The 115,343-nt window shown below is 54.8% G+C and carries 96 protein-coding genes, 2 pseudogenes and 2 riboswitches (2 of these 100 cut by a window edge); of the genes and pseudogenes, 65 read left to right on the top strand and 33 right to left on the bottom strand.

Annotated elements, in window-relative coordinates:
- From O3S68_RS01850 to cirA, 6 genes are all read left to right on the top strand, one after another.
- Positions 1 to 322, top strand: the final stretch of a protein-coding gene (locus tag O3S68_RS01850) for a transporter substrate-binding domain-containing protein (RefSeq protein ID WP_044489688.1). The gene continues 464 nt to the left of window position 1, outside the view; the window shows 322 of its 786 coding nt (coding positions 465-786); its start codon lies off the left edge, out of view; it ends in the stop codon at positions 320 to 322.
- 3 nt (positions 323 to 325) lie between these two features.
- Positions 326 to 991 carry an amino acid ABC transporter permease gene (locus O3S68_RS01855; protein ID WP_020454393.1) on the top strand — a complete coding sequence of 222 codons (666 nt, stop codon included), beginning with the start codon at positions 326 to 328 and terminating at the stop codon, positions 989 to 991.
- Positions 991 to 1,647 (top strand): amino acid ABC transporter permease, encoded by a 657-nt coding sequence (locus tag O3S68_RS01860; protein WP_269230680.1) that lies wholly within the window; start codon positions 991 to 993, stop codon positions 1,645 to 1,647. Before O3S68_RS01855 ends, O3S68_RS01860 begins: the two co-directional genes overlap by 1 nt.
- On the top strand, positions 1,628 to 2,365 hold the full coding sequence (locus tag O3S68_RS01865) for an amino acid ABC transporter ATP-binding protein (RefSeq protein ID WP_065370505.1): 738 nt from the start codon (positions 1,628 to 1,630) through the stop codon (positions 2,363 to 2,365). The genes O3S68_RS01860 and O3S68_RS01865 overlap by 20 nt, the downstream gene beginning before the upstream one ends.
- A gap of 182 nt (positions 2,366 to 2,547) precedes the next feature.
- Positions 2,548 to 4,017: an amino acid permease gene (locus tag O3S68_RS01870; protein ID WP_020454390.1), complete on the top strand. Its 1,470-nt coding sequence runs from the start codon at positions 2,548 to 2,550 to the stop codon at positions 4,015 to 4,017.
- A 275-nt stretch (positions 4,018 to 4,292) separates the two neighbouring features.
- Positions 4,293 to 6,272 (top strand): catecholate siderophore receptor CirA, encoded by a 1,980-nt coding sequence (cirA, locus tag O3S68_RS01875; RefSeq protein WP_269230681.1) that lies wholly within the window; start codon positions 4,293 to 4,295, stop codon positions 6,270 to 6,272.
- A gap of 39 nt (positions 6,273 to 6,311) precedes the next feature.
- Here cirA and fghA read toward each other — a convergent pair whose 3' ends face one another.
- Entirely contained in the window at positions 6,312 to 7,148 is an 837-nt protein-coding gene (fghA, locus tag O3S68_RS01880) for an S-formylglutathione hydrolase (protein ID WP_269230682.1), read from the bottom strand.
- 150 nt (positions 7,149 to 7,298) lie between these two features.
- Between fghA and O3S68_RS01885 the strand changes: the two genes are divergently transcribed.
- The 9 genes from O3S68_RS01885 (at position 7,299) to O3S68_RS01925 (ending at position 16,466) form a co-directional block, all read left to right on the top strand.
- Complete coding sequence (locus O3S68_RS01885) at positions 7,299 to 8,426, top strand: YbfB/YjiJ family MFS transporter (protein WP_045514143.1); 1,128 nt, start codon at positions 7,299 to 7,301, stop codon at positions 8,424 to 8,426.
- Between the two features lie 126 nt (positions 8,427 to 8,552).
- Positions 8,553 to 9,218: a GTP cyclohydrolase I FolE gene (gene folE / locus O3S68_RS01890; RefSeq protein WP_017459784.1), complete on the top strand. Its 666-nt coding sequence runs from the start codon at positions 8,553 to 8,555 to the stop codon at positions 9,216 to 9,218.
- 18 nt (positions 9,219 to 9,236) lie between these two features.
- Entirely contained in the window at positions 9,237 to 10,397 is a 1,161-nt protein-coding gene (gene yeiB / locus O3S68_RS01895) for a DUF418 domain-containing protein YeiB (RefSeq protein ID WP_020454386.1), read from the top strand.
- Positions 10,398 to 10,552: 155 nt separating this feature from the next.
- A complete protein-coding gene (gene galS, locus O3S68_RS01900; RefSeq protein ID WP_020454385.1) occupies positions 10,553 to 11,578 on the top strand; it encodes an HTH-type transcriptional regulator GalS in 1,026 nt (341 codons plus the stop codon).
- A gap of 294 nt (positions 11,579 to 11,872) precedes the next feature.
- The gene (gene mglB / locus O3S68_RS01905) at positions 11,873 to 12,871 is read left to right on the top strand and encodes a galactose/glucose ABC transporter substrate-binding protein MglB (protein WP_020454384.1); all 999 of its coding nucleotides are present in this window, start codon (positions 11,873 to 11,875) and stop codon (positions 12,869 to 12,871) included.
- 81 nt (positions 12,872 to 12,952) lie between these two features.
- On the top strand, positions 12,953 to 14,473 hold the full coding sequence (gene mglA / locus O3S68_RS01910) for a galactose/methyl galactoside ABC transporter ATP-binding protein MglA (RefSeq protein ID WP_020454383.1): 1,521 nt from the start codon (positions 12,953 to 12,955) through the stop codon (positions 14,471 to 14,473).
- A gap of 15 nt (positions 14,474 to 14,488) precedes the next feature.
- Positions 14,489 to 15,499: a galactose/methyl galactoside ABC transporter permease MglC gene (gene mglC, locus O3S68_RS01915; RefSeq protein WP_020454382.1), complete on the top strand. Its 1,011-nt coding sequence runs from the start codon at positions 14,489 to 14,491 to the stop codon at positions 15,497 to 15,499.
- A gap of 178 nt (positions 15,500 to 15,677) precedes the next feature.
- Positions 15,678 to 15,905: a hypothetical protein gene (locus tag O3S68_RS01920; protein ID WP_020454381.1), complete on the top strand. Its 228-nt coding sequence runs from the start codon at positions 15,678 to 15,680 to the stop codon at positions 15,903 to 15,905.
- A 135-nt stretch (positions 15,906 to 16,040) separates the two neighbouring features.
- Positions 16,041 to 16,466, top strand: a complete 426-nt coding sequence (locus O3S68_RS01925) for a hypothetical protein (RefSeq protein ID WP_269230683.1) — start codon at positions 16,041 to 16,043, stop codon at positions 16,464 to 16,466.
- Between the two features lie 4 nt (positions 16,467 to 16,470).
- On the opposite strand, the gene sanA is transcribed toward O3S68_RS01925, so the two are convergent.
- From sanA to O3S68_RS01945, 4 genes are all read right to left on the bottom strand, one after another.
- Entirely contained in the window at positions 16,471 to 17,190 is a 720-nt protein-coding gene (gene sanA, locus O3S68_RS01930; protein ID WP_020454379.1) for an outer membrane permeability protein SanA, read from the bottom strand.
- 121 nt (positions 17,191 to 17,311) lie between these two features.
- On the bottom strand, positions 17,312 to 18,199 hold the full coding sequence (cdd, locus tag O3S68_RS01935) for a cytidine deaminase (RefSeq protein WP_020454378.1): 888 nt from the start codon (positions 18,197 to 18,199) through the stop codon (positions 17,312 to 17,314).
- A 129-nt stretch (positions 18,200 to 18,328) separates the two neighbouring features.
- Positions 18,329 to 19,024, bottom strand: a complete 696-nt coding sequence (locus O3S68_RS01940; protein ID WP_020454377.1) for a CidB/LrgB family autolysis modulator — start codon at positions 19,022 to 19,024, stop codon at positions 18,329 to 18,331.
- The gene (locus O3S68_RS01945) at positions 19,021 to 19,419 is read right to left on the bottom strand and encodes a CidA/LrgA family protein (protein WP_045510813.1); all 399 of its coding nucleotides are present in this window, start codon (positions 19,417 to 19,419) and stop codon (positions 19,021 to 19,023) included. The genes O3S68_RS01940 and O3S68_RS01945 overlap by 4 nt, the downstream gene beginning before the upstream one ends.
- A gap of 220 nt (positions 19,420 to 19,639) precedes the next feature.
- Here O3S68_RS01945 and dusC point away from each other — a divergent pair, with 220 nt between their 5' ends.
- Positions 19,640 to 20,590, top strand: coding sequence for a tRNA dihydrouridine(16) synthase DusC (gene dusC, locus O3S68_RS01950; protein ID WP_097407459.1), 951 nt, complete (start codon positions 19,640 to 19,642; stop codon positions 20,588 to 20,590).
- 442 nt (positions 20,591 to 21,032) lie between these two features.
- On the opposite strand, the gene O3S68_RS01960 is transcribed toward dusC, so the two are convergent.
- Complete coding sequence (locus O3S68_RS01960; protein ID WP_269230684.1) at positions 21,033 to 21,947, bottom strand: LysR family transcriptional regulator; 915 nt, start codon at positions 21,945 to 21,947, stop codon at positions 21,033 to 21,035.
- Between the two features lie 73 nt (positions 21,948 to 22,020).
- Between O3S68_RS01960 and O3S68_RS01965 the strand changes: the two genes are divergently transcribed.
- Positions 22,021 to 22,977, top strand: a complete 957-nt coding sequence (locus tag O3S68_RS01965; RefSeq protein WP_269230685.1) for an MBL fold metallo-hydrolase — start codon at positions 22,021 to 22,023, stop codon at positions 22,975 to 22,977.
- Positions 22,978 to 23,015: 38 nt separating this feature from the next.
- Here O3S68_RS01965 and yohP read toward each other — a convergent pair whose 3' ends face one another.
- A complete protein-coding gene (gene yohP / locus O3S68_RS01970; RefSeq protein ID WP_017459799.1) occupies positions 23,016 to 23,102 on the bottom strand; it encodes a small membrane protein YohP in 87 nt (28 codons plus the stop codon).
- Positions 23,103 to 23,208: 106 nt separating this feature from the next.
- Here yohP and O3S68_RS01975 point away from each other — a divergent pair, with 106 nt between their 5' ends.
- Entirely contained in the window at positions 23,209 to 23,982 is a 774-nt protein-coding gene (locus O3S68_RS01975; RefSeq protein WP_097407461.1) for an SDR family oxidoreductase, read from the top strand.
- Here the strand turns inward: O3S68_RS01975 and O3S68_RS01980 are convergent.
- Complete coding sequence (locus O3S68_RS01980; protein ID WP_020454371.1) at positions 23,979 to 24,563, bottom strand: DedA family protein; 585 nt, start codon at positions 24,561 to 24,563, stop codon at positions 23,979 to 23,981. The genes O3S68_RS01975 and O3S68_RS01980 overlap by 4 nt on opposite strands.
- Positions 24,564 to 24,733: 170 nt before the next feature.
- Between O3S68_RS01980 and O3S68_RS01985 the strand changes: the two genes are divergently transcribed.
- Positions 24,734 to 25,321, top strand: coding sequence for a Yip1 family protein (locus tag O3S68_RS01985; protein ID WP_020454370.1), 588 nt, complete (start codon positions 24,734 to 24,736; stop codon positions 25,319 to 25,321).
- A gap of 170 nt (positions 25,322 to 25,491) precedes the next feature.
- On the top strand, positions 25,492 to 26,436 hold the full coding sequence (gene pbpG, locus O3S68_RS01990; protein ID WP_045510793.1) for a D-alanyl-D-alanine endopeptidase: 945 nt from the start codon (positions 25,492 to 25,494) through the stop codon (positions 26,434 to 26,436).
- Here the strand turns inward: pbpG and O3S68_RS01995 are convergent, their stop codons facing one another.
- Complete coding sequence (locus O3S68_RS01995; protein ID WP_020454368.1) at positions 26,437 to 26,991, bottom strand: GNAT family N-acetyltransferase; 555 nt, start codon at positions 26,989 to 26,991, stop codon at positions 26,437 to 26,439. It abuts the gene before it with no gap.
- Positions 26,992 to 27,092: 101 nt separating this feature from the next.
- Complete coding sequence (gene dld, locus O3S68_RS02000) at positions 27,093 to 28,829, bottom strand: D-lactate dehydrogenase (RefSeq protein WP_269230686.1); 1,737 nt, start codon at positions 28,827 to 28,829, stop codon at positions 27,093 to 27,095.
- 308 nt (positions 28,830 to 29,137) lie between these two features.
- Here dld and bglX point away from each other — a divergent pair, with 308 nt between their 5' ends.
- The 5 genes from bglX (at position 29,138) to O3S68_RS02025 (ending at position 35,326) form a co-directional block, all read left to right on the top strand.
- Positions 29,138 to 31,435, top strand: coding sequence for a beta-glucosidase BglX (gene bglX, locus O3S68_RS02005; protein ID WP_044489420.1), 2,298 nt, complete (start codon positions 29,138 to 29,140; stop codon positions 31,433 to 31,435).
- A 149-nt stretch (positions 31,436 to 31,584) separates the two neighbouring features.
- Entirely contained in the window at positions 31,585 to 32,502 is a 918-nt protein-coding gene (gene osmF, locus O3S68_RS02010; RefSeq protein WP_020454365.1) for a glycine betaine ABC transporter substrate-binding protein OsmF, read from the top strand.
- A gap of 8 nt (positions 32,503 to 32,510) precedes the next feature.
- Positions 32,511 to 33,665 carry an ABC transporter permease gene (locus O3S68_RS02015; protein WP_269230687.1) on the top strand — a complete coding sequence of 385 codons (1,155 nt, stop codon included), beginning with the start codon at positions 32,511 to 32,513 and terminating at the stop codon, positions 33,663 to 33,665.
- Positions 33,658 to 34,605 carry an ABC transporter ATP-binding protein gene (locus O3S68_RS02020; protein ID WP_269230688.1) on the top strand — a complete coding sequence of 316 codons (948 nt, stop codon included), beginning with the start codon at positions 33,658 to 33,660 and terminating at the stop codon, positions 34,603 to 34,605. Before O3S68_RS02015 ends, O3S68_RS02020 begins: the two co-directional genes overlap by 8 nt.
- Positions 34,589 to 35,326, top strand: a complete 738-nt coding sequence (locus tag O3S68_RS02025; protein WP_269230689.1) for an ABC transporter permease — start codon at positions 34,589 to 34,591, stop codon at positions 35,324 to 35,326. Before O3S68_RS02020 ends, O3S68_RS02025 begins: the two co-directional genes overlap by 17 nt.
- On the opposite strand, the gene O3S68_RS02030 is transcribed toward O3S68_RS02025, so the two are convergent.
- Entirely contained in the window at positions 35,301 to 35,414 is a 114-nt protein-coding gene (locus tag O3S68_RS02030) for a protein YohO (RefSeq protein ID WP_020454361.1), read from the bottom strand. The genes O3S68_RS02025 and O3S68_RS02030 overlap by 26 nt on opposite strands.
- A 60-nt stretch (positions 35,415 to 35,474) precedes the next feature.
- Positions 35,475 to 36,206 carry an HTH-type transcriptional regulator MlrA gene (mlrA, locus tag O3S68_RS02035; RefSeq protein ID WP_020454360.1) on the bottom strand — a complete coding sequence of 244 codons (732 nt, stop codon included), beginning with the start codon at positions 36,204 to 36,206 and terminating at the stop codon, positions 35,475 to 35,477.
- Positions 36,207 to 36,425: 219 nt separating this feature from the next.
- Between mlrA and O3S68_RS02040 the strand changes: the two genes are divergently transcribed.
- From O3S68_RS02040 to O3S68_RS02050, 3 genes are read left to right on the top strand one after another with little or no spacing between them, the layout of a single operon-like run.
- A complete protein-coding gene (locus O3S68_RS02040; RefSeq protein WP_020454358.1) occupies positions 36,426 to 38,114 on the top strand; it encodes a sensor histidine kinase in 1,689 nt (562 codons plus the stop codon).
- Entirely contained in the window at positions 38,108 to 38,827 is a 720-nt protein-coding gene (gene btsR, locus O3S68_RS02045) for a two-component system response regulator BtsR (RefSeq protein ID WP_017459820.1), read from the top strand. The genes O3S68_RS02040 and btsR overlap by 7 nt, the downstream gene beginning before the upstream one ends.
- A 53-nt stretch (positions 38,828 to 38,880) precedes the next feature.
- Positions 38,881 to 39,366 carry a DUF1456 family protein gene (locus O3S68_RS02050; RefSeq protein ID WP_020454357.1) on the top strand — a complete coding sequence of 162 codons (486 nt, stop codon included), beginning with the start codon at positions 38,881 to 38,883 and terminating at the stop codon, positions 39,364 to 39,366.
- A gap of 84 nt (positions 39,367 to 39,450) precedes the next feature.
- Here O3S68_RS02050 and O3S68_RS02055 read toward each other — a convergent pair whose 3' ends face one another.
- Together O3S68_RS02055 and metG are read right to left on the bottom strand one after the other, a co-directional pair.
- On the bottom strand, positions 39,451 to 39,906 hold the full coding sequence (locus tag O3S68_RS02055) for a YehR family lipoprotein (protein ID WP_020454356.1): 456 nt from the start codon (positions 39,904 to 39,906) through the stop codon (positions 39,451 to 39,453).
- An 86-nt stretch (positions 39,907 to 39,992) separates the two neighbouring features.
- Entirely contained in the window at positions 39,993 to 42,026 is a 2,034-nt protein-coding gene (gene metG / locus O3S68_RS02060) for a methionine--tRNA ligase (protein ID WP_249882778.1), read from the bottom strand.
- 283 nt (positions 42,027 to 42,309) lie between these two features.
- Here metG and apbC point away from each other — a divergent pair, with 283 nt between their 5' ends.
- Positions 42,310 to 43,419: an iron-sulfur cluster carrier protein ApbC gene (gene apbC / locus O3S68_RS02065; protein ID WP_269230690.1), complete on the top strand. Its 1,110-nt coding sequence runs from the start codon at positions 42,310 to 42,312 to the stop codon at positions 43,417 to 43,419.
- Between the two features lie 33 nt (positions 43,420 to 43,452).
- Here apbC and O3S68_RS02070 read toward each other — a convergent pair whose 3' ends face one another.
- The 4 genes from O3S68_RS02070 to O3S68_RS02085 all read right to left on the bottom strand — a co-directional run bounded on the left by O3S68_RS02070 (position 43,453) and on the right by O3S68_RS02085 (position 46,677).
- Entirely contained in the window at positions 43,453 to 43,878 is a 426-nt protein-coding gene (locus O3S68_RS02070; protein WP_020454354.1) for a GNAT family N-acetyltransferase, read from the bottom strand.
- A gap of 12 nt (positions 43,879 to 43,890) precedes the next feature.
- Positions 43,891 to 44,226 (bottom strand): RcnB family protein, encoded by a 336-nt coding sequence (locus O3S68_RS02075; protein WP_020454353.1) that lies wholly within the window; start codon positions 44,224 to 44,226, stop codon positions 43,891 to 43,893.
- A gap of 198 nt (positions 44,227 to 44,424) precedes the next feature.
- On the bottom strand, positions 44,425 to 45,438 hold the full coding sequence (locus O3S68_RS02080; protein ID WP_020454352.1) for a zinc-binding alcohol dehydrogenase family protein: 1,014 nt from the start codon (positions 45,436 to 45,438) through the stop codon (positions 44,425 to 44,427).
- A gap of 108 nt (positions 45,439 to 45,546) precedes the next feature.
- Positions 45,547 to 46,677, bottom strand: coding sequence for an ABC transporter ATP-binding protein (locus O3S68_RS02085; RefSeq protein WP_269230691.1), 1,131 nt, complete (start codon positions 46,675 to 46,677; stop codon positions 45,547 to 45,549).
- A gap of 352 nt (positions 46,678 to 47,029) precedes the next feature.
- Between O3S68_RS02085 and O3S68_RS02090 the strand changes: the two genes are divergently transcribed.
- The 6 genes from O3S68_RS02090 to O3S68_RS02115 all read left to right on the top strand — a co-directional run bounded on the left by O3S68_RS02090 (position 47,030) and on the right by O3S68_RS02115 (position 54,167).
- Complete coding sequence (locus O3S68_RS02090; protein ID WP_269230692.1) at positions 47,030 to 48,265, top strand: extracellular solute-binding protein; 1,236 nt, start codon at positions 47,030 to 47,032, stop codon at positions 48,263 to 48,265.
- A 56-nt stretch (positions 48,266 to 48,321) separates the two neighbouring features.
- The gene (locus tag O3S68_RS02095) at positions 48,322 to 49,629 is read left to right on the top strand and encodes a carbohydrate ABC transporter permease (protein WP_020454349.1); all 1,308 of its coding nucleotides are present in this window, start codon (positions 48,322 to 48,324) and stop codon (positions 49,627 to 49,629) included.
- Between the two features lie 10 nt (positions 49,630 to 49,639).
- Positions 49,640 to 50,491, top strand: coding sequence for a sugar ABC transporter permease (locus O3S68_RS02100; protein WP_269230693.1), 852 nt, complete (start codon positions 49,640 to 49,642; stop codon positions 50,489 to 50,491).
- A gap of 4 nt (positions 50,492 to 50,495) precedes the next feature.
- Positions 50,496 to 51,695: a glycoside hydrolase family 53 protein gene (locus tag O3S68_RS02105; protein ID WP_097407474.1), complete on the top strand. Its 1,200-nt coding sequence runs from the start codon at positions 50,496 to 50,498 to the stop codon at positions 51,693 to 51,695.
- A 30-nt stretch (positions 51,696 to 51,725) separates the two neighbouring features.
- Positions 51,726 to 53,783, top strand: a complete 2,058-nt coding sequence (locus O3S68_RS02110) for a beta-galactosidase (RefSeq protein WP_269230694.1) — start codon at positions 51,726 to 51,728, stop codon at positions 53,781 to 53,783.
- Between the two features lie 66 nt (positions 53,784 to 53,849).
- Entirely contained in the window at positions 53,850 to 54,167 is a 318-nt protein-coding gene (locus O3S68_RS02115) for a glucose PTS transporter subunit EIIB (protein WP_269230695.1), read from the top strand.
- A gap of 222 nt (positions 54,168 to 54,389) precedes the next feature.
- Here O3S68_RS02115 and O3S68_RS02120 read toward each other — a convergent pair whose 3' ends face one another.
- Positions 54,390 to 55,655 (bottom strand): maltoporin, encoded by a 1,266-nt coding sequence (locus O3S68_RS02120; RefSeq protein ID WP_020454344.1) that lies wholly within the window; start codon positions 55,653 to 55,655, stop codon positions 54,390 to 54,392.
- Between the two features lie 268 nt (positions 55,656 to 55,923).
- On the opposite strand from O3S68_RS02120, the gene O3S68_RS02125 reads away from it, so the two are divergent.
- The 5 genes and pseudogenes from O3S68_RS02125 (at position 55,924) to O3S68_RS02145 (ending at position 65,351) form a co-directional block, all read left to right on the top strand.
- Positions 55,924 to 56,997: a LacI family DNA-binding transcriptional regulator gene (locus O3S68_RS02125; RefSeq protein WP_269230696.1), complete on the top strand. Its 1,074-nt coding sequence runs from the start codon at positions 55,924 to 55,926 to the stop codon at positions 56,995 to 56,997.
- A 760-nt stretch (positions 56,998 to 57,757) separates the two neighbouring features.
- Entirely contained in the window at positions 57,758 to 62,473 is a 4,716-nt protein-coding gene (locus O3S68_RS02130) for an autotransporter outer membrane beta-barrel domain-containing protein (RefSeq protein ID WP_269230697.1), read from the top strand.
- A 131-nt stretch (positions 62,474 to 62,604) separates the two neighbouring features.
- Positions 62,605 to 62,700, top strand: a riboswitch (TPP riboswitch).
- Between the two features lie 67 nt (positions 62,701 to 62,767).
- Positions 62,768 to 63,457 (top strand): annotated as a pseudogene (locus O3S68_RS02135) (integrase); the annotation flags it as partial.
- Positions 63,448 to 64,306, top strand: a pseudogene (locus tag O3S68_RS02140) (methyl-accepting chemotaxis protein); the annotation flags it as partial. The pseudogenes O3S68_RS02135 and O3S68_RS02140, both read left to right, overlap by 10 nt.
- A gap of 373 nt (positions 64,307 to 64,679) precedes the next feature.
- Complete coding sequence (locus O3S68_RS02145; RefSeq protein ID WP_269230698.1) at positions 64,680 to 65,351, top strand: hypothetical protein; 672 nt, start codon at positions 64,680 to 64,682, stop codon at positions 65,349 to 65,351.
- A 916-nt stretch (positions 65,352 to 66,267) separates the two neighbouring features.
- On the opposite strand, the gene O3S68_RS02150 is transcribed toward O3S68_RS02145, so the two are convergent.
- Complete coding sequence (locus O3S68_RS02150) at positions 66,268 to 66,468, bottom strand: hypothetical protein (RefSeq protein ID WP_269230699.1); 201 nt, start codon at positions 66,466 to 66,468, stop codon at positions 66,268 to 66,270.
- 380 nt (positions 66,469 to 66,848) lie between these two features.
- A riboswitch (TPP riboswitch) is annotated at positions 66,849 to 66,945 on the top strand.
- 34 nt (positions 66,946 to 66,979) lie between these two features.
- Between O3S68_RS02150 and thiM the strand changes: the two genes are divergently transcribed.
- From thiM to O3S68_RS02170, 4 genes are all read left to right on the top strand, one after another.
- Positions 66,980 to 67,762: a hydroxyethylthiazole kinase gene (gene thiM / locus O3S68_RS02155; RefSeq protein ID WP_269230700.1), complete on the top strand. Its 783-nt coding sequence runs from the start codon at positions 66,980 to 66,982 to the stop codon at positions 67,760 to 67,762.
- On the top strand, positions 67,759 to 68,559 hold the full coding sequence (gene thiD / locus O3S68_RS02160) for a bifunctional hydroxymethylpyrimidine kinase/phosphomethylpyrimidine kinase (RefSeq protein WP_097407482.1): 801 nt from the start codon (positions 67,759 to 67,761) through the stop codon (positions 68,557 to 68,559). Before thiM ends, thiD begins: the two co-directional genes overlap by 4 nt.
- Before the next feature lie 150 nt (positions 68,560 to 68,709).
- Positions 68,710 to 69,762, top strand: coding sequence for a class I fructose-bisphosphate aldolase (gene fbaB, locus O3S68_RS02165; RefSeq protein WP_020454334.1), 1,053 nt, complete (start codon positions 68,710 to 68,712; stop codon positions 69,760 to 69,762).
- Positions 69,763 to 69,999: 237 nt separating this feature from the next.
- Positions 70,000 to 71,154 carry a mandelate racemase family protein gene (locus tag O3S68_RS02170; protein WP_269230701.1) on the top strand — a complete coding sequence of 385 codons (1,155 nt, stop codon included), beginning with the start codon at positions 70,000 to 70,002 and terminating at the stop codon, positions 71,152 to 71,154.
- Positions 71,155 to 71,361: 207 nt separating this feature from the next.
- Here O3S68_RS02170 and yegS read toward each other — a convergent pair whose 3' ends face one another.
- From yegS to O3S68_RS02185, 3 genes are all read right to left on the bottom strand, one after another.
- Positions 71,362 to 72,261: a lipid kinase YegS gene (gene yegS, locus O3S68_RS02175; RefSeq protein WP_097407484.1), complete on the bottom strand. Its 900-nt coding sequence runs from the start codon at positions 72,259 to 72,261 to the stop codon at positions 71,362 to 71,364.
- A 250-nt stretch (positions 72,262 to 72,511) separates the two neighbouring features.
- Positions 72,512 to 73,873 carry a prephenate-dependent tRNA uridine(34) hydroxylase TrhP gene (trhP, locus tag O3S68_RS02180; protein WP_020454331.1) on the bottom strand — a complete coding sequence of 454 codons (1,362 nt, stop codon included), beginning with the start codon at positions 73,871 to 73,873 and terminating at the stop codon, positions 72,512 to 72,514.
- Positions 73,874 to 73,990: 117 nt separating this feature from the next.
- The gene (locus O3S68_RS02185) at positions 73,991 to 74,722 is read right to left on the bottom strand and encodes a tetratricopeptide repeat protein (protein WP_020454330.1); all 732 of its coding nucleotides are present in this window, start codon (positions 74,720 to 74,722) and stop codon (positions 73,991 to 73,993) included.
- Between the two features lie 233 nt (positions 74,723 to 74,955).
- On the opposite strand from O3S68_RS02185, the gene O3S68_RS02190 reads away from it, so the two are divergent.
- Positions 74,956 to 75,420, top strand: coding sequence for a helix-turn-helix domain-containing protein (locus tag O3S68_RS02190; protein WP_020454329.1), 465 nt, complete (start codon positions 74,956 to 74,958; stop codon positions 75,418 to 75,420).
- Positions 75,421 to 75,461: 41 nt separating this feature from the next.
- On the opposite strand, the gene baeR is transcribed toward O3S68_RS02190, so the two are convergent.
- The 7 genes from baeR to yegD all read right to left on the bottom strand — a co-directional run bounded on the left by baeR (position 75,462) and on the right by yegD (position 88,081).
- Entirely contained in the window at positions 75,462 to 76,184 is a 723-nt protein-coding gene (gene baeR / locus O3S68_RS02195; protein ID WP_017458511.1) for a two-component system response regulator BaeR, read from the bottom strand.
- Positions 76,181 to 77,704, bottom strand: a complete 1,524-nt coding sequence (gene baeS, locus O3S68_RS02200; protein ID WP_020454328.1) for a two-component system sensor histidine kinase BaeS — start codon at positions 77,702 to 77,704, stop codon at positions 76,181 to 76,183. Before baeS ends, baeR begins: the two co-directional genes overlap by 4 nt.
- Positions 77,701 to 79,116 (bottom strand): MFS transporter, encoded by a 1,416-nt coding sequence (locus tag O3S68_RS02205; protein ID WP_020454327.1) that lies wholly within the window; start codon positions 79,114 to 79,116, stop codon positions 77,701 to 77,703. Before O3S68_RS02205 ends, baeS begins: the two co-directional genes overlap by 4 nt.
- The gene (gene mdtC / locus O3S68_RS02210; protein WP_269230702.1) at positions 79,113 to 82,190 is read right to left on the bottom strand and encodes a multidrug efflux RND transporter permease subunit MdtC; all 3,078 of its coding nucleotides are present in this window, start codon (positions 82,188 to 82,190) and stop codon (positions 79,113 to 79,115) included. The genes O3S68_RS02205 and mdtC overlap by 4 nt, the downstream gene beginning before the upstream one ends.
- Positions 82,191 to 85,313: an MdtB/MuxB family multidrug efflux RND transporter permease subunit gene (locus tag O3S68_RS02215; protein ID WP_269230703.1), complete on the bottom strand. Its 3,123-nt coding sequence runs from the start codon at positions 85,311 to 85,313 to the stop codon at positions 82,191 to 82,193. It abuts the gene before it with no gap.
- A complete protein-coding gene (locus O3S68_RS02220) occupies positions 85,313 to 86,548 on the bottom strand; it encodes an MdtA/MuxA family multidrug efflux RND transporter periplasmic adaptor subunit (RefSeq protein WP_160269521.1) in 1,236 nt (411 codons plus the stop codon). Before O3S68_RS02220 ends, O3S68_RS02215 begins: the two co-directional genes overlap by 1 nt.
- A 180-nt stretch (positions 86,549 to 86,728) precedes the next feature.
- Positions 86,729 to 88,081, bottom strand: coding sequence for a molecular chaperone (gene yegD / locus O3S68_RS02225; RefSeq protein WP_160269523.1), 1,353 nt, complete (start codon positions 88,079 to 88,081; stop codon positions 86,729 to 86,731).
- 133 nt (positions 88,082 to 88,214) lie between these two features.
- Between yegD and alkA the strand changes: the two genes are divergently transcribed.
- Positions 88,215 to 89,063: a DNA-3-methyladenine glycosylase 2 gene (gene alkA, locus O3S68_RS02230; protein WP_269230704.1), complete on the top strand. Its 849-nt coding sequence runs from the start codon at positions 88,215 to 88,217 to the stop codon at positions 89,061 to 89,063.
- Between the two features lie 157 nt (positions 89,064 to 89,220).
- Here alkA and O3S68_RS02235 read toward each other — a convergent pair whose 3' ends face one another.
- On the bottom strand, positions 89,221 to 92,550 hold the full coding sequence (locus O3S68_RS02235; protein ID WP_097405661.1) for a diguanylate cyclase: 3,330 nt from the start codon (positions 92,548 to 92,550) through the stop codon (positions 89,221 to 89,223).
- A gap of 353 nt (positions 92,551 to 92,903) precedes the next feature.
- Here O3S68_RS02235 and udk point away from each other — a divergent pair, with 353 nt between their 5' ends.
- The 3 genes from udk to asmA all read left to right on the top strand — a co-directional run bounded on the left by udk (position 92,904) and on the right by asmA (position 96,089).
- Positions 92,904 to 93,545 carry a uridine kinase gene (gene udk, locus O3S68_RS02240; RefSeq protein WP_017458502.1) on the top strand — a complete coding sequence of 214 codons (642 nt, stop codon included), beginning with the start codon at positions 92,904 to 92,906 and terminating at the stop codon, positions 93,543 to 93,545.
- A gap of 86 nt (positions 93,546 to 93,631) precedes the next feature.
- Positions 93,632 to 94,213, top strand: coding sequence for a dCTP deaminase (dcd, locus tag O3S68_RS02245; protein WP_017458501.1), 582 nt, complete (start codon positions 93,632 to 93,634; stop codon positions 94,211 to 94,213).
- A gap of 25 nt (positions 94,214 to 94,238) precedes the next feature.
- A complete protein-coding gene (asmA, locus tag O3S68_RS02250; protein WP_044489414.1) occupies positions 94,239 to 96,089 on the top strand; it encodes an outer membrane assembly protein AsmA in 1,851 nt (616 codons plus the stop codon).
- 46 nt (positions 96,090 to 96,135) lie between these two features.
- Here the strand turns inward: asmA and O3S68_RS02255 are convergent, their stop codons facing one another.
- Positions 96,136 to 96,720, bottom strand: a complete 585-nt coding sequence (locus O3S68_RS02255; RefSeq protein WP_269230705.1) for an NUDIX domain-containing protein — start codon at positions 96,718 to 96,720, stop codon at positions 96,136 to 96,138.
- Between the two features lie 83 nt (positions 96,721 to 96,803).
- On the opposite strand from O3S68_RS02255, the gene O3S68_RS02260 reads away from it, so the two are divergent.
- Positions 96,804 to 97,559 carry a DeoR/GlpR family DNA-binding transcription regulator gene (locus O3S68_RS02260; protein WP_269230706.1) on the top strand — a complete coding sequence of 252 codons (756 nt, stop codon included), beginning with the start codon at positions 96,804 to 96,806 and terminating at the stop codon, positions 97,557 to 97,559.
- Positions 97,560 to 97,599: 40 nt separating this feature from the next.
- Here the strand turns inward: O3S68_RS02260 and O3S68_RS02265 are convergent, their stop codons facing one another.
- The gene (locus O3S68_RS02265; RefSeq protein WP_045510706.1) at positions 97,600 to 99,183 is read right to left on the bottom strand and encodes a TerC family protein; all 1,584 of its coding nucleotides are present in this window, start codon (positions 99,181 to 99,183) and stop codon (positions 97,600 to 97,602) included.
- Positions 99,184 to 99,876: 693 nt separating this feature from the next.
- Between O3S68_RS02265 and O3S68_RS02270 the strand changes: the two genes are divergently transcribed.
- From O3S68_RS02270 to cpsG, 15 genes are all read left to right on the top strand, one after another.
- The gene (locus O3S68_RS02270) at positions 99,877 to 101,022 is read left to right on the top strand and encodes a polysaccharide export protein (protein WP_044489412.1); all 1,146 of its coding nucleotides are present in this window, start codon (positions 99,877 to 99,879) and stop codon (positions 101,020 to 101,022) included.
- A 2-nt stretch (positions 101,023 to 101,024) separates the two neighbouring features.
- Positions 101,025 to 101,468 carry a low molecular weight protein-tyrosine-phosphatase Wzb gene (wzb, locus tag O3S68_RS02275; RefSeq protein WP_020454314.1) on the top strand — a complete coding sequence of 148 codons (444 nt, stop codon included), beginning with the start codon at positions 101,025 to 101,027 and terminating at the stop codon, positions 101,466 to 101,468.
- Positions 101,469 to 101,470: 2 nt separating this feature from the next.
- Complete coding sequence (gene wzc, locus O3S68_RS02280) at positions 101,471 to 103,639, top strand: tyrosine-protein kinase Wzc (protein WP_020454313.1); 2,169 nt, start codon at positions 101,471 to 101,473, stop codon at positions 103,637 to 103,639.
- A 103-nt stretch (positions 103,640 to 103,742) separates the two neighbouring features.
- The gene (gene wcaA, locus O3S68_RS02285) at positions 103,743 to 104,588 is read left to right on the top strand and encodes a colanic acid biosynthesis glycosyltransferase WcaA (RefSeq protein WP_044489411.1); all 846 of its coding nucleotides are present in this window, start codon (positions 103,743 to 103,745) and stop codon (positions 104,586 to 104,588) included.
- Positions 104,588 to 105,079 carry a colanic acid biosynthesis acetyltransferase WcaB gene (wcaB, locus tag O3S68_RS02290; RefSeq protein WP_045510699.1) on the top strand — a complete coding sequence of 164 codons (492 nt, stop codon included), beginning with the start codon at positions 104,588 to 104,590 and terminating at the stop codon, positions 105,077 to 105,079. The genes wcaA and wcaB overlap by 1 nt, the downstream gene beginning before the upstream one ends.
- Positions 105,076 to 106,293 carry a colanic acid biosynthesis glycosyltransferase WcaC gene (gene wcaC / locus O3S68_RS02295; RefSeq protein WP_269230707.1) on the top strand — a complete coding sequence of 406 codons (1,218 nt, stop codon included), beginning with the start codon at positions 105,076 to 105,078 and terminating at the stop codon, positions 106,291 to 106,293. Before wcaB ends, wcaC begins: the two co-directional genes overlap by 4 nt.
- Positions 106,268 to 107,488: a colanic acid polymerase WcaD gene (wcaD, locus tag O3S68_RS02300; protein WP_020454309.1), complete on the top strand. Its 1,221-nt coding sequence runs from the start codon at positions 106,268 to 106,270 to the stop codon at positions 107,486 to 107,488. Before wcaC ends, wcaD begins: the two co-directional genes overlap by 26 nt.
- Positions 107,489 to 107,501: 13 nt before the next feature.
- The gene (wcaE, locus tag O3S68_RS02305) at positions 107,502 to 108,248 is read left to right on the top strand and encodes a colanic acid biosynthesis glycosyltransferase WcaE (protein WP_020454308.1); all 747 of its coding nucleotides are present in this window, start codon (positions 107,502 to 107,504) and stop codon (positions 108,246 to 108,248) included.
- 22 nt (positions 108,249 to 108,270) lie between these two features.
- On the top strand, positions 108,271 to 108,825 hold the full coding sequence (wcaF, locus tag O3S68_RS02310; protein ID WP_017458487.1) for a colanic acid biosynthesis acetyltransferase WcaF: 555 nt from the start codon (positions 108,271 to 108,273) through the stop codon (positions 108,823 to 108,825).
- 26 nt (positions 108,826 to 108,851) lie between these two features.
- Positions 108,852 to 109,973 carry a GDP-mannose 4,6-dehydratase gene (gene gmd / locus O3S68_RS02315; RefSeq protein ID WP_017458486.1) on the top strand — a complete coding sequence of 374 codons (1,122 nt, stop codon included), beginning with the start codon at positions 108,852 to 108,854 and terminating at the stop codon, positions 109,971 to 109,973.
- 2 nt (positions 109,974 to 109,975) lie between these two features.
- Positions 109,976 to 110,941: a GDP-L-fucose synthase gene (gene fcl / locus O3S68_RS02320; protein WP_269230708.1), complete on the top strand. Its 966-nt coding sequence runs from the start codon at positions 109,976 to 109,978 to the stop codon at positions 110,939 to 110,941.
- A 2-nt stretch (positions 110,942 to 110,943) separates the two neighbouring features.
- The gene (locus O3S68_RS02325; protein WP_269230709.1) at positions 110,944 to 111,417 is read left to right on the top strand and encodes a GDP-mannose mannosyl hydrolase; all 474 of its coding nucleotides are present in this window, start codon (positions 110,944 to 110,946) and stop codon (positions 111,415 to 111,417) included.
- Complete coding sequence (gene wcaI / locus O3S68_RS02330; protein ID WP_269230710.1) at positions 111,414 to 112,718, top strand: colanic acid biosynthesis fucosyltransferase WcaI; 1,305 nt, start codon at positions 111,414 to 111,416, stop codon at positions 112,716 to 112,718. The genes O3S68_RS02325 and wcaI overlap by 4 nt, the downstream gene beginning before the upstream one ends.
- Positions 112,715 to 114,151 (top strand): mannose-1-phosphate guanyltransferase, encoded by a 1,437-nt coding sequence (cpsB, locus tag O3S68_RS02335; RefSeq protein ID WP_020454304.1) that lies wholly within the window; start codon positions 112,715 to 112,717, stop codon positions 114,149 to 114,151. Before wcaI ends, cpsB begins: the two co-directional genes overlap by 4 nt.
- A gap of 109 nt (positions 114,152 to 114,260) precedes the next feature.
- On the top strand, positions 114,261 to 115,343 hold the 5' portion of the coding sequence (gene cpsG / locus O3S68_RS02340) for a colanic acid biosynthesis phosphomannomutase CpsG (protein WP_044489686.1). 288 nt of this gene lie beyond the right edge of the window; only the first 1,083 of its 1,371 coding nucleotides appear in the window; the start codon lies at positions 114,261 to 114,263; the stop codon falls past the right edge of the window.

The following is a 115,343-nucleotide window of genomic DNA, read 5'->3' on the forward strand; positions in this document are numbered from 1 at the left end:
CGATATCGCGCCGAAAGATGCCGACGTGAAGCGCTACGAAGATAACAACACCACGCTTTCTGCTTATATGTCCGGCCAGGTGCAGTATCTCGCCACCGGTAACGTTGTTGTGGCGGCAATTGCGCGGCAGAACCCGCAAAAAGCGCCGGTCAGCCAGTTTATGCTGAAAGATTCGCCGTGCTATATCGGGCTAATGAAAAACGAACCAGCGCTGAAAGCGGAAGTCGACAAGCTGGTTGAGCAGGCGCTGAAAGAGGGCGAACTCAACAACTTGTCACAGAAATGGATGCAGGCGCCGTTACCGGCCAACTTTGGCGCGTAACGCATGACGACATCGCTTGATTTCGCCGCGCTCTGGCCGTTCTGGCCGGAGCTGCTGGCTGGGCTCTGGACCACGGTGACCTTAACCACGCTGGCGACGGTTGGCGGTGTGACGATCGGCATCGTCGGTGCGGCGCTGCGTAGCGGTAAACCCGGCGTGATAAGTGCCATCTGGGGCGCGTACGTTGAGCTTATCCGCAACACGCCATTTGTGGTGCAGCTGTTCTTTATTGTGTTTGGTTTGCCGGGCCTCGGGCTGAAACTCACCGCCGGTGAAGCGGCGCTGATCGCCATGCTGGTTAACCTCGGTGCCTACAGCACGGAAATTATCCGCGCCGGGATCCAGGTGGCGCCGAAAGGGCAGTGGGAAGCCGCCCGCGTACTGGGGCTTAGCAAATCGCAAACCTTTTTACGGGTGATTTTGCCTCCCGCGCTGAAACGCATTTATCCGGCGCTGGTGAGTCAGTGCATTATCGTCATGCTGGGCTCGTCTGTGGTGTCGCAAGTCTCTTATGAAGAGTTGACCTTTATGGCCAACCTGATTCAGTCGCGCACGTTTTTAAGTTTTGAAGTCTATTTTGTCACCACGTTGCTGTATCTGATGCTGTCGCTGTTGATGCGCCAGCTGCTGCTGGCAATCGGACGCAAATGGCTGGGGAGCGAGAGCTGATGAGTACGTTTACCGACTGGGATATTCTGCGCAACCTGCTGCTGGCGGCGCGCTGGACGGTGCTGCTGTCGCTGATCGCCTTCGTCTGCGGCACGCTGGTAACGCTGCCGCTACTGGTGTTGCGCATTAGCCGCTGGAGCTTACCAAAACGGTTTATCAGCGCCTATGCCACGTTATTTCAGGGCACACCGCTATTGATGCAACTGTTCCTCGCTTTTTTTGGCCTTGCGCTGTTTGGTATTGATGTCAGCGCGTGGACGGCGGCGACGCTGGCGCTAACGCTGTTTACCAGCGCCTTCCTGCTTGATATCTGGTACGGCAGCATCAACGCGCTGCCAAAAGGGCAGTGGGAAGCCTGCCGCTGTCTGGGGCTGAGTTTTGGTCAAACGCTGTTTCGCGTGATTGCGCCGCAAGCCATTCGAATCGCCATTGCGCCGACGGTGGGCTTTTCCGTGCAGGTCATTAAAGGCACCGCGCTGGCGTCGATTATCGGTTTTGTCGAACTCACCAAAGCCGGCACCATGCTTAACAACGTCACCTTTGCACCATTCAAAGTGTTCGGGCTGGTGGCGTTGGGCTATTTCCTGCTGTGTTATCCGCTGTCGCGCTACAGCCGCTATCTGGAGAAGAAATTCCATGCCGCTCATCACCATTAATGAAGTGCAGAAATATTATGGCGACAACCATGTGCTGAAGGGCGTAAGCCTCGACATTGAAATGGGCGAAGTGGTGTCGATTATTGGCCGCAGCGGGTCGGGCAAAAGCACCTTACTGCGCTGCATGAACGGGCTGGAAGGCTACCAGGATGGCAGCATCAAACTGGGTGGTATGACGGTAACCGACCGGGAATCGCAGGCGCGTGAGATCAGCCGCTCAGTGGGAATGGTATTCCAGAGCTTTAATCTGTTCCCGCATATGACGGCGCTGGAAAACGTGATGCTGGCACCGCGCCGGGTGCTGAAATTGCCTGCTGACGAGTGCCGTCGCCTTGCCATTGAGATGCTGGAGAAAGTGGGGCTTGGCGAGCGTATCGACTACTATCCGGCCAATCTTTCCGGTGGTCAGCAGCAACGCGTGGCGATTGCCCGTGCGCTGGCGATGAAACCGAAAGTGCTGCTGTGTGATGAAATCACCTCGGCACTGGACCCGGAACTGGTCGGTGAGGTGCTGCGCGTGCTGGAGCAGCTTGCTCGTGAAGGGATGACGCTGATTCTGGTGACCCATGAAATGAACTTTGCCCGCGAAGTGGGTGACCGCGTCGTGTTTATGCATCAGGGAAAAGTCTGGGAGCAGGGTGACAGCAAGCACTTTTTCACGCAGCCGAAAACACCGGAACTGCAGCAGTTTATCGCTTCGGTACGCGGTCTGAATTGATCTTTCTGCTCCCGCATCCGCGCGGGAGCTTATTTACCGCCTCGCAACATTGTCCATTCACTGCTTTACTTATAATCCGTTGCCGATCATGAAGGTCTCTAATAAGAGGCGTTTTATGCCGGAAGGCCTGCGTTTCGTTTGCTACAATCGCGCCTCATTTTTTGGATGGATAGCATTTTCTTATGGTTTCCGAAACTAAAACCACAGAAGCGCCCACGCTTCGTCGAGAACTCAAAGCGCGTCATCTGACGATGATCGCCATTGGCGGTTCCATCGGTACAGGTTTGTTTGTCGCATCAGGGGCGACCATTTCTTCAGCGGGCCCCGGCGGCGCGTTGTTCTCCTATATTCTGATTGGCCTGATGGTCTATTTCCTGATGACCAGCCTCGGTGAACTGGCGGCGTTTATGCCGGTTTCCGGTTCGTTCTCCACCTATGGTCAAAAATATGTTGAAGAGGGTTTCGGCTTCGCGCTGGGCTGGAACTACTGGTACAACTGGGCGGTGACCATCGCCGTTGACCTTGTGGCGTCGCAATTAGTCATGACCTGGTGGTTCCCGGACACGCCAGGCTGGATCTGGAGCGCGCTGTTCCTCGCGGTGATTTTCCTGCTTAACTACATCTCAGTGAAAGGCTTTGGTGAAGCGGAGTATTGGTTCTCGCTGATCAAAGTCGCCACCGTCATTATCTTCATCATTGTTGGTGTGATGATGATTGTCGGTATTTTCCAGGGGGAAAAACCGGCGGGCTGGAGCAACTGGACGATTGGTGATGCGCCATTTGCCGGTGGTTTTTCCGCCATGATCGGTGTGGCAATGATTGTCGGTTTCTCTTTCCAGGGGACTGAGCTGATTGGTATCGCGGCGGGGGAATCGGAAGATCCGGAGAAGAACATCCCGCGCGCGGTGCGCCAGGTGTTCTGGCGTATTCTGCTGTTCTATGTGTTTGCGATTTTAATTATCAGCCTCATCATTCCGTACACCGATCCGAGCCTGCTGCGCAACGACGTGAAAGATATCAGCGTCAGCCCGTTCACGCTGGTGTTTGAGCATGCGGGTCTGCTCTCGGCGGCGGCGGTGATGAACGCGGTGATCCTGACGGCGGTGCTGTCGGCGGGGAACTCGGGCATGTACGCTTCCACGCGTATGCTCTACACACTGGCGTGTGACGGCAAAGCGCCGCGCATTTTCGCGAAATTATCGAAAGGCGGCGTGCCGCGTAACGCGCTGTATGCCACCACGGTGATTGCCGCGCTGTGCTTCCTGACCTCAATGTTTGGCAACCAGACCGTGTATTTATGGCTGCTGAACACCTCCGGTATGACTGGTTTTATTGCCTGGCTGGGGATTGCCATTAGCCACTACCGTTTTCGCCGTGGCTATGTCGCGCAGGGGCATTCGCTGGATAACCTGCCGTACCGTTCGGGTTTCTTCCCGCTGGGGCCGATTTTCGCCTTCGCTTTGTGCCTCATCATCACGCTTGGGCAGAACTATCAGGCTTTCCTGGCCGACAGCATTGACTGGGGCGCCGTTGCGGCGACGTATATCGGTATCCCGCTGTTCCTTATTATCTGGTTAGGCTATAAATTTTCCAAAGGAACCCGTTTCGTGCGTTATAGTGAAATGGAGTTCCCGGAACGTTTCACGAAATAAATTCACTCTTTAGCCCTCTGTATGGAGGGCTTTTTTTTTGCCCCTGCAAACATTCCCTCCCGCTTCGATAATTTACATAACTTTAATTTAACGCAATTGATAATCATTATCACTTAAATTAATGTAAGTGCCTGAATAAAAAGGGTGTCTGCCCGGGCTTACTACGCCCGAAGGCCAATAATTTCCTTGTCAGGGTCAATGTAACGCTGACGTGTTTGGCAGTGTGTGAGCACTATTCCTCGCAATTTTTTGTTTTTACCTCATGGAGTTATGGAATGTTTACCTTGAATCCCATCGTCCGGGGAGGCCTCTGCGCGTCCGCACTTTCTTTAGCGCTGCCGGTAATGGCCGTAGAGAATGGCGAAACGCTGGTGGTTACCGCGTCGGCAACGGAGCAGAACCTGAAAGACGCACCCGCCAGTATCAGCGTGATCACCCAGGACGATTTGCAGCGCAAGCCGGTGCAAAACCTGAAAGATGTGCTGAAAGAGGTGCCTGGCGTTCAGTTCACCAACGAAGGGGACAACCGTAAAGGCGTCAGCCTGCGTGGCCTCAACAGTAGCTACACGCTGATCCTGATTGACGGTAAGCGCGTCAACTCCCGTAATGCGGTTTTCCGCCATAACGATTTTGACCTTAACTGGATCCCGGTCGATGCCATTGAGCGCATTGAAGTGGTGCGCGGCCCGATGTCTTCCCTGTACGGTTCGGACGCCCTTGGTGGCGTGGTGAACATCATTACTAAAAAAATCGGCCAGCGCTGGACGGGCACGATTACTGCGGATAGCACGGTTCAGCAGCATCGCGATCGCGGCGATACCTGGAACGGTCAGTTCTACACCAGCGGCCCGCTGATAGATGGGGTGCTTGGGCTGAAAGCCTTTGGCAGCGTGGCGAAACGCGAAAAAGATGGCCAGCAGAGTTCTAAAACGGATGCCAGCGGCCAATCGCCGCGTATTGAAGGTTTCACCAGCCGTGATGGCAACGTTGAGTTTGCCTGGACGCCAACCGACGATCACGATTTTACCGCCGGATATGGCTACGACCGCCAGGACAGGAACTCTGATTCACTGGATAAAAACCGCCTTGACCGGCAAAACTACTCGCTGGCGCACAATGGCCGCTGGGGCGAAGTAAACAGTGAACTACGTTTCTACGGTGAACAGATCGATAACAAAAACCCGGGTAACAGCAGCACAATTCGTTCGGAAAGCAACACGCTCGACGGCAAAGTGGTGCTGCCACTGGGGCAATATAATCAGCTCGTTACACTGGGTGGCGAGTGGCGCCACGACAAGTTAAAAGATCCTGTTAACCTGACCGGCGGCGACAGCAGCGAAACCTCGACCAGCCAGTACGCGCTGTTTGTTGAAGATGAGTGGCGTATTTTCGAGCCGTTGGCGCTGACCACCGGTGTCCGTATGGATGACCACGACACCTATGGCGATCACTGGAGTCCGCGTGCTTACCTGGTTTACAGCGCCACCGATACGCTGACCGTGAAAGGCGGTTGGGCGACGGCATTTAAAGCACCTTCTCTGTTGCAGCTCAGCCCGGACTGGGCCACCAACTCCTGCCGGGGCGGTTGCCGCATTGTTGGCAGCCCGGAGCTAAAACCAGAGACCAGCGAAAGTTTTGAACTGGGGCTTTATTACAGCGGGGAAGAGGGCTGGCTGGAAGGCGTGCAGGGCAGCGTAACGGCGTTCCAGAACAATATCGACGACATGATCAATATTAGCCGTACGTCAAGCCTGAGCGAAGCACCGGGTTACGCTAACTTCGTCGGTTTTGAGCGTAATGCCAGCGGCGTACTGGTGCCGGTATTCCGTTACTACAACGTTGATAAAGCGCGGATTCAGGGGGTGGAAACCGAGGTGAAAATCCCGTTTGATGAAGCGTGGAAGCTGACGCTGAATTACACCTATAACGATGGACGTAACCTGAGCGGTGGCGGCAACAAACCGTTGCAGGATCTGCCGTTCCACACCGCCAACGGCACGCTGGACTGGCAAGCCACGCAGGATTGGTCATTCTATGTTTCTGCCAACTACAGCGGGGAAAAACGCGCCGTATCGCAGGGCGTAACACCGGGTGGCTACGTTATCTGGAATGCGGGCGGCGCATGGCAGGCGACAAAAAATGTCAAGCTGCGCGCGGGTGTGCTTAACCTTGGCGATAAAGATCTCAGCCGCGACGATTACAGCTACAACGAAGATGGCCGCCGCTACTTTATGGCGCTGGATTACCGCTTTTGATATGGAAAGCCCGGCAGCAGGACGCCGCCGGGACTCCCGCTATTTCAGCAGATGCTGCGCATGGAAGCGCAGATGATCTTCAATAAACGCAGCAATAAAAAAGTAACTGTGATCGTAGCCGGACTGGATGCGCAGCGTCAGCGGCCAGGATTTTTGCCGTGCCACTTCCGCAAGCCGCGCGGGCTGGAGTTGATCGGCCAGGAACTGATCATTATCCCCCTGATCGATAAGTGTTGGGATCGCGTCAGTTTCGTTGCTTTCCAGCATCAGCGTGCAGCTATCCCATTCACGCCATTGTTGCGCATCCTCGCCCAGATAAGCGCGAAACGCTTTTTGCCCCCACGGCACCTGCATCGGGTTCACTATCGGTGCAAAGGCGGAAACGCTGGTATAACGGCCGGGGTTTTTCAGTGCCATGATCAACGCGCCGTGGCCGCCCATCGAATGACCACTGATAGCGCAGCGGTCGCTGACGTTAAATTGCGACTGGATAAGCGTCGGTAATTCATCGCGCAGGTAATCATACATACGATAATGCGCCGCCCACGGCTGCTCGGTGGCGTTGAGGTAAAAACCTGCGCCTTTGCCGAGGTCATAGCTCTCTGCATCTGCGACATCGTCGCCGCGTGGGCTGGTATCCGGCATCACCAGCACAATGCCTAACTCTGCGGCTACGCGTTGCGCACCGGCTTTGGTGGTGAAGTTTTCGTCATTACAGGTGAGACCGGAGAGCCAGTACAGCACCGGCGGCGGTGTTGCGCTGTGTTGCGGCGGTAAGAAGATGCTAAAGGTCATCGTGCAGTTCAGTACGGCGGAGTCGTGGCGCCAGCGCTGTTGCCAGCCTTCAAAACAGCGGTGCTCTTCAAGCATTTCCATGCGGGGCTCCTTAGAATTTTTACAGACAAAGTAAGGTGACTTCTTGTCATCATACAGGCTATTCCCTTTGCTGCGAGTAACTTTCACTTCCGCATAAACGCAACATACTGCATCATAAACATAACTTTACGTTAACATTTGGGGGCGCTAATGGCGCAACGTGTGGCGCTTTGTGGATTTATTGTGCTGGTTGTCGCGATGGGAATCGGGCGTTTTGCCTTCACGCCGCAGGTGCCGTTGATGATCCGCGACGAGCAACTGACCCTGACCAGCGCCGGGTTGGTAGCGGCGATTAACTACCTCGGTTATCTGCTTGGTGCCTGGGACGCAATGCGCGCGCAGCGGCATATCGAAGTCCGTCTTTATCTGGGTATTGGCGGCGCGGTGGCACTCACTTTTCTCTCTTCACTTGCCGATAACGCGCTGCTTCACGGCGCGTTGCGCCTGGTGATTGGCGCAATGAGCGGCTGGGCGATGGTGCTGATTGCCGCCTGGACCAACGATCGGCTGGCACATGCCGGCAAGCCAGGACTGAGTGCCGCGGTATTCGCCGGGCCGGGTGCGGGCATTGCATTAAGCGGTCTGCTGGCGGTGGCGATCCAGGCAAAAGGCTTAAGCGCTGCATCCGCCTGGCAGGTGTATGGGGTGCTGGCGCTGCTGCTGGTGGCGTTGATTGCTCGCTATTTGCCGCGTCCTGGCGAGTGGCATCGACCGGGTGAAAAGCCGCAGCCGCTACAGTTAACCACCGATCTTAAACGGCTAGTCTGGAGCTACAGCCTGGCCGGGTTTGGCTATATCTTACCGGCGACGTTTCTGTCGCAAATGGCGGCGCTGCGCTTTCCTGGCAGCCTGTTTGCCCAGTTTGTCTGGCCGGTGTTCGGTGCCGCAGCGGTAGTGGGGATTGCGCTAAGTATTTTGCTGCGCCACGTTGGCCACAGCCATCAGCGGCTGGCGGTGGTGCTGTGGCTGCAGGGTGCGGGCGTACTGGCGGCATGGTTGCTGCCGGGGATGAGCGGGCTGGTGTGCGGTGCGTTGCTGGTGGGCGGCGGATTTCTTTGCGCCGTGCAGCTCTCACTGCTGTATGGACGCGAGCTCGCGCCCAATCACACACGTTATATGGCCGGGTTATTGACCACCGGCTATGCGATGGGGCAACTGGTTGGCCCTATGACTTCCGCGCTTTCCACCTGGCTTACGCAGCAGCTTGAACCGGCGCTAGGCGTGGCGGCAATTGCCCTGGTCATTGGCGGGCTTTTAGTCTGGAAACGCACGGCCTGAAAGGCGGCAGCGATTTCAATAATTATCGCCGCCAGGGCTGGATTATGTGCGCGACCTCACGCACAATGTTCGCTCACTTTGCGTTAACAACGCGAAGTTCGCCACACCTGCAGGAGAATAAAAAACATGTCATCACTCAGTAAAGAAGCGGCACTCGTTCACGAGGCTCTGGTTGCCCGTGGTCTGGAAACGCCGCTGCGCCCACCGGTGCAAATGGATAACGAATCCCGTAAACGCCTTATCGCCGGGCATATGACCGAGATTATGCAACTGCTGAATCTCGATCTGAATGATGACAGCCTGATGGAAACGCCGCATCGCATCGCCAAAATGTATGTTGATGAGATCTTCTCCGGCCTTGATTACGCTAACTTCCCGAAGATCACCGTCATTGAAAACAAAATGAAAGTCGATGAGATGGTGACGGTGCGCGATATCACGCTGACCAGCACCTGCGAGCACCATTTTGTCACTATCGACGGCAAAGCCACCGTTGCCTATATTCCGAAGGATTCGGTGATTGGCCTGTCGAAAATCAACCGTATCGTGCAGTTTTTTGCGCAGCGCCCGCAGGTGCAGGAGCGACTGACGCAGCAGATCCTTACCGCGCTGCAAACGCTGCTCGGCACTAACAATGTCGCGGTTTCTATTGATGCGGTGCATTATTGCGTGAAAGCGCGCGGCATCCGCGACGCGACCAGCGCGACGACGACCACTTCGCTCGGTGGCTTGTTCAAGTCGAGCCAGAATACCCGCCAGGAGTTCCTGCGCGCAGTCCGCCACACTAACTAATTCGCTGGAGCCGCCGACATGGAGAGGAATGTCACGCTGGATTTTATTCGTGGCATCGCCATTCTCGGTATTCTTTTGCTGAATATCACCGCCTTTGGTTTGCCAAAGGCGGCCTACCTTAACCCTGCCTGGTACGGCGACATCACGGCGTCGGATGCCTGGACCTGGGCGCTGCTCGATCTCTTCGCGCAGGTGAAATTCCTCTCGCTGTTTGCCATTTTGTTCGGTGCGGGTCTGCAAATGTTGCTGCCGCGCGGTAAGCGCTGGATCCAGTCGCGCCTGACGCTGCTGGTGCTGCTCGGTTTCATTCATGGTCTCTTTTTCTGGGATGGCGATATTCTGCTGGCTTATGGGCTGGTGGGGCTGATTGCCTGGCGCATGGTGCGAGATGCGCAGAACGTGAAGACGATGTTTAACACTGGTGTGGTGCTGTATCTGATTGGCATTGCGGTTTTGTTGTTGCTGGGGGGAATTTCCGGTTCGCAACCGAACCGCTCCTGGTTGCCGGATGCGGCGAATGTGCAGTACGAAACCTGGTGGCGAGTCAGCGGCAGTATCGGGGAGGCCATCAGTAATCGTGCGGATATGCTCTCTAACGCGCTTCTGGCGCTGGGGGCGCAATATGGCTGGCAACTGGCGGGCATGATGCTGACAGGCGCGGCGCTGATGCGCAGCGGCTGGCTGAAAGGGCAATTCAGCCTGCGCCATTACCGCCGGACGGGGGCGCTGCTGATTGGCTTAGGGTTACTGATCAACATCCCGGCGATTATTGCGCAGTGGCAGCTTGGCTGGTCGTATCGCTGGTGCGCTTTTCTTCTGCAGGCTCCGCGCGAACTTGGCGCGCCGTTACAGGCGGTGGGTTATGCGGCGCTGGCGTGGGGGTTCTGGCCGCAGATCTGCGGTTATAAACTGGTCAATGCTATTGCCTGCGTTGGACGCATGGCGCTCACTAACTACCTGTTGCAAACGCTAATCTGTATCACCTTATTCAATCGTTTCGGGCTGTTTATGCAGTTCGACCGCCTGCAACTGCTGGCCTTTGTGCCGGCGGTGTGGGCCGTAAATATCCTCTTCTCTCTGTTCTGGCTCAGGCGTTTTCGTCAGGGGCCAATGGAATGGCTATGGCGGCAATTGACCGCACGTGCTGCAGGGACATCATTAGCTCGCACATCCAGATAACGATCTGGATCACAATCATTAACAAAACGGATGTAACCGTTTCCATTCATGTGATGCCACTCACGTAGCAATCGCCTGCTCGCTGCCAGAATAGCCTCCTTACTTAACACAGGGGGTGGTTGTGAACTGCCGCAATCCAGAAAAGGTGGGTAAAAATGATCACCATTCGTGACGTTGCCCGGCATGCGGGCGTCTCTGTCGCGACGGTGTCCCGCGTGCTTAATAACAGCGCGCTGGTCAGCCCGGAAACGCGCGAAACGGTGATGAAAGCCGTCGCCCAGCTGGGTTATCGCCCGAATGCCAACGCTCAGGCGCTGGCGACGCAGGTTAGCGACACCATTGGCGTGGTGGTGATGGACGTCTCTGATGCCTTTTTCGGTGCGCTGGTGAAAGCGGTGGATACGGTTGCGCAGCAGCACGAAAAATATGTGTTGATTGGCAACAGTTATCACGAGGCGGAAAAAGAGCGTCACGCCATCGAAGTCCTGATTCGCCAGCGTTGTAACGCCCTGATTGTTCACTCAAAAGCGCTAAGCGATGAAGAGCTGACAGGCTTTATGGAGCAGATCCCCGGCATGGTGCTGATCAACCGGCTGGTGCCAGGCTATGCGCACCGCTGCGTCTGCCTTGATAACGTCAGCGGGGCGGTGATGGCCACGCGCATGCTGCTTAATAACGGCCATCAGCGCATCGGTTATCTGGCCTCCAGCCACCAGATTGAAGACAACGATATGCGCCGCGAAGGGTGGTTCCGCGCGCTGGAAGAGCAGGGGATTAACGCCCCGGATAGCTGGGTTGGCACCGGTTCGCCGGATATGCAGGGCGGTGAAGCGGCGATGGTTGAGCTGCTGGGGCGCAACCTGCAACTTACCGCGGTCTTTGCCTATAACGACAGCATGGCGGCGGGGGCGCTGACGGCGCTGAAAGACAACGGCATTGCGGTGCCACAGCATTTATCACTGATTGGTTTCGATGATATTCCCATTGCGCGTTACACCGACCCGCAACTGACCACGGTGCGTTACCCGGTCGCTTCAATGGCGCGACTGGCGACCGAGCTGGCGTTGCAGGGGGCCGCAGGTAAGCTCGATCCAGAGGCTGCGCACTGCTTTATGCCGACGCTGGTACGCCGCCATTCCGTGACCGCACGACAAACTGTGGCACCGATCACTAACTTATAAACTTCGATGATGTAACCGTTTTCAATCTGTGAGTAAATTCACAGTATCTTAACAAGGCGCTGACTATGATGTCAGCGTTTTAGAAGCTGAAACACGATGTAACGGTGATTAATCACTTTCACTACAAGTGAGCGCTTTGAAACATCGAAGAAAGCGAACTTCTGGAGCGTTACCCGGACACGGACGAATGGAATTTTAGAGTGAACTTCGGTCGGCAGTAACGTCTTCGTAACAACTGACCCGCCGAGCATTATTCACAAGAACTACCCTGCATATAAAAAAACCGGAGATACCATGAATAAGAAGGTGTTGACTCTGTCTGCTGTTATGGCAAGCATGCTTTTTGGCGCAGCCGCACACGCAGCGGATACCCGCATTGGTGTGACCATCTATAAATATGACGACAACTTTATGTCGGTTGTCCGTAAGGCTATTGAGAAAGACGCCAAAGCAGCGCCAGATGTTCAGCTGCTGATGAACGACTCGCAGAATGACCAATCCAAACAGAACGACCAGATCGACGTGCTGCTGGCGAAAGGCGTAAAAGCACTGGCGATCAACCTGGTTGACCCGGCAGCGGCAGGTACGGTGATTGAGAAAGCACGTGGTCAAAACGTTCCGGTTGTTTTCTTCAACAAAGAACCTTCCCGCAAAGCGCTGGATAGCTACGATAAAGCCTATTACGTGGGTACCGATTCCAAAGAATCCGGCGTGATTCAGGGCGACCTGATTGCTAAACACTGGGCGGCGAACCAGGGCTGGGATCTGAACAAAGACGGCCAGATCCAGTACGTGTTGCTGAAAGGCGAGCCGGGTCATCCGGATGCTGAAGCACGTACCACTTACGTTATCAAAGAGCTGAATGATAAGGGCATCAAAACTCAGCAGCTGGCTCTGGATACCGCAATGTGGGATACCGCTCAGGCGAAAGACAAAATGGACGCCTGGCTCTCTGGCCCGAACGCTAACAAAATTGAAGTGGTTATCGCGAACAACGACGCGATGGCAATGGGCGCGGTTGAAGCCCTGAAAGCACACAACAAATCGTCTATCCCGGTCTTCGGTGTCGATGCGCTGCCAGAAGCGCTGGCGCTGGTGAAATCCGGTGCAATGGCCGGTACCGTGCTGAACGATGCTAACAACCAGGCGAAAGCGAGCTTCGAGCTGGCGAAAAACCTGGCCGAAGGCAAAGGCGCGGCAGATGGCACTAACTGGAAAATCGAAAATAAAGTCGTTCGTATTCCTTACGTTGGTGTTGATAAAGACAACCTGGCTGAAATCGCCGGTAAATAATATTAAGAAAGCATGTTCTCATTGGGCGCAACGACTGTTGCGCCCTTATAACACGATATGCCAGGCCAACAAGGTATAATTATGGTCAGCAATAATACTCAGTCGTCAGGTGAATTCTTGTTGGAAATGAGCAATATCAACAAGTCTTTTCCAGGCGTAAAGGCACTCGATAATGTCAATTTGAAAGTCCGTCCGCACTCTATCCATGCATTAATGGGCGAGAACGGTGCGGGGAAATCAACATTATTAAAATGTCTTTTTGGGATCTATCAAAAAGATTCCGGTAGCATTCTTTTTCAGGGGAAAGAGATCGACTTCCATTCCGCGAAAGAAGCGCTGGAAAATGGTATTTCGATGGTTCACCAGGAACTCAACCTGGTGTTGCAACGTTCCGTGATGGACAATATGTGGCTGGGTCGTTATCCAACCAAAGGCATGTTTGTCGATCAGGATAAAATGTTCCACGATACCAAAGCCATTTTTGATGAGCTGGATATTGATATCGACCCTAAAGCACGCGTGGGAACATTATCTGTATCGCAAATGCAGATGATTGAAATTGCCAAAGCGTTCTCTTATGACGCCAAAATTGTCATTATGGATGAGCCGACTTCTTCGCTGACGGAAAAAGAAGTCAATCATCTGTTTAAAATTATCCGTAAATTGAAAGATCGTGGCTGTGGAATTGTTTATATTTCCCATAAAATGGAAGAGATATTCCAGCTGTGCGATGAAATTACGATTCTGCGTGACGGTCAGTGGATTGCCACCCAGCCGCTGGAAGGGCTGGATATGGACAAGATCATCGCCATGATGGTTGGTCGTTCGCTGAACCAGCGCTTCCCGGACAAGCACAACGTGCCGGGCGAAACCATTCTTGAAGTGCGTAATCTCACCTCGTTGCGCCAGCCCTCTATTCGCGATATCTCCTTTGATTTGCGCAAAGGCGAAATACTCGGTATCGCAGGTCTGGTCGGGGCGAAACGTACAGATATCGTTGAAACGTTATTTGGTATTCGTGAAAAATCCTCTGGCACCATTAAATTGCATGGCAAAGTGATTAATAACCACAACGCCAATGAAGCGATTAATAATGGTTTTGCCCTGGTGACCGAAGAACGTCGTTCCACCGGTATTTACGCCTATCTTGATATCGGATTTAACTCACTTATTTCCAATATCCAAAATTACAAAAACAAAGTGGGCTTGTTGGATAATAGCCGCATGAAGAGTGATACCCAGTGGGTCATCGACTCGATGCGTGTAAAAACACCAGGCCACCGTACACAAATTGGTTCTCTTTCCGGTGGTAACCAACAAAAGGTTATTATTGGTCGTTGGTTATTAACTCAGCCAGAAATTTTAATGCTCGATGAGCCGACCCGTGGTATTGACGTTGGTGCGAAATTTGAAATTTACCAATTGATTGCCGAACTGGCGAAAAAGAATAAGGGGATTATTATTATTTCCTCTGAAATGCCTGAGTTGTTAGGCATCACTGACCGTATTCTGGTAATGAGCAATGGCCTCGTTTCCGGAATTGTTGATACTAAAACGACAACGCAAAACGAAATTCTCCGTCTTGCGTCTTTGCACCTTTAAGATCAGGGGCTCCTCATGAGTGCGTTAAATAAGAAAACTTTTCTCACTTATCTGAAAGACGGCGGTATTTACGTTGTTCTTTTAGTGTTACTGGCCATTATCATTTTTCAGGATCCCACTTTCTTAAGTCTGCTGAACTTAAGTAACATTCTGACCCAATCCTCCGTGCGTATTATTATCGCGCTGGGCGTAGCGGGGCTGATTGTGACCCAGGGTACCGACCTTTCCGCCGGGCGCCAGGTTGGCCTCGCGGCGGTGGTTGCCGCCACGCTGCTGCAATCAATGGAAAACGCCAACAAAGTATTCCCGGATATGGCTACCATGCCGATTCCGGTGGTGATCCTGATTGTCTGCGCCATCGGCGCGGTTATCGGCCTGGTGAACGGCCTTGTCATCGCTTACCTGAACGTGACTCCGTTTATCACCACGCTGGGTACGATGATCATCGTTTACGGTATCAACTCCCTGTACTACGACTTTGTTGGTGCATCGCCGATTTCCGGCTTTGACAGCGGCTTCTCGACCTTTACGCAGGGCTTTATTGCGCTGGGCAGTTTCCGTTTGTCCTATATCACTTTCTACGCCTTGATTGCGGTGGCGTTCGTCTGGGTGCTGTGGAATAAAACTCGCTTTGGCAAAAACATTTTTGCTATCGGCGGTAACCCGGAAGCGGCGAAAGTCTCCGGCGTTAACGTAGCGCTGAACCTGCTGATGATTTACGCGCTATCCGGTGTGTTCTATGCCTTCGGCGGGATGCTGGAAGCGGGCCGTATCGGTTCTGCGACCAACAACCTCGGCTTTATGTATGAACTGGATGCCATCGCAGCTTGCGTAGTGGGCGGGGTTTCCTTCAGCGGCGGTGTGGGTACGGTTCTGGGTGTGGTGACCGGTGTGATTATCTTCACCGTCATCAACTACGGCCTGACCTATATCGGTATTAACCCGTACTGGCAGTACATCATCAAGGGCGGCATCATTATCTTCGCCGTGGCGCTGGACTCGCTGAAATACGCACGTAAAAAATAATCCCATCGTCTGTACCAGGCCCGCTCAACGAGCGGGCTTTTTTTTGCCTGTTTGCCGCCTTCTGCCATGGAGTAAGCCCACGCCTTTCCCCCAAAAAAGTTCTCTCGCAGTGAGTTGTTAAATTTTTTGCTTCGGTGCTACGCTCAATAAAGTTGCAATATTAATAAGGAGATTAAGGATGAACAGTGAGGGCGCGTTTCCTGCACTTCCCGTGATTGGCTGGCAGGTAGGGGTGGTTGAAGATTTAGATGGTGTGGTCGTGAAGTTTGGTTGCAGCACAGGGCCTTGCGGCGCGGGAGCAACGACGTTTGATTCGCCCTTTTTTAATTTAACGCCTGATATGGTGAGAAGCCTGATCTACGACCTTCAGCGTAGCCTGCAACAGCATGAGAGCAAAGTGGCCTGACGCTTCGCTTGCACGTCGGGTACATCCCATGTGCCCGATATTTAAGTCAATTCTGAATGCCTGTATGCCCATAGCTACTTACGCTTGAAAGAATGAATCTGTGAATGATGTTGTATCCGCAGCTCAGGGGCGCTTATGAATTTTGTTTATTTTACTGTTGATAATTTACCGCATGAAAAAAACTCACCCGTTAACTTCTCTTTGAAAAATGTCGAACTGTTGCGCGATGGCGACGTGATTGCCTCACTTGGCGATATCAAAATCACCGCATTGCCGTTTTTTTATTTTTGCCCGGTGCCGACCGGCTTTCGCAAAATCGAGTTCAGAATGAAGAACAGCCCGCCCGCGCGCATCGTGTGTAGCGCAGGGTACTTAAAAAGCGGGGAATACCTGGTTAACACGCCGGACGGGGAGAAAGCTTTGTCCTTCAACGCGTTAAATGGCCACTGGACGCTCGATAAAGCCAGCCGTGCGGTTATCGATCATCGCCATTTTGTTGAGCGTGGTTTTACGCTTGTCCGTCCAGTAAAAACCAACAGCCGCAACGCATCCATTAACTGATGCTTCAGTTTTTTCCTTTCTTTTGCATATCGATAAGCTGCTCGGCGGTGACGGCCGGGTAGCCTTGCGCGTCGTCCGGCACTTCCTGCATTGACGGAATGGGCACCAGCGGGCCGAGGAAGCGCGGCTCCCGCTTGAACATGTAAAGATCGGCAATTGTGCCCAACCGCGCACCAAACTCGCGTACGCGTACGCTCCACATATCTTTCGGTGACGGCACGGCGTAACACTGCGCCTGGATGCCCATATGCCGGGCGATAAATAACGCGCGTTCGCAGTGGAAACGCTGGGTAATGATGATGAAATCGTTCGTGTCGAAGACTTTGCGGGTGCGCACAATCGAATCCAGCGTGCGGAAACCGGCATAATCAAGCACGATGTCGGCAGGATCGACACCGGCGGCAATCAAATCCTTACGCATGGTCATCGGTTCGTTGTAACTTTGCAGCGCGTTATCGCCGCTCAGCAACAGGTAGTTAACCTTGCCGCTGTTATATGCATTAAGCGCGCCCTGAATCCGGTAGCGGTAATATTGATTGATAACGCCGGTGCGGTAGTACTTCGCGGTGCCGAGGACAACGCCGACCTGGCGCCAGGGGAGATCCTGCAGGTCGTCGTAAATATAGGGGGCGGTTTTCCAGCTCATCCAGCGGTCTAAGCCAAGCGCAGTTAACAGCAGTAAGCCGATAAGGACTAACAAGCTGTAAGTAAAACGCTTTAACATGCAGCAGACTCGAACAGGATTAGAATGTCCCTCAGGCTACTTTACCCGTACGGCAAGCGCAAGAAACGGTAGTTCAATTGCGGGGTTTTTCATCACTGCGGGCGCGAACCCGCAGCGAGGATCATTTACTCAGCAAAACGCGTTCAACCTTCTCACATCCCAGCGCGCGCAGCGTGGCGGCGGTGGCATCCCATTGGGTGAGCGGCGCATCGGCGCGTTCCGCCAGTACGGCGCGTTGAATATCCGCGTAATCAAAACCGCTGAGGCTAAGCAGATTCAGCGCGCCCTGCAATGGCGGCAGCGTTGGGTTGAAGGCGGCGTTTTCCGCGTAGCTACCGCTGAAGATGCGCCCGTCGCGACAAAGAATTGCCACGCCTGACGGCGAAGTCGTGTAGGGCGAGTGGCTTTTATTGGCCGCGTGAATAGCCGCCTGCGCGACGTCATCCCCGCGCAGTGAAAAACCGTGATCCTGTTGATCCATTAACAACGTTTTGATGTCGAGATCTTTTGGACCAAACGCGTCCGGCAGGTAATCGCCCAGCGTATGCGGCGCGCGACCCGGCAGGTTAATGCGCAGATTCAGACCGCTGTTCAGTTCATTCATAAACTGGCGGCAGTGGCCGCACGGCGTGTAGTTGACGGTGATGGAAGAGAGCGCTTTTTCACCGCGCAGCCAGGCGTGGCTGATAGCGCTCTGCTCGGCATGCACGGTTTGCTGCATTGTCGCGCCAGAAAACTCCATATTGGCACCGAAGTACCATGTTCCGCTGACGCCACGCGCAATCGCGCCCACGTTAAAGTGGGAAAGGTCGGTGCGGGCGCAGGCGGCGGCGAGCGGCAGCAACGCAAACGCCAGCGCGTCCTCGTCCAGCCCCGTCGCGCTTTGCAATGTTGCCACCTGCTCTGCGCTCAGCATGGCGGGGAAGTGCTCATCCGCCAGCAGAGGAGCCAGTGCGGTCTGTAAATTCTCCGCAAGCCCGGAAAAAGCAGTGTGAAAACGTGAATGCATAGCGGTGCCTCATAGCAGTGTATTGGAATCGTAGTTTACGGGGCTGCCCGGTCTCTATGTGTGATTCACTTCACACTGTATGTGCAACTTATGAAACTCAAACGAAAAATGCGCGACGTATCGCAAATTTTAGCCCAGCAGCGCGAGGATAACCGGGAACAGAAACGGGGCGACCAGCGAAGTGATAATCCCGCAAATCACCAGCGCCAGCGAACTGAACGCCCCTTCCTGATAATCCAGCTCGGCGCAGCGCGCGGTGCCCAGCGCATGTGAGGCGGTGCCCATTGCCAGCCCGCGTGCCGATTTCGTGGTGATACGCATCAGGTTCAGCAAGGTATGGCCGAACACCGCGCCCAATACGCCAACAAAGATCACGCAGACCGCACTGATTGCCGGGATACCGCCAATGCTGCCGCCAACCGCCATCGCGATCGGTGTGGTGACGGATTTGGGTAATATCGACGCCGCAATTTCTGGTGTCGCGCCCATCAGCAGCGCCACAGCGGTACCGGAAAACATCGCCACCATGCTGCCGATAAAGCAGATAGTAATGATCGATTTCCAGCGGGCGCGAATCTGATGTAACTGCTCATAGAGCGGAAACGCCAGCGCAACAACGGCGGGTTGCAGCAGATCGTTAAGAATTTTACTGCCCTGGAAATAGTGGTCATACGGAATGCCCGTCACCAGCAGGATCGGGATAATCACCACCATCGCCACCAGCAGCGGGTTGAGCAGCGGTAGCTTGAAACGCGTGGCGAGTTTACGCGCGGCGAAAAACACCGCCAGTGTCAGCGGTAACGACCACCAGATATACGCCATCATTCTTTCTGCCCTTTTTGTCCTGCCACTTTACGCTCGCCGTGCACCAGATGGGTGCTCCAGCTCACCACCAAAAAGACGATAATTGTGCTCACCGCACAGGAAACAACAATCGGGCCGAACTGCGCGCGCAACAGGTCGTAATATTGCATTACGCCAACGCCGATGGGCACGAACAGCAGCGCCATGTAACGGATCAAAATAAAGCAGCCGGGATTTACCCATTTGGCGGGCAGAATTTGCAGCGCCAGCAGCACGAACATAATCAGCATGCCGATAATGCTGCCCGGAATAGCAATAGGCAGCAGCGATGAAACAAAAATGCCTGCGTAGAGACAAGCGTAAATAAGCACAAACGCACGAAGGTACTGCCAGATAATATTCAGTGAGTTACTCATGGTGAAAGCCCTTGTCGAAACGCATTCATCATACAATTAAAGCGAAAAACGTGCTACTGATCACATCATGAATTGTGAGCATACCAAACATTCCATTCAGGAACGTTATGCATTCCCACAAGATTTACCGCGCGATATAGCCAAAAGTGTAGTGAAGAAAGGCACTTTCCACGTCTGAACAGAGACGCTACTATGGCGCCTCTTTTTTATGGGGCGAGATATGCGTGTATTACTGGCGCCGATGGAAGGCGTGCTCGATTCGCTGGTGCGCGAGCTGCTGACCGAGGTTAACGATTATGATTTATGCATCACCGAATTCTTGCGCGTGGTGGATCAACGCCTGCCGGTAAAATCCTTCTATAAAATCTGCCCGGAACTGCATCGTCAAAGCCGTACGCCTTCCGGTACGCTGGTGCGTATTCAACTCTTAGGGCAATACCCGCAGTGGCTGGCGGAAAATGCGGCGCGCGCGGTTGAACTGGGCTCCTGGGGCGTCGATCTCAACTGCGGTTGCCCGTCGAAGCTGGTCAACGGCAGCGGTGGGGGCGCGACGTTGCTCAAAGATCCTGAGCTTATTTACCGTGGCGCAAAAGCGATGCGTGAAGCGGTGCCGTCGCACCTGCCGGTGACGGTAAAAGTGCGTCTTGGCTGGGACAGCCCCGCACGCGCGTTTGAAATTGCCGATGCGGTACAGCAGGCCGGCGCCAGCGAACTGGCGGTACACGGGCGCACCAAAGAAGATGGCTACAAAGCGGAGTGCATTAACTGGCACGCGATCGGCGAGATCCGCAAGCGGTTAACCATTCCGGTGATTGCCAATGGTGAGATCTGGGACTGGCAAAGTGCGCAGGATTGTATGGCCGCCACCGGCTGCGATGCGGTGATGATTGGCCGTGGCGCACTGAATGTGCCGAATCTGAGCCGGGTGGTGAAGTACAACGAGCCGCGTATGCCGTGGCCGGAGGTTGTCGCGCTACTGGCGAAATATTCGCGGCTGGAAAAGCAGGGCGATACCGGTTTGTATCACGTTGCGCGCATCAAACAGTGGCTCGGCTATTTACGCAAAGAATATTCTGAGGCCAGCGAGTTGTTTACCGAGATCCGCGCCTATAAACATTCCGACGATATCGCACAAGCGATCGCCCGCCAGCGCAGCCGCGTTGGCGTCTGACACGCGCCGGTGAACCTTTCGCAGGCTGTCTCGTTATGCGCTCGAATAAAGCTGGGTTGAAGTGCGGGTGTGGATTGTTACTGTGCAAGCAGGCGAAACCTGATCATCTGGCAACTGCCGGAGGTCAGGTTTTTTTGTTTCCGGGGTCTGAATGAATAGCGCCAAAAAGTAAACAACATTGTTGTAGTGGTGCCGGGTGGCGGCCGCACGCGCGCAAGTGGTGATGAGTTACACCCGGTGAAAGCCGATTGATCTGGAAAGCGCCGCCAAAGCGAAGATCGCCAGACGTTGCGGTTTTATTGATGTCGAACGCGATGATAGCGGCAGCGGCCCCGGCACACAGCCGTAAGAACTGTTTCTGCTGGTATCGCGCTGTCATCGCCAGTAACGGCGAGAGCCTGAAATAACCCGCATTCCGCCCGCGCAAACCGGGCAGAACGCGTCAGTTAAGACGCTTAGCAATAAACTCTTTCAGCCACATTACCGCCGGATCGCTGCTGTGGCGCTGATGCCACAGCATCGCCAGCTCAATTGGCTGCACATCGAGCGGCAGCGGGCTGCTCGCAAATCCTCGTCTGCGCTGCCACTCCTGCGCCAGGCCTGCCGGTACGGTCGCCAGGGCTGGCATGGTCTCCAGTAATCCCGGCAGGGCGGCGAAGTGCGGCGTGGTGTAGTGGATGCGGCGCTGATGGCCGGTTTTGGCCAGTAGCGTGTCGAAGTGGCTGCTGGTGGCTTCCCGGTAGCTGACCATTAAATGCGGCTGTGCGGCAAAAGTATCGATATCCAGCGGTGCGCTCAACGCCAGTTGTTGCGGGTGCCAGAGCGTGATAAACGGCATGGTGGTCAGCACTTCGCGCTCCAGCCAGCGCGGCCCGGCCTCGGCGACGCTTATCGCCATATCCATTTCGCCGCCTTCCAGCCGACCGGCATCGCTGAATGGATCGCTGGCCACCACATTCAGACGCATGCCGGGCGCGGCCTGTTGCAGCGCCGGGATCAGCTTTGGCATCAGCCACATTTCCACCCAGTCCGCCATGCCAAGCGTCAGCGTGACGCTGGCAGTCTGCGGATCAAAGGCCGTTTGCTGAAACAGGGCGCTTTGCAACTGTTCCAGCAGCGGTAGCAGTTCCGTATGCAGTTCGATGGCGCGGGCCGTCGGCTGCATTTTATGGCCGCTACGGATAAACAACGGGTCGTCAAACAGCGTGCGCAGGCGTGACAATACGCCGCTCACCGCCGGTTGACCCAGATGCAGCTTATCCGCCGCAGCGGAAACGCTCTGTTCGCGAAACAGCACGGCAAAGGCGATCAGCAAGTTAAGATCGATTTTGCGAAAATCATTCTCTTTGATAGTCATTATTACTCCAATCAATTGGAGTGATAGTAGCCGTTGCCGGATACTGGCGCAATGAAAACGACTGGAGAAGAGTATGAAACATTATCCACTTCTGTTGGCGCTGGCGACGGCAGGTTTGAGTTTTGGCGCTATTGCCGCCACACCGCTTTCAACGCACCAGCCGCAAGCGCCGGGCTTTTACCGTATGGCAATGGGCGACTGGCAAATCACCGCCGTTTCCGATGGCACCGTCGCGGTGCCGTTCGACAAATTGCTGACCCATATCACCCCGGAAAAGTTGCAGGAACGGATGGCGCAGGCCAGTTTACCCGTCAATGCCGAAACCTCGATCAACGCCTTTGTGATTAACACCGGTAAGCAGTTAATTCTGGTGGATGCCGGTGCCGGGCCGTTGTTTGGCAATGCAGGCGGCCATCTGCCGGAAAACCTGCGTGCGGCGGGCATTGATCCGGCCACCATCGATACCGTGCTGCTGACGCATATTCATGCCGATCACTCCGGCGGCGTACAGCGCGGCGGCAAACCGGTGTTCGCCAATGCCACCGTACGGGTCGATCAGCGGGATGTTGATTTCTGGCTCAACCCGGCACATGAAAAAGAGGTGGAAGAGGGGCAACGCCATACTTTTTCGGAGTCCGAGCGCTCACTGCGCCCGGTGATAGATACCGGTAAGCTCAACCCTTTCCGCGCGCCGACGCAAATTATTCCCGGCATTGAAGCAATCCCGGCACCGGGTCATACGCCAGGCAGCGTGATTTACCGCGTCACTCACGGCGGTAAGACGCTGATGCTGTTGGGCGATATTATTCACGCGCATCCGGTGCAACTACCGCAGCCGGAAGTGGCGATCCATTTTGACGTTAACCAGCAGCAGGCGGTAAAAACCCGGGAAAAGGTGCTGGCGCAGGTCGCGCGCGAAGGTGACTGGGTGGCAGCGGCGCATATCGCTTTCCCCGGTATGGGTAAAGTGATCAAAGCGGAGAGTGGCTATCGCTGGGTGCCGGTGAATTACAGCGCGAAGGGGAATTAACCCGCCATGCCGGGTAGCGCCCGCTACCCGGCGCTACTTTAGAAGATCATCTTAAATACGCCGGTGACCACCAGCAGACCAATCAGAAAGATAATCAGGATTGCCCAAAGCAGTATCTTCATCATTTTCTTCGTCCTTTTTATATGCAGGTAGTTAAAAGCGTAGGCAATCTCACGCAGTTGTGCCTTTTTCCTATACTTACCTGTCTATTTGTTAACCAGAGGACGACCTATGCCTGTAACCAAAGTTGCGATTGTGACCGCCGCCGATTCCGGGATTGGCCGACAGTGTGCGCTGATGCTGGCCGAACAGGGATTTGATATCGGCATTACCTGGCATTCGGATGAAAACGGCGCGAAAGAGGCTGCGTTGCATGTTGAGGATCTTGGGCGGCGGGCGGAAACCATCCATCTCGATCTGAGCCAGTTGCCGGAAGGGGCGCAGGCGATTGAGACATTGATTTCCCGCTTCGGGCGTATCGATGTGCTGGTGAATAACGCCGGGGCGATGAGCAAAGCCCCGTTTCTTGATATGAAATTTGATGACTGGCGCAGCATTTTCACCGTTGATGTCGACGGCGCGTTTCTCTGCTCGCAAATCGCCGCCAGGCACATGGTGCAGCAGGGGCAGGGCGGGCGCATCGTCAATATCACCTCGGTGCATGAGCATACGCCGTTGCCGGACGCCAGCGCCTATACTGCAGCCAAACACGCGCTCGGCGGCTTAACCAAATCGATGGCGCTGGAGCTGGTGGATCACAACATTCTGGTAAACGCCGTCGCGCCGGGGGCGATAGCCACGCCGATGAATAACATGCGCGACGAAGATGCAAAACCGGGGTCGTTACCCATTGTTCCACTGACAAGACCGGGCACCACCAAAGAGATAGCCAGCATGGTCGCCTGGCTCTGTTCAGAACATGCCAGCTACACCACCGGACAATCGTTGATCATTGATGGCGGTTTTATGCTGGCTAACCCGCAGTTCAAACCGAAAACGGCTTAGTCGTTTGACGCGTTGCGCTGGCGTTTTTTCCGCCGATGATGGAACCACCAGCGCAGCGCAACCACCAGCACGATGGCAAGAATCAGCCAGATCCAGCGTTTTACATGCTGGTCGAACTGGTGCAGCCACGGGCCAATTACTTCTCCGCCTACGTAACCGAGGGTGGTAAACAGCAGCGCCCAGACGATGGCGCCAACAATGTTGAGCGGCAGAAAGATTTTCGGCCGCAAGCGACTGGTGCCAATCAACAGTGGGCCAATAATGCGAAAGCCGTACATAAAACGTGAGCCGATAACAAACAGGTAGGGATGGCGGCGGATGAGCGACTGCGCCTGGTGGATTTTTTCCCGGTGGCGGGAGAAGCGGCGCAGGATTTTCGTGCCGTAGCGTCTGCCGACCAGATAAAGCAGCTGATCGCCGATCATGCCGCCAAGCGCCACGGATACCACCACCAGCCAGAACCGTAACAGCCCCTGATGCGCGGCAACACCGCCCAGCAGGGTAATTGTCTCTCCTTCAGCCACACTGCCAATCACCAGCGCGGCGTAGCCGTACTGGCTAATCAGATGATTGATATCCATTGTTTTTACGTCCTCCCGGTAAAACGCTTATAAGCATACACCCGATATCGCGCCTTCGCCGGAATGACGCCGTTTCGTTGTCGCGGCATTTTTGTTGCTGTACAAAAAACAATCGCAATAGTGAATTATACTGACAGTGTCGATGTTCGGGCTGTCAGCGAGGGGGCGTTATGAACCATGTCTGGGGACTCTTTTCCCATCCCGATCGTGAAATGCAGGTTATCAAAGGCGAAAACGAGACAATTTCGCATCACTACACCCACCATGTATTAATCATGGCGGCCATTCCGGTTGTATGCGCGTTTATTGGTACCACGCAAATCGGCTGGAATTTTGGCGAAAACAGTGTGGTGACGCTGTCATTGTTTACCGGTTTCTATCTGGCGGTGCTGTTCTATGCGTTGATGCTCGGAGGCGTGGCGGTAATGGGCCGCGTTATCTGGTGGATGGCGCGTAGCTTGCCGCAGCGGCCTTCATTAGGGCGCTGTATGGTGTTCGCCGGTTATGTGGCGACGCCGCTGTTTCTCAGTGGGATTGTGGCGCTCTATCCGCTGGTCTGGCTTTGCGCGCTGGTGGGGACGGTGGCGCTGTTTTACACCGGCTACTTGCTGTATGTCGGTATCCCGACCTTCCTGAATATCAATAAAGAAGAGGGCTTAAGTTTCTCAAGCTCGACGCTGGCGATCGGGGTGCTGGTGCTCGAAGTGCTGCTGGCGCTGACGGTGATCCTGTGGGGTTACGGTTATCGCTTGTTCTAAACCTGTTGCGTTGCTGGCGTAAATGTCGGCAACGCAATCTCTCGCAACGATTATCCTCTGGCGACAACCCTGCGTGGCGGCTATTATGCCAAAGCCAGCTCTGTTATTGCTCCGGCTGACAGAAGCGGTGTGCGTAATAACGTGCGTGAATAATTTTCAGAAGTCTCACCATGCAGAAATTTCGAGTTTCCTTATTAAGCCTGGCGTTAATCCTGGCTGCGCCCGTGGCGCCGTTTGCCGTCGCGAAAACCACAGCGGCGACCACCGCCGCACAACCTGAAATCGCTTCAGGTAGCGCGATGATTGTCGATCTGCAAACCAATCAGGTTATCTACTCCAGCCACCCTGATCTGGTGCGTCCTATTGCTTCCATTACCAAGCTGATGACGGCGATGGTGGTGCTGGATGCGCACCTGCCGCTGGATGAGAAACTCAAAGTGGATATCAGCCAGACGCCGGAGATGAAAGGGATCTATTCTCGCGTGCGCCTCAATAGCGAAATCAGCCGTAAAGATATGCTGCTGCTGGCGCTGATGTCCTCAGAAAACCGTGCGGCAGCAAGCCTTGCGCACCACTATCCGGGCGGTTATAACGCCTTTATCGCGGCGATGAACGCCAAAGCGAAAGCCTTAGGCATGACGAATACGCGCTATGTGGAACCGACGGGGCTGTCGATTCACAACGTCTCCACCGCCCGCGATCTGAGCAAACTGCTGATTGCCACCAAACAGTATCCGCTGATTGGTCAGCTCAGCACCACGCGTGAAGAGATGGCCACCTTCTCTAACCCGGCGTACACGCTGCCGTTTCGCAACACTAACCACCTGGTGTACCGCGATAACTGGAACATTCAGCTAACCAAAACGGGCTTTACCAATGCGGCAGGGCACTGCCTGGTGATGCGCACCGTCATTAACAACAAACCGGTGGCGCTGGTGGTGATGGATGCGTTTGGCAAATTTACCCATTTTGCCGATGCCAGCCGTTTACGCACCTGGATTGAAACCGGCAAAGTGCAGCCGGTTCCGGCTTCTGCATTAAGCTATAAACGCCAGAAAGCGGCGCAGATGGCGCAAAATCCGTCTGCGGGTGAGCAGACCGCGCAAAACGATTAATTACTCCGGCAGCGTCCAGTCACCGTCGTTGAGTGGACGCTGCATAATCAGCGTATCCCGCCAGTCGCCTTTCTTGTAGCCGACGCTTCGCAACTGCCCGGCAATCTCAAAACCGTGCTTTTTATGCAGTCGCAGCGAACCGGAATTGTTGTTGCCATCGCCAATCACTGCAATCAGTTGCCGCCACGGGCCCGCTTCACAGCGTGCGATCAACGCGCTCATCAACGTACTGCCAATACCGCGCCCGGTCATACTGGCATCCACGTAAATCGACTCTTCAAGGGTATAGCGATACGCCTCGCGGGGACGGTAATAACCGGCATAGCAATAGCCGACCACGATGCCGTGATAGAGCGCCACCATCCACGGTAAACCCTCTCTGGCGATGTTGTTCATGCGGGTGCGCATTTCATCAATAGTAGGCGGGACTTCTTCAAAGGAGGCGCGGCCGTGCAGAACATGCCAGGCGTAAAGCGAAGCAATGGCGTGAACGTCTTCAGGGCAGGCGTCGCGCACTACCACCGCAGGACCGGATAAGATATCGACAGCTGACATGACGGGTGTGCTCCTTCAAAGCAGGCGGCCATAGAAACGTTTCTCTGGCGCTGTTCGCTACTCTATTACGAAAGGAGCACACAATACAGCCCGTCGCCGGGTTATTTCATCGCCGTTGACGATGCGTTATCCGTAGCAGCGTCTTCCTGCCAGAACTTACGCTTGCTGGTTTTACCGATGCCGGGGTTCATGCTGTTTGTCGGGTCGTTTTCTTTATAAAAACGTTTTAACGGCTCGGCGGCTTCATACAGATGGCCGACGTTATGCTCGGCCGGATACTGCGCGCCACGCTGGCGTAACAGTTCCAGCATTTGCGCTTTCAGCGCATGGGCATCCACGCCTTTTTTCACAATGTAATCCTGGTGGAAAACATGGCACATAAAGTGGCCGTAATAGAGTTTATGCACCAGTTGGCTGTCGATTTCCGGCGGCAGATGCTCAAACCAGTCGTTGTCATTGCGGCGCAGCGCGATATCCAGCGCCAGAATATCTTCCACTTCATCCGCATGAACCGCCTGGTAACGGATCGCCGCACCGGCGGCGGCAAAGCGGTGTAAAAACGCTTTGCTCCCTTCTTCCGGCGTACAGACAAAGAAATCACCCTCGGCACTGGCAAAGTAGGTTTTCAGCCAGTTTTCTGCTTCCGCAATGCCATCGCCGGACATTTTCAGCAGCAGGTGATGTTCATATTTATCGCGCCACGCTTTCATGCGCGGCGGCAGGTGAGACGGGAAAAAGCCGCTGATTTTTTGCAATGAGCGGTCAATAAAATGCGGCTTAAACACCGTCGCTTTTTCCAGTAACGCTTCGGTGCGGCCTTTCATGGTGAAGAAGAACGGCATTTTGTCAGTGCCGAGTTTATCGATCATCAGGAAGGTGTCTTTGCCGTAGCGTTCGGCGATATCGTAAATATCGCGATGCATATACTCACCGGCGACCGGCAAATGCTCGAAGTTCGCCAGAATATGACGGCGGATCTCCGCCAGCACCGCCGTTTGATTGGTGCCGATGTAGAAGACCTGCTGGCGCGTTTCGGCCGGGAAGGTGTCCAGACGCACGGCGAAAACCGCCAGTTTGCCGGCACAGCCGGACGCTTCGAACAACCGCTGCGGGTCGGCGTTGTAACGCGCCGGGGTGTCGGCATCGACATCGCGCACGCGGGTGACGTAATCATGATCGTGGCCGTGGCGCTGGTCGTGCAGCACGTCGCTATCGCTCACACGATCGTCATCAAGTTTACTGAGGATCTGCTCCGGCGTTTCCCCCAGCGAAATGCCTAAATGGTTCACCAGCACCAGTTTGCCCTGCTCATCGATACGCGCGAACAGCGACATTTCGGTGTAGGCCGGGCCGCGCTGCACCAGCGAACCGCCGGAGTTATTGCAGATCCCACCAATCACCGATGCGCCAATGCACGAGGAACCGATCACCGAATGCGGTTCGCGACCCAGCGGTTTAAGCGCTTTTTCCAGCGAATAGAGCGTGGTACCAGGGTAGGCCAGCACCTGTTCGCCGTTATCCAGCAGATGCAGCTTATCAAGACGCAGGGTGCTGATAATTACGATTTCCCGGTCATAATCATTGCCGTTTGGCGTTGACCCTTCCGTCAGCCCGGTGTTCGCCGCCTGCATCAGGATAATTTTATCGGCGTTAACACAGGCCTGCAGAACGCGCCACAATTCGACCAGCGAGCCGGGAAAAACCACCGCCAGCGCATTGCCCTGGCCAGAACGAAAGCCTTTACGATAGCGGGCCGTTTTGGCCGGGTCGGTAAGCAGATGAGAAGCGCCAACCAGCCGTTTGAGTTCGCTGATAAACGCGTTGTTTGGATGTGACATTATCCACTCCTTGTGGCTAATCATTGTTCAAGACATTTCATTCTTCGGGCCGCTTTTTACTGGCGTTAGCGCCCGGAAGCTTATCTCAGTAAGCGTCATAAGAATGTGAAGACCTGCCGCTTTGGCGCGTTATGCATGATGACGTGTAAAGTGCGCATTAATGTTAGCCCCGTAAAACCAAACGGGGGAGCGAATTCGCATAAAAATCAGAGTCCAACTCTGCAACACGTGCCAGGATTATGGCACACTGCGTTTCTTTCGCGGCCAGTGACCGCGGTTATGGGTGAAAAAACAAGAGAGTAAACGACATGAAATGGCTATGTTCTGTAGGTGTCGCTGTGAGCCTCGCGCTGCAACCAGCGCTGGCGGAAGAGATGTTCGGCAACCATCCGCTGACGCCAGAAGCAAGGGATGCGTTTGTCACTGAGTTGCTCAAAAAAATGACGGTCGATGAAAAAATCGGCCAGCTGCGTTTAATCAGCGTCGGGCCGGATAACCCAAAAGAAGCCATTCGCGACATGATCAAAGCAAGCCAGGTCGGCGCAATTTTTAACACCGTCACCCGGCAGGATATTCGCGCCATGCAGGATCAGGCGATGCAGCTAAGCCGCCTGAAAATCCCTCTGTTTTTTGCCTATGACGTGGTACACGGCCAGCGTACCGTCTTCCCGATTAGCCTCGGTCTTGCCTCCAGCTTTAACCTTGATGCGGTGAAAACCGTTGGTCGCGTTTCTGCCTATGAAGCCGCTGACGACGGCCTGAATATGACCTGGGCGCCGATGGTTGATGTCTCGCGCGATCCGCGCTGGGGCCGCGTTTCCGAAGGGTTTGGCGAAGATACGTACCTGACCTCTGAAATGGGGCGCACCATGGTCGAAGCGATGCAGGGCAAAAGCCCGGCCGATCGCTACGCGGTGATGACCAGCGTGAAACACTTCGCCGCCTATGGCGCGGTAGAGGGCGGTAAAGAGTACAACACCGTTGATATGAGCCCGCAGCGCCTGTTCAACGACTATATGCCACCGTACAAAGCCGCGCTGGACGCTGGCAGCGGCGGCGTGATGGTGGCGCTGAACTCCCTCAACGGCACACCGGCTTCCTCCGATTCATGGCTGCTGAAAGATCTGCTGCGTGATGAGTGGGGCTTTAAAGGCATCACCATTTCCGATCACGGGGCGATTAAAGAGCTGATTAAACACGGCACCGCCGCCGATCCTGAAGATGCCGTGCGCGTGGCGCTGAAATCCGGCATCAACATGAGTATGAGCGACGAGTACTACAGCAAATACCTGCCGGGCCTGGTGAAATCCGGCAAAGTGACGATGGCGGAGCTGGATGATGCCACCCGCCACGTGCTGAATGTGAAATACGATATGGGGCTGTTTAACGATCCGTACAGCCACCTGGGGCCGAAAGAGAGCGACCCGAAAGATACCAATGCCGAAAGCCGTCTGCACCGCAAAGAAGCGCGGGAAGTGGCGCGTGAAAGCATGGTGCTGCTGAAAAACCGTCTGGAAACGCTGCCGCTGAAAAAATCGGGCACCGTGGCGGTGGTGGGCCCGCTGGCCGACAGCAAACGCGATTCGATGGGCAGCTGGTCTGCGGCAGGCGTTGCCGATCAGTCCGTTACCGTGCTGACCGGTATTCGCAACGCGCTGGCCGGTAAAGGTGAAGTGGTGTATGCCAAAGGGGCAAACATCACCAATGACAAAGATATCGTTAATTTCCTCAATCTTTATGAACCGGCAGTGGTTGTCGATCCGCGCTCCCCGCAAGCGATGATTGATGAAGCGGTCGCCGCGGCGAAAAAATCCGACGTGGTTGTTGCGGTAGTGGGCGAAGCGCAGGGCATGGCGCATGAAGCCTCCAGCCGTACCGATATCACCATTCCGCAGAGCCAGCGTGATTTGATTGCCGCGCTGAAAGCCACCGGCAAACCGCTGGTATTGGTGCTGATGAACGGTCGCCCGCTGGCGCTGGTGAAAGAGGATCAGCAAGCCGACGCCATTCTGGAAACCTGGTTTGCCGGCACCGAAGGCGGCAACGCCATTGCCGATATTCTGTTTGGTGACTACAACCCGTCCGGTAAGCTGCCGATGTCCTTCCCGCGCTCTGTCGGGCAGATCCCGGTCTATTACAGCCACCTGAACACCGGGCGTCCGTATGATGCCGATAAACCAAACAAATATACCTCTCGTTACTTCGACGAAGCGAACGGCCCGCTCTATCCGTTTGGCTATGGCCTGAGCTACACCACCTTCAAAGTTTCTGACGTGAAGATGTCTGCACCGTCGATGACGCGCACCGGCAAAGTGACCGCCAGCGTTGAAGTGACCAATACCGGCAAACGCGAAGGCGAAACGGTTATTCAGATGTATTTGCAGGATGTCACCGCGTCAATGAGCCGCCCGGTTAAACAACTGCGCGGCTTTGATAAGGTGAACCTGAAACCGGGCGAAACCCAAACCGTTAGCTTCCCGATCGATATCAATGCGCTGAAATTCTGGAACCAGAAGATGAAGTACGATGCGGAGCCAGGCAAATTCAATGTCTTTATCGGCGTTGATTCTGCACGCGTTAACCAGGGCGAGTTTGAACTGCGTTAACCTCTCACAGGCCGGGAAACCGGCCTGATTTCCCTCGCTATACCTTATTCCTTAATCGTTTAACCTTCTGACGCGACAAAGCTGCTAATTTTCGGCTACGCTCTTTTCTCAAGCTGCTGAAAAAGGCGGTAAAAAATGAGGGAAGTACAATGACAATCATGAAAAAGATTGCGTGCTCAATAGGGTTGATTGCCGCGGTGAGCCTCCCGCTGCAGGCGGCGGAGCCGGTGAAGGTCGGTTCCAAAATTGATACCGAAGGGGCGCTGCTGGGCAATATCATTTTGCAGGTTCTGGAAAGTCATGGCGTAAAAACAGTCAATAAAGTGCAACTCGGCACCACGCCAGTGGTGCGCGGCGCGATCACCTCTGGCGAGCTGGATATTTACCCGGAGTACACCGGTAACGGCGCCTTCTTCTTTAAAGATGAGAACGATGCCGCGTGGAAAAACGCGCAGCAGGGCTACGAAAAAGTCAAAAAGCTGGATGCTGAAAAAAACAAACTGGTATGGCTAACCCCCGCCCCGGCGAACAATACCTGGACAATCGCGGTGCGTCAGGATGTGGCGCAAAAAAACAAACTTAACTCCCTTGAGGATCTGAGCCGCTACCTGAAGCAGGGCGGTGAATTTAAGCTCGCCGCGTCGGCTGAATTCATTGAACGTACCGATGCGCTGCCCGCGTTTGAAAAAGCCTATGACTTTAAATTGAAGCAGGATCAGCTGCTGTCGCTGGCCGGTGGCGATACGGCGGTCACCATCAAAGCGGCGGCGCAGCAAACCTCCGGCGTTAACGCGGCGATGGCCTACGGTACGGATGGACCGGTGGCGGCGCTCGGTCTGCAAACCCTGAGCGACCCGAAAGGTGTGCAGCCCATCTACGCACCAACGCCGGTAGTACGCGAATCTGTGCTGAAAGCCTACCCGGAACTCGATACGTGGCTGAAGCCCGTATTTGCCAGCCTGGATGAGAAAACGCTGCAAAAACTCAACGCCAGTATTGCGGTGGAAGGACTGGATGCGAAGAAAGTCGCGGCAGACTACCTGAAAGAAAAAGGCCTGGTGAAATAATTACCCCTATGGATGTTTCGATACGCTGCCATAACCGTGTGTTGTTGCTGTTGGCGGTGCTGGGCGGGCTGGCGGCGTGGCTGCCGTTTGTGAACTATGCGCCAAACCGGCTGGTTTCCGGTGAAAGCCGCGCCTTATGGCAGCTTTTTTCCGCGCTGTGGCTACTTGCGCCCTGTCTCTCACTGGCAATCAGCTTTATTCCCGGTCGCGGTGCGCAGGTGGCAACGTTGCTGTTTACCGAAGCGCTGTTCTGCCTGCTGATATGGAGCGCGGGCAGGGCGGCGACCGATCTCGTGCAGACGGGCAGCCCGCTGGCGCGCACATCGCCCGGCAGCGGGTTGTGGCTGTGGCTGGCGCTAACGCTGTTGGCCTGTAGCGATGCGATTCGCCGCGTTGTGTCCAACCCCGTGTGGCGCTGGTTGCTGCATGCGCAGGTGTGGTGCCTTCCTCTCTATTTATTGCTCAGCGGCGCGCTGGATAATCTCTCGCTGCTACGCGAATACACCAATCGGCAGGATGTGTTCAACGATGCGCTGGCGCAGCATTTAACGCTGTTGTTTGGCACGTTGCTACCTGCGCTGGTGGTCGGCTTTGCCATCGGGCTGTGGTGCTATCGTCATCCCTCTCGCCAGGGGCCGGTGTTCGCGGTGCTCAACGTCATTCAAACCATTCCGTCGGTGGCACTGTTTGGCTTACTGATTGCGCCGTTAGCCGGGCTGGTAAAGCAATTCCCCGAACTTAGCCAGTTGGGGATTGCCGGCACTGGCATGACACCTGCGCTGATTGCGTTAATCCTCTATGCCTTACTGCCGCTGGTGCGCGGTGTGGTCGCCGGGTTAAACCAGGTGCCGCAGGAGGTGCTGGAAAGCGCCGAAGCGATGGGCATGAGCGCGCGCCAGCGTTTCTGGCAGGTGCGCGTGCCGCTGGCGCTTCCGCTGCTACTGCGCAGCCTGCGGGTGGTGGCGGTGCAAACGGTCGGGATGGCGGTGATTGCCGCATTGATCGGTGCGGGTGGGTTTGGTGCGCTGGTCTTTCAGGGGCTGCTGAGCAGCGCGCTGGATCTGGTGCTGCTGGGCGTCATTCCGGTTATCGCCATGGCGGTGATCGTTGATGCGTTATTTGGCTTAGGGATAGCACTGCTGAAGGTGAAACATCATGATTGAATTTAATAACGTCAGTAAAACCTTTGCTGGGCAGCCCGCGGTAAGCCATCTCGATTTACAGGTTAAAACGGGTGCGTTTTCGGTGCTGATTGGCACCTCGGGTTCCGGAAAATCCACCACCCTGAAGATGATTAACCGGCTGGTGGAACACGATGAAGGCACAATTACTTTTGCCGGGGCGGATATCCGCTCGCTGCCGGTGCTGGAGCTGCGCCGTCGCATGGGGTATGCCATTCAGTCGATAGGTTTATTTCCTCACTGGACGGTGGCGCAGAACATAGCCACCGTGCTGCAACTGCAAAAGTGGTCACGCGCGAAGCGCGACGCGCGGGTCGATGAACTGATGGCTCTGCTGGGGCTGGAGCCTGCCCTGCGCGAGCGCTTTCCGCATCAGCTCTCCGGCGGGCAGCAGCAGCGGGTGGGCGTTGCCCGCGCGCTTGCCGCCGACCCGGAAGTGCTGTTAATGGATGAACCTTTCGGCGCGCTTGATCCCGTAACCCGCGCGGCGTTACAGCAGGAGATGGTGCGCATTCACCGCCTGCTTGGGCGCACCATTGTGCTGGTGACGCATGACATTGATGAAGCCTTGCAACTGGCCGATCACCTGGTGCTGATGGATGGCGGAAAGGTGGTCCAGCAGGGGACGCCGTTATCGATGCTGACCGCGCCGCGTAACGATTTTGTGCGCGAGTTTTTTGGCCGCAGCGAGCTTGGCGTGCGGCTGCTCTCATTGCGCCAGGTGAGCGCTTATCTGCGCAGTGAACGCGTTGCTGTCGGCGAACCGCTTCAGGAAGCGATGACGCTGCGTGAAGCGCTCTCGGCGTTTGTCGCCCAGCAGTGTGAAGTATTGCCGGTGAATAATGCGCAGGGGCAGCCCTGCGGGAGCCTGCATTTTCGCGATTTGCTGCGCGTGGAGGCCGCCTGTGAAGATCCTGCGTGACCCGCTGCTGTGGCTGATGGCGCTGTTTGTTGCGCTGCTGGTCTGGTTACCGCATAGCGCGGCGCTGTTCAGTACACTTTTTCCGCAGCTCCCGCGCCCGGTCTATTTGCAGGAGAGTTTTATTTCGCTGACCGTCGCCCATTTCTCGCTGGTCGCGGTTTCCAGTGTGATTGCGATTGTGCTGGGGGTCGGCGCAGGCGTTGCGGTCACGCGTTCTGCCGGGCGGGAGTTTCGCCCGCTGGCGGAAACCATTGCCGCCGTGGGGCAAACTTTTCCTCCGGTGGCGGTGCTGGCGATTGCCGTGCCGGTAATGGGCTTTGGTAAACAACCGGCGATTATTGCGCTGGTGCTATATGGCGTATTGCCGATCTTACAGGGCACGCTGGCGGGGATCGCCTCGGTGCCGGAAAGCGTGCAAAGCGTGGCGAAAGGCATGGGCATGAGCGCGTGGCAGCGGTTGTTGAAGGTGGAGTTGCCGCTCGCCGCACCGATGATCATCGCCGGGGTACGCACGTCGGTGATCATTAATATCGGCACCGCCACCATCGCGTCTACGGTCGGTGCAAGTACGCTGGGGACGCCAATCATCATTGGCCTGAGCGGTTTTAATACGGCTTATGTGGTGCAGGGGGCGGTGCTGGTGGCGCTGGCAGCGATTATTGTCGATCGGGGATTTGAGCGGCTGGCGCAGCGGCTCAACCGACACCGCCACGCACAATAAACGAATAACCGGCGAGCATGACGCCACCAATTCCGCCGATGGCCATCAGCAAAAAGATAGCGATAACAACAATTTTACCAGACTTCATTTTATGCTCCTTCTGAATCAGGCTGGCATTATAAAGGCAAGTTGAGTTGTTAATAAAACATTAAATGCCGAGCAACCAGACGCTGTGCCCCGCTTCGCGCCATGCCAGCATCTGCTGTTGCTGTGCTTCTCCCGGTGTTTCGCCGCACCACACCAGCAGTGTCCGGCCGGGAAACATCTCCGGGCGCAACTGGGGCAGGGCGTGCGCCAGAATGTCCACCCGCCATCCCTGCTGGCTTGCCATCCAGCCCTCCAGCCACAGGCGCGTGGTGTCCTGCACATTCCAGCCAATCACCAGCGCGTCTTTACCCGGTTTTTTACGCGCAGAAGTCAGGCAGCCGGAAATGTAATTGATCAGGATCCCGTCAAGCAGGCTCAGCATCGCCAGCAGGGCGGGCTGCTGAGTTTGTAGCCGTAATCGTAAGGGGATAAGCAGATGTGTTGCCAGCGCCTGGGCCGGATAGTCGCGCCCGTGCTCTTTGATCCACTGATGCAGGCGATGCGGGTCGCCCTGTTGCAGGTATTGCAGGGCGGTTTCCTGCTGGGCGCGCCAGCCATCTCGCGTCTCTTCCAGCGCTGAAGAGAGCAGCTTTTGCACTTTGCTGACCTGCACGCCGGTCTCTATCCAGCGTTTGATCTCCCGGATGCGGTCAATGTCCTCTTCGGTGAATAACCGGTGGCCGCCATCCGTGCGCTGGGGTTGCAATAGTCCATAACGTCGCTGCCAGGCCCGCAGCGTCACGGGGTTGATTTCGCATAACAACGCCACTTCACCGATTGTGTAAAGCGCCATGGTGTTACCCTCGCCAGCCGACTCCCTGTATAACTGTAGCCGCTGCCGCCTGGCGCAGGATGCGCAGCCGCAAAATTGCGCAAAATGTGTGCGAACGGTTAATCAATGTGGCTTACTTTGTGATGCGGAGCACGATTTTGTATTTTTTTGCAGCGCTTCAAAGAAACATCTGAAAACACCCTGTATGTTACGCGCTTTAGTTGATGTGGTGTGGCGGGTATGTACGAGTTCAATCTGGTGTTGCTGCTGCTTCAGCAGATGTGCGTGTTTCTGGTTATCGCCTGGTTGATGAGCAAAACGCGGCTGTTTATTCCGCTGATGCAGGTAACCGTGCGCTTACCGCATAAGCTGCTGTGCTATGTCACCTTCTCCATTTTCTGCATTCTCGGTACCTATTTCGGCCTGCATATCGAGGATTCTATTGCCAACACGCGCGCGATTGGCGCGGTAATGGGCGGCCTGCTCGGTGGCCCGTTAGTGGGCGGTCTTGTCGGGTTAACCGGCGGTATTCACCGCTATTCGATGGGCGGCATGACCGCGCTGAGCTGCATGCTCTCTACGTTTGTTGAAGGGTTGCTCGGCGGCCTGGTACACCGCGCGCTTATCAAACGCGGGCGCACCGATCTGGTGTTCAGCCCGTTTACCGCCGGGGCGGTAACTTGCGTGGCGGAGCTGATCCAGATGCTGATTATTCTGCTTATCGCCCGTCCATTTGATAGCGCGTTACACCTGGTGCAAAGCATCGCCGCGCCAATGATGGTCACCAATACCGTTGGTGCGGCGCTGTTTATGCGCATCCTGCTCGATAAGCGCGCAATGTTCGAAAAGTACACCTCGGCGTTTTCCGCCACTGCATTAAAAGTGGCAGCGTCGACGGAAGGGTTTTTGCGCCAGGGTTTTAACGAAGAGAACAGCATGAAGGTGGCGCTGGTGCTCTATAAAGAGCTCGATATTGGCGCGGTGGCGATAACCGACAGGGAAAAACTGCTGGCCTTCACCGGCACCGGCGACGATCACCATCTGCCGGGGCGGCCCATCTCGTCGGTCTGGACGCAGCGCGCCATTGAAACCGGGGAAGTGGTTTATGCCGACGGCAACGAAGTGCCTTACCAATGTTCGCTCCACCCGCAATGCAAGCTCGGTTCGACGCTGGTGATCCCGCTGCGCGGCGAAAACCAGCGCGTGGTGGGGACGATTAAGTTGTATGAAGCGAAAAACCGCCTGTTCAGCTCCATCAACCGCACGCTGGGCGAGGGGATTGCACAACTGCTTTCGGCGCAGATCCTTGCCGGGCAGTACGAGCGGCAAAAGGCGCTGCTTACCCAGTCGGAAATCAAACTGCTGCACGCGCAGGTAAATCCGCATTTCCTGTTTAATGCCCTGAACACGCTAAAAGCAGTGATCCGCCGCGACAGCGATCAGGCCGGGTTGCTGGTGCAATATCTCTCAACGTTCTTTCGTAAAAACTTAAAACGCCCGTCGGAAGTGGTAACGCTGGCGGACGAAATTGAACATGTGAACGCCTACCTGCAAATTGAAAAAGCGCGTTTTCAGTCGCGCTTGCAGGTGCAATTACATGTGCCGGAAGCGCTGTCGCACCTGCAACTTCCGGCGTTTACCCTGCAACCGATCGTGGAAAATGCCATCAAACATGGCACGTCGCACCTGCTCGGCGTGGGCGAGATTATGATTAACGCCAGCCAGGACGGGCGGCATCTGGTGCTGGATATTGAAGACAATGCCGGGTTGTACCAGCCGAAAACCGACGCCAGTGGATTAGGGATGAGCCTGGTGGATAAGCGCCTGCGCGCGCGGTTTGGCGATGAGTGCGGCATTACTATTGCCTGTGAGCCGGATCTGTTTACCCGCATTACCCTACGACTCCCGCTGGAGGAACACGCATGTTAAAAGTGCTGATTGTTGATGATGAACCGCTGGCCCGGGAAAACCTGCGTATCCTGCTTCAGGAAGAGAGCGATATTGAGATCGTTGGCGAGTGCGGCAACGCCGTCGAAGCGATTGGCGCGGTGCATAAACTGCGTCCGGATGTGCTGTTTCTTGATATCCAGATGCCGCGCATTAGCGGGCTGGAGATGGTCGGGATGCTCGATCCGGGAAACCGGCCGTATGTCGTGTTCCTGACCGCGTTTGATGAATACGCGGTGCAGGCGTTTGAAGAACATGCGTTCGATTATCTGCTTAAACCGATTGAAGCCCGCCGCCTGGAGAAAACCCTCAGCCGCTTGCGCCTTGAGCGAAACGTGCAGGATGTGTCGGTGCTGCCGGAAAACCAGGAAGCGCTGAAATTCATTCCCTGTACCGGGCACAGCCGGATCTGGTTATTGCAGATGGACGAAGTGGCGTTTGTCAGTAGCCGCATGAGCGGCGTGTATGTGACCAGCCAGGAGGGCAAAGAGGGGTTTACCGAGCTGACGCTGCGCACGCTGGAGAGCCGTACGCCGCTGGTGCGCTGCCACCGCCAGTACCTGGTCAATATGGCGCACCTGAAAGAGATCCGCCTGGAAGATAACGGCCAGGCGGAGCTACTGCTGCGCGATGGCCTGACGGTGCCGGTGAGTCGACGTTATCTGAAAAATTTAAAAGAGGCGTTGGGGTTGTAAATTCCTGTGCGATGCCTACACTGCGCGCTGGTTCATCATTTCCGGAAACAAATATGCTTAATAACGATATCCTGCGCAGCGTGCGTTACACCCTGCAAGCTGATAACACCGCGCTGGTGCGCATTCTGGCACTGGCAGACACGGCAGTGACCGTTGAACAGCTGGCGCCCTGGTTGCGCAAAGAAGACGAGGAAGGTTATAAGCCGTGCCCGGATATTGTGTTGTCCGCGTTTCTGAACGGTCTTATTTATGAAAAGCGTGGCAAAGATGAAACCGCGCCGCCGCTGGTGGCTGAACGCAAGTTGAATAACAACATTGTGCTGAAAAAGCTGCGCATCGCTTTTTCGTTAAAGACTGACGATATTCTGGCTATTCTGACCGCTCAGCAGTTCCGCATCTCGATGCCGGAAATCACTGCCATGATGCGTGCGCCGGATCATAAGAATTTCCGCGAATGCGGCGATCAGGTGATGCGTTATTTCTTGCGTGGGCTGGCGGTACGCGAGCAAAAACCGAAGGGTAAAACCGAAGCGGAATAATCGATAATCCTTCAGGCTGCATCGCTGGTGGTTTAGCGCCAGGCGGGTATCGCCAACAACGCGCAGCTTGAAGGAGAACAGGACTTACTGCACTTCTTTAAAGCCGCGTGATTTCAACAGCTCTTCTGATTTCTTCATGCTGATTTTGCCATTGACCGTGCCGGTAAACTCGGAACCCTGCAGGTTGTTCAGCGCAGCAAAATCGACCTCGTTGTAATCCACATCCAGCGTCTCTTGCGCGTAGGTTTCCTGATAATCCACGCTCTCTTTGATCCCTTTAATGCTCTGGTATTTTTTGCTGATCGGATCCAGCACTTTCATCGCCTCGTCTTTTGTCTTCGCGCCAATGGAAGCGTACTCAATTTTATTTTTGGCGGTCTGGCGTTCAACCTCGTCACCTTTGTAGTAATAGGTCAGCGTCACTTCGGTGCCCGCCTGCGCAAAGGTAAAGGTTTTACTCTGCTCTTTTTCCCCACAGCCGGTCAGACCAATGAGTAAAGCGACAGAAAAGAGTGCGGCGATGAATTTACTCAATTTCACGATATTCCCCTGTTTTCCATGTGAAGTAATGTTTGGTAATGCAAAATTGAGTATAGAAAAAGGCGCTGAATTCAGCGCCTTATTTTTTACTTCACTTGCTGGCCTGCTTTTGCGCCGCTATCGGGGCTTAACAGGAAGATATCTTTTCCGCCAGGGCCGGCGGCCATCACCATCCCTTCGGAGATACCAAAACGCATTTTGCGCGGCGCGAGGTTGGCGACCATCACCGTCAGGCGACCGATCAGCGCGCTCGGGTCCGGGTACGCGGAACGGATGCCGGAGAAGACATTGCGTTTTTCGCCATCCAGATCCAGCGTCAGGCGCAGCAGTTTGTCGGAACCTTCGACGAATTCGGCGTTTTCAATCAGCGCCACGCGCAGATCGACTTTCGCGAAATCGTCAAAGCTGATGGTTTCCTGAATCGGGTTATCCGCCAGCTCGCCGGTTACCGGTGCGGCAGCCGCTTTCACTTCCTCTTTTGACGCTTCCACCAGTGCTTCCACCTGTTTCATTTCGATACGGTTATACAACGCTTTGAAAGCGTTAACTTTGTGGCCGAGCAGCGGCTGGTTGATGGCATCCCACTCAAGCGTCGTGTTGAGGAACGCTTCGGCGCGCTCCGCCAGCGACGGCAGAACCGGTTTCAGCCACGTCATCAGCACGCGGAACATGTTCAGCCCCATGGTGCAAATGGCCTGCAGATCGGCGTCGCGGCCTTCCTGTTTCGCCACCACCCACGGTGCTTGTTCGTCAACGTAACGGTTCGCCACATCGGCCAGCGCCATAATTTCGCGTACCGCTTTGCCGAACTCACGGCTCTCCCACGCTTCGCTGATGGTCGCTGCCGCGTCGGTAAAGGTTTTGTACAGCGCAGGGTCTGCAAGCTCTGCTGCCAGCACGCCGTCAAAACGTTTATTGATAAAACCGGCGTTACGCGAGGCGAGGTTCACCACTTTGTTGACGATGTCGGCATTCACGCGCTGGATGAAATCTTCGAGGTTAAGATCGATATCATCAATGCGCGAAGAGAGCTTCGCCGCGTAGTAATAGCGCAGGCTGTCGGCGTCGAAATGGTTCAGCCAGGTGCTGGCTTTGATAAACGTCCCGCGCGATTTAGACATCTTCGCGCCGTTCACCGTCACGTAGCCGTGGACAAACAGGTTGGTCGGCTTGCGGAAACCGCTGCCTTCGAGCATTGCGGGCCAGAACAGGCTGTGGAAATAGACGATATCTTTACCGATGAAGTGATACAGATCGGCGTCGGAATCTTTCTGCCAGTACGCATCAAAGCTGGTGGTATCGCCGCGCTTGTCGCACAGGTTTTTGAACGACCCCATGTAGCCAATCGGCGCATCCAGCCAGACGTAGAAATATTTGCCCGGCGCGCCTGGAATTTCGAAACCGAAGTAAGGCGCATCGCGGGAGATATCCCACTGCTGCAAGCCGGATTCGAACCACTCCTGCATTTTGTTCGCCACCTGCTCCTGCAACGCGCCGCTGCGCGTCCACGCCTGCAACATTTCGCTAAATGACGGCAGATCGAAGAAGAAGTGCTCGGAATCACGCATGACCGGCGTCGCGCCGGAAACCACCGACTTCGGCTCAATCAGCTCGGTCGGGCTGTAGGTCGCGCCACATACTTCGCAGTTATCGCCATACTGATCCGGTGATTTACATTTCGGGCAGGTGCCTTTGACAAAACGGTCCGGCAGGAACATGCCTTTTTCCGGATCGTAGAGCTGAGAGATGGTGCGGTTTTTAATAAAACCGTTCTCTTTCAGGCGGGTATAGATAAGCTCCGACAGCTCGCGGTTCTCGTCGCTGTGCGTCGAGTGGTAGTTGTCGTAGCTGATGTTAAAGCCAGCAAAATCGGTCTGATGCTCCTGACTCATGTCGGCAATCATCTGCTCCGGAGTGATCCCCAGTTGCTGCGCTTTCAGCATGATCGGCGTGCCGTGGGCATCGTCGGCACAGATGAAGTTGACCTCGTGGCCGCGCATTCGCTGGTAACGGACCCAGACATCAGCCTGGATGTGCTCCAGCATATGGCCGAGGTGGATGGAGCCGTTGGCGTACGGCAGCGCGCACGTTACCAGAATTTTCTTCGCGACTTGAGTCATAGTAGGCATTACATCTTCTTGAGAAAAAGGGGTATCGATAGTACCAAAAGGGGAATTAGCGCGCTACGCGATCTGCGGACGTTTTAATTCAGACAGGGATTTTTGGGTAAAGATTGCGCCTTCGGTGATAAGGGCTTTAAGAACGTTTCAATCCCTATATGAATACATGAGTAATAATTAATCCATGCGTTAACGGCATTTATCCGTAAATGAATAATTGTTGCCCGTGGGGTAAACTTGCTGGCTACAATGTCGTTTTCAGAACAACTACAAAGGAGTCGGGATGAGTTCGCAATCCCAGGCCAAATCCCCGGAAGCGTTACGCGCGATTGTCACCGGGACGCTGGCCGATTTTCAGCACCCAACCCTGAAGCACAATCTCACTGCTTTAAAAGCGGTACACCATGTCGCATGGCTGGATGACACCCTGCACGTTGAGTTGCTGATGCCGTTTGTCTGGCGCAGCGCGTTTGAAGAGTTAAAAGCGCAGTGCAGCGCCGAATTGCTGCGGCTGACCGGCGCGCGCGCCATCGACTGGAAGCTGTCGCACAACATCGCCACCTTAAAACGTGTGAAGAACCAGCCGGGCGTCAACGGTGTGAAAAACATCATTGCCGTCAGTTCCGGCAAGGGCGGGGTAGGGAAATCCTCCACGGCGGTAAACCTGGCGCTGGCGCTGGCGGCGGAAGGGGCGAAAGTCGGTATTCTCGACGCCGATATTTATGGCCCGTCGATCCCGGTCATGCTCGGTGCGGAGCACGAGCGTCCGACCTCGCCGGACGGTACGCATATGGCGCCGATTATCGCCCACGGTCTGGCGACCAACTCGATTGGCTACCTGGTTACCGATGATAACGCCATGGTGTGGCGCGGCCCGATGGCCAGCAAAGCGCTGCTGCAATTGTTGCAGGAGTCCATATGGCCGGATCTGGATTACCTGGTACTGGATATGCCGCCAGGCACCGGTGATATTCAGCTGACGCTGGCGCAAAACATTCCGGTGACCGGCGCGCTGGTGGTGACAACGCCGCAGGATATCGCGCTGATCGACGCCAAAAAAGGCATCGTTATGTTCGAGAAAGTGGAAGTGCCGGTGCTCGGTATTGTTGAAAACATGAGCATGCACATTTGCAGCAACTGCGGTCATCACGAACCGATTTTCGGCACCGGCGGTGCGGAAAAACTGGCCGAGCAGTATCACACCGAGTTGTTGGGGCAGATGCCGCTGCACATTTCGCTGCGTGAAGATCTGGATAAAGGTACGCCGACCGTGGTGAGCCGCCCGGACAGCGAATTTACCGCTATCTACCGTCAACTTGCCGGGCGCGTAGCCGCACAGCTCTACTGGCAGGGTGAAGTCATTCCTGGCGATATCGCGTTTCGCGCGGTGTAAATCCATCAACCTCTCCCGTTCGGGAGAGGTTTTTTACTTCTTCAGATAGTGCATCAGCACGTAATCCCCTTCCGGCGAAACGCCCTGTGCTTCGATATGCCAGCCATGGTGCTGATAAAACGCCAGTGCGGCTTTGTTATGCAGCAGGCATTTCAGTGCGCCAGTGCCGGTAAAGGTGGATTGCGCATGTTTGAGCAGAGCGCTGCCGACGCCTTTGCCCTGAAAGGCCGGGTCGACAAACAGGTTGTGCAGGAAATTGTCGTTTTCGTACACCGAGGCGAACCCCAGCCGGTGACCCTCTTCTTCGGCGACCCAGATAGTTTCATCGAGCGTGGCGGCGTCAAAATCTTCCAGCCGCCAGTCGCTGCCATCAAGCCAGTGCCAGCTCTCTTTGCGGGCGTGTAAAAAAAGGGTGCGTAAAAACGGTCTGTCACTTTCCTGCCAGCGGCGAATAATCATTCAGCTCCTGGTTTAGCGATGGTAAAAGATGTCGCCGTTATAGGCTTTGAGGATTTTGCCTTCGGCATCGGTGATAAGCACGTAGTTGCCGCCCATATAGGTCCAGTGGCTACCGGCTTCGGGGGCTGGCAGGTTACGCAGTTGCCACTGTTTGATGTTGTACTCTTCGCTGCGGTACATTTCCGGTACGGTGTCGCCAATGGTGAATTTCGTAAAGTCGGCGACAAACTCATTAATTTCGTAAGATTGCGGCCCGGTAGCGCCTGGTGTAGCGGTTTGCGGTGCGGCAAAGGCCGTCGAGGCGGTTGCCAACAGCGCGCCCAGAAGCATCATTTTTGTTTTACTCATACTCTCTCCAGGTTGTTCTTATACATTTCACGCGGTTGCATAAATAGCACGCCATCATTGCCGTTAACGGACAGTGGAGCAACTACGAAAAAATAACGCTTTGGTAAAAAGTGTAAGCAAACCCAGGGCAGAGCAGGAAAAGCGGACAGCGATTTTCGCTATCCGCTTGTAACCTTTAAGAATAATCCTGGCTAATCGTCAGCCCGCAAACCCTTCCAGCACGATTTTTCCCACCGCCCGCTGGCTTTCCAGCAGCGCATGGGCTTTGCGCAGATTCACGGCATTGATGGTGCCAAAGTGCTCGCCAAGTGTGGTTTTTAACACGCCTTCATCGATCAACTGCGCCACGCGTGAAAGCAACTGATGCTGGGCAATCATATCGTCAGTGGTGAACATTGAGCGGGTAAACATAAACTCCCAGTGCAGCGAAATGCTTTTCACCTTCAGCGGCATCGCGTCCAGGCTGTGCGGATCGTCAATCAGCGCCAGTTTACCCTGCGGTTTCAGGGCGTTAATCAACTGCTGATAATGCTCTTCGGTATTATTGAGGCTGGCGACGTGTGAAACCTGTTTGATGCCAATGCGCGCCAGCTCTTCGGTCAGCGGTTTGCTGTGGTCAATCACATAATGCGCACCCAGCTCTTTTACCCACTGCTGGCTGGCGGGACGGGATGCCGTACCAATGACCGTTAAGCGCGTTAGCTTACGAGCCAGCTGCGTCATGATCGAGCCTACGCCGCCCGCCGCGCCAACAATCAGCAGCACATCATTTTCGTTGCCGCCCTCTTTGATGCCAAGACGGTCGAACAATAACTCCCAGGCGGTAATGGCGGTTAAGGGCAGCGCGGCGGCGGCAGCGTTATCCAGCGTTTTCGGTTTGCGCGCCGCAATGCGTTCGTCCACCAACTGGAATTCACTGTTGCTGCCGGGGCGGGTCAACGCGCCGGCGTACCACACTTCATCGCCCGGCTGGAATAACGTTACCGCTTCCCCCACGGCAGTCACCACGCCAACGGCATCCCAGCCCAGCACGCGCGGAGTATCGGCGTTAAAACCGGCGCGCACTTTGGTGTCCACCGGGTTGACGGAAACGGCTTTCACTTCCACCAGTAAGTCGTGGCCGCTGGCGGTCGGTTGCGGCAGTTCAATGTCGGTAAGAAAATCCAGATTACTGCCGTTCTGCGCGGCGCGGGTAATAGCGATAGCTTTCATCATGGCTCCGTTAATGTGTTTTAGGTGTCGATGCAGATAAGGGTAGTCAAAGCCTATCTGATGAAAAACACGCAAAACGGAGCAGCACTTATCCTTGATGAGTGAAAATCAATTGATCGGGCCGTCCGGGGAGTCCGGGTTTGGCACCGGAATATCGGCGCTGACGCGCAGATCCTGATCGTCGAAAATCATGCAGTGGCGGCTATCAAAGGCGAGGGTAATTTTCTGCCACGGGCGGAAATGGACATCCCCCGGCAGCAGAATTTTTATGTTGTCATGGCCGTAACACTGACCAAACAGGTAGGTGTTATTACCCAGCCGTTCCACCACTTCACACTGAAATTCCAGCGGCGTACCACGCGTGACATCCGTGGAGAGATGCTCCGGTCGAATGCCGAGCGTGATCGAAGCACCGGGCTCCAGCCGCGAGGTGTCGATACCGAGCGTTAATTGATGCCCCTGCGCCAGCGTGATAGTCACTTCGCCGGGTTGCCAGGTGTTAACCGTGGCGGGCAGGAAATTCATCTTCGGCGAGCCAATAAACCCGGCGACAAACTTGTTTTTCGGGTTGTAGTAGAGCGACATCGGCGAGCCCATCTGCTCGACATTGCCGTAGTTCATCACCACGATTTTATCCGCCAGCGTCATTGCTTCCACCTGATCGTGCGTGACATACACCATGGTGGTTTTCAGCTCCTGGTGCAGGCGCGCAATGTGCAGGCGCATCTCGACGCGCAGTTCGGCATCGAGGTTTGAGAGCGGCTCGTCGAACATAAACACACGCGGGTTACGCACAATCGCGCGGCCAATGGCGACGCGCTGGCGCTGGCCGCCGGAGAGCTGTTTCGGTTTTCGGTCCAGCAGATGGCTAAGTTGCAGGGTTTTCGCCACCATCTCCACCTGGCGGCGGATCTCCTCTTTCGGCACTTTGTTCACTTTCAGCCCGTAGCCCATATTTTCCGCCACGGTCATATGCGGGTAGAGCGCGTAAGACTGAAACACCATCGACACGCCGCGATGTGCCGGCGCGACATCGTTCATCACTTCATCACCAATCAACACTTCGCCTTCGCTGACCTCTTCCAGACCGGCAATCATGCGCAGCATGGTGGATTTACCGCAGCCGGAAGGGCCGACAAATACCGCGAATTCGCCATCATCAATCGACAAATTGACATTGTTCAGCGTCACCGTGTCGCCAAACCGTTTGGTGACATTCCTCAGTCGTATATTGGACATCAACGTTCCCCGAATGTAGTAGCCGTTATTTACCGTTTATGCCGTGCGCTGAGTGTTTTTGTATTACGTATAACAATCATCTGGCGTTGCTGCGTAACGGCGAAAAATCTTGCTATGACTATAACTTCCAGTGTTTTTGCGCCCTATATCGAATTTTCATTTCTGTAATGCCGGTCACATAACTCACCGTTTATGCTCGTTTTATTAATTGTTAAAGCGTAGCGTATAACAAATTCAATAAGGCGGGTGAATACGTCTTAAACCCTGCAATATCAGGTGGTTTGTTTAAAAGGTATCCTGATGCTGCGCCATAAAAACCACAAAATTGTTATACCTTGACATGAGGTTGATAATGAAAAAGAACACACTTACTGCACTGATCCTCTCTGCACTCGCCGTTGGCCAGACGGTTAGCCTGTCGGCGCACGCCGCCACTCAGCAGCTTAATGTCTGGGAAGACATCAAAAAGTCGGTCGGCATTCAGGACGCCGTAAAAGATTTCGAACAAAAGTACGACGTCAAAGTTAATGTGCAGGAGATGCCCTACGCGCAGCAACTGGAGAAATTACGCCTCGATGGCCCGGCCGGCATTGGCCCGGATGTGCTGGTCATTCCTAATGATCAACTGGGTGGCGCGGTGGTGCAAGGGTTGCTGACCCCCCTGAATCTGGATAAAGAAAAAGTTGACGCCTTTACGCCAGCCTCGATCAATGCCTTTCGTCTGGATAACACGCTGTATGGTGTGCCGAAAGCGGTGGAAACCCTCGTGCTTATCTATAACAAGGAACTGATTGATAAGCCGCTGCAAAGCCTGCCGGAGTGGCTCGACTATTCGAAAAAACAGCGCGCACAGGACAAATACGGGCTGCTGGCCAAGTTTGACCAGATTTATTACAGCTGGGGCGCGATCGGGCCAGAGGGCGGCTACCTGTTTGGTAAAAACGATAAAGGCGGTTTCAACCCGCAGGATATTGGCCTCAATAAACCGGGCGCGGTGGAAGCCGTCACCTTCCTGAAAAAATTCTATGCCGAAGGCGTATTTCCCTCCGGCATCCTCGGCGATAACGGCCTGAACGCCATCGATTCGCTGTTTACCGAGAAAAAAGCCGCAGCGGTAATCAATGGCCCGTGGGCGTTCCAGCCATATGAAGCGGCGGGTATCAATTACGGCGTCGCGCCGCTGCCGAACTTACCAGACGACAAGCCGATGAGCTCGTTCCTCGGTGTGAAAGGCTATGTCGTTTCGACCTGGAGCAAAGACAAAAAGCTCGCCCAGCAATTCATCGAATTTATCAACCAGCCCCAGTACGTGAAAACGCGCTATATCGCCACGCGTGAAATCCCGGCGCAGAAAGCGATGATTGACGATCCGGTTATCAAAAACGACGAAAAAGCCAGCGCAGTGGCGATTCAGGCGGCGCGCGCAACGGCAATGCCGGGCATTCCGGAGATGGGCGAAGTGTGGGGCCCGGCGAACGCCGCGCTGGAGCTGAGCCTGACCGGCAAACAGGAACCGCAGGCGGCGCTCGATGCGGCCACCAAACAGATCCATATGCAAGTTGAAGCGATGCAGGCCAGTAACCAGTAACCGCGTGTTGTTGCGAAACGGGAGGGGCACCTCCCGTTGTTGAAAAGGAGTCGTACGTGATTATCAGTCCCAGCGAAAATTTTGCCAAAACGCATGGCGCAGGGCGGCATGCGTGGTGCGGGCTGCTGCTGGCCGTTGTGCCGGGTTTTGGTCAGTTTTATCACCGCCAGTGGTTAAAGGGCCTTATCTTCCTGGTGCTGCTTAGCAGCTTTATGGGCATTTTTTACGATTTTCTGCGCGAAGGATTGTGGGGGTTATACACGCTTGGCGAAGAAGTCCCGCGTGACAACTCCATTTTCTTGCTGGCGGAAGGGATTATCAGCGTACTGATCATCGCCTTTGGCGTGATGGTCTATTACCTCTCGCTGCGCGATGCGTGGGTAAACGGTAAAAAACGCGACGCAGGAAAGCCGCTCAACAGCGTACGCAAGCAGTACCAGTTGTTACTCAGCGACGGCTTCCCGTACCTGATGATCACGCCAGGCTTTATTCTGCTGGTGTTCGTGGTGATTTTCCCGATCCTCTTCGGTTTCGCCATCGCCTTCACTAACTACAACCTTTACCACACGCCGCCGGCCAGGCTGGTGGACTGGGTAGGGTTAAAGAACTTCGTCAACATTTTCACCTTGTCGATTTGGCGTTCGACCTTCCTTGATGTGCTGCAATGGACGGTGGTCTGGACGCTGCTGGCCACCACGTTGCAGTGTTCCGTTGGCGTACTGCTGGCAATACTGGTGAACCAGAAAGATCTGCGCTTTAAGCCGCTGGTTCGCACCATTTTTATCCTGCCGTGGGCGGTGCCTGGGTTTGTCACCATTCTGGTGTTCGCCGGGATGTTTAACGACTCGTTTGGCGTGATTAACAATGCCATTCTCGCGTTCTTCGGCATTGCGCCGAAAGCGTGGCTGACGGATCCGTTTTGGACCAAAACGGCGTTGATCATGATGCAAACCTGGCTCGGTTTCCCGTTTGTTTTCGCCATGACGACCGGCGTGTTGCAGGCTATCCCGGACGATCTGTACGAAGCGGCGAAGATGGATGGCGCGGGCACCTGGACGCGGCTACGCACCATTACGCTGCCGCTGGTGCTGTACTCGATTGCGCCGATCATCATCACCCAGTACACCTTCAACTTTAACAACTTCAACATCATCTATCTGTTTAACAACGGCGGCCCGGCAGTTGCGGGGGCGAACGCGGGTGGGACGGATATCCTGGTGTCGTGGATTTACAAGCTGACGATGTCCTCCTCGCAGTACGCGATTGCGGCGACCATCACCATTTTGCTGTCGATTTTTGTCGTCGGTCTGGCGCTGTGGCAGTTCCGCGCGACCAAATCCTTTAAAAACGACGACATGGCATAAGGGAAGAAAAATGGCTCAATCACAAAGTATCCGCCGCGAGAAGTGGATCCGCCTGACGCTCTCCTGGCTGGTTATCGCGCTGGTCTCGCTGATGATTATCTACCCGCTGGTGTGGACGATTGGCGCGTCGCTGAACGCCGGTAACAGCCTGCTCAGCACCTCGATAATCCCGGAAAACCTTTCGTTTCAGCACTACGCCGATCTGTTTAACGGCCAGGTCAATTACCTGGCCTGGTACTGGAACTCAATGAAGATCAGCCTGCTGACGATGGTGCTGACCTTAATCAGCGTCAGTTTCACCGCCTATGCCTTTTCCCGCTTTCGGTTTAAAGGGCGGCAGAATGGGTTGATGCTGTTTTTGCTGTTGCAGATGATCCCGCAGTTTTCGGCGCTGATCGCCATTTTCGTGCTGTCGCAACTGTTGGGCTTAATCAACAGCCATATGGCGCTGGTGCTGATTTATGTCGCCGGAATGATCCCAATGAACACCTATCTGATGAAAGGCTATCTCGATGCCATTCCGCGTGACCTGGATGAGTCTGCACGCATGGACGGCGCGAGTAACTTCCGCATTTTTATTGAGATCATCATGCCGCTGTCGAAACCGATTGTGGCCGTAGTGGCACTGTTCTCTTTCACCGGGCCGCTGGGGGATTTCATTCTCTCCAGCACCATTCTGCGTACCCCGGATAAATACACGCTGCCGATTGGGCTTTACAACCTGGTGGCGCAAAAAATGGGCGCCAGTTACACCACCTACGCGGCGGGCGCGGTCTTGATCGCCGTTCCGGTGGCCATTCTTTATCTGGCACTGCAAAAATACTTCGTCTCCGGCCTGACCTCCGGCAGCACCAAAGGATAACCACATGAAAAGATTTGCACCCGCTCTGCTTGCTGTCTGTCTTGGTAGTTTGTCCGCCAGCACCTTTGCCGCCGACGCGTTAAAGACGCGTCCTTTTAGCGGCATGCCCGCCGATTTCATCAAAGGCGCGGATATTTCAACGCTGCTCGACGCCGAGAAACACGGGGCGAAGTTTTATAACGAAAATAACCAGCCGCAGGATGCGATCGCCATTCTGAAAGCCAACGGCGTCAACTATGTGCGCTTGCGGTTGTGGGTGGACCCGAAAGATGCGCAAGGCCAGGCCTATGGCGGCGGTAACAACGATTTAGCCAGCACGCTGGCGCTGGCGAAGCGGGCGAAAGCGCAGGGCATGAAACTGCTGCTCGATTTCCACTACAGCGATTTCTGGACCGATCCGGGCAAGCAATACAAACCGAAAGCCTGGGAAAAAATGGATTACCCGCAACTGAAAACGGCAATCCATGACTATACCCGCGACACCATCGCCCGCTTTAAGCAGGAGGGCGTGCTGCCGGATATGGTGCAAATCGGCAATGAGATCAACGGCGGCATGCTGTGGCCGGAAGGCAAAAGCTGGGGGCAGGGCGGCGGTGAGTTTGACCGGCTGGCGGGCTTGCTGAATTCCGCTATTGACGGCCTGAAAGAGAACCTGAAGAACGGCGAACAGGTGAAAATCATGCTGCATCTGGCGGAAGGCACTAAGAACGATACCTTCCGCTGGTGGTTTGATGAAATCACCAAACGCAACGTGCCGTTCGATGTCATTGGCCTCTCTATGTACACCTACTGGAACGGGCCAATCAGCGCGTTGCAGGCCAATATGGACGACATCAGCAAGCGCTACAACAAAGATGTGATTGTAGTGGAAGCGGCTTACGGCTATACGCTGGCGAACTGTGATAACGCGGAAAACAGCTTCCAGGCGAAAGAAGAAAAAGAGGGCGGCTACCCCGGCACCGTGCAGGGGCAATATGACTATATCCACGATTTAATGCAGTCGGTGATGAATGTTCAGGGCCATCGCGGCAAGGGTATTTTTTATTGGGAGCCGACCTGGATTGCCGTTCCCGGAAATACCTGGGCTACGCAAGCGGGGATGAAATATATCAACGACCAGTGGAAAGAGGGAAATGCCCGCGAAAACCAGGCGTTATTTGATTGCCAGGGGAAAGTGCTGCCATCGGTAAAAGTTTTTAATTAATTTTGGTGTGGTAAATTTCAGGAATTCATTATGAATAAATTTGCGCCTTTAAGCCCGAAGGTTGTCTCGCTATTGCATGGCGCGGACTATAACCCGGAACAGTGGGAAAACTATCCCGATATTATTGATAAAGACATTGCCATGATGCGGCAGGCAAAATGCAACGTGATGTCCGTTGGCATATTCAGCTGGTCGAAACTCGAACCGCAGGAAGGGGTATTTAATTTCGCCTGGCTGGATGAGGTCATCGATAAATTATATGCCGCCGGTATCCATATATTTCTGGCCACGCCAAGCGGCGCGCGTCCGGCCTGGATGTCGCAAAAATACCCGGAAGTGTTGCGGGTCGGGCGCGATCGCGTTCCGGCGCTGCACGGCGGGCGGCACAACCACTGCATGACCTCGCCGGTGTACCGGGAAAAGACGCTGAAAATCAATATGCTGCTGGCAGAGCGCTATGCGCACCATCCGGCGGTGCTGGGCTGGCACATTTCCAATGAATACGGCGGCGAATGCCACTGCGCGCTGTGTCAGGAGAAATTCCGTGGCTGGCTGAAAGCACGTTATCAGACGCTGGACAACCTCAATCACGCCTGGTGGAGCGACTTCTGGAGCCACACCTACAGTGACTGGTCGCAGATCCAGTCACCGGCGCCGCAGGGGGAAGTCTCCATTCACGGGCTGAACCTCGACTGGCGGCGTTTTAACACCGCGCAGGTAACCGATTTTTGCCGCCATGAAGTGGCCCCGCTGAAAGCCGCCAATGCGGCACTGCCGGTGACCACCAATTTTATGGAGTATTTCTACGATTACGACTACTGGCAGCTGGCTGAAGCGATCGATTTTATCTCCTGGGACAGCTACCCGATGTGGCACCGGGATAAAGACGAAACGGCGCTGGCTTGCTACACCGCCATGTATCACGACATGATGCGCACGCTGAAAGGCGGCAAACCGTTTGTGCTGATGGAGTCGACGCCGAGCGTCACCAACTGGCAGCCGACCAGCAAGCTGAAAAAGCCGGGAATGCACATTCTCTCGTCGCTGCAGGCGGTGGCGCACGGTGCCGATTCAGTGCAGTACTTCCAGTGGCGTAAAAGTCGTGGTTCGGTCGAGAAGTTCCACGGCGCGGTTATCGATCACGTCGGGCATCTGGATACGCGCGTGGGGCGTGAAGTGTGCGCGCTGGGCGACATGCTCAGCAAACTCACCCCGGTAATGGGGTGCCGAACCGATGCCCGCGTGGCAATTATCTTCGATCAGCAGAACCGCTGGGCGCTGGATGACGCCGAAGGGCCGCGCAATAAAGGCCTGGAGTATGAAAAAACGGTTAACGAGCACTATCGCCCGTTCTGGGAAAAAGGCATTGCCGTGGATGTGATCAATGCCGATGCCGATCTCAGTCGTTACCAGCTGGTGATTGCGCCGATGCTGTATATGGTGCGCGACGGTTTTGCCGGGCGAGCAGAAGCGTTTGTCGCGGCGGGCGGTCATCTGGTGACCTCCTACTGGACCGGCGTGGTCAATGAAAGCGATCTCTGTTATCTCGGCGGTTTTCCTGGCCCGCTGCGCAAATTGCTGGGTATCTGGGCAGAAGAGATTGATTGCCTGGACGACAACGAGCGCAATCTGGTGCAGGGGCTGGCGGGTAACGAGGCCGGATTACAGGGGCCGTATCAGGTGCGCCATCTGTGTGAGTTGATCCATACCGAGAGCGCGCAGGCGCTGGCAACCTACCGGGATGATTTCTACGCCGGGCGACCCGCCGTGACGGTCAATCATGTCGGCAAAGGCAAGGCCTGGCACGTCGCATCACGCAACGATCTCGCCTTCCAGCGTGATTTCTTCGCCAACATTATTGAGGAGTTGGAGTTGCCGCGCGCGTTGCAACACGATTTGCCGCCGGGCGTCGTTGCCACGGCGCGTACGGATGGCGAAAGCACGTTTGTCTTTATTCAGAACTTTAGCGCCCAGCAGCAGGTGATAACGCTGCCTGACGGTTATCAGGATTGTTTATCCGGTTCGTCGGTCAGCGGCGCGATGTCGCTGGCTCCCTGGGATTGCCGGGTTATTCGCCGTAACGCATAAGTGAACCTTCCGCGCCTGCCCATTCGGGCAGGCGTTTTTTTATCTGCTGATTATCAGGAGACTATTATGGTGAGCCTTAAATCCTTCCTGCACTACTTCTCTGAAGCGAAAAATGCGGCAACAACGACGATTAGTGAGGGGGAATTGCAGAAAATCCAGCGACTGGCGCAAGCCTTTGGTGGCGCGCCGAATATTGCGCATGTGGATGCCTGCTTAACCCGTTTGCGCGTCACGGTAAACGATCTGGCTATTGTCGATTCTCAGGCGCTACAAAATGAAGGGGCGCTGGGGGTGATTATTCTCGGGCAAGAAGTTCATGCTATTTTTGGCAAACAGTCTGACGCGCTACGTAAATTGCTTGATGAACATTTCTCCTCTCGCTAATAGATAAAAAAGGGATACCTGCATGGGTATCCCGAAATAAAACAGTGGCAACTTTGCTCAGTTTGCGGAGATAAAATAAATAATGATGTTACTCGTTAATACAGACAACATGGTGCGTTATCCTACTGCGGCATAATAGTTTCCCGGTATTGGCTTATTAGAATAAATCGCCAGAGCAAACAAATTTAACCAACAAAGCGATAACGTGCAGGATGAAGCGTATTACCACCAGGCCTCAACCTGAACACCGAAGTTCCAGGTATTATTTTTCGTTCCATCTTCAAATGATTTCCCGTCTTCCGAATCATTTAAATAGGAGGCGAAAAGGCGTAATTCAGGACGAGACATAAATTCTGGGCCATCCGCCAGACCGACAGCAAAAGTATATTTTTCGCCGCTCTGTTTGTAGTGAGTACCGTTTTTATAATCATCTTTCTGGTAGAAGCCGCCGACTTCACCAATCAGGCGTACATAATTGGTGAGCTGATACTGGGCGCGGCCAACCAGCGAAACCAGACGTGTTTTGTCGGTGTATTCGGTAATGTCGTTGGCCGAGCCGTATGTCAGCACGTGGTTCAGCGAGAACTTATCGGTAATCGGAATCAGGCCGGTGTTAATCACGCGATAGCCGCTGGCGTCATTAACGTAATGCCACATGTCGTACCAGCCGCCGCCCTGCGACACCATGTTCTGCGCCAGCCCTTTGTTAGCGTATTGCAGCACCAGCTTGTTGTAACCGCCAAACATATCCTGGCTGATTTCACCGGTTACCATCACGCCATCATCGGCTTCATACAGGCCGCCATATTGTTTCTGTTTTTTGGTCGGGTTTGGCATGGCGTAATCAACGCCGAACTCGGTCCACGCGCCTGACCACGGTTTCCAGCCCGCGTAACGCAGGTCGATGTAGTTGATGTTGACGTCGTTATCGTTATCCACGCGGTAATCGACATCGTTGGCGTCGCCACGGATCCACGCCACGGATACTGCGCCCGGGCCTAAGGTGTAGTTTTCAACGCCTGCGCCGGAACCGGAAATGTTCCAGTATTTGGTATCGATAATGTGCAGATCGTGGCGCTGGTAGTAACGTTTACCGCCCCAGATCACCGCGTTGGGATCGTTAGGGATAAGCCCTTTGATTTGCAGGTTTAACTGGCGCAAACCGAATTGGGCATCATCGCCAATGGTGGTTTCGTTATCGTTGGAGCCGTCGGAAACCATGCTCACCATGGTGTCGAGGTAAAAGCTCACTTCGTCTTTTTTATACACTTCCGAGCCCAGTTCCACCTCCCCGTAAGTATCGGATTCGTTACCGAGGCGGCCGAGTTTGTTTTTCTGCCACTCCACCTGTCCGCCATCGCCCGACACGCCTACGCCGCCGCGCAGGTAACCGTGAAAGTCGATAGGCACCGATGAGGCGGCCAGGATAGATGGTGAAGTCAGCGCAGCGGCTAACGCAAGTGTGAGAGTGCGTAGCGTAGTGTTCATATCATTCCTCTTATTGTTTTGTATTACGTTCACATAAACGCTGTCATAAAATGCCTAAATGTAAAAACAGGCAAACTAACGATTGCGAATGTGTGATTAAGTGCAAATAAATCAGCGTTTTTTGTTACGGGTAGCGAATTCGTTCACAATGTTCGCTATTGTGAGCGTGATACTTATTTGGCAAAAAAGAGACGAGGAAAAGTGTGGTGAGCGTTTTTTTAGATGGCCCCTGTTACAATCGGCGCATAACAACATAAGGAACCGGACCATGAAGTCTAAAAGTGCGACGTTAGAAGACGTTGCCCGCCATGCGGGTGTCTCCTATCAGACCGTGTCCAGGGTACTCAACAAATCTGCCAATGTATCCGAAGCCACGCGTCTCAAGGTTGAGAAATCCATAGAGTTATTGCGCTACGTCCCCAACAGGCTGGCTCAACAGTTGGTCGGCAAGCAGAGCCAGACCATTGGGCTGGTGACCACTTCGCTGGCGCTGCACGCGCCATCGCAGGTGGCCGCGGCGGTAAAACGCTACGCCAACCTCGATGGTTACCAGGTGCTGATCTCGATGATTGATGAGAACGTCAATCATGATATCCAGTCTGCTATCAACGAACTGAAGTCACAGCTTGTCGATAAAGTGATCATCAACGTGCCGCTGGAGACCGAACAGGCGCAGCGCATCGCGTCTGACAACGATGATATCGTCTGTCTGTTTCTCGATGTTGATCCTTACAGTTCGGTGTTTAACGTTTCGTTTAACCCGGCAGACGGAACCCGTGCCAGCGTCAAACACCTGTACGATATGGGGCACCGGGAGATTGCCTTACTGGCCGGACCGGAGAGTTCCGTCTCTGCGAAGCTGCGCCTGAAAAGCTGGATCGAAACCCTTAACGGCTATGGACTGAAACCGGTGATGGTTTTCCACGGTAACTGGGACGCGCAGAGTGGTTACGCCGGTGCGCTACAGATGCTGCGTGAAACGCCAAACTTTACCGCCGTGTTGGTAGGTAACGACCAGATGGCGCTGGGCGTATTAAGCGCGTTTCATCAGCACCAGGTGGCGATCCCCGGTGAGAAATCGGTCATCGGTTACGACGACACCTACGAAAGCTCGTTCTTTTATCCGGCGCTGACCACCGTCTCGCTGGATCTTGATTTACAGGGTAAGGAAGCGGTTCGGCGGCTGCTCGACAGCGGTCACGGTGATGCCACTCGAAGCTCTTCGGTACTGCCGGCGCGGCTCATTGTGCGCCATTCCACGGGGGCACTGCAGGCGCAGGACACCAACCTGCAAGAGATTGCCCAGCAACTGCAAGCCATTGCGCACAAGTTATGGAAATGATCGCACTTTAATGTCGCCTGTCACCCGGCATGTGTGCCGGGTGATATCACCGTACCGGTTCACTTTACAATCCCTTATTCCGTCTTTCCGCCATGTCTATATTTTCGGGCTTGCGCTGAGGCTGCATTTATTTTCGGATTTTTAATTTTATTAATTAACAGAAAAATAACAGGCAACTTGTTAATATTTCTCAATTCATTGAATGCAATAAACGGCAAGTAAAAAATGCTCTTGCCTGGTAGCGGTTCATCAATTTGCTGTTAAGATAACACTTGCGTGAGGATTAATGTCGACGTTTTAGTGGAAGTTTTATTAAGCGTTTACTTAATTGATAAACACCTTGTGGTCTTAGCGGTAACAGTAAATTGGATATATTTAATATTTTAACTTTCGGGCGTTATTTTTCGATGTGATAGCGTTTTATTTTATCTGTTCCATTAATTTATCTTCCACGACTGTCACGAATTATGCAGTTGGTGTCGTGGTGCGTTCGCATTAGCTGTAGGGCATTCTGTCCGTATTTGACCGGAATAGATTACAGGAACGCTTATTTTTAAATATAAGGAAGTTCTATATGGAAAGGATGGGGAAATCTAATTCAGGTAAGTTAGTACCGCAATTCTCTGTAACCTCGCAACCCGGCATGGCGCACTACCCACTCAATAGCGTGCCGAATATGAAAACCCCACTTACGCGCCTTTCCTGCGCAGTGAGACTTACCTTTCCAATACTCCTGTTTTTTACGGGCATTCCTTGTGCAATGGCCGTAAATATTACGCAAAACACCCTTTACGATAAGCCGGTTAACGATATTAATGATGGCCTTAACTTCACTTCGAATAGCGGTCTGGAAATTACCGCCGGGGCTGGCACCGTGAATGTCACAAACGGCGCAGGTCCGTATGCAGTAGAGATGGACAACGCTTATTTATGGTTACATGGCGGTTCGCTTAATGGCGCAGGCGATCTGCTTGTGAAGGGGCAGTCGCAGATTCAGTTCGGCGGAGCACAGATCGGTGGTGTCCCCGCCTTGACAAACGGATACGGCGGCACATTTACATTCGGTAATCTTGTGACAGGCGCCGGTACTGGCACGTCAACGGCTATCAGTATTTATGATGCGCAGTCGGTAATCGTGGCCAGCAGCATCAACCTGCAGTCTGAAACAAGCCAGTATGTCCAGACTGGCGGCACGACCACGGTGGCGCATGATATGTCAATTTCACCCAGTGGCGGCGCGGCGAGTGGTGGGTTGTCGGTTAGCGGTTCCGCGATCCTGAATGTGGGCGATAATCTTACCGCCGATCTCACTGGCGGTGGAATAGGGTTACATATTGCCGATGGCGCAACCGTCAACGTTGGCGGCGATTTAACGCTTTCTAATAATCAAATACTCAATGATATCAATGCGGTTGCGGAAAACGCATTAATTCGCAATGCGGACGTGCATGTTAACGGTGATATGAACCTTAACGGTACACATGCCGGCGACACGGCCTGGCAAATACATGGCGGTTCTTCCGGGCAACACGTGGTAATCGACGAAAATATGAATCTCAATGCCTCGGCCGCCGGTAATAACATGAAAACGGTACTCGGTCATAATGCCTGGGTGGAAGTGGGAGAAAATATTAACCTTAGCAGCGTATCTGGAGCAAATAACACCCTTTATATTGGCGATGCATTAACGGATGAACAAAATCATATTCGGGCGAGTCGCATTATTATGAGTGGGGTCGGCGATAATAAAGTTATTTTTAATAATAATTTCTCTACGCAGTCGAATGATGACGGCTATGTTTTTAATATGCAAATATTGGGTGAGGGTAGCGTTGAATATCAGTCGGGGCATACCACGCTCGGTTTAGAATCAGATTATAGTGGTGATACAGTAATTAGCGGCGGTTTAGTCACCATTAAACATACGAAAGCCCTGGGATCAAATACTATAACAATTAATACCGACGCCAACGACCGGTCGCAAGGTCTGGAAGTTGCCGGGATGGAACACTATGCCTTCACCAATAGAATGATCGGCACGGGTATGACTACCGTATCAGGGGATGTCATCATTTTTATTAATAAAAACACCTATGCCGGAATGTGGAATATCACTGGGAAAGCAGCAGCCAGCAAGGATTTATTATTCAGTAATAACGCCTTTGGCTCGGGTACTATGAATGTCGATGCGAGTGGGGAATTCACTGCGCAAACAGACGCTGCTTTCGAATTTAATAATCACCTGACCGGTACGGGCGACTTTATCGCCGATAATAACCATAACTCATTTAATTTTACCGCTAATGTCGGGCGTGATTTTTCCGGCAATGTCTATCTCAGGAATAATGATTTTCTGCTGGATGGGGTCAATACCGCCGCGCTCACCCAGGCCATACTGCATGTTGAAAACGGCAACACCACCACCGTTGGCGCAGGCACCCAGTCGATTGGCGGTCTGGCTTTCAACGGCGGCACAATGGTGTTTGGTGATATCGACTCCCTGCCTTTGGTGGAGGCGGCCGGAAATGTGGATTTGTCCGGGCGGGGCACAATTCAGATCAGCAACAGCAGCAGCTTGCAAAATACGTCACAGACGCCGGATACCAGCAAACCGCTCCTGCAACAGGATGAGTCCGGTGTTGCGCTCAGGCTAGTGGAAAGCCAGCAAGCCGTGACCGGCGCAGGCGGAAATTTGCTGCTCGTCGATGAACATGGTCAGGCTGTTTTCGCGGAAACGGAGCACGATGTTACGCAAAATGGCCAGACGGTGGCGAAAGGGCACTATGACTATCGTCTTACCAGCGGTAGTGGCGCGGATGGTATGTATATCAATTACGGGTTGACTGAGCTTGAACTGCTGGCGCAGGGCAATGACGCCCTGACCTTGAATGCCGAAGGCAACAGCGGTAACGCCGCCGATCTGAGCGCGAAAGTCAGCGGAAGCGGTGATTTACAAATTAATACCGACACCGCGGTTTCATTATCCAATCGGGATAACGATTACACCGGCGTAACGCGGATGGTGGCAGGTGAGTTGCGCTTAGCAAACGATCAGACTCTGGGCAACACTTCCTTAGTCGACATGGCCTCCGCAACGGTGCTGGACATTCATGGCTACCAGCAAAGTCTGGGCGCGGTGGAGAGCCAGCAGGGATCGCGGATTGATCTGGCGGGCGGCAACCTGACGGTGACCAAAGGCGGCGATATCGCTGGTGCGCTTACCGGTAGCGGCGCGTTGAATTTCACGGGTGGGCAGATGGCTATCCACGGTGACAATACCGCGCTCAGCGCCGACATCACCATAAAATCGGGGACGTCAGTCACCCTTGATACTCCCAGGGGGCTGGGGACTGCGGGCATCGACAACCTCGGTTTTCTCAAATTTAACAGCGCCTCCGGTCTGTTTGAAAATCAGCTCACCAATAATGGCATCGTTGTGCTGAACGGCAGCGACATTCAGTTTTCCGCGGACAACACCCATTTCGGCGGGACGGTTGAGATTCGCGACGGCAGCCAGCTTACGGTGAATACAGGAAATCAGCTGAGCTCCGCTTCGATAATCAATGACGGAACGCTTCGGCTGGTGACTAATGATGACTGGACAGTGCAAAACAGCGTGACCGGTTCCGGCGGGCTGGAAAAAAGTGGCCCCGGTCTCATTACGCTCTCGCAGGCTGCCGCGCTCTACAGAGGCGAGACGAATATCCGGACTGGCGGTGTGAAGTTTGGCTCCTCCGAGGAGCCATTTACGCTTGAATCATCGCACGTCAATATCTATCAGGGCGCGGAGCTTATCGGCAACGGCGCGGTCGCGGGCGATGTCACGAATGCCGGCACGTTGTCGATTGGAGCCGGGAAGCAGTCTGCACGCGCGGCCGGTGCTGCCGCAGTGAGCGATGTTTTAACCATTAACGGTAACCTGAGTAACAGCGGCACGGTTCAGATAGGTGCGGCCAACAGCGGCAAAGCGCCGGGTAACCAGCTGGTAGTGAAAGGAGATTACCAGGGCAGAATCGGTTTGATTAATTTCAATACCGTTCTGGCGGATGACAGCGCCGCAACGGAAACGCTGCGCGTGGAAGGGGGTACCAGCGGTACGACTATGGTCAGCGTTAACAATGTTGGCGGCACGGGCAGGCAAACGCTGAACGGGATCCAGCTCATCCAGGTTAATGGTCGCTCCGCCGGGCGATTTACCCAGCTGGGGCGAATTGTCGCAGGCGCGTATGAATACAGGCTGGTGCGCGGCAACGGACAGGATCGTGCGCACTGGTATTTAAGCAACCAGATGCAAGAAATCATACCGCCTGATCCGGAGGACCCGCCGGTCGACCCCGAGGACCCACCGACCGAACCCGAAGATCCACCGAGCGAGCCGGAGCAGCCACCGACTGAACCCGGTCAGCCGCCGTCTCAATCCGAAGATCCACCGACTGAACCCGGTCAGCCGCCGTCTGAGTTACCCGCACCTGACCCGGCGCCACCGCAATCCACTAAGCCGGTAAACCGGCCGGAAGGGGGAAGCTACACAGAAAATCTGGCGGCAGCCAACCGCATGTTTGCCATCCGTTTGCAGGATAGCGAGACCGATAACGCGCAGCAGGGCGATACCGCAGAGAGCAGCATGTGGATGCATCAGGCGGGAACACGTAACCGCTCGCGCGACGACAGCGGGCAATTGAAAACCGCGTCGACTCAGTACGTAATGATGCTCGGCGGCGACCTGGTACAGTGGCGCGACGGTCGCCAGGGGCGCGGGCGTGTGGGCGTCATGGCCGGGTACGGAAACAACCACAGCCACACGCACTCGACCATCAGCGGTTACGACGCTGACGGGCGGGTAAATGGCTACACGGCAGGCGCATACGGCGCATGGTATGCCGACGATGTGAATAAAACCGGTCTGTATGTGGGAAGTTGGGCGCAGTATAGCTGGTTCAGCAATTCCGTCAGCGGTGAGGAACTCGCTACCGAGGCGTATCACGCCAAAGGCGTCAGTGCGTCCGTTGAAACCGCCTGGAACTGGAAAGCCGCTGAGTTTTCCGGCAGCAATGGTTCGCGGACAAACTGGCACATCCAGCCGCAGGCGCAGGCTATCTGGATGGGAGTAAAAGCTGAAGATCACCGTGAAGCAAACGGCACGCGCGTGAGTGGCGAAGGGAGTAACGCGCTACAAACGCGGCTCGGGATCCGCAGTTGGTTGAACAGCTATGGCGGGCGTGATAATGGCAACGGGCGCACGTTACAGCCGTTTATCGAAGCCAACTGGCTCCACAATACCCGACAGTTCGCCACACGTATGGATGGTGAAAGAATCAGCCAGGCGGGCGCGGAGAATGTCGGCGAAGTGAAAATCGGCATTACCGGCAGGTTGAACCCGCAGCTGAGTCTGTGGGGCAATGTTGGCCACCAACTCGGCAGCAAAAGCTATAGCAGTACGCAAGCGACGTTGGGTGTTCGTTATGAATTCAAATAGTTGCCTGTACACTTCTCTTTGTAAGGTTTGCCCGCATGTGGTGCTTGTGCAGGAAGGCCGGTTTACAACACCGGGCGGGCGCATTATCCTGAGTGGCGGTTACTCAACGGTTAACCACAACATATTGATTTTTAAATGACTCGGGGTGCCCTTCTTTGTGAAGGCTGAGAAATACCCGTACCACCTGATCTGGATAATGCCAGCATAGGGAGCCGAAATTCGGCTTACTTATCATGAGATTGACTCTCTTTTTGTTAGTGCGCAATGCACTTGAGGTACAAAAAGGGCGCAATCATGGGGTACAGAAATCTTCTATACACATTTCAGCGAAACGGCATGCAAATCCGGCTTTCAAATGGCAGGATGTATAAGAAATCACTACTCACTGATAGCTTCCGTGAAGCCTCTGCTTTGATGATTGGCGTTACGCCTCACATTCCTTTTATTAAATCATTAGCTACGCCGCTCCTCGTGTTCGAATCATTTTTGTCTAATCTGATTGCGTCAGAACGCAAGGCTGTGAGAAATCCACTTTTGCCCCACCAGCAGATAACTCCTCCTGTTGAAATCGTGGAATCTCAACCGCCAGCCGAACCCGGAAAAGTGCTAATCCTCTCGGATGCGTGGGCGACGTACAAAGACGAAAAGGGGCGAAACTGGACGAAATCGATCTCAATGGCGAATGAGCGTTATATGGACGTATTGCTAACTGTCTTGGGCGGAGAAACTAATGTCGCGGCTATCACCAGGCAGGACAATAAACAGGTGATGGAGACCATTGAATATTTCCCAAAACGCGTTTTTCAACCTTATCGCTCGATGACTATTCAGCAACAGATCTAATGCGATGATGTTCCACCTGATGAGCTGGTTGGTGTTGAGGCCATCCACAAGCATCTCAAGCTCTATAAATCACTATTCAAAACTTTTCTCACTGAGGGCAAAGACGTGTTGCAGAAGCTGCTAACCGATGGCGTCGTGTCCTTTTTCCTCTTGACTCTGCCCGTCTTCACTGCGAGCAGATGGCTGCCGGAGAACTGCATAGCCCGGTGATATCGCGCTCGAAAGATGAAATCGGTACGTTGCTCAGCTCGCTGGAGCAGATGCGTCTTTCGCTGGTGGATATCATTGCACAGGTTCGTCATCCAAGCGGAAGCGTGGCTCATGCCGCCGAAGAGTTTGCCGCAGGAAATACGGATCTCTCGGCACGAACAGAGTCGCAGGCCGCTTCCCTTGGCGAAACGGCTACCGGTTGAGAACAACTGATTTCCACGGTGAAACACACCTCAGAAAACACGCACCCGGCTAACCAGCTTGCCAGCAACATGCGCACCTCTGCGCAGGAGGGAAGCGGTGCTTTCAATGAAGGAAACCGAAAGCAGCTCAGGCAAAATCGACACAATTATCGGTCTGATTGAAGATATTGCTTTCCAGACTAATATCCTGGTGCTTAACGCGGCCGTTGAGTCAGCCCGCGCTCGCGAGCAGAGGCGCGGTTTTGCCGTTGTCGCTAGCGAAGCCCGCAATCTGGCGCAGCGCTCGTCGGTTGCTGCGAAAGAGATTAAGGAGTTGATTGAGCAGTCCGGCACTCAGGCTCAGCCTGGCAGCGAAAGGGGGGAGTGAGCGGGCGAAAGCATGAAGCTCATTATTGCTTCCGTTAAACAGGTGTCCGAGCTGATGCCGGAAATTGATCTCTCCACCAATGAGCAAAGCCGCGCTATTGAGCAGATCAATATTGCTGTCGCGCAAATGGATTCCGTTACCCAGCAGAAAGCCGCACTCGTTGAGGAAGCCTCTGCCGCGGCCCATTCGCTGAAAGTGCAGTCGCAATGACTTAAACAGGCTGTGGCTGACTTCAAACTTAACTGATGACAAACGGTGACAGGCAGGCTTCGGCCTGCCTTTCTTTTTATGGTCGCGTTATCTTTGAAGGTGATTTTGCGCTCCGGTTCCAGCAACGCGAGGCGTTTGAAAGGAAGCGGGGGTTGGTAAGGCTGGGCTGGGTTAAGCAAAAATCAGTCTGCAGGAAAAAAGTGCGAAACAATCAAAATTAGGAGTTTTCTTACGATTTGATAAGCAGTAGACTATCCTTTTACCTATCATATAAGAAAATGAAATATACGATTCCAGCCAAGTTGTTCTTCGGTGTTTTAGCACTGACTTTTGTTTGTTTAACATACTTGTTGATTAATGTGGTGATTTAAAAATGAATAATCAAACTACAGAGATAGATTTACTCGAGTTGCTTTTCTTTATAAAAAAGAAAAGTATAAGTATCATTTTCTCAATGGCGGCAGCGCTGATTTTAGCAATTGTTTTTTTGTTGGTAGAGAAAGATGAAGTAAATATAAGCTATGAAATAAAAATAAACAGTGATGCTCCCAGTATGATTATTAATTGTAATGCTGACTTTGATTGCAAGTCGAATTTCATTGAGTCGATTATCAAAGGCATTAGTGACAGATTTACTATTCAGGCAGATGAAAGAACAAAAGTAATTAATCTCACCTGGAGAGGCAATGCTTCAGAAAAACCGATTGCTGATGCTGCAATTAAAACGATATATCAAAAAATCAACTCTTGGTATATTCAGGATTATCAGGCGTATAAAAGAATAATTGATGATAATAAAAACAACGTGATGAATGGTAGTGAACTTTATACAAAAATAGCCTTTATTACAAAGCTGGACTATTCGAAGGAAAAGGATTTTATATTTATCAGTAAAAGTGACGTCAGTAAGAAATATAAAACAGGTATATTCATCGTGTTGTCGCTAATGATCGGGTTTATTTTATCAACTTTTTATCATTTAACGAAAAGAAGCATTATTGAATATAATGAAAAGAAAATTTTCAAAAAAACGCAAATTAACTAAAAAGCATGGTTGCTTGTTACCTAAAGTAATACCAGCGTATAAATAAAGTATAAGCCCGCCGAGTGAATTATACAGAAAATGGGATCACTCGAGAGTTGCGGGCTTTGTACAGTAGTAAATGGAAACAGGAACAACCAGATGGGTGTTATACAGCACCCATTTCTTAGCAGAGTATGTAATTAAAAAATCTAACTGATTCATCTTTATTCAACACGATTGATAACCGGGAACATCAGGATAGATCTATAAAAATCCGTTTCGGGTATTGTATTGACACTGACCACATAACCATATTCCTTTCCTGTCCATCTTTCTTTTATCAACCACGGTTCGGTACATACTGAGAGAGTCCCGTTTGCCTGGCTGGGGCAGAACAGGTTAGCAGAATAGCGATGGACTCCTGAGACGACGGAAAAGTTGAATCAGATTCAACTGATTCAGGGTGCCCTTCCTTGTGAAGGCTGAGAAATACCTTTATTACCCGATCTGTAAGACACCCACGTCAGTAACGACGGGATTTTCCGCCGTTGTGTACCCGAATAATTTTCAAAAATAAATAAAGCCCCACTTTTTTAGGTTCGGGGCCAGATCTGGCGCGCTTAAATTTACCGTAGGCTGTACGTTAAAAAATAGCGACCTGCGTGCTGTTCGATGCTGTATACCCTGCCGCTGTAATCGACCCGAACCGTGTCACCGTCAACGGCGATCGCCGATAGGGTGCTGCTGCCAGTCAGGAATGGAAAGTCGCCGTAAAGCTGCTGTAAGCTAGCTCCATCGGCGTTGGGTTGGTAATACCGGTATACGGTCGGGACGGTGGCACCGCCTTCGCTGTTCTGCGTGGTGTAAAGCCACGTGCCTGGGGCGATCTGGCGCACGCTCTGAAGCGTGTCGCCTGCTCGCGGATATGGCTGATAACTCAGCCAGCGAAGATGGCCAGCAACACAGTTAACAGCCAATGGGCCGCATTAATGCGCACCTTCTGATAAAACCATAAATAAGTTTGCGGCAGTGCGACGTTACGTCCGTAGCCGTGGCTGCGTGCTTCTCTCATTTCTCTCATATTGTTTTGTAGGAACTGCCGTCTACTTATAGGGTCGATGCCTGGCGGTGATGCCATCTTCCTTCTCCTTTTGCCTTTGAAGGTTATGGGAACAATGGGGCGGCAACTGATTGATAAGCAAGCATTAAAAAACGTTCTTTACGGCGTAGAGAAAGATACCTGTGATTTTAGGAACCATAGAAATCAACGTGTCAGGCTGCCTGAAGGTATCGATGTTGTGTTCATGACCGCTATGAAATCATTAAATTCTCATGACTTGCACCTGCTTGTTGAAAAGCCGATTAGCCGGTGAAACCGTCGTCGTAATGTGGGCGCACCGCGTGGGTTGTGATGAGAGGCAGATGCCGTTTTTGAAGGGGTTGTGTCTTTGTTTCCCCGCTGGCATGATCCTGAACAGGGATTAATGAGAGCATTAATCGCAAGTAGTTGAATTTGTTTTAAATGACTCGGGGTGCCCTTCTTTGTGAAGGCTGAGAAATACCCGTACCACCTGATCTGGATAATGCCAGCGTAGGGAAGTCAGATGCCTGCCCGGCATCTCTTCTTCACGCCGGGCAGGAGCGAAACCATGCAACCTGACCTGCTTGATCGTGTGCAACTCGCACATGCGTTACAGCAATTCCGCCGCCGTTCTCCCCTTGTGCACTGTATGACCAATGACGTCGTACAAACCTTTACCGCTAACGTGCTGCTGGCGCTTGGTGCATCACCCGCGATGGTGATTGATAGCGAAGAAGCGCCGCAGTTCAGCGCCATCGCCGATGCCCTGTTAATCAACGTGGGCACCTTAACGCGCGAACGCGCCACAGCGATGCGCGCGGCGGTGGAGAGCGCGAATGCCGCGCATAAACCCTGGACACTCGATCCCGTTGCCGTTGGCGCGCTCACGCTACGCACACAATTCTGCCAGCAACTGCTGGCGTTGCGCCCGGCGGCGATCCGGGGGAATGCTTCGGAAATTCTCGCGCTTGCCGGTATGAGCGCCGGCGGGCGCGGCGTGGATACCACCGACACCGCCAGCGCGGCACTGCCTGCGGCGCAGGCGCTGGCGCGACAAAGCGGAGCGATTGTCGCGGTAAGCGGCGAAGTGGATTACATCACCGATGGCCCGCGTGTGTTGATGGTGACCGGCGGTGATGTGCTGATGACGCGCGTGGTGGGTACTGGCTGCGCACTCTCTGCGGTGGTGGCCGCCTGCTGCGCACTGCCGGGCGATAAGCTGGAAAATGTCGCTGCGGCCTGCGCGTTTATGGCACAAGCCGGTAGCCTGGCCTGTGCGAAGAGCGCAGGACCGGGCAGTTTTGTTCCCGCCTTTCTGGACGCGCTGTACACGCTGGGAGGCAATGCATGAAACGCATCAACGCATTAACCATTGCCGGCACCGATCCCAGCGGTGGGGCTGGCATTCAGGCGGATCTGAAAACTTTTTCCGCGCTGGGCGCATACGGCTGTTCGGTGATCACCGCCCTGGTGGCGCAAAACACCCGTGGCGTGCAGTCGGTGTACCGCATTGAACCCGACTTTGTCGCCGCACAGCTTGATTCCGTACTCAGCGACGTGCGTATTGACACCACTAAAATCGGCATGCTGGCGGAAACGGACATTGTTGAAGCGGTCGCGGAACGGCTGCGTCGCTATCAGGTACGCAATGTGGTGCTGGATACGGTGATGCTCGCCAAAAGTGGCGACCCGCTGTTATCGCCCTCAGCGGTCACTGCGCTGCGTCAGCATTTACTGCCACAGGTTTCACTTATTACGCCTAATTTGCCGGAAGCCGCCGCGCTGCTTGATGCGCCACATGCCCGCAGCGAACAGGAGATGCATGCGCAGGGCGAAGCGCTACTGGCGCTCGGCTGTGAAGCGGTGCTGATGAAAGGCGGTCATCTGGATGACGCCGAAAGCCCTGACTGGCTGTTCACGCGCGATGGGGCGCTGCGCTTTAGCGCCCCGCGAGTGAAAACGAAAAACACCCACGGTACGGGCTGTACGCTCTCAGCCGCGCTGGCGGCGCTGCGCCCGCGCCATGACGGCTGGGCATCCACCGTGGTGGAAGCAAAACAGTGGTTAACGGCGGCGCTCGCGCAGGCAGATACGCTGGAAGTGGGGCACGGCATTGGGCCGGTGCATCACTTTCACCAGTGGTGGTAAACCGCTATATGAAACGTGCCAGCAGATAATGCTGAAAAAAAGGCCAGCGGTGGAAAATCTGACAAGAGGGAACCAGGCTTATCTCTGCCTGCCGTCAGGCAGGTAAGGATAATCCAATTCGCTTTGCGCGAAGCTTACGGGAGCATAGCTATGACTGATATTGTGCAGTTACTTGGCAAAGACGCCGACAGCCTTCTGCAACACCGTTGTATGACCATCCCCGCTGACCAGCTCTATCTGCCAGGACACGATTATGTTGATCGCGTAATGGTCGATAACAACCGCCCGCCGGCGGTGCTGCGAAATATGCAGACGTTGTATAACCACGGGCGGCTGGCGGGCACGGGCTATCTGTCTATTTTGCCGGTCGACCAGGGCATTGAGCACTCGGCGGGCGCGTCGTTTGCCGCCAACCCGCTCTACTTCGATCCGAAGAACATTGTCGAGCTGGCGATTGAAGCCGGTTGTAACTGCGTGGCATCCACTTACGGCGTGCTGGCGTCGGTTTCGCGCCGTTATGCGCACCGCATTCCATTCCTGGTAAAACTGAACCACAACGAAACGCTCAGCTACCCTACCGAATATGACCAGACGTTGTACGCCAGCGTCGAGCAGGCGTTCAATATGGGCGCGGTCGCCGTCGGGGCGACGATCTATTTCGGTTCAGCGGAATCACGCCGCCAGATTGAAGAAATTTCCGCCGCCTTTGAACGCGCGCATGAGCTCGGTATGGTCACCGTATTGTGGGCGTACCTGCGTAACTCATCGTTCAAGAAAGATGGCGTTGATTACCACGTTTCCGCCGATTTAACCGGCCAGGCGAACCACATTGCCGCCACCATTGGCGCCGATATTGTGAAGCAGAAGATGGCGGAAAATAACGGCGGCTACAAAGCGGTGAATTTTGGCTATACCGACGAGCGCGTCTACAGCAAGCTGACCAGCGACAACCCGATTGACCTGGTGCGTTACCAGCTGGCGAACTGCTATATGGGCCGGGCCGGGCTGATTAACTCCGGCGGCGCGGCGGGCGGCGATACCGATCTCGGCGACGCGGTTCGTACGGCGGTTATCAATAAACGCGCGGGTGGCATGGGGCTGATCCTTGGCCGTAAAGCGTTCAAGAAAACCATGGCCGAGGGCGTGAAGCTGATTAACGCCGTGCAGGATGTCTATCTTGACGAGAAAGTGACCATCGCCTGATTACCTTTTACCCTCTCCCTGGCGGGGGAGGGTAAATAATCCATCGCCTTTATTTCATCTTACCTGCGTCTTAATCCCCTGATTGCATCCCGTCTTTTTGTGAAAAACGTCACGCCGCGTCGTGCATATGACTAAAAAATGCTCCTCGTTTAGCGAAACTTGCCCGAAGTTACGCGCTATTTTTGTGCATAATATTTATTTATAAAACAGCTTTTCAAAAAAAATCAGGGAACCAGAATGAAAATTGAATCAGTAAACGTCACCGTGTTTCAGCATCCTACGCGCCGCGTTTCCGACAGCGCCGGGCACTCGCATCCAGGGCCGGAAAAACAGGCTAGCATGGCGATGCTGACGATCGCCGCAGACGATGGCAGCAAAGGCTATTCCTTTGCGCCGCCGGAAGTGGTGCGCCCGTTTGTGCTCAACGCTTTTTTTCGCAAAGTGATGCTCGGGCAGGATCCGTTTAACCGCGAGCGCATCTGGCAGGATCTGGTGCACTGGCAACGCGGCAGTGCGCACCAGTTAACCGAGCGCGCACTGTCATTTGTTGAACAAGCGCTGTGGGATTTGATTGGCCGCAAATTAAACATGCCGGTGTACAAGCTGCTGGGCGGTTATCGCGACAAAGTCCCGGCGTATGGCAGCACCATGTGCGGCGATGAGCTGGAAGGCGGGCTTTCGACGCCGGACGAGTACGCTGCCTTCGCCGAAAAACTGGTGGCGCGCGGCTACAAAGCCATCAAATTACACACCTGGATGCCACCGGTGAAATTCGCGCCGAACCCGAAAATGGACGTCAAAGCCTGCGCCGCGGTGCGTGAAGCGGTCGGCCCGGATATTGAACTGATGCTTGATGGCTACCACTGGTACAGCCGCACCGACGCGCTCTATATCGGCAAGGAGCTGGAAAAACTCAACTTCGCCTGGTTTGAAGAACCGATGGACGAAGCGAGCATGTCCTCTTACGCGTGGCTTGCGGAAAATCTGTCGATTCCGGTTATCGGGCCGGAAAGCCTGGGTGGGAAACACCATAGCCGCTCCGACTGGGTAAACGCGGGCGCCTGTGACATTCTGCGCGCCGGAGCCAACGGCGTGGGCGGCATTTCGCCAGCGCTGAAAGTGGCGAACCTGGCGGAATCATTCGGCATGGATTGTGAAGTGCACGGCAACGGCGCGGCGAGCCTGGCGGTGATTGGTGCCATCCGCAACTGCCGCTGGTACGAGCGCGGTTTGCTGCACCCGTTCCTCGATTATGATCAACCGGCGGCGTACTTAAACAGCCTGATTGATCCGATGGATGAAGAGGGCTTTGTTCATCTGCCGCAGCGACCGGGGCTCGGCGAGGACATCAATTTCGCCTATATCGAAGCCAATACTGTCAGCCACGACTGACAGATAACAAATGCCCTTGTCATTCACTCTCCGGTTCGCTGATTTCAGCGGGGGGTTTAACCCCCTCGCTGCGAGATGTTCTCAAATTAATAAACTATGGGTTGCTGAGATAACCGTCAGTCGCAATGCAGCAAAAAAGGCCTGGCGGCGCTTGCGCTCACCGGGTCTGTCAATTTGCTTGCAACACGCTCGTAAGGCTGCGACGCGTTAACGCAATAACGGGCAATCCGGTGGCAACCGGCATTGCAGCGCATTCGGCACCACTTCAATGCGAAACCGCTCGCCGCGCAGCGGTTCGCCGTCGAGATTAAACGTCATTTCATGCGGGGCATTAATTTCAAACCACGCCGATTTCCCGTCGACAATATGCGGGTTATCTTCCGGCTGTGTCAGGGTGGTAAACAGCGCGGGAAGCAGTTCATCACCGGTGAAAATTCGTAGCTGTAATAAGCCGTCATTGATCAGCGCCTGCGGGCAGAGCTGCTGTCCGCCGCCCGCCTGGCGGCCATTGCCGATGCCGATCACCAGTGCATCGCCCTGCCAGTGAAAATCCTCACCACTTATTTCGCAGCGATCCGCTTTCAGCATATCCATGCGCATCAGGCCGTGGATCAGATAGGAGACGCCGCCGAGCGCGGCTTTAAGTTTTTCCGGCGTTTCGCTGGTAATGCGGGTGCCAAAACCGCCAGTCGCCATATTGATAAAGCAGGTTTTATCGTTCACGCGGGCGATATCAATTGGCACCGCTTTGCCGACAATCGCCAGCTGTAAGGCCTTGTCCAGGCCTTCCGGGATACCGGCGCTGGTGGCGAAATCATTGGCGGTGCCGAGCGGCAAAATGCCCAGCGCCGGGATTGTCTCGCTTTTGCAGTTCACCAGCGCGGTCGCCACTTCGTTGATGGTGCCATCGCCGCCACCGGCAATCACCGTGGCAACGCCAAGCTGCTGCGCCTCTTCGACATAGCGCACCGCGTCGCCTTTTTCCCAGGTGACGCGTACCTGAATATCCATGCCTTCGTCGCGCAATAGCGTTACCGCTTCGCGCAGGGCTTCGTCCCCGGCGCTTTTACCGTTGAGGATTAACAAACTTGTGGGAAATGCGCTCATTCTTTTCATCCTGATTGAATTCGATGAGAAAAGTGTATCTCAGGAGAGAAAAGTGGGGAGAAAAAGCAGAGAAAGGATTAAAAAAAATCAGCCTGCGTAAGGGAGATTACGCAGGCTAAGGAGGTGGTTCCTGGTACAGCTAGCATTTATGGGTTATGTTTTTCAGCGAGAAGGATAATACCCGTATTAAACGGGGCGGTATGTGATCCGATTCTAAGATTTTTCGCGCCGAAAAAATAACCCTGCTCAATCACTTCGCGTGAGGATTGCGGGTTGACTGCCCGGTGAAATTGCGCATTAACAGCGCATATTCCAGCGCCATATCCTGCGGAACCGGCAGCCAGACCGTATAACCGTCTCCCGGCGCGACCGGCATGGCTTCGCCTTTGGCGTTTTCCATGTGCTCCAGCGTAAAGTTGACGTTGCCCTGCGGCGTCATCAACTCCAGGCTGTCGCCAACGGAGAACTTGTTTTTCACCGCGACGGCCGCAAGGTCGCCTTTGCGCTCACCGGTGAATTCACCGACAAACTGCTGGCGTTCGGAAACGGAATAACCGTATTCATAGTTCTGGTAGTCGTCATGGGTGTGACGGCGCAGGAAACCTTCGGTGTAACCCCGGTGCGCCAGGCCTTCCAGCGTCTCCAGCAGTGAAGTGTCGAACGGCTTGCCCGCTGCGGCGTCGTCAATCGCTTTGCGATAAACCTGCGCAGTACGTGCGCAGTAGTAGAAGGATTTAGTGCGGCCTTCAATCTTCAGAGAGTGCACCCCCATCTGCGTTAACCGCTCAACATGCGCAATCGCCCGCAGATCTTTCGAGTTCATGATGTAAGTACCGTGCTCGTCTTCGAAGGCGGTCATGTACTCGCCCGGACGCTGGGCTTCTTCAATCATGAACACTTTATCGGTCGGCGCGCCGACGCCGAGTGTTGGTTCAATGTTCTGCACCGGGATCGGTTCATGCACGTGTACGATATTGCCGATGGCATCTTCTTTGCCTTCCTGCACCTTGTATTCCCAGCGACAGGCATTGGTACAGGTGCCCTGGTTCGGATCGCGTTTATTGATATAACCCGAGAGCAGGCAGCGGCCGGAATAAGCCATGCACAGCGCGCCGTGCACGAAGATTTCGATCTCCATCTCCGGCACCTGGGCGCGGATTTCGGCAATCTCTTCCAGCGACAGTTCGCGGGAGAGGATCACGCGGCTCAGCCCCATTTGCTGCCAGAACTTCACGGTCGCCCAGTTAACGGCGTTGGCCTGTACCGACAGATGAATCGGCATCTGCGGGAAGTTTTCCCGCACCAGCATGATTAAACCGGGATCGGACATAATCAGCGCGTCCGGCCCCATATCCACCACCGGTTTCAGATCGCGAATAAACGTTTTCAGCTTGGCGTTGTGCGGGGCAATATTCACCACCACATAAAACTGCTTACCCAGCGCGTGGGCTTCATTAATGCCGATTTGCAGGTTTTCGTGGTTGAATTCGTTATTGCGTACGCGCAGCGAGTAACGCGGTTGGCCCGCGTAAACCGCGTCTGCGCCGTAGGCGAAAGCGTAACGCATATTTTTCAGCGTTCCCGCCGGGGAAAGGAGTTCCGGTTTAAACATGATGTTCTCGTTCTGATGACAGGTCAGATAGCCTCACCGAAGTGAGGCCGCAGGGGAGTTCCCCTAAATTTAGGGCGGGAATTGTAGCGCCGTGGGGCAGGGGAGTAAACCCGCGTGTTAGTTCACGCGCAGGTAGGTGCCATCGGCGCTGACGTTATGGCCGAAACCGCAATTCGTCGCATCATCCGTTTTCATCTCCAGCGTGTTGAGATCCGCCGCCAGACTCAGCGAAATGGTGCATTGGGAAATGCCTTCATCACGCAAAATGATGTCGCCTTTGCCGTTTTTCAGCGTCACTTTTTCGCTGAAATCACCCATATTCGGCCCGGAGTACAGCCCCATGATGCCGAAATAAAGACCGGACCAGTCCGCCTGCCAGCTCTCTTTATCCTGTGGTTTAAGCGTGATGACTTCCCACTCGCTGCGTCCGGCGTACTGCCAGTATTCACCTGCGGCGGAAGCCGGTTTTGGCAGCGCCTGCAGCTTGTCCTGAATACGCGAGAGGTTATATTTCGACTTTTCGTCGTCCGGCATAATGGACAGCCACGCCTGCGCTTTGCGGTAGTCGCCCTGGCGGATCCAGGTAAGCGCGACATTGTTGTAGGCGGTGGCTATCAACACATCATTCGGTTTATCTTTGCCTGATTCGCACTGCTCCAGCCATGCCGCCTGTTCTTCGAAAGCCTCGCGCGCTTTGGGGTAATCTTTCGCTTTGTAATATTGATCGCCTTTTTTGGCATAATCGGCGATTTTCGCGCAGTCTGCATCCATCTGTGCTTCGGTTAGCTCTGCCTGGCAGTTGAATGCTGCAAATAAGAGTGTCAGCGCACCGTAGTAGTATTTCCTCACTATCCCTTTCCTTTTATTGTTGTTAGGCCTGGCGGCTGACGAAACGATACTATGCCCCAGGCGGCAGCCATCATACAGAGGATTGCGCCGTTGTTCACTGAAGACATATTCACTGGAGTTATACTTGGCGACAGGCCGTGTCAGGCTGCTGTCGGGTCGCTGTCAGGTGCGGATCGTGTTGCTGTCTGCGGGGTTGGGTGACACTACAGGCCGGATTCATCAGGAGAAAGAGTATGAGCGATAACAAAGTAAAAGCATTACGTCTGGCTCGGGCCTGGTCACAGGAACAACTGGCAGAGATGGCGGCGCTGAGCGTCAGAACCGTGCAGAGAATCGAAAATGGCGATCAGCCTTCGCTGGAAACACTCAGCGCACTGGCGGCGGTGTTTGGCGTCAGCGTCACCGAGCTTTCCGCGCAGAGCGAGGCCGGCGAAGAGGCGCTGGATAAACGCATCACCGCGGCGCGGGAGCAGCTCGACGCCGAAAGCAGTTTCTGGCGCATGTTGATCACCGCCGTTATCGTCTGCGTGCTGCTGTTTTTCCTCAACCGCAGCACCTCGCCGGAGAGCCATTGGTCATTGTGGGTGGCGGCGATTTGGGGCGGGCTGGTGGCGGTGAAAGGGTTGCGGATTTTTGTCTTCGCGAATCTGATTAGCCAGTGGCATAAACAGCGTTTGCAGCGGTTGCTGCGTAAATAACTCGACCGGAGCGTGTCGGGCGCATGCGCCCGACATCCGGCTTACGCCAGTTTGCAGGCGTCGGCTTCCCAGCGGTAACCGACACCGTAAACGGCGCGGATAAAGGATTGTTCTTCATCCAGCGCTTCGAGTTTGCGACGCAGGTTTTTGATATGGCTGTCGATGGTACGGTCCGTTACCACGCGGTAGTCATCATACAGATGGTTAAGCAACTGCTCGCGGGAGAACACTTTGCCCGGCTCGCTGGAGAGGGTTTTCAGCAGGCGAAACTCAGCGGGCGTGAGATCCAGCAGCTTGTTGTGCCAGCTCGCCTGAAAACGCCCTTCATCGACAATCAGCGGGCTTTCAGCATCCAGCCGCTCCAGCTCGCGCTGCGGTTTGCAACGGCGCAGGATGGTTTTCACGCGCGCCACCACTTCACGCGGGCTGTAAGGTTTGCAGATGTAATCATCCGCGCCAATCTCCAGCCCCAGCAGGCGGTCGATCTCTTCTATTTTCGCCGTCACCATAATAATGGGTACGTTAGAAAAACGACGGATTTCCCGACATAACGTTAACCCGTCGGTACCGGGCAGCATCAAATCCAGCAGGATCAGATCCGGCGGCGTCTGGCGCACGTAAGAGAGCACCTGATCGCCGTGGTTAATCAGCGTTGGCGCGTAGCTTGCCGCGCGCAGATAGTCGAGCAGCAACTGCCCAAGCTTAGGCTCATCTTCAACAACCAGGATGCGTGGCGTGTTTTCATCGATCGGTAACTCAGTCATACATCTCTCGTTTTTTCGCGTTCAAGCGGTAGTTCAACTGTAATGCTAACCCCGCCGAATGGCGAGTGCGCCGCGTGGATAGCGCCACCGTGCGCTTCCACAATATTCAAACAAATAGCCAGCCCCAGGCCGGAGCCGCCGCTGGCACGGTTACGCGAGCCTTCCGTGCGATAAAAACGCTCGAACAGCCGTTTGAGTTGCTCATCGCTGACGCCCGGTGCGCTGTCGGCAAAACGCATCACCAGCGTATTGTCGCGGGTCATGACCTGGATAAGCGTTTGCCCGCCCGCATCGGTGTAGCGCAGGCTGTTTTCCAGCAGGTTGTTAAATAACTGCATCAGGCGATCGGGATCGCCAAACACCGTGGCGCTGGCGGGCACTTCAAGAGAAAGTGTCAGATTGCGGCTGGCGTAACGCTCGCGGAAAGCGCCTGCGGCGACTTCGACCAGCGACACCACATCCACCGGCGCTTTCTGGTAGGCCAGCGCCCCTTCATCGGACATCGACAACTGATGCAGGTCATTGACCAGCTTGGTGAGCGTGGCGACTTCTGCCTGCAGCGAGGCTACCGATTCCGGCGTGAACTGCCGCACACCATCCTGGATCGCCTCCAGTTCGCCGCGCAGCACCGCCAGCGGCGTGCGCAGTTCGTGCGAAATATCCGCCATAAAATCGCGGCGCATTTGCTGATTGCGCTCCAGCGTGCTGGCGAGCTGGTTAAAGTCGCGCGCCAGCCAGCCAAGCTCATCCTGGCTACCGGGATTGACCCGGGTGGAGAAATCGCCCGAGGCGAGCCGGTGGGTGCCATCGACCAGCCGTTTTACCGGCGCCAGTAAACCGCGCGCCAGCGGGAAAGTCGCCAGCGCGGCGAGCAGCGTGGCAAGGCCGACAATCAGCCAACTGGTGCGGCGCTGCTGGCGTTCAAAGTTGATATCGGTGTTGCGCGTCAGGCGCTCAATCGGCGAAGCGATAACCCAGCCGACGGTCGCGTTATTCACGACAATTGCCCGGCGTGTGCCATCCTTTGGTACCGGTGAGCGCGGGCCGACCAGCACATTATTATCCTGATCGGCGACCCAGAATTTGGTGCGCCAGCCGTGCGGCGGCATATCCGGCGGCGGCGGGCCAGGGGAGCGCTCCATTTCGTCATTCGGGCCGGAACGCATGTCACGCTCCCCGCCGGGTTCCATGCCTGGCGGTGCATTGTTGTCCATCTCGCGCGGCGGTTCGCCTGGCCGGTCTTCTTCACGGTCGTTATCGCGTTCGAATGAACGCAAGAGCTGGAAAATCACCCGGTCATTGTTGCGCAGAAACTGCCAGCTACCGTTTTGCGCATACTGCTCAGCCAGCGAGTCGCTCAGCATTTGCAGGCGCTGTTCGTTGCCGCGCTTAATGTAGTCAATAAAACCGTGCTCAAAGCTGAGACGCACCGCCCAGTGCATGGTGATCAGCAGAACAATACAGGTGGCTAAAATCGCCAGAAACAGTTTGGCCGTAATACCCGGCCGCCAGAACTTCATGACGCTCTCCTGTTGCGACGGGCAATCACGACGTTCTGGCTGGCGTCATTCGGGACGCGGGCGAAGAGCAACGCCGGAAGTGAAATAATCACCGCCATGCTGAGATAGGTGTAAAGGAAAACATGGTGCGCCACGCCGCTGTCTGCGGACAGATGCTGCTGACCAAACAGGCCGAGCAGCAGCCCGGCGACAGTCACCCCGATACTCATCGATAACTGCATGATCATCGACAGCAGGCTGTTGCCGCCGCTGGCCAGCTCATCGGGCAGATCTTTGAGCGTTAAGGTGTTCATGGAGGAGAAGCGCATCGAGTTGATCATCCCCTGGCAGAACAGCACCACCGGCAGCAGGTAATACCAGCCGAGCAGCGCTGTTGCCATAAACAGCAGGCTGATGGCGGCCAGGCCAAGCGTGGAGCAGACCAGTGCGCGGCGGTAGCCAAAGCGGTTCACCACCTGCACCACGATGCGTTTCATTCCCATGCTGCCCAGCACCATCGGGATCATCATCAGCCCGGCGTGAAAGGGCGAAAAACCCAGGCCAATCTGCAAAAACACCGGCGTCATAAACGGCAACATACCGCTGCCGATGCGCCCGGCGAAACTCCCGGCCAGACCCAGCGAAAAAGAGGGCGTGCGGAACAACCGCAGATTAAACAACGCACCGTCGTTGCCTCTGGCATGCAGCAGATAAAAGAGCATCGCCGCCGCGCCCACCGCCACCAGCGCGCCGAGTTGCCACGACGTTAGCCCCAGCCCGCGATTGCCATCGAGCGCCAGCGTCAGCGTTGCCATGCCGCCTGCGAGCAGCACAAAACCCGCCATATCAAAGCGGCGGGTTTGCAGGGTGTAGTTGGGCATCAGGCTGAGGGTGGCGATCGCACCGAGAATGCCCACCGGCAGGTTAATCAGGAAAATCCAGTGCCAGGAGGCATATTCCACCAGGATACCGCCAAGCGCCGGGCCGAGCAGCGGGCCTACCTGCCCCGGCAGGGTGACAAAAGTCATCGCCGCCATGTACTGATCGCGTGGGACAATTTTCATCACCGTTAGCCTGCCGACCGGCACCATCATCGCGCCGCCGACACCTTGCAGCACGCGCGCCATGACTAACTGATCGAGTGTCGACGCCTGCGCGCAAAACAGTGAGCCGGTGGTAAACAGCACAATGGCGGCAAAAAAGATGTTCCGCACGCCAACCCGGTCTGCCAGCCAGCCGCTGGCGGGCAGCATCACCGCCACCGTCAGCACATAGGCGACCACCACCATATGCATGTGCAGCGGGCTCTCCCCGAGGCTTTTCGCCATCGAGGGGAGCGCCGTGTTAACAATGGTGGTATCCAGCGACTGCATAAAAAAGCCAAAGGCGACGATCCATAGCTGCCAGCGGATATTTTTCGGTAGCTCATTCATTCACTAACTGGCTCTCTTTCGTGTCGGCTAAAGCGCATACGCAGGCGGTCGAAGAAGAGATAGACCACCGGCGTGGTGTACAGGGTGAGTAACTGGCTCATTACCAGCCCGCCCACAATCGTAATACCGAGCGGCTGGCGTAGCTCTGAGCCGTCGCCACCGGAGATCACTAATGGCAGCGCGCCAAACAGCGCCGCCAGCGTGGTCATCATGATCGGGCGAAAACGCAGCAGGCAGGCCTGGAAAATCGCCTCTTCAGCCGTGAGATTACCCTGGCGCTGCGCTTCGAGCGCGAAGTCGACCATCATAATCGCGTTTTTCTTTACAATCCCAATCAACAGCATAATGCCAATTAGCGCGATCAAACTGAATGGCGCGCCGAAAAGCTCAAGCGCCAGCAGCGCGCCCACGCCCGCCGAGGGCAGGGTAGAGAGAATGGTCAGCGGGTGAACATAGCTTTCGTACAAAATCCCCAGCACGATATAGACCGTCGCAATTGCCGCCAGGATCAGGATGACCTGCGAGTTCATTGTTTCCTGGAACACCTGCGCGGTGCCGGCAAAACTGCCGCGCACGCTGGAAGGCACGCCAAGCTGCGTCATCGCGCGGTTAATGGCGTCGCTGGCTTGCGATAACGAGGTTCCCGTTGGCAGGTTAAAGGCAATGGTCGAGGCCGCCGACAGCCCCTGGTGATTCACCGACAGCGGCGCGTTGGCGGGCTGCCAGTGCGCGAAGTAGGAGAGCGGGATCGTTTTGCCGTCACTGTTGACGACGTACATCTTATCCAGCGCGCTGACATCCTGGGTGTAGCGCGGGTCGACTTCCATCACCACTTTGTACTGATTTAGCGGTTGGTAAATGGTGGAAATCTGCCGTTGACCGAAGGCATTATTCAGCAGGCTGTTGGCCGCCTGGACGCTGATACCGAGCCGCGACATGGTTTCACGATCGTACACCAGATTCATCTCCGCGCCGTTATCCTGCTGATCCGAGTTAACGTCGGCAAGCTCCGGCAGTGCGGCAAGGGCTTTGCGAATTTTGGGCTCCCATTCGCGCAGGGCGCTGAGCGAGTCCGACAGCAAAGCGAACTGGTAACTGGCATTGGCCTGGCGACCGCCGACGCGAATATCCTGCACGGCCATCAAAAACAGGCTCGCGCCCGGCTCTTTGGCCAGCTTGCCGCGCAGACGATCAATCACCTGTTGCGCAGTTTCGTGGCGCACACCGCGGGGTTTCAGGGTGATAAACATCATGCCGCTGTTAACACGTGAACCGCCGGTAAAACCGGTGACATTATCTACCGCCGGATCGTCACGGATGATCTTCATAAAGTCCTGCAATTTACCGCGCATCGCCTGGAATGAAATACTCTGATCGGCCTGGATACCGCCCATCAGCACGCCGGTATCCTGCTCCGGGAAGAAGGTTTTCGGAATCGAAATATAGAGCCAGATATTGAGCGCGATGGTGCCAATTAACACCAACCCGACTAACCGCGCATGGTTGAGCACCCATTTCAACGAGCGTGCGTATTGCTGTTGTAGCGCCACCAGCAGGCGGCCGAAGCCTTTTCCCCGGCTGCGCTCGCGCGGTTTATGCGCTTTTAACAACCAGCCGCACATCATCGGCGTTAGTGTCAGGGAAATGGCCAGCGAAATACCAATCGCCACCGACAGCGTGACGGCGAATTCGCGCAGCAAACGTCCCGGAAGCCCCGCCATCAGCAGCAGCGGCAGGAATACGGCCACCAGCGAAATACTCATCGACAGCACGGTAAAGCCGACTTCTCGCGTGCCTTGCAGCGCTGCCTGCAACGGTTTCATCCCCGCTTCCAGATGGCGTGAGATATTTTCCAGCACCACAATCGCATCATCGACCACAAAACCGGTGGCAATGGTCAGCGCCATGAGCGACAGATTATTCAGGCTAAAGCCGCATAAATACATGGCGGCAAACGTGCCGATAAGCGACACGGGGACGGCAACCGCCGGGATCAGCGTTGCGCGGCCTGAACGTAAAAACAGGAACACCACCAGGATCACCAGTGCCACCGAGATAACCAGCGTCTGTTCGACCTCTGCCAGCGAAGCGCGAATGGTCGGCGAGCGATCCTGGGCGATTTGCAAATCAATCGCCGCAGGAATGGTTTGCTGCAGGCCGGGCAGACGGGCGCGAATACTGTCCACTGTCTGAATAATATTGGCTTCCGGCAGTTTGCGGATCATCAGCAAAATGGCGGGCTTCGCATTGGTCATCCCGGCGTTGCGCACATCTTGCACCGAGTCAGTGACCTTCGCGACATCGCTTAAGCGCACGGCGGAGCCGTTTTTGTAGTGAATGATTAACGGTTGGTATTCGGCGGCGGTTTTCAGCTCGTCGTTGGTTTGCACCTGCCAGCGCCGCGTGCCGTCTTCCACTGCGCCCTGCGGTTTGCGCACGTTGGCATTGCTGATTGCCGTACGCACTGAATCCAGCGATACGCCCTGGTTAAACAGCGCCTGCGGGTTTAAATCCACACGCACGGCGGGCAGGGAACTGCCGCCAACGTCAACGTCGCCCACGCCATCAATCTGCGAGATGGTTTGCGCCAGTTGCGTCGAGGCGAAGTCATACAACTGCCCCTGCGAATAGGTGTCTGACGTAAGCGTCAAAATCATGATCGGCGCAGCCGACGGATTCGCTTTGCGATAGGTCGGGCGCGATGGCATGCCGCTTGGTAACAGGTTTTGCGCCGCGTTAATCGCCGCCTGCACATCGCGCGCCGCGCCATTGATATCGCGGTCGAAATTAAACTCAAGAATAATGCGCGTGCTGCCCAGCGAACTGGATGAGGTCATTTCACTGACCCCGGCAATGCGCCCGAGCGAGCGCTCAAGCGGGGTGGCAACAGAGGAGGCCATGGTTTCCGGTGACGCGCCCGGCAGTGAGGCGCTGACCATAATCACCGGAAAATCGACCTGCGGCAGCGGGGCGACCGGCAGCAGCCGGAAGCCGAGAATGCCGCACAGTGTAATGGCGAGCGAAATCAAAATCGTCGCCACCGGGCGGTAAATGAAGAGGGCGAAAAACTTCACTTACGCCTCCTCTTCACGGCGCGGGAAACGCTTTTTCACCGCCAGCGACAGGCGATCGAATAACAGGTAAATCACCGGCGTCGTAAAGAGCGTCAGTACCTGGCTCACCAGCAAACCACCGACCATACCAATGCCCAGCGGACGACGTAACTCTGCGCCGACGCCGGTGCTCAGCATTAACGGTAGCGCACCAAGCAGTGCAGCCAGGGTGGTCATTAATATCGGGCGAAAACGCAGTAAACAGGCCTGGAAAATCGCATCGCGCGGCGACATGCCCTCTTCGCGTTCGGCGGCGAGGGCGAAGTCGATCATCATGATGGCGTTTTTCTTGACGATACCAATAAGCAAAATAATGCCGATGATAGCAATCACATCCAGTTCACTGCCGGACACCATCAGCGCCAGCAGCGCGCCAACGCCAGCCGTTGGCAAAGTCGACAGGATAGTGATGGGGTGAATAAAGCTCTCGTACAGCACGCCGAGCACGATATACATCGCCGCGACAGCCGCGACAATCAGCCAGATGGTGCTGCCAAGCGCCGCCTGGAACGCCAGTGTGCTGCCCTGGAATTGCGTGGTGATGTCCGTCGGGAAGTTGAGCGTCTTCTCGCTATCCAGAACGGCCTGCACCGCATCGCCGAGCGAATACCCTTCCGCCACGTTGAAGGAGATCGTCGTCGACGGGAATTGATCCAGATGGTTGATGCTCAGCGGTGCGTAGCGTTGCTCCACTTTCGCAATCGACGAGAGCGGCACGATACCGCCATCGGTACTGGTCAGGCGAATGTTGTCGAGCGCGGAAAGCCCCGGCGTTTGCGCCGTGTCGTGTTCCAGCACCACGCGATACTGGTTTGCCTGGGTGTAAATGGTGGAGATCAACCGCTGACCAAACGCGTTATAAAGGGCGTTATCCACGTCCGCCATGTTGATGCCAAGGCGGCTGGCACTGTCGCGATCGACATTCACGTAGGCCACCAGGCCTTTGTCCTGCCAGTCGCTGCTGACATCTGCCAGTTGTGGCAGCGCCTGCAGTTTACTCACCAGTTGCGGCACCCAGGTACTGAGTGCATCCAGCGAGTTGGCCTGCAAGGTGAACTGATATTGCGTGCGGCTGACGGTGGTATCGATGGTTAAATCCTGCGTCGGTTGCAGGTAGAGTGCCACGCCGGGCACTTTCGCCGCCGCCTGTTGCAGGCGCTCAATCACTGGCTGGACGCGATCGTCGCGCTCATCCAGCGGTTTCAGGTTGATTTGCAATCGGGCGCTGTTAAGCGACGGGTTGGTGCCATCCACGCCGACAAATGACGTCAGGCTTTCTACCGCCGGATCGCGCAGGACAATATCGGCCACCTGGCGCTGGCGCTCTGCCATGCTGACAAAGGACGCGGATTGCGGCGCTTGCAGGATTCCCTGGATAATGCCGTTGTCCTGCACCGGGAAGAAACCTTTCGGAATGAACACCCACAGCATGATCGACAAAAACAGGGTACCGACGGCCACGCTCAACGTCAGCCATGGGTGATTGAGCACTTTGCTCAGTAGCCTGCCGTAGGCCGCGATGACGCGCTCGAAAAAACGCTCTGACGCGCGGGAAAAACGGTTCTGTTTGCGCAGGGATTCGGCGCTTAGCATGCGTGCGCACATCATCGGCGTCAGCGTCAGCGACACAATTGCGGAAATCAGGATCGCTATCGCCAGCGTGACGGCAAATTCGCGGAACAGGCGGCCGACGATATCCCCCATAAATAGCAGCGGGATCAGAACCGCAATCAACGAGAACGTCAGCGAGATAATGGTAAAGCCGATCTCACCGGCCCCTTTCAGGGCGGCGGCCAGCGGTTTTTCGCCTTTTTCGATATAGCGCGAGATATTTTCGATAACCACAATCGCGTCGTCGACCACAAAGCCGGTGGCGATGGTCAACGCCATTAGCGTCAGGTTGTTGATGGAGAAACCGAGAAATACCATCGCCGCGAATGTCCCGACCAGCGACAGCGGCACCGCCACGCCCGGAATAATGGTCGCCGGAATATTACGCAGGAAGACGTAGATAATCATCACCACCAGCGCGATCGCCAGCATCAGCTCGAACTGGGTGTCGTCGACCGACGCGCGAATGTTGTTGGTTCTGTCTGACAGCACTTTCACCGTCACCGATTTTGGCAGGCTTTCGGTTAACTGCGGCAGCAGCGTACTGATGCTGTCGGCGGTGTCGATAATGTTCGCCCCCGGCTGGCGCTGGACGTTCATGACAATCGCTTGTTGCTTATTAGCCCATGCGCCAAGCCAGCTATTTTCTGCGCCTTGTTCAACGGTCGCGATATCGCCAAGCCGGATCGGTGCGCCATTCTGATATGCGACAATCAACTGGCGATACTCTTCGGCAGACTGCATCTGATCGTTGGCGGAGAGCGTGACGGCGCGGGTTGGGCCGTCGAGGCTGCCTTTCGCCGAATTGACGTTGGCATTACTGATGGCGGTGCGAATGGTTTCGCTGGTCAGCCCGAGAGCCGCAATCGCCTGGGCATTGAGTTTGACACGCACCGCCGGGCGCTGGCCGCCAGAAAGTGTCACCAGACCGACGCCGGAAACCTGCGAGATTTTCTGCGCGACGCGCGTTTCCACCATATCTTCCACCTGGGTCATGGGCATGGCGGAAGAGGTGACGGCGAGCGTCATAATCGGTGGGTCTGCCGGGTTAACTTTGTTGTAGACCGGCGGGTTGGGCAGATCGGAGGGGAGCAGGCTGTTAGCGGCATTCATCGCCGCCTGCACTTCCTGCTCGGCGACATCCAGCGGCAAACTGAGCTGGAACTGCAAGGTCACCACCGACGCGCCGCCGGAACTTTGCGACGACATCTGTTTTAAGCCGGACATCTGACCAAACTGGCGCTCCAGCGGCGCGGTGATCGCCGAAGTGACCACATCGGGGCTGGCGCCGGGGTAGAGCGTCACCACCTGAATGGTCGGGTAATCAACTTCAGGCAGCGCGGAAACGGGCAGAAAACGGTAGCCGATAATACCGGCCAGCAGGATCGCCACCATCAACAGCGTGGTGGCGACCGGACGCAAAATAAACAGACGGGAAGGGCCGCCCGTCCGGCCCGGCGGTAGCAACTGCATCAGGACTGCGCTCCTTTGGCCGGATGTTCACGCTTTGCCGGTACGGCGTCGGCGTTTTTCGCATCCACGACTTCCACTTTCGCCCCTTCGGTCAGGCGGTCAATGCCGTCCGTCACCACGCGATCGCCCGCCGACAGACCGGCGGCAATCACCACTTTCTGGCTGTCCTGAATACCTGGCGTGACGGTGTGTTTGCTGACCTGGTTCTTGTCGTTCAGAACCCAGACGAAGTTGCCTTCGTTGCCCATTTGCAGGGCGGCTGCCGGGATCACTACCGCGTCCTGCTGCGTGGCAACCAGCATGCGCGCGTTGACGAACTGGTTGGGGAACAGGGCATCGTCCTGGTTATCAAAGCGGGCTTTCAGTTTGATGGTGCCGGTGGTGGCGTCAATCTGGTTATCGAGGCTTAACAATGTGCCGCTGCTCAGCTTCTGCTTATTGGTGCGATCCCAGGCTTCCACCACCAGTTGCTGGCCTGCTTTTTGCGCCTGCACCACGGTGGCGATTTCGCTTTCCGGCAGGGTAAACACCAGATCGATGGGGTGGGTTTGCGTCAACACCACGATGCCGGTGGTGTCGCTGCTGCTGATTTGGTTACCGATATCCACCTGTTTTAAACCCACTCGCCCGGAAATGGGGGCGGTGATGCGGCTCCAGTCCAGCTCTAACTGCGCGCTGGCTACAGCGGCTTCATCCGCTTTCACGGTGCCTTCCGATTCGGTGACCAGCGCCTGCTGGCTATCGAGATCCTGGCGCGAAACCAGGCTGGTTTTCGCCAGTTGCTGGTAGCGCGAAAGATCGCGGCGGGCGTTGGCGAGTGTGGCTTTATCTTTCGCCAACTGGCCCTGCGCTTGCGCCAGCGCCACTTTGAACTGGCTTGGGTCGATTTCCGCCAGCAGATCGCCGGCTTTTACTTGCTGGCCTTCCTGGAAATGGATCGCCATAAGCTGGCCCGAAACGCGGCTGCGCACGGTAACGGTATTAGCGGCGGTAATGGTGCCGAGCCCGGAGAGATAACGCGGTACGGCTTCGCGGGTTGCCGTTGCGGCCTGCACCGGCGGCAGCGCGCCGCCGCGCATACCGTGGCGACCTCCGCCCGGCGCGCCCTGGCGCTGAGTCTGCCCGGTGGCGGTAGAAGAAGTCTCTTTATGTGCGAACTGGTACCAGGCTACGCCCGCTACCGCCATGACCACGGCCGCGACAAGCGTGCGGCGAAACGTAACACTGCCTTTCATCGTTATAGGTATCTCATCGGAAAACTAATGGCGAAATAATACTAGTTTAGTAACGGCATGCCCCGGAAAAATGGAGGAAAAATGAAACACTGTCTGGAAACGTATGGCAGGTAGGGTAATTTGCGTTAGGGGGATTTTAAAGAAGAAAATAATGCCGGGAGGGATCCTCCCGGCAAGATATTAACGGAACAGTGTCTGCGCCCAGCGCGCAAGACCAGCGGTGACGGAGCCGAAGTCATCGCCGCCCGCAATCGGGATCCCCGGCAGGGTTTGCGCCAGCGCTTTTTTAATCAGCGGTGAACGCGCGCTACCGCCGGTGAGATAAATCACTTCCGGCGTTTCCGCACTGTTTTCCAGCGCCAGTTGCACCTGTTCAAGGATGCGCTGCAGTGGCTGATTTAGCGCGCTTTCCAGACCATCCTGGTCAATCGCCGCCGCGAGGTCATCGCTAATAAATGGCAAGGGAGCGGTAACCTGGGTGTCGTCGGAAAGGGCGATTTTGCTCTCTTCGGCGCTGCGTACTAACCGGTAGCTCAGACGCTGCCGCCAGACTTTTACCAGCAGCGCCACTTTCTCCGCGTCGCGCGCGTCGCGCAGGAGATCGTTAAGCAAGCGGCCATTGGCGGCGCTGTAAAACTCGGTCTGCGCGGGAACATCGTTAATCGCTACCGCATTCCACCAGGGCAGTATCGGCAGCGCGATGCCTTTTTCTGTCTGACCGCCCATGCCGAGCAGTGGCATCAGGCTTTTGAACGCCAGCGCGATGTCTAAATCGTTACCGCCAACGCGGCAGCCGCTATGCCCTAACAGGCTGGCGGCGCGCTCTTGCTTGTCGCGCCACTGCGGCCCCATCAGCAATAATGAGCAGTCTGTCGTACCGCCGCCGATATCGACCACCAGCACGCGTTTTTCGGCGCTTAACGTTGCTTCAAAATCGAGCCCGGCGGCGACCGGTTCGAACTGGAACACCACATCACGGAATCCGGCGCGTTTTGCGGCACGTTCCAGGATGCCTTGCGCCTGCGCGTTCGCCTCATCGCCGCCCAGCCCCTGGAAGTTGATCGGGCGACCAATCACGGCCTGATCAATGCTTTCCGGCAGTTGCGTTTCTGCCTGCTGACGGATATGCAGCATCATGGCGCAGACCAGATCTTCGAACAGGGCGATTTGCTGCGGTTTCAGGCCGCTGGCACCCAGGAAGGATTTCGGTGATTTAACAAAGTACACCTCTTCCGGGTCGCTGACGTATTGACGCAATGAAGCCAGCCCGAACTGCACACTGGCGGCGCTAACCTCAATATCTTCCTCGCGGTTAAAGCTCATCGCCCGGCGCAGCAGCGCCTGGGTTTCGCCGTCTGTCGCCGGAACCTGATGGTGGCGATAGAGCCACTCGCTAACCGCTTCACGCGTCGGTGCGCAGAGCATCGACGGGAGTAAGGTACTGTTATTTTCCATTTTCAGCAGTTGCGCTGCGCCGTCGCGCATTACCGCGACCGAGCAGTTTGCCGTACCGTAGTCAAAACCAACAAACACGTGTTTATCCCCATGCCAGTGAAGAAGGGGGGCGACTTTAGCCGAATGCGTGGCGGGCGACAACCGGAATATGAAAGCAAGGCGGAAAATCCCCGGTTTGTTATGCTGTTAGCGTCACTATTCAGGAGTTGCTATGTACACACTGCACTGGCGCAAGCCGTATGACTGGGCGTGGATGTTCGATTTTTTACGCGCGCGCGCCGTGGCAGGCGTTGAGGAGATTAGCGCAACGCGTTATGTGCGTACGTTCCATTATCACGGGCATCACGGGTTAATCACCGCCGAGCCTGACGAAGCCACCGCGACGCTGAAGGTCACGCTCAGCGATGGGCTTGTGCCAGTGGCTGAATATTGCCTCGCGCGCCTGCGTGGTTTGTTTGATCTGGATTGTGATGCAGAAATCGTCAACACCGCGCTGGGCTCACTGGGCGCGGCGCGTCCCGGTTTACGTTTGCCGGGTAGCGTGGATCCGTTTGAACAGGCGGTGCGGGCGATTCTGGGGCAACTGGTGAGCGTGGCGATGGCGGCGAAGCTGACCGCAAAAGTGGCGCAGCGCTTCGGTGAACCGCTGGCAGAAGCGCCGGGAATGATCTGCTTTCCCGCGCCGCAGCAACTGGCACAAGCGCAACCGGAAGAACTCAAAGCGCTGGGCATGCCGTTAAAACGCGCGGAGTCGCTCATTTTTCTCGCGCAGACGGTCTGCGACGGTACATTCCCGCTCACTCCACCCGCGGATGTGGAACAAGGGGTGAAAGCGCTGCAAACCTGGCCGGGTATCGGTCGCTGGACTGCGAACTACTTCGCGCTGCGTGGCTGGCAGGCGAAAGATGTGTTCCTGCCGGATGATTACCTGATTAAGCAGCGTTTTGCCGGGATGACACCCGCGCAAATCCGCCGCTACGCGGCGCGCTGGCAGCCGTGGCGCTCATATGCGTTGTTGCACATCTGGTATACCGATGGCTGGCAGCCAGAAGGGGAATAAGGCTGTTAATTGCGCACAAGAGGAAAATAAGGCGTTATTGTCGCAGCAAGTTTGGAACCGGCCAGCGCGGAAAAACCGGAGCGTACACGTAGTACGTGAGGATTTTGAGCACTGCCCGGTTTCAAAATGGCAAGTAAAATAGCCTTATTACCTCTTGTCAGTTAATGGCGAAATAACTGGTATTCAGCATCAAATCCAGCGGCTGCGCCTGCGAAATAATATCCCCGTAGATCAAATCAATACCGATCCCTGACAGGGTATCCATCATCAGCGGCTGATGAGTCGGCCCGGCGATACTTTTCACGCCCAGTCGCTGCGCGTGACCCTGAATAATGGTCACCATCATCTCGTCCATCAGGTTGCCGTGGACATTGGTGACTAACTCAGGCTCCAGCAACAGGTAGTCGGCCATATGCGGCGTGAGGTGGTTAAACACTTCCAGATCGTGTCCGATATGGCTGAAAATAATGCGGCAACCCGCATGGCGCAGGCGTTTGAGATTCTCATTAATGGTGTTGCCTTCACGCATCAGCGCATCAGCATGAATAATCAGATGCAGCAAACGCCCCGGCAGTGGCCCGCTTTCCAGCATTTGCAGTAGTTCCGTCACCAGAGATTGACTTGCCAGCCCAACGACGGACAGGGGCAGGGCGACACCAAGGCCTTTACCCGCGACGGCTGTCGCATGGTTGCGGAAAAATTCATGAAACACCCGCCTGTCGAGTGCGCGGATAAGTTCCGGTTCCGACAACCCTGAGCGGAACGCGTGCTCCTCCATCACCTCCCCTTCGCTGGTCCACAGGCGCAGCGACAACAGCCAGAAATTGCAGGCCTCCGGCACACGCGGAGAGGCCACGCCGCGTGCAATCATCAGCAAATGGTTGTCTTTGATCATATGCCACTGCTCATCCAGCGACATCAAGCTGCGCTCATGCTGCATCAGCCCTTGCTGCGCTTCGTAGACGGTAACGATGCCGCGGCCATTGTTTTTGGAGGCGTAACAGGCGATATCCGCCTGCGACATAACGTCTGAGGCCTGGTAATTGGTCTCATCAATAATCGTAATCCCTGCGCTGGCACCGATGCGGTGCAAACGGCCTTCCCACATAAACTGGTAATCATTGATGGCTTCAATCATCCGCCCGGAGATATAGCGTGCGCTCTCGACATTACAGTCCGGCAGCAGCAGGCCAAACTCATCACCGCCTAGGCGGGCGAGAATATCGGTTGAGCGCAGCATGCTGAGCATCAGCGAAGAAATTTCACGCAACAAGGCATCACCGGCGGCATGCCCGGCGGTGTCATTCACGGCCTTAAAGCGGTCGAGATCGATAAACACCAGCGCGTGTCGCTGGTGGAACTCCTGCACCGTCACCAGCAGACGCTTGAGATGATTTTCAAAACTGACGCGGTTCGCCAGATGGGTGAGAGCATCGTGAGAGGCGCTGTAACTGAGCTGGCGCAACATTTTGCGCGACTCGGTGACATCCTGAATAACCAGCACCGAGCCGATATTTTGCCCGTCCAGCGTGCTTAACGGCGTGACGCTGTAGTGGATATCAAAGCTGCCGCCGGTGCGACAGTGCAGCACCACATCCTGCTCAATCGCGGTACGCGACATATCGCCGCTATGAATGTTTTCCATCACCGGACCGTTATCGCCGAAGGTGATGCGCAGCACCGTCAACAAGGGCTGACCAATGGCGTGTTCCTGTGGCCAGCCACTCATTTTTTCCGCCACCGGATTCATAAAGGTGACTTTCATATCAACATCGGTACACAGCACCGCTTCGCCGATGGAATCCAGCGTAATGTGCAGTCGCTCTTTTTCCTGGAACAGCGCATCGTTCAGCTGTTTTACCTCGGTCATGTCCATATTGACGCCGAGCAGCCGCTCAACTTCGCCGTTCTTATTGAGCACGCGGTTGGCAAGGGTGCGGATATGGCGAATCCCCTCTTTGACCGGCACTCTGAATTCCAGTTTGAAGGCGACGCGGGCGGCCAGCGCATCGCGGATAACGCGCTCGGTTTCCGGGCGATCTTCCGGCAAAATGCGTTCGTACCACAGATGCCAGGTCGGTTTCATATGCGCGGGGACTTCGTACATCTCAAACATACGTTTATCCCAGCTAATGATGTCGGGCTCCAGCTCCCATTCCCAGATACCGATACCACCTGCTTCATTTGCAAGGGTAATGCGCTCCATCAGGCGCTTGTTCACCCACTCGGTCTGCTTCAGATCGTTAATATCTTCTATCTGGGCAATGAAATAGAGCGGGGTGCCGTCGGCATGGCGCACGACGGAAACGGCCAGCAGCCCCCAGACCAGATCGCCATTACGCGTGTAATAGCGCTTTTCCAGCGAGTAGGTGGGAATGTCGCCGCGCACCAGTTGGTCAAGCAGTTCGAGGTCTTTGTGTAAATCTTCCGGCCAGGTGAGCTGCTGAAAGTTCATTAAACGCAGTTCATCCTGGCTGTAACCCAGAAACTGGCACAGCGCTTTGTTGGCCTGCAGCCACTGCCCATCGGTGCCGACTAACGCCATACCAATGGCGGAATATTCCATGGCGTTACGAAAACGCTCTTCGCTTTCGGTAATGTGCTTACGCTCGGCGCGAAAGGCGTACATCACCATGGTCATCACGTTAACCGGCAGCAGGATCATCAAAAACGGTAGCCAGGGCGCGTTGGTCATCACGCTGCTTTTCGGCGCGATAATCAGGTTCGGCTCCCGCGCGATGATCAACGACACCATCATGACGGTGATCAAAAAGACCAGAAACGCTTCCATGCGCGGCAGACGAACCGCGCTCCACATCAACAGCACAATGACGGCGGTGAAAGGCCACGGTAAATAGTGCAGCGCCAGCCAGCTAAGCGTCAGCGTAACGGCAAGCGTCGCCAGCGTTTCCAGCAGCAACTGCGGTTTACGATGGCGCAGCAAGTAGTGCGGTTTGAATAACAACCCAAGCGGCACCAGCGCCAGCGCGCCGATGGATTCTGACAACACCCAGACAATAAAGGTCCGCAAAACGTTTTCTGGCGGTACCAACAAACAGATCAGCGCCCCGCCAACCAGCGGCGGAACCACCGCGCTGCCGATAGCTAGGCGGATCCAGTCGCCCAGATTTTGCAGCGGGTTATACCAGGGCAGCAATTTACGCAGCATTACCGCCCCGATGGCCGCTTCGACAACATTCACGGCGGTATAGCGCAGGTCGACAAAAGAGGCGGAAAAAAGCAGCACGGTGGCGGCAACATTCCCCAGTGCGCAGGCGAACGCGATGCCGGGCCACATCTTGCCCGCGTGGCGGTAAAACGCCACAGTCATGATCGCGGTGGGAAACCAGAGCGGGGCAATGATGGTACCAAAGCGGATCAGTTCCAGCGAGAACAGGGTAAAAATAAAAGAGAGTAACCCTAAACTGAGGAGCCGCAGTCCAGGATAGGGTGTGGTAACCAAAACGCGCTGGTGTTGTTTCTTCATTACCGCTTAATCCGCAAGCCCTGTGCCGTCCGGAACAGAGTCCGACGAATGAAATTTGAAATTTGGATTATGCTAGTACAAACAATTTACAATTCCTATGGCGGGCGCTCATAATTTGACATCATAGTGTTATTAATTACTTAGTGGATGAATAAAACGCGTATCGCGCTCCATTTTTGAGCAGTTTGCTTTGCGAATAATGCGTTTCGCGGGTAAAAATTGGCGACTTTTTATCACACCTGAATCCCGTGTCTATTCGACTGGTATCGTGACGGTGAAATCCCTATAATTGCAGCGTTGGACGCTCTGGCGTCGCCCTTCCTTTACATCCAGGTTATCAGGTCGCTAAATTTATGACTGATCAGTCTCATCAGTGCGTCATTATCGGTATCGCCGGCGCATCCGCTTCAGGTAAAAGCCTTATTGCCAGCACACTTTACCGCGAACTGCGCGAACAGGTAGGTGATGAACATATTGGCGTTATTCCGGAAGACAGTTACTACAAAGATCAAAGCCATCTGTCGATGGAAGAACGTGTAAAAACCAACTATGACCATCCGAGCGCGATGGATCACAGCCTGTTATTCCAGCATTTAGAATCGCTTAAACGCGGCGAAGCCATTGAATTACCGGTTTATAGCTACGTTGAACATACCCGTACGCAAGAAACCATTCGCATTGAAGCCAAAAAAGTCATCATCCTGGAAGGGATCCTGCTGCTGACCGATTCACGCCTGCGCGATGCGATGAACTTCTCGATTTTCGTCGATACGCCGCTGGATATCTGCCTGATGCGCCGTATCAAACGTGACGTTAACGAGCGTGGTCGTTCAATGGATTCGGTAATGGCGCAATACCAGAAAACCGTGCGCCCAATGTTCCTGCAGTTTATTGAACCCTCCAAACAGTACGCCGATATTATCGTGCCGCGCGGCGGTAAAAACCGCATCGCCATTGATATTCTGAAAGCCAAAATCAGCCAATTCTTTGAGTAATAATGTTAGGCTGTCACCGTTCGTATTAATTTGCCCGGCCCCTGAGGCGCGCTCAGGGGTATGTCGCATCAAAAGGAGAATGTGCCATGCGTCTTTGTGACCGAGATATTGAAGCCTGGTTGAACGACGGTCGGCTCGCGATTAATCCGCGCCCGCCGGTTGAGCGTATTAACGGTGCGACGGTTGATGTCCGCCTGGGCAACAAATTCCGCACATTCAGTGGGCACACGGCGGCGTTTATCGATCTCAGTGGCCCGAAACACGAAGTCAGCGCGGCGCTTGATCGGGTGATGAGCGATGAAATTGTGCTGGCAGAAGGCGACGCTTTTTACCTGCACCCTGGCGAACTGGCGCTGGCGGTGACGTATGAATCCGTCACGCTGCCCGCGGATTTGGTCGGCTGGCTGGACGGTCGCTCTTCGCTGGCGCGTCTGGGTTTGATGGTGCATGTTACCGCGCACCGTATCGATCCCGGCTGGTCAGGCTGTATCGTGCTGGAGTTCTATAATTCAGGCAAACTGCCGCTGGCGCTGCGCCCGGGTATGCTGATTGGTGCGTTGAGTTTCGAGCCGCTCTCCGGCCCGGCAGAACGCCCTTATAACCGCCGTGAAGATGCGAAATATCGCGATCAGCAAGGCGCGGTCGCCAGCCGTATTGATAAAGACTGAGTGAAGCAGACCTACTGAGGACGCCATGAGAAGAGTGTTAACCACGCTGATGATCCTGTTGGTCGTGCTGGTAGCCGGCCTTTCGGCGCTGGTACTACTGGTCAATCCCAACGATTTTCGCGCTTATATGGTGCGTCAGGTTGAAGCCCGTAGCGGTTACCAATTGCAGCTTGATGGCCCGCTGCGCTGGCATGTCTGGCCGCAGCTTAGCATTCTCTCAGGGCGGATGACCTTAACCGCTCCCGGTGCGCAGACGCCGGTGGTCGCCGCCGACAATATGCGCCTTGACGTTAACCTGTGGCCGTTGCTGTCGCACCAGCTGCATGTCAAACAGGTGATGCTGAAAGGCGCGGTTATCCAGTTAACGCCGCAAAGCGCCGCTGCGCCGCAACAAGGCGCCCCCGTGGCACCGCGTGAAAACAATCTGCCGCAGGTGGAAGAGGATCGCGGCTGGTCATGGGACATCGCCAGTCTGCAAGTGGCTGATAGCGTGCTGGTGTTCCAGCACGATGATGATGAACAACTGACGGTGCGCGATATTCGCCTGCAAATGGAGCAGGATTCGTTGCACCAGGCAAAGCTTGATTTCGCCGGGCGGATTAACCGCAATCAACGTGATTTAACCCTCTCTTTCAGCGCGCAAGTGGATGCCCGCGACTATCCGCATAACCTCACCGCCGCCATCGATAACGTGAAATGGCAATTGCAGGGCGGCGATGTCCCGACGCAGGGCATCGAAGGGGAAGGACGCTTACAGGCGCAGTGGCAACGTGCGCAGCAGCGCCTGACGCTCAACGATCTGAGCCTGCGCGCGAACGACACCTCGCTCACCGGTAACGGCAGCGTGACGTTTGGCAACCTGCCGGTGTGGGCGCTCGATTTGCAGTTTGACTCCCTCAATCTTGATAATTTGTTACCGCCGGAGCAGACCGCCGATAACAGCGGCTCGCCGCAGCAGCAAGGGCAGGCGCAAAACCGCCTGCCGCGCCCGGTTATCTCCACCAGCCTGGATATACCGCAGTACGAAGGGTTACGCAGTTTTACCGCACAGATTGGCATTAGCGCGAAAAGCGTGCGCTGGCGCGGTATGCAGTTTGCGGATGTGGTCGGACAATTCAACAATAATGCCGGTTTGCTGTCGATTCCTACCCTGCAAGGCAAAATGGGCAACGGGCAGATCTCGTTACCTGGCGAGCTGGATGTGCGCGGTGAGGGATCGCTTGCGACCTTCCAGCCAAAACTGGATAACGTGGAAATCGGCACCATCCTGAAAGCCTTTAATTACCCGATTGCCCTGACCGGCAGCCTGAGCATGGCGGGCGATTTTTCCGGGCCGCGTATCGACGCCGAGAATTTCCGCCGCCACTGGCAGGGCGAGGCGCATGTTGATTTGAAAAACAGCCGTATGGAAGGGCTCAACTTCCAGCAACTGGTGCAGCAGGCCGTGGCGCGCAGCAGCGATGTGCAGTCGCAGGAAAACTACGATAACGCCACGCGCCTTGATAGCTTCACCAGCGATGTATCGCTGGATAAAGGTCAGATGAAATTCAGTGACATGCAGGGTAGTTCAGCGCTGCTTTCTTTGACCGGCGAAGGCGAGATGGATCTGGTGAAAGAGCAGGCGGATACGCGCTTTGAAGTGCGCGTGATGGAAGGCTGGAAAGGGGAGAGCGAGCTTATCGATTTCCTGAAAAATACCCCAGTTCCACTGCGCGTATACGGTAAATGGCAGACGCTCAACTACAGCCTACAAGTGGATCAACTGCTGCGTAAACATCTGCAGGATGAAGCGAAACGCCGGTTAAATGACTGGGCGGATCGCAATAAAGAGCGCCAGAGCGGCAAAGATGTGAAAAAACTGCTCGAGAAGATGTAAGCGAGCCAGCGTGCCGGGTGGACACTGCGCCACCCGGCAACGCAATTTACAAAATGCCTTCCAGCGCCAGGTGCTGTAACAACACAATGGTTTTGCCGTCGGCAATCTCTCCGCTGCGGATAGCCGCCAGCGCGGCGCTAAAATCCATCTCTACCACTTCGATATCCTCGCCTTCATCTGCTAAACCGCCGCCATTGCTGATGCGTCGGCTGTCATCATATTCGGCGATAAAAAAGTGCAATTTTTCGCTGACTGAACCGGGGCTCATCCACGCTTCAAACACCTTTTGCACCTGCTCAAGGCGGTAACCGGTCTCCTCTTCTGCTTCCTGTTTTATGCGCTCTTCTGCGGCAAGCTCATCCAGTAAGCCGGCTGCCGCTTCCAGTAAAAAGCCGCTGTGCTGGTTAACGAATAACGGCAAGCGAAACTGCCGGGTGAGGATCACGCTGCGTTTGCTCACGTTATACAGCAGGATCACCGCGCCGTTGCCGCGATCGTAAACTTCGCGGCTCTGGCGCTGCCATTCGCCGTCTCTGCGACGAAAGTCAAAGGTGTACTTCGTCAGTTTGCCCCAGTCTTCGGATAAGGGTTTGGTCGCAATAATGCGTACTTGTGCATTTTCAGATGGCATATTCGCTCCTCAGGACGTAAGATTGCATCTTAACGTGCACTTTCGTGCATTAACAAGATATTTCGTGCAATCAGGAGCACCTCATGCTGACCTCTCAACGCAAACAACTGATCCTTGCCCGCCTCGCTGAAGAGGGACAGGTGCTGTCAAAAAATCTCAGTGAGCAGTTCGGCATATCAGAAGATACCGTGCGCCGCGATTTACGCGAACTGGCGGCGGAAGGGCGTTTGCAGCGGGTGCACGGCGGAGCGTTACCGGCATCGGCGGCGGCGGTCACCTTTTCCGAGCGACAAACATTGCAATCGGATGCCAAGCGGCGGATCGCGCAGAAAGGGGCAGAGCTGGTATCCCCCGGGCAGGTGGTGATGATCGATGGCGGCACCACTACCAGTGAGTTAATCCGTTTTTTCCCGGAAGATTTGCGCATTACGGTTGTCACCCACAGCCCGAGTATCGCTGTCGGGCTGGCACAACATCCGTTGATTAACGTGGTGATGATTGGCGGCCAGCTTTATAAACACTCTATCGTTAATGTCGGCGCGGCGGCGCTGGAGGGGATTGCTCGCGTGCGCGCCGATCTCTTTTTTATGGGGGTGACCGGCGTGCATGTTGAAGCGGGTTTAAGCACCGGTGATTTCGAAGAGTCACGTATCAAGCATGCCATGGCGCAAAGGGCGGCGGAGACGGTAGTGCTGGCCTCACCGGAAAAATTAAACACCGCTTCACCGTGGGTGATCGGCGATATCGGACTTATCAATACGCTGGTGGTCGATGCGCAAACCGATGAGCGCACGCTGGAGCCGTTTGCCCGGCGTGGTATTGCGATTGTCAAAGCATAGGAAAGCAGGCGGGAATGGCCGGGGCGAACCCCGGCATGTTTTACACTTCGTAATCGAGATTATTGTCGCTGCCAAGCGGAATAAGCTGCACTTTTTGCACCCGGTGGCTTTCGACATCCAGCGTTTTTAACAGATAATCACCTACCTGAACCTCTTCTCCTGGCTGCGGAATGCGTTGCAGATACTCCATTAGCAGCCCGGCAATGGTGTGATACTCGCGTTTATCGTCGAGCGGCAGCGGTACATACTGCACCAGATCTTCCAGGGGCATATGGCCGTTCGCCGTCCAGCTACCGTCACTGTTTTTCTGAATATCGTGGCGAGCGTCAATCTCTTCGACTTCGTTGGGCAAATTGCCGGCGATGGTTTCCATCACATCGCTTAGAGTGACCACCCCTTCAACGGAGCCAAACTCATCCACCACAAACGCAAAATGAGTACGGGCATTACGGAACTGTTCCAGCGCCTGCAACAACGGCAATCCTTCCGGGAACACCAGCGGTTGTCGCACCAGCACACGCAGATCGAGCGGTTCGCCGTGTAACGATTGCTGGAGCAGATCGAGGATATGCACCACGCCCAGCAGGGTATCATCCTCTTCGCCACCGGTAACCACCACGCGCGTATGCTGGTTTTTATCCAGCAGGGCGCGGACTTCAGCTTCCGGCGCGCTCAGATCGATATGTTCAATATCGTGACGCGACGTCATGATGCTGCTCACCGTGCGCTGATTAAGATTCAGCACGCGCTCAATCATCCGCCGCTCCTGCGGGTTGAAAATCTGGCCATCGTCGCCGTCGCGCAGCATCGAGGCGGCATCGGCATCCAGCTCTGCATCTTCTTTACGCCCGCTCAGCAAGCGCATGACCGTTTCGGTGGTGCGCTGGCGCAGTGTTCGGTTGGCGAACAGAAAACGGCGGCGGTTGAAGATTGCCAACTGGTTCAGCGCTTCAATCATGACCGAGAAGCCAATGGCGGCGTACAGGTAACCTTTCGGAATATGGAAACCAAAGCCGTCGGCCACCAGGCTGAAACCAATCATCAGCAGGAAGCTGAGACACAGAATAACAATCGTAGGATGGTTATTGACGAAGCGGGTGAGGGTTTTACTCGCCAGCAGCATCAGCGAAATGGCGATAACCACCGCCGCCATCATCACGGCCAGGTGATCGACCATCCCCACGGCGGTGATCACGGAATCCAGTGAAAAAACCGCGTCCAGCACAACAATCTGCGTCACCACGGCCCAGAATTTCGCGCCGCGCCGCTGCGTGGGGTTGTCGCTGTCTTTCCCTTCGAGGCGCTCGTTGAGTTCAACCGTTGCTTTAAACAACAGGAATAGCCCGCCCACTAACATGATTAAATCGCGGGCGCTGAAACTGAGGCCGCGTACGGTAAATAAAGGTTGGGTCAGCGTGACCAGCCAGGAAATTGAGGCTAGCAGCAGCAGACGCATCAGCATGGCGAGTATCAGACCGGTGACGCGCGCGCGGTCACGCTGTGCTGGCGGCAATTTCTCGGCGAGAATTGCAATAAAAACCAGGTTATCAATACCGAGAACCAGTTCAATCACTACCAATGTGACCAGACCAGCCCAGATTGACGGATCGGCAATCCATTCCATCGTTAACGTAACACCTTATGTGATATGACAATTGTCACAATGCGATCATGGATAAAGCGGAGATAAATTGCAACGTCAGCCTGCGATTTATCTTATTTTAGGTGGTTATTTAAAACTCTTTAAATGTTATTTCCTTATTGTTTCTGGGATTAACTATCACTATTTAAATATGGAAAATAAGAAAAGTCGCATGGGTAATACCATGTCAGTTTTTTGTCAATATGCGGTAAATCCTAAAAAGCTAAAATTTTGGTCTTAATATTATTCTTAAAAAGATGTTTATCTCTGAATGTCGCCTTGCCTGCTATTCGCTTAGCTGCAACAATTCCTCCAGCATCGTTCAAATATACCAGCGTCTTTATTTTCAGCATTGTTAATCAGTGCGAAAGCCGGTACCTGCCGTATTTTATCTGGTTGGCAAATAGCGCCACCAGAAAGAGGATGTAATGGATGACTATCAATGACTTAGCGTCAATCAGTGAATTGGTAACTGAAAGCCAGGGGCGGTAGCGTGCCTGCGGGTATGTCAATCAGCCTGGATTATTCTGTAATCGCATGTGGTTGAATAAACGCTTTTTAGGACTGATGCTAGTTATATTTCTCAAGAATTAACTGCATTCTGAATCTGTGTACAGCTTGAGCGCTTATTTAAATCGCACAGGATAATTACTCTGCCAAAGTGATAATTAATCAATGATGAAATCTAAAACGAAATTGATGCCATTATTGGTGTCCATTAGCTTGATGAGTGGCTGCACCGTCTTCCCCGGGAGCAATATGTCTACGATGGGAAAGGATGTGATTAAACAGCAGGATGCTGATTTTGATATAGACCGTATGGTGAATGTCTATCCATTAACCCCACGTCTGATTGAACAATTGCGCCCGCGCAACAATGTTGCTCAACCGAATATGTCACTGGATCAGGAGATTTCCGCCTACCAGTACCGCGTTGGCCCAGGGGATGTGCTGAACGTAACCGTGTGGGATCACCCGGAACTCACCACGCCAGCCGGTCAGTATCGTAGTTCGAGCGATGCCGGTAACTGGGTACAACCCGATGGCACCATGTTCTATCCGTATGTCGGCAAGATCCACGTTGCCGGTAAGACGCTGAATGAGATCCGTAGTGATATTACCAGCCGTTTAGCGACCTATATTGCTGACCCGCAGGTGGACGTTAATATCGCCGCGTTCCGCTCGCAAAAAGCCTATATCTCCGGCCAGGTGGCAAAATCTGGTCAGCAGGCGATCACCAACGTACCGCTTACCGTTCTTGACGCGATCAATGCCGCAGGTGGTCTGACCGACAGCGCAGACTGGCGCAACGTCGTGCTGACACACCAGGGCCAGGAGCAGCGCATTTCACTGCAGGCGCTGATGCAAAACGGCGATCTCAGCCAGAACCGTTTGCTCTACCCCGGCGACATTCTGTTTGTTCCGCGTAATGACGATCTGAAAGTGTTCGTGATGGGCGAAGTGAAAAAACAGAGCACGCTCAAAATGGACTTCAGCGGCATGACGCTGACCGAAGCGCTCGGCCAGGCCGAAGGTATCGATCTGACCACCTCCAACGCCAGCGGCATTTTTGTTATTCGTCCGCTTAAAGGCAACGAAAGTGGCCGTGGCAACAAGATCGCCAACATCTACCAGCTCGATATGTCGGATGCCACATCGCTGGTTATGGCAACGAACTTCCGTCTCCAGCCGTATGACGTGGTGTATGTCACGACTGCACCGGTTGCGCGTTGGAACCGTCTTATCAACCAGTTGCTGCCGACAATCAGTGGCGTTCGCTACATGACCAACACGGCCAACGACATCCAAAATCTGCAATGACTATGTTCAACAAAATTCTGGTGGTATGCGTGGGGAACATTTGCCGTTCCCCGACGGCAGAACGGCTGCTGAAAAAATACCAGCCCGCTTTAACGGTGGCGTCAGCCGGGCTGGGCGCGCTGGTTGGACGTAGCGCGGACGCCAACGCCGTGAGTGTGGCGGCGGATCATCAACTCTCTCTGGAAGGGCATTGCGCGCGACAAATTACCGGAAAAATGTGCCGCGAATACGACCTGATTCTGGTGATGGAAAAACGTCATATTGCCCGCCTGTGCGAGATTGCCCCGGAAATGCGTGGAAAGGTCATGTTATTTGGCCACTGGGATAACGAGCGGGAGATCCCCGACCCGTATCGCAAAAGTCGTGAAGCTTTTGAAGCTATTTACACCTTACTTGACCAGTCTGCCCGCCATTGGGCGCAGGCATTGCAAGCTCAGCAGGGATAATAATGACAGAGAAAACACACCATTCGCATTCTGCTGCCCCGGCGGTGGGCAACGACGAAATCGATATTGGCCGTTTGCTCGGCACAATAATTGAAGCTCGCTGGTGGGTGCTGGGCATCACCTCGGTCTTCGCACTGATTGCTGTTGTCTACTGCCTGTTCGCCACCCCCATTTACAGCGCTGACGCGCTGGTGCAAATCGAGCAGAACACCGGAAGTTCGCTGGTACAGGATCTGAACAGTGCGCTGTCGAATAAGCCACCGGCGTCGGACGCGGAAATCCAGCTTATCCAGTCACGCCTGGTACTGGGTAAAACCGTTGACGATCTCGATCTGGATATTTCGGTAGTCAAAAACACCTTCCCGCTGTTTGGCGCAGGGTGGGATCGCCTGATGGGACGGCAGAACGAGACGGTGAAAGTCACCACGTTCACGCTGCCAAAAGGCATGAACGATCAGACCTTCACATTAAAAGTACTCAGCCCGAAACAGTATCTGCTAAGCAGCGACGGTGGTTTTGAAGCGCGCGGCGAAGTGGGGCAGCAGCTCAGCAAGCAAGGCGTCACCATGATGGTGAGCGCCATTCAGGCCTCGAATGACAGCGAGTTCACCGTGACCAAGTTTTCTACGCTTGGCATGATTAACAACCTGCAAAACAACCTGACGGTAACCGAGAACGGTAAAGACACCGGCGTACTGAGCCTCACCTATACCGGTGAAGACCGTGATCAGATCCGCGCCATTCTGGACAGCATCACGCGCAACTACCTTGAGCAAAACATTGAGCGCAAATCCGAAGAAGCGGCCAAAAGCCTGGTCTTCCTCGATAAGCAACTGCCGGAAGTGCGCAAAAACCTCGATGAGGCCGAGGAAAAACTGAACACCTACCGTCAGCGCAAAGACTCCGTCGACTTGCCGCTGGAAGCGAAATCGGTGCTCGATTCGATGGTCAACATCGACGCGCAGTTGAACGAACTGACTTTCCGCGAAGCCGAAATCTCCAAGCTCTATACCAAAGCGCACCCGGCGTACCGCACCCTGCTGGAAAAACGTAAAGCGCTGGAAGATGAGAAAGCGAAGCTGAACGATCGCATCACCGCGATGCCGGAAACGCAACAGGAGATTGTGCGTCTGACGCGCGATGTCGAATCAGGCCAGCAGGTTTATATGCAGTTGCTGAACAAACAGCAGGAGCTGCGTATCACCCAGGCGAGCACCGTTGGTGATGTGCGTATCGTCGACCCGGCCATTGCACAACCGGGCGTACTGAAGCCGAAGAAAGCGCTGATCATTCTTGGCAGCATTATCCTGGGCCTGATTGTTTCGGTGGTCGGTGTGCTGCTGCGCTCGCTGTTTAACCGCGGCATCGAAAGCCCGCAAGTGCTCGAAGAACAGGGGATCAGCGTTTACGCCAGCATTCCGCTGTCGGAATGGCAAAAAGCGCGCGATAGCGTCAAAACCATCAAAGGGGTTAAACGCTATAAGCAGAGCCAACTGCTGGCGGTGGGGAATCCGACGGATCTGGCCATCGAAGCGGTGCGCAGCCTGCGTACCAGCCTGCACTTCGCCATGATGCAGGCTAATAACAACGTGTTGATGATGACCGGGGTCAGCCCGTCAATCGGTAAAACCTTTGTCTGCGCCAACCTGGCCGCGGTGATTAGCCAGACCAATAAACGCGTGCTGCTGATCGACTGTGACATGCGTAAAGGCTATACCCACGAACTGCTGGGCACCGACAACGTGAATGGCCTGTCCGAAGTGCTGGCCGGGAAGGGCGCTATCGAAAGTTGCGCGAAGCCGACCTCTATCAGCAACTTCGACCTTGTTCCGCGCGGTCAGGTGCCGCCAAACCCATCTGAACTGCTGATGAGCGAACGCTTCAGTCAGCTGGTGAAATGGGCCAGCAGCCACTACGACCTGGTGTTGATCGATACCCCGCCGATCCTGGCGGTAACGGATGCGGCAGTCGTGGGTCGCCATGCAGGAACCACGCTGATGGTGGCGCGCTACGCGGTGAATACGCTCAAAGAGATCCAGACCAGCCTGAGCCGCTTCGAGCAAAACGGTATTCAGGTGAAAGGGGTGATCCTGAACTCGATTTTCCGCCGCGCGACCGGCTACCAGGATTACGGCTACTACGAGTACGAATACAAGTCCGATTCAAAATAACCAGACCTTACCTCTATCCCTCAACGCGCTGCGCCTTTTCCCTGACGGGAAAAGGCGGCAGTAAGGGCGAAAGCGGCATGTTGAACGCATTAGGGAACGCATCATGAGTACAACAGCAAACCCATTAATTTCAATTTATATGCCAACCTGGAACCGGCAACAGCTGGCGATCCGCGCGATTAAATCGGTGCTGCGCCAGGATTACCCGCACTGGGAAATGATCATTGTTGATGACTGCTCTGCAAGTTTTGAGCAGTTGCAACAGTTTGTTGATGAGCTGGGCGACCCGCGTGTCAGTTACACGCGCAACGCCTTTAACTCCGGTGCCTGCGCGGTGCGCAACCAGGCGATTTTACAGGCGAAAGGCCAGTACATTACCGGTATTGACGATGACGATGAATGGACACCAAACCGCCTGTCCGTTTTTCTGGCGCACAAACATCTGCTTAATACCCGCGCCTTTTTGTACGCCAACGATTATGTCTGTCAGGGCGAAGTCTATTCGCAACCGGCGAGCTTGCCGCTGTACCCGAAATCGCCGTTCTCGCGCAAGCTGTTCTACAAGCGCAACATCGTTGGCAACCAGGTTTTCACCTGGGGCTGGCGTTTTAAAGAGAGCTTGTTTGATACCCAACTGAAGGCGGCGCAGGATTACGACATTTTCCTGCGAATGGTCGAGGAGTACGGCGAGCCGTGGAAAATCGAAGAAGCCACGCAGATCCTGCACATTAACCACGGTGAAATGCAGATCACTTCTTCACCGAAGAAGTTTTCCGGCTACTTCCACTTTTATCGTAAGCACAAAGACAAATTCGATCGCGCCAGCAAGAAATATCAGCTGTTTACCCTCTACCAAATTCGCAATAAGCGGATGAACTGGCGCACCTTGTTGACGCTGTTTTCTCTGCGTAACGGTAAGCGTCTGGCTGATGGGCTGCGGGGGAAATAATGCGTCTGGAAGATTTTCGCGCTAATCACTGGAATTTGCGCCCGTGCTGCATGGTTGCGGCGTACCGCATTGCCCATTTTTGTTCCGTGTGGCGCAAAAAGCATGTCATCAACAATCTCTGGGCCGCGCCCGTCATTTTGTTGTACCGCTTTGTCACGGAATGCCTGTTTGGCTATGAAATTCAGGCCGCCGCGACGATTGGTCGCCGCTTTACCATCCATCATGGCTATGCGGTGGTGATCAATAAAAATACCGTCGCCGGGGATGATTTCACCATTCGTCATGGTGTCACTATCGGCAACCGTGGTGCCGATAGCATGGCCTGCCCGGTGATTGGCAACAATGTTGAACTGGGTGCCAACGTGGTGGTGATTGGCGATATCACCATTGGTAACAACGTCACCATTGGCGCGGGTAGCGTGGTGCTCGACAGCGTGCCGGACAACGCGCTGGTGGTCGGCGAGAAAGCGCGCGTGAAGGTGATTAAATGAATATTTTGCAATTTAACGTGCGCCTTGCAGAAGGCGGTGCCGCAGGGGTTGCGCTCGATTTACATCAGCGTGCGCTGCAACAGGGCATTTCATCACGTTTTATTTACGGCTATGGCAAAGGCGGCAAAAAAAGCGTCAGCCACGACAACTATCCGCAGGTCTATAAACAGACGCCACGTCTGACTTCCATCGCTAATCTGGCGCTGTTTCGCCTGTTTAACCGCGATGTTTTCGGCAACCTGAATAATCTCTATCGCACCGTGACCCGCACGGATGGCCCGGTGGTATTGCATTTTCATGTGATGCACAGCTACTGGCTGAATTTGCATGAACTGGTGACGTTTTGCCAGAAGGTGAAAGCGCACAAACCGGATGTCACTTTTGTCTGGACGCTACATGATCACTGGAGCGTGACCGGGCGCTGTGCCTTTACCGATGGCTGTGAAGGCTGGAAAGAGAATTGCCGCAAATGCCCGACGCTGTCGAACTACCCGCCGGTGAAGGTTGACCGCGCGCATAAGCTGGTCGACGGCAAGCGTCAGTTATTTAACGACATGCTGGCGCTCGGCTGCCAGTTTATCTCTCCCAGCCAGCACGTGGCGGACGCCTTTAATAGCCTGTATGGCGCCGGGCGCTGCAGCATTATTAATAACGGTATTGATGTGGCGACAGAAGCAATTCTGGCCGAGCTGGCTCCGGTGAAAGTGACGCAAGGTAAACCGAAGATTGCGGTGGTGGCGCACGATCTACGCTATGACGGGAAAACCAACCAACAACTGGTACGCGACATCATGGCGATGGATGACCGTGTGGAACTGCATACCTTCGGTAAGTTTTCCCCGTTTGAGGGCGGCAATGTCATCAACCACGGTTTTCTGACCGATAAGCGCAAATTGATGAGTGAACTCAACGAGATGGATGCGCTGGTTTTTAGCTCTCGCGTGGATAACTATCCGCTGATTCTGTGCGAAGCGTTATCTATCGGTGTGCCGGTGATTGCCACCCACAGCGATGCGGCACGCGAAGTGTTGCAGAAGTCGGGCGGGAAAACGTTCAGCGAGCAGGAGGTGTTGCCGCTGGTACAGTGCCATAAAGCCGACATTGCCCAGGCGGTATTTGGCGAAAGCCTCGACGCGTTCCGCGCGCGCAGCCGCCAGGCGTACAGTGGCCAACAGATGCTGGAGGAGTATGTCTCATTCTATCAAGGTCTGTAGCTACCTCCTGCTGCCGCTCATTTACCTGCTGGTTAACGTCAAACTCCTCCAGTTAGGAGAGAGTTTTCCGATCACTATTGTGACGTTTTTACCAGTGCTGCTGTTGCTCTATGTTGAGCGCATCAGTGTAAAAAAACTGATGATAGCGCTGGGGGCCGGGGCAGGGCTGACGCTGTTTAACTTCATTTTTGGTAAGTCGCTGGACGCCAGTAAATATGTCACCTCGACGATGTTGTTCGTTTATATCGTGATCATCATCGGCATGGTGTGGAGCATCCGCTTCAAAACCATTTCACCGCATAATTACCGTAAGATCTTGAGATTTTTCTATGCGGTAGTGGCATTCGTGGTGCTGCTGGCGGCGATGGAAATGGCGCAGATTATCCTCACTGGCGGCAGCAGTTTAATGGAGACGATTTCGAAATATCTCATCTATAGCAACAGTTACGTGCTGAATTTTATCAAGTTCGGCGGTAAACGTACTACGGCGTTATATTTCGAACCGGCATTCTTCGCTCTGGCGTTAATCTCAATTTGGCTCAGCATCAAACAGTTTGGTATCAAAACGCCGAAGACCGATGCTATGATTTTGGCAGGGATAGTTCTTTCGGGATCGTTCTCAGGGGTAATGACATTTATCCTGTTTTATCTGCTGGAATGGGCTTTCCAGTATCTGAACAAAGAGGCGATCCGTAAAAAGTTACCATTGGCAATTATTTCACTGGCAGTCTTTATTGTTGGCGTTGTATTTGCTTTTCCATATATCGCAGAACGAATCGGCGATTTAGGTACGGAAGGCTCTTCCTCGTATTATCGTATTATCGGTCCGCTGGTGATGGTGGGATATTCACTGACCAATATTGATGGTGTAGTAAGATTTGGCTCACTTTACGAATATGTCGCATCATTCGGAATCTTTAACGGTGCGGACGTCGGGAAAACAATAGACAATGGGTTGTATCTGCTGATCATTTATTTTTCATGGTTTGCGGTATTACTGACCGGATGGTATCTGTTTAAAGTTGGGAAAATGACGATAAATGCCTTTGGCAACAATCAGAATTTTCGCGTTCAACTTTATCTGTTCACTCCGATATCGTTGTTTTTTACGGGGTCTATCTTTAGCCCGGAATATGCGTTTTTAATTGTTTGTCCGTTTATTCTGCGCAAAGCGTTGAATATCGCGGCTACATAAAGAGGTGGGTCAAATGCTGCTAAGTGTTATTACTGTCGCGTTTCGTAATTATGAAGGTGTGATGAAAACCTGGCAGTCGCTAGCTCACCTGGCGAAAGCGCAAAATATTGAATTCGAATGGATTGTGGTTGACGGTGGCTCTCAGGATGGTACTGAGGAATTTCTGAAAAACCTCAACGGTCAGTACAATTTACGCTATATCAGCGAACGCGATAAAGGCATCTATGATGCTATGAATAAAGGGATCGATATGGCCGCAGGACGCTTTGCGCTGTTTCTTAATTCCGGCGATATTTTCCATGAAGAAATTGTGGATGTTGTTCGTCAGCTGAATGATGAGCAAGAAAACGCAATGTATATTGGCGATGCGCTGCTGGATTTCGGTGATGGCACAAAAATACGTCGTGGCGCAAAACATGGCTGGTATATTTACCACAGCTTACCGGCCAGCCATCAGGCTATATTTTTCCCGGTAAATGGTCTGAAAACTTACCCCTACGATCTGCAATATAAAGTCTCTTCCGATTACGCATTAGCCGCCAGAATGTTTAAAGCGGGTTTCCCGTTTAAACGTTTGAAAGGCCTTGTGTCTGAATTTTCGATGGGCGGCGTATCAACGTCTAATAACCTTGAATTATGTCAGGATGCTCGCAATGTGCAGCGTAAAATATTACGCATGCCGGGCTTCTGGGCACAGTTGTCTTATATGTTGCGTTTACGGACGACCGGCAAAACGAAAGCCTTATATAACAAAGCATAACGCTCAGATATAAGGAAAAATGATGCAGGATTTAAAAGGATTCTCCGTGCCGAAAGGTTTTCGGGGCGGCAACGCTATTAAGGTTCAACTGTGGTGGGCGGTTCAGGCGACATTATTTGCCTGGTCCCCGCAGGTGCTGTATCGCTGGCGCGCATTCCTGTTGCGCTTATTTGGCGCAAAGGTTGGAAAAGGCGTGGTTATTCGTCCATCGGTAAAAATTACTTATCCGTGGAAATTAACATTAGGCGATTACAGCTGGGTAGGAGATGACGCAGTGTTATACACGCTGGGTGATATTTCTATCGGTGCGAATTCAGTGGTTTCTCAGAAATGTTATTTGTGCACCGGCAGTCACGATTATATGAGCGCGCATTTTGATATTAACGCGACGCCAATCGTGATTGGTGAGAAGTGCTGGCTGGCGACAGATGTGTTTGTCGCGCCGGGCGTCTCCATCGGCGACGGGACGGTAGTCGGTGCGCGCAGCAGTGTTTTTAAATCGCTTCCGGCAAATGTGATTTGCCGTGGCAATCCCGCAGTGGTGACGCGCGAACGCGTTGAAAAGGTAACTCCCTGAACTGGGACTATTGAGGAAAATAAATTATGTCTAAAGTCGCTCTCATCACCGGCGTAACCGGGCAAGATGGCTCTTATCTGGCTGAACTGCTTCTGGAGAAGGGTTACGAAGTTCACGGCATTAAACGCCGCGCTTCCTCATTCAATACCGAGCGTGTGGATCACATCTATCAGGATCCGCACACCAGCAACCCGAAATTCCATCTGCACTACGGTGACCTGACCGATACCTCCAACCTGACGCGTATCCTGCAGGAAGTGCAGCCGGATGAAGTCTACAACCTGGGTGCGATGAGCCACGTGGCTGTGTCGTTCGAATCCCCGGAATATACCGCCGACGTTGATGCCATGGGTACGCTGCGTCTGCTGGAAGCCATTCGCTTCCTGGGTCTGGAGAAGAAAACCCGTTTCTACCAGGCGTCCACTTCTGAGCTGTACGGCCTGGTGCAGGAAATCCCGCAGAAAGAGACCACGCCGTTCTATCCGCGCTCTCCATACGCGGTTGCCAAACTGTACGCGTACTGGATCACCGTGAACTACCGTGAATCCTACGGTATGTACGCCTGCAACGGCATTCTGTTCAACCACGAGTCTCCGCGCCGCGGCGAAACCTTCGTGACCCGCAAAATTACCCGCGCTATCGCCAACATCGCTCAGGGTCTGGAATCCTGCCTGTACCTCGGCAACATGGACTCCCTGCGTGACTGGGGCCATGCCAAAGATTACGTGAAAATGCAGTGGATGATGCTGCAACAGGAAAAACCGGAAGACTTCGTTATCGCTACCGGCGTGCAGTACTCCGTGCGTCAGTTCGTCGAAATGGCGGCGGCACAGCTGGGTATCAAACTGCGCTTTGAAGGCACCGGCGTGGAAGAGAAAGGCATTGTTGTTTCCGTGACCGGCCATGACGCACCGGGCGTGAAACCGGGCGATGTGATTGTCGCCGTTGACCCGCGTTACTTCCGTCCTGCTGAAGTGGAAACCCTGCTGGGCGACCCGAGCAAGGCGCACGAAAAACTGGGCTGGAAACCGGAAATCACCCTGCAGGAGATGGTCTCCGAAATGGTGGCAAAAGATCTGGAAGCAGCGAAAAAACACTCACTGCTTAAGGCCCACGGTTACGAGGTTGCCATCGCGCTGGAGTCCTGAGCATGACCAAACAACGTGTTTTTGTGGCTGGCCATCGCGGGATGGTGGGGTCAGCCATCGTACGGCAGCTCGAACAGCGGGCGGATATCGAACTGGTGCTGCGTTCCCGCGAGGAGCTGAACCTGTTAGATAGCGCGGCTGTGAATGCGTTTTTCGCCAGTGAGCGTATCGACCAGGTTTACCTGGCGGCCGCGAAAGTGGGCGGTATTGTGGCGAACAATACCTACCCGGCGGACTTCATCTACGAAAATATGATGATTGAGAGCAACATCATTCACGCCGCGCACCAGAACGACGTGAACAAACTGTTGTTCCTCGGTTCGTCCTGCATCTACCCGAAACTGGCTCACCAGCCGATTGCGGAAAGTGAGCTGTTGCAGGGGACGCTGGAGCCGACCAACGAGCCGTACGCGATTGCCAAAATCGCCGGTATTAAGTTGTGCGAATCCTACAACCGTCAGTATGACCGTGATTACCGCTCGGTGATGCCGACCAACCTGTACGGGCCGCACGACAACTTCCACCCGAGCAACTCGCACGTTATTCCTGCGCTGCTGCGCCGTTTCCACGAAGCGACGCAGGAAAATGCGCCGGATGTGGTGGTGTGGGGAAGCGGCACGCCGATGCGTGAATTCCTGCATGTGGATGATATGGCCGCGGCCAGCATTCATGTTCAGGAGCTGGCGCGTGAAGTGTGGCAGGAGAATACCGAACCGATGCTGTCGCATATCAACGTCGGCACCGGCGTGGACTGCACCATTCGTGAACTGGCGCAAACCGTGGCAAGCGTGGTCGGTTACAAAGGTCGCGTGGTGTTTGACGCCACCAAACCGGACGGCACGCCGCGCAAACTGCTGGATGTGACCCGCCTGCATCAGCTTGGCTGGTATCACGAGATCTCACTGGAAGCGGGGCTTGCCAGCACCTACCAGTGGTTCCTTAAAAACCAGCACCGGTTCCGGGGGTAAGTATGTTTTTGAGTCAGGAAGATTTTGCCACGGTGGTGCGTTCAACCCCGCTGATTTCCATCGATTTGATCGTGGAGAACTCACGCGGCGAGTTTTTACTCGGCAAGCGCACTAACCGTCCGGCCCAGGGATACTGGTTTGTGCCGGGCGGACGCGTGCAAAAGGACGAGCCGCTGGCGGCCGCTTTCGAGCGACTGACTCAGGCGGAACTGGGACTGCGCCTGCCGATGTCGGCAGGCGAGTTTTACGGCGTCTGGCAGCACTTCTATGACGACAACTTTTCCGGCCCGGATTTCACCACGCATTACATCGTGCTGGGCTTCCGCCTGCGTGTGGATGAGAACACCCTCGCGCTGCCGACGGAGCAGCACAATGATTACCGCTGGGGAACGCCGGAGTCGCTGATTGCTGACCCACTGGTGCATGACAACAGCCGCGCCTATTTCCTCGACGCGCAGGGAGTACCGGGCTTATGAAAATCCTGGTCTATGGCATCAACTATTCGCCGGAGCTGACCGGGATCGGTAAATACACCGGCGAAATGGTGGAATGGATGGCCCGTCAGGGCCATGACGTGCGCGTCATTACCGCACCGCCGTACTACCCGGAGTGGAAAGTGGGCGCGCATTACAGCGCCTGGCGCTGGCGCAAAGAGCAGGGCATTGCCACCGTGTGGCGCTGCCCGCTGTATGTGCCCGCGCAGCCATCGACCTTAAAACGGCTACTGCATCTGGGCAGCTTTGCCCTGAGCAGCTTCTTCCCGTTGATGGCGCAGCGTCGCTGGAAGCCGGATCGCATTATCGGCATCGTGCCGACCCTGTTTTGTACGCCGGGCATGCGCCTGCTGGCAAAACTGAGCGGTGCGAAAACCGTGCTGCACATTCAGGATTATGAAGTCGACGCCATGCTGGGTTTAGGCATGGCGGGCAAAGGTAAAAACGGTCGCGTGGCGAAGCTGGCGACCGCTTTTGAGCGTAGCAACCTGCATAACGTTGACAACGTGTCGACTATCTCCCGTTCGATGATGAACAAAGCACGGGAAAAAGGTGTGGCTGCGGACAACATTATTTTCTTCCCGAACTGGTCCGAAGTGGCGCGTTTTCGCGATATCGACGACGGAGCCGTCGCGCAACTGCGCCAAACGCTCGGCCTGCCGGATGACAAAAAAATCATTCTTTACTCCGGCAATATCGGTGAGAAGCAGGGGCTGGAAAACGTCATTGAAGCGGCGGCCAAACTGCACCATCAGCCGTGGCTGTTTGTGATTGTCGGCCAGGGTGGTGGCAAGGCGAGGCTGGAAAAAATGGTCAGCGAGCGCGGGCTTCACAACGTGAAATTCTTCCCGTTGCAGCCGTACGACGCGTTGCCTGCCTTATTAAAAATGGGTGATTGCCATCTGGTGATCCAAAAACGCGGCGCGGCTGACGCGGTGCTGCCGTCCAAACTGACCAACATTCTGGCGGTCGGCGGCAATGCCGTCATTACCGCCGAAGAGAGTACCGAACTTGGCCAGCTGTGCCTGACCCAGCCTGGCATTGCGGTCTGCGTTGAACCGGAATCGGTGGACGCGCTGACCTGGGGCATTGAACGCGCACTGGCGATGCCCAAAAACAACACGGTGGCACGTGAATATGCCGAACGCACGCTCGAAAAAGAGAACGTGTTAAGCCAGTTTATTGCAGATATCAGCCCGGAGAATTCCACTCAGCCCGCACCAGCCCGCGAAAGCGTGCATGACGGCGAACTGAACTTCGATGGCAATGGGGATAAATCATGAGTCAAACACAACTCTATCCGGTCGTGATGGCCGGCGGCTCTGGCAGTCGTTTGTGGCCGCTGTCCCGTGTGCTTTACCCTAAACAGTTTCTCTGCCTGAAAGGCGAACTCACCATGTTGCAAACCACCATCTGCCGCCTGAACGGCGTGGAGTGCGAAAGCCCGGTGGTGATTTGTAACGAACAGCACCGCTTTATCGTCGCGGAGCAACTGCGTCAGCTGCACAAGTTGACCGAAAACATCATCCTCGAACCAGCAGGCCGCAACACGGCTCCGGCTATCGCGCTGGCGGCGCTGGCGGTAAAACGCCACAACCCGGATAGCGATCCGCTGATGCTGGTACTGGCCGCTGACCATGTGATCCAGGATGAAGAGGCGTTTCGCACGTCGGTACGCAATGCGATCCCTTACGCCGAAGCGGGCAAACTGGTGACCTTTGGTATCGTGCCGGATCTGCCGGAAACCGGGTATGGCTACATTCGCCGCGGCGCGGTTTCTGCCGGTGAAGTCGATGCGGTGGCGTTTGAAGTGGCGCAGTTTGTTGAAAAACCCAACCTCGAAACGGCGCAGGGTTATGTGGCAAGCGGCGAGTATTACTGGAACAGCGGCATGTTCCTGTTCCGTGCCGGTCGCTACCTCGAAGAGCTGAAAAAATACCGCCCGGATATTCTTGAGGCCTGCGAAAAAGCGATGGACGCCACCGACCCGGATATGGACTTTATCCGCGTCGATGAGGCGTCTTTCCTCGCCTGCCCGGAAGAGTCGATTGACTACGCAGTTATGGAACGCACCGCCGATGCGGTAGTGGTGCCAATGGACGCGGGCTGGAGCGATGTTGGTTCCTGGTCGTCGCTGTGGGAAATCAGCCAGCACACGCCGGAGGGAAACGTCCATCACGGCGACGTCATCACCCATAAAACCGAAAACAGCTACGTTTACGCCGAATCGGGGCTGGTGACGACCGTCGGGGTGAAAGATCTGGTGGTGGTGCAGACCAAAGATGCGGTGCTGATTGCCGACCGTAACGCCGTGCAGGATGTGAAAAAAGTGGTCGAGAAAATCAAAGCCGACGGGCGCCACGAACACCATATCCACCGCGAAGTCTACCGTCCGTGGGGCAAATATGACTCCATCGATTCCGGCGATCGCTACCAGGTAAAACGCATTACCGTGAAGCCGGGCGAAGGACTTTCCGTACAGATGCATCACCACCGCGCTGAACACTGGGTGGTGGTTGCCGGTACGGCAAAAGTGACGATTGACGGTGAGGTGAAACTGCTGGGCGAAAACGAATCTATCTATATTCCGCTCGGCGCGCGCCACTGTCTGGAAAACCCCGGGAAAATTCCGCTCGATCTGATCGAGGTGCGCTCCGGTTCGTACCTTGAAGAGGATGACATTGTGCGGTTTGCCGATCGTTATGGCCGTATTTAATTCCCGTGCCGGATAACGCGAACGTTATCCGGTTTATAAATTTAAATTAATCAACAAGATATGGCCATTTTACGGTCACGGCTGACTGTTGCCTGAAGAAGAGGTAATGATGGAAAAATTAACCTGTTTTAAAGCTTACGATATTCGCGGCAAGCTGGGCGAAGAACTGAATGAAGATATTGCATGGCGTATTGGCCGCGCCTATGGGGAATACCTGAAGCCGCAGACCATCGTGCTGGGCGGCGATGTGCGCCAGACCAGCGAAGCGCTGAAACTGGCGCTGGCAAAAGGGTTGCAGGACGCCGGTGTGAATGTGCTGGATATTGGTCTTTCCGGCACCGAAGAGATCTATTTTGCCACTTTCCATCTGGGCGTTGACGGCGGTATCGAAGTGACCGCCAGCCACAACCCGATGGATTATAACGGCATGAAACTGGTGCGTAAGGGCGCGCGTCCGATCAGCGGCGATACCGGCCTGCGCGATGTCCAGCGCCTTGCGGAAGCCAATGACTTCCCGCCGGTGAACCCGGCAAAACGCGGCAGCTACGAGCAAATTAATCTGCGCGACGCCTATATCGATCACCTGATGGGCTATATCGACACCAACAATCTCAAGCCGCTGAAACTGGTAATTAACTCCGGTAACGGCGCGGCAGGTCCGGTGGTGGACGCCATTGAAGCCCGCTTTAAGGCACTGAATGTGCCGGTGACTTTCGTCAAAGTGCATAACGAACCGGACGGCACCTTCCCGCACGGTATTCCTAACCCGCTGCTGCCGGAGTGCCGCGACGATACCCGCAATGCGGTGATTGAGCATAACGCCGATATGGGCATTGCTTTCGATGGCGATTTTGACCGTTGCTTCCTGTTCGACGGGGAAGGGCAGTTTATCGAGGGCTACTACATTGTTGGCCTGCTGGCCGAAGCGTTCCTCGAAAAACATCCTGGCGCGAAAATTATTCATGACCCGCGCTTGTCGTGGAACACGGTAGATGTGGTTGGCCGCGCGGGCGGTACGCCGGTGATGTCGAAGACCGGCCATGCCTTTATCAAAGAGCGGATGCGCGAAGAAGACGCCATTTACGGTGGCGAAATGAGCGCGCATCACTACTTTCGTGACTTTGCCTACTGCGACAGCGGCATGATCCCATGGCTGCTGGTCACCGAGCTGCTGTGCCTGAAAGGCAAGACG

Source organism: Kosakonia sp. SOY2 (genome assembly GCF_027109175.1).
Classification (GTDB): domain Bacteria; phylum Pseudomonadota; class Gammaproteobacteria; order Enterobacterales; family Enterobacteriaceae; genus Kosakonia.

Coding starts and splice junctions, on each gene's coding strand:
- O3S68_RS01855 (WP_020454393.1), top strand. CDS start 326: ATGACGACATCGCTTGATTTCGCCGCGCTCTGGCCGTTCTGGCCGGAG.
- O3S68_RS01860 (WP_269230680.1), top strand. CDS start 991: ATGAGTACGTTTACCGACTGGGATATTCTGCGCAACCTGCTGCTGGCG.
- O3S68_RS01865 (WP_065370505.1), top strand. CDS start 1,628: ATGCCGCTCATCACCATTAATGAAGTGCAGAAATATTATGGCGACAAC.
- O3S68_RS01870 (WP_020454390.1), top strand. CDS start 2,548: ATGGTTTCCGAAACTAAAACCACAGAAGCGCCCACGCTTCGTCGAGAA.
- cirA (WP_269230681.1), top strand. CDS start 4,293: ATGTTTACCTTGAATCCCATCGTCCGGGGAGGCCTCTGCGCGTCCGCA.
- fghA (WP_269230682.1), bottom strand. CDS start 7,148: ATGGAAATGCTTGAAGAGCACCGCTGTTTTGAAGGCTGGCAACAGCGC.
- O3S68_RS01885 (WP_045514143.1), top strand. CDS start 7,299: ATGGCGCAACGTGTGGCGCTTTGTGGATTTATTGTGCTGGTTGTCGCG.
- folE (WP_017459784.1), top strand. CDS start 8,553: ATGTCATCACTCAGTAAAGAAGCGGCACTCGTTCACGAGGCTCTGGTT.
- yeiB (WP_020454386.1), top strand. CDS start 9,237: ATGGAGAGGAATGTCACGCTGGATTTTATTCGTGGCATCGCCATTCTC.
- galS (WP_020454385.1), top strand. CDS start 10,553: ATGATCACCATTCGTGACGTTGCCCGGCATGCGGGCGTCTCTGTCGCG.
- mglB (WP_020454384.1), top strand. CDS start 11,873: ATGAATAAGAAGGTGTTGACTCTGTCTGCTGTTATGGCAAGCATGCTT.
- mglA (WP_020454383.1), top strand. CDS start 12,953: ATGGTCAGCAATAATACTCAGTCGTCAGGTGAATTCTTGTTGGAAATG.
- mglC (WP_020454382.1), top strand. CDS start 14,489: ATGAGTGCGTTAAATAAGAAAACTTTTCTCACTTATCTGAAAGACGGC.
- O3S68_RS01920 (WP_020454381.1), top strand. CDS start 15,678: ATGAACAGTGAGGGCGCGTTTCCTGCACTTCCCGTGATTGGCTGGCAG.
- O3S68_RS01925 (WP_269230683.1), top strand. CDS start 16,041: ATGAATTTTGTTTATTTTACTGTTGATAATTTACCGCATGAAAAAAAC.
- sanA (WP_020454379.1), bottom strand. CDS start 17,190: ATGTTAAAGCGTTTTACTTACAGCTTGTTAGTCCTTATCGGCTTACTG.
- cdd (WP_020454378.1), bottom strand. CDS start 18,199: ATGCATTCACGTTTTCACACTGCTTTTTCCGGGCTTGCGGAGAATTTA.
- O3S68_RS01940 (WP_020454377.1), bottom strand. CDS start 19,024: ATGATGGCGTATATCTGGTGGTCGTTACCGCTGACACTGGCGGTGTTT.
- O3S68_RS01945 (WP_045510813.1), bottom strand. CDS start 19,419: ATGAGTAACTCACTGAATATTATCTGGCAGTACCTTCGTGCGTTTGTG.
- dusC (WP_097407459.1), top strand. CDS start 19,640: ATGCGTGTATTACTGGCGCCGATGGAAGGCGTGCTCGATTCGCTGGTG.
- O3S68_RS01960 (WP_269230684.1), bottom strand. CDS start 21,947: ATGACTATCAAAGAGAATGATTTTCGCAAAATCGATCTTAACTTGCTG.
- O3S68_RS01965 (WP_269230685.1), top strand. CDS start 22,021: ATGAAACATTATCCACTTCTGTTGGCGCTGGCGACGGCAGGTTTGAGT.
- yohP (WP_017459799.1), bottom strand. CDS start 23,102: ATGATGAAGATACTGCTTTGGGCAATCCTGATTATCTTTCTGATTGGT.
- O3S68_RS01975 (WP_097407461.1), top strand. CDS start 23,209: ATGCCTGTAACCAAAGTTGCGATTGTGACCGCCGCCGATTCCGGGATT.
- O3S68_RS01980 (WP_020454371.1), bottom strand. CDS start 24,563: ATGGATATCAATCATCTGATTAGCCAGTACGGCTACGCCGCGCTGGTG.
- O3S68_RS01985 (WP_020454370.1), top strand. CDS start 24,734: ATGAACCATGTCTGGGGACTCTTTTCCCATCCCGATCGTGAAATGCAG.
- pbpG (WP_045510793.1), top strand. CDS start 25,492: ATGCAGAAATTTCGAGTTTCCTTATTAAGCCTGGCGTTAATCCTGGCT.
- O3S68_RS01995 (WP_020454368.1), bottom strand. CDS start 26,991: ATGTCAGCTGTCGATATCTTATCCGGTCCTGCGGTGGTAGTGCGCGAC.
- dld (WP_269230686.1), bottom strand. CDS start 28,829: ATGTCACATCCAAACAACGCGTTTATCAGCGAACTCAAACGGCTGGTT.
- bglX (WP_044489420.1), top strand. CDS start 29,138: ATGAAATGGCTATGTTCTGTAGGTGTCGCTGTGAGCCTCGCGCTGCAA.
- osmF (WP_020454365.1), top strand. CDS start 31,585: ATGACAATCATGAAAAAGATTGCGTGCTCAATAGGGTTGATTGCCGCG.
- O3S68_RS02015 (WP_269230687.1), top strand. CDS start 32,511: ATGGATGTTTCGATACGCTGCCATAACCGTGTGTTGTTGCTGTTGGCG.
- O3S68_RS02020 (WP_269230688.1), top strand. CDS start 33,658: ATGATTGAATTTAATAACGTCAGTAAAACCTTTGCTGGGCAGCCCGCG.
- O3S68_RS02030 (WP_020454361.1), bottom strand. CDS start 35,414: ATGAAGTCTGGTAAAATTGTTGTTATCGCTATCTTTTTGCTGATGGCC.
- mlrA (WP_020454360.1), bottom strand. CDS start 36,206: ATGGCGCTTTACACAATCGGTGAAGTGGCGTTGTTATGCGAAATCAAC.
- O3S68_RS02040 (WP_020454358.1), top strand. CDS start 36,426: ATGTACGAGTTCAATCTGGTGTTGCTGCTGCTTCAGCAGATGTGCGTG.
- btsR (WP_017459820.1), top strand. CDS start 38,108: ATGTTAAAAGTGCTGATTGTTGATGATGAACCGCTGGCCCGGGAAAAC.
- O3S68_RS02050 (WP_020454357.1), top strand. CDS start 38,881: ATGCTTAATAACGATATCCTGCGCAGCGTGCGTTACACCCTGCAAGCT.
- metG (WP_249882778.1), bottom strand. CDS start 42,026: ATGACTCAAGTCGCGAAGAAAATTCTGGTAACGTGCGCGCTGCCGTAC.
- apbC (WP_269230690.1), top strand. CDS start 42,310: ATGAGTTCGCAATCCCAGGCCAAATCCCCGGAAGCGTTACGCGCGATT.
- O3S68_RS02070 (WP_020454354.1), bottom strand. CDS start 43,878: ATGATTATTCGCCGCTGGCAGGAAAGTGACAGACCGTTTTTACGCACC.
- O3S68_RS02075 (WP_020454353.1), bottom strand. CDS start 44,226: ATGAGTAAAACAAAAATGATGCTTCTGGGCGCGCTGTTGGCAACCGCC.
- O3S68_RS02080 (WP_020454352.1), bottom strand. CDS start 45,438: ATGAAAGCTATCGCTATTACCCGCGCCGCGCAGAACGGCAGTAATCTG.
- O3S68_RS02085 (WP_269230691.1), bottom strand. CDS start 46,677: ATGTCCAATATACGACTGAGGAATGTCACCAAACGGTTTGGCGACACG.
- O3S68_RS02090 (WP_269230692.1), top strand. CDS start 47,030: ATGAAAAAGAACACACTTACTGCACTGATCCTCTCTGCACTCGCCGTT.
- O3S68_RS02100 (WP_269230693.1), top strand. CDS start 49,640: ATGGCTCAATCACAAAGTATCCGCCGCGAGAAGTGGATCCGCCTGACG.
- O3S68_RS02105 (WP_097407474.1), top strand. CDS start 50,496: ATGAAAAGATTTGCACCCGCTCTGCTTGCTGTCTGTCTTGGTAGTTTG.
- O3S68_RS02110 (WP_269230694.1), top strand. CDS start 51,726: ATGAATAAATTTGCGCCTTTAAGCCCGAAGGTTGTCTCGCTATTGCAT.
- O3S68_RS02115 (WP_269230695.1), top strand. CDS start 53,850: ATGGTGAGCCTTAAATCCTTCCTGCACTACTTCTCTGAAGCGAAAAAT.
- O3S68_RS02120 (WP_020454344.1), bottom strand. CDS start 55,655: ATGAACACTACGCTACGCACTCTCACACTTGCGTTAGCCGCTGCGCTG.
- O3S68_RS02125 (WP_269230696.1), top strand. CDS start 55,924: ATGAAGTCTAAAAGTGCGACGTTAGAAGACGTTGCCCGCCATGCGGGT.
- O3S68_RS02130 (WP_269230697.1), top strand. CDS start 57,758: ATGGCCGTAAATATTACGCAAAACACCCTTTACGATAAGCCGGTTAAC.
- O3S68_RS02145 (WP_269230698.1), top strand. CDS start 64,680: ATGAATAATCAAACTACAGAGATAGATTTACTCGAGTTGCTTTTCTTT.
- O3S68_RS02150 (WP_269230699.1), bottom strand. CDS start 66,468: ATGGCATCACCGCCAGGCATCGACCCTATAAGTAGACGGCAGTTCCTA.
- thiM (WP_269230700.1), top strand. CDS start 66,980: ATGCAACCTGACCTGCTTGATCGTGTGCAACTCGCACATGCGTTACAG.
- thiD (WP_097407482.1), top strand. CDS start 67,759: ATGAAACGCATCAACGCATTAACCATTGCCGGCACCGATCCCAGCGGT.
- fbaB (WP_020454334.1), top strand. CDS start 68,710: ATGACTGATATTGTGCAGTTACTTGGCAAAGACGCCGACAGCCTTCTG.
- O3S68_RS02170 (WP_269230701.1), top strand. CDS start 70,000: ATGAAAATTGAATCAGTAAACGTCACCGTGTTTCAGCATCCTACGCGC.
- yegS (WP_097407484.1), bottom strand. CDS start 72,261: ATGAGCGCATTTCCCACAAGTTTGTTAATCCTCAACGGTAAAAGCGCC.
- trhP (WP_020454331.1), bottom strand. CDS start 73,873: ATGTTTAAACCGGAACTCCTTTCCCCGGCGGGAACGCTGAAAAATATG.
- O3S68_RS02190 (WP_020454329.1), top strand. CDS start 74,956: ATGAGCGATAACAAAGTAAAAGCATTACGTCTGGCTCGGGCCTGGTCA.
- baeR (WP_017458511.1), bottom strand. CDS start 76,184: ATGACTGAGTTACCGATCGATGAAAACACGCCACGCATCCTGGTTGTT.
- baeS (WP_020454328.1), bottom strand. CDS start 77,704: ATGAAGTTCTGGCGGCCGGGTATTACGGCCAAACTGTTTCTGGCGATT.
- O3S68_RS02205 (WP_020454327.1), bottom strand. CDS start 79,116: ATGAATGAGCTACCGAAAAATATCCGCTGGCAGCTATGGATCGTCGCC.
- O3S68_RS02215 (WP_269230703.1), bottom strand. CDS start 85,313: ATGCAGTTGCTACCGCCGGGCCGGACGGGCGGCCCTTCCCGTCTGTTT.
- O3S68_RS02220 (WP_160269521.1), bottom strand. CDS start 86,548: ATGAAAGGCAGTGTTACGTTTCGCCGCACGCTTGTCGCGGCCGTGGTC.
- alkA (WP_269230704.1), top strand. CDS start 88,215: ATGTACACACTGCACTGGCGCAAGCCGTATGACTGGGCGTGGATGTTC.
- O3S68_RS02235 (WP_097405661.1), bottom strand. CDS start 92,550: ATGAAGAAACAACACCAGCGCGTTTTGGTTACCACACCCTATCCTGGA.
- udk (WP_017458502.1), top strand. CDS start 92,904: ATGACTGATCAGTCTCATCAGTGCGTCATTATCGGTATCGCCGGCGCA.
- dcd (WP_017458501.1), top strand. CDS start 93,632: ATGCGTCTTTGTGACCGAGATATTGAAGCCTGGTTGAACGACGGTCGG.
- asmA (WP_044489414.1), top strand. CDS start 94,239: ATGAGAAGAGTGTTAACCACGCTGATGATCCTGTTGGTCGTGCTGGTA.
- O3S68_RS02255 (WP_269230705.1), bottom strand. CDS start 96,720: ATGCCATCTGAAAATGCACAAGTACGCATTATTGCGACCAAACCCTTA.
- O3S68_RS02260 (WP_269230706.1), top strand. CDS start 96,804: ATGCTGACCTCTCAACGCAAACAACTGATCCTTGCCCGCCTCGCTGAA.
- O3S68_RS02265 (WP_045510706.1), bottom strand. CDS start 99,183: ATGGAATGGATTGCCGATCCGTCAATCTGGGCTGGTCTGGTCACATTG.
- O3S68_RS02270 (WP_044489412.1), top strand. CDS start 99,877: ATGATGAAATCTAAAACGAAATTGATGCCATTATTGGTGTCCATTAGC.
- wzb (WP_020454314.1), top strand. CDS start 101,025: ATGTTCAACAAAATTCTGGTGGTATGCGTGGGGAACATTTGCCGTTCC.
- wzc (WP_020454313.1), top strand. CDS start 101,471: ATGACAGAGAAAACACACCATTCGCATTCTGCTGCCCCGGCGGTGGGC.
- wcaA (WP_044489411.1), top strand. CDS start 103,743: ATGAGTACAACAGCAAACCCATTAATTTCAATTTATATGCCAACCTGG.
- wcaB (WP_045510699.1), top strand. CDS start 104,588: ATGCGTCTGGAAGATTTTCGCGCTAATCACTGGAATTTGCGCCCGTGC.
- wcaC (WP_269230707.1), top strand. CDS start 105,076: ATGAATATTTTGCAATTTAACGTGCGCCTTGCAGAAGGCGGTGCCGCA.
- wcaD (WP_020454309.1), top strand. CDS start 106,268: ATGTCTCATTCTATCAAGGTCTGTAGCTACCTCCTGCTGCCGCTCATT.
- wcaE (WP_020454308.1), top strand. CDS start 107,502: ATGCTGCTAAGTGTTATTACTGTCGCGTTTCGTAATTATGAAGGTGTG.
- wcaF (WP_017458487.1), top strand. CDS start 108,271: ATGCAGGATTTAAAAGGATTCTCCGTGCCGAAAGGTTTTCGGGGCGGC.
- gmd (WP_017458486.1), top strand. CDS start 108,852: ATGTCTAAAGTCGCTCTCATCACCGGCGTAACCGGGCAAGATGGCTCT.
- fcl (WP_269230708.1), top strand. CDS start 109,976: ATGACCAAACAACGTGTTTTTGTGGCTGGCCATCGCGGGATGGTGGGG.
- O3S68_RS02325 (WP_269230709.1), top strand. CDS start 110,944: ATGTTTTTGAGTCAGGAAGATTTTGCCACGGTGGTGCGTTCAACCCCG.
- wcaI (WP_269230710.1), top strand. CDS start 111,414: ATGAAAATCCTGGTCTATGGCATCAACTATTCGCCGGAGCTGACCGGG.
- cpsB (WP_020454304.1), top strand. CDS start 112,715: ATGAGTCAAACACAACTCTATCCGGTCGTGATGGCCGGCGGCTCTGGC.